The following is a 113,595-nucleotide window of genomic DNA, read 5'->3' as shown; positions in this document are numbered from 1 at the left end:
AGCAGCGGCTTGCCGACTACCGCCGCCACGGCACCGGTCTGCTGGCCGGCCACTGGGGTGGACGTTACATCTGGCAGTTGGCCGACTCGGACGCGCTGCTCGTCGCCTGGCGGCCGATGGTCGAGGGTGACCCGGGTGAGGCTGAACAGTGCCTGATCGACGAGTTCAAAGAAGTCCACGGAGGAGCTCTGCCGTTCGCCAACCTGAGGAACAATGTCCGGAAGGCTCCGGAGACAGACGCCAGCATCGACTAACCCTGAGCGGTATAGGAAGACGAGCAGACCCCGCCGAACTTTGCTCGCGGAGCAGAGCCCCCACGTGCTTTCCCCTGTGTCGTCCGGCGTCCCACGGTTCCCGGAGCCCCTCGGCAGCGGACTCCGAAGAGTCTGCCTCACCCCCGGCCCGGGACCCCCCTGGGCAAGGACACGTCCGCGACCACCGGGCGGTGGTCGGAGGCTGTGGGCTCGGTCGGGACCGTGGCGGTTCGTACGCGTACGGCCTTGTCCACGGCCACGTAGTCGATCCGCTTGACCGGGGCCTCCGCCGGGTACGTGCCGGGGGTGCCCGCCCCTGCGTCGCGCAACTCCTGCCACAGCGGTGCCAGTTCGGGTGCCGGGGGCTCGGCGTTGAAGTCGCCCAGCAGGAACTGGCGCGCGCCCGGCAACTCCGCGCGCTCCCGGGCCATGATCCGCCGGGTGTCGGCGACCTGGGCCCGGCGCACCGACGGGTCCGCCCGGTAGTCGAGGTGGGTCACGAAGACCTGCACCGGCACCCCGCGGACCTTGAGCGTCACCTCGCCGAAGCCGGGCGCGGGGGCCGGCACCGGGTTCTCCTCCTGCGTGGACAGGCGCGTGATCTCGTGGTTCGTCGCGGAACGGACCGGGAAGCGGGAGAGCACCGCCACGCCGTACTCGCGCCGGGGTCCGCCCGCCGTCACGGGGTCGAGGCTGTAGATCGGCGCGAAGGACACCCGCATGCCGAGCCGCCGGGCCAGCTCCCCGGCCACGTCGAGCCCCTGACTGCGGGCTCCCCAGTGCACGTCGACCTCCTGGAGGCCGATCACGTCCGCGTCCAGGGCGCGCAGCGCGGCGGCCTGCCGGTCGAGGTCGAAGACGCCGTCCGAGCCCGTCCCGGCGTGGATGTTGTAGGTGGCGATGCGCAGCGGGACCGAGGGGCCCCGGTCGGCGGCGGAGGCGGTCGGGGCCGTCACGGCCAGGGTCAACAAAGCACCCGCGAGGGTCAGTTGGGTGAAGGTGCGCGCTCTGAGAGACATGCCGGCACGGTACGCGGGAAACGGCGTCGGCGAGGCGCGCGGCTCGATCTCGTCCGTGAGCCGTTCCCTGCCCGCTGCCCCCGGTTCACGGTCGGCGGAGCAGGTGGTCGACGGTGCGGCCGAAGACGTGGCGTCCCGCGCGGGCGAGGAGTCCGTCGAGGAGGGGCGGCAGGAACCGGACGTCCAGCTCCTCGCGCCACCCGACGCGCGTCCGGCCGCCGGGCCCCGCCCCGACCTCGATCTCCGCCCAGCCCCGGACCACCCGGCCGCGCTTGACCAGCCGGCACCGGCCGGGGGCGTCCTCCCGCGGGGGCTGCCAGACCGTGACCTCCATCGGGTCGGCGAAGGCGAGCGGTCCCACCCCCGTGCGGGCCACGACCAGCGTGCCCCGGCGGGTGGGGCCGGGCGGTCCGGCGGTGACCCGGGTCAGCGGCACGGTGTCGCCGTGGCGCTCCCACCGGGTGAGCCGGTGCCAGGCCTCGGCCGGGGCGAGCGGAACGGTGCGTTCGAGCGAGAAGAGGGCCACCGGACGATCGTAGGCAACGCGTCCGCCGGTGAAGCCGTCCTAGCGGTAGACCTTGCCCGGCTCGGCCTTCCCCGGGGCCATCAGCTGGGGGACCGTCACGAAGACGTAGCCCCGCTTCTTGAGCGCGTCGATGATCCCGGGCACGGCGGGCACGGTGCCGTCGTAGATGTCGTGCAGCAGGATGATGCCGTCCCGGGACGCCTGGTCCAGGACCCGCTCGGTGATCAGGTCGGAGTCGTTGGTCTTGTAGTCCTTGGCGGTCACGGTCCACAGCACCTCCGCGAGACCCAGCTCGCGGCTGATGTCGTGCACGGTGTCGTCCGTGCGGCCCTGCGGCGGGCGCATCAGCGTGGGGCGCCGGCCGGTGAGGCGCTCTATCTCCTTGTTCGGGCGCTCCAGCTCGTCCCGTATCTCGTCCGGTTCGGCGTCCGTGAGGATCTTGTGGGTCCAGGTGTGGCTGGCCACCTCGTGGCCCTCGTCGGCCATGCGCCTGACAAGCTCGGGATAGGTGTCGATGTGCCGCTTGCCGAGCAGGAAGAAGGTCGCCGGGACCTGCTTCTCCTTGAGGATGTCGAGCAGCCGGGCGGAGTTCTCGCTCGGTCCGGCGTCGAAGGTCAGCGCGATGCACTTGGCGTGCGCGCAGTCCACGGTGCCGAGCCCGCCCGCGCGGGCCTGGGCGCCGGACGCGACGGCCTTGCCGTCGGCCTGGGCGTCGGCGGCGTTGCGGACGGAGCTGGGGGAGTGCGTCTCCAGCTTCGTGCAGCCGCTCAGCGCGAGGGTGAGCGAGGCCGCGGCCGCGAAGGTCGCGAGCACACGCAACCTGGTCCCCGGTTTGGTCGTCTTCCTGGTCAGCGAAGGCATGCGAGGACTATACGCTGCGAGTATATACGCGGTGCATAGTGCCCCCTCGAATGAGCGTTCGAGATAGAGGAGGGGTGGCCGGGCTACTCAAACCGACACATAAGTGACGGCGAGAGTGAGGAGAAGCCCGTGAGCGAGAGCCCCGGGGCCACCGGCCCCCGAAGCGGACGCACCTGGCGCCGGGCCCTGGTGACCGGCGGAGCCGGATTCGTGGGATCGCACCTGTGCGGCCGCCTGCTCGACGCCGGGACCGACGTCGTCTGCCTCGACAACCTGGCCACCGGCTCCCGCGCCAACGTGGCCGAGCTGGAACGGCGGCGCGGCTTCCGGTTCGTCCGGGGCGACGCCACCGACCCGGCGGCCCTGCGCGGCCTGCCCGGACGCTTCGACCTGGTCCTGCACTTCGCCTGCCCGGCCTCGCCCGTCGACTACCTCCGGCTGCCGCTGGAGACCCTCGACGTCGGCAGCACCGGCACCCGCAACGCCCTGGAGCGGGCCCACGCCGACGGCGCCCGCTTCCTGCTCGCCTCCACCTCCGAGGTCTACGGCGACCCGCTGGAGCACCCGCAGCGCGAGACGTACTGGGGCAACGTCAACCCGATCGGCCCGCGCAGCGTCTACGACGAGTCCAAGCGCTTCGCCGAGGCCCTGGTCACCGCCCACCGCCAGGTGCACGGCACCGACACCGCCATCGTCCGGATCTTCAACACGTACGGCCCCCGCATGCGCACCGGCGACGGCCGGGCCGTCCCGACCTTCATCGCGCAGGCGCTGGACGGCATGCCGCTCACCGTCGCCGGAGACGGCGGCCAGACCCGCTCCCTGTGCTACGTCGACGACACCGTGGCGGGCGTCCTGGCCCTCGCCGCGTCCGGGGAGACCGGGCCGATGAACATCGGCGGCGACGACGAGATCACCATGCTGGAACTGGCCCGCCGGATCGTGGATCTCACCGGCTCCGGCTCCCGCATCCGCTTCGTCGAGCGCCCCGTCGACGACCCCGGCCGGCGCAAGCCGGACACCACCCTGGCCCGGGAACGGCTGGGCTGGCGGCCGCGCGTGAGCTGGAACGAGGGCCTGGAGCGCACCATCGGCTGGTTCGCGCACGCCGTCGCCGCCTGACGCGGACCCGGAATGGTCACTTACGGTGACAATTCGGGTTATCTCCGGAAGTGACCAGTCTCCAAGTGTTTGAGGCAACTGGCCCGCGGCACCCGCCACGCCGAGAGAGGAGCCCGCCCCATGCGCATCCTTGGTATCAACGCCCTGTACCACGACCCGGCCGCCGCGCTCGTCGTCGACGGCCGGACCGTTGCGGCCGCCGAGGAAGAGCGGTTCAGCCGACGCAAGCACGGCAAGCGCCCGGTGCCGTTCTCCGCGTGGGAGGTCCCCGAGCTGTCCGCCCGGTGGTGCCTGGAGCACGCCGGGATACGGCCCGGCGACCTGGACGCCGTCGCCTACTCCTTCGACCCGAAGCTCGCCCGGCCCGCCCGCGACCTGGGCCTGGACGACCCCTGGGACCCGCTGCGGCTCGAGTACGCCCGCCGGGCCCCCGAGTTCCTCGCCGACGCGCTGCCCGGGCTCGACCCGGACCGGGTCGTCTTCGTCCCGCACCACGTGGCGCACGCCGCCTCCGCGGGACCGGCCTCGCCGCACCCCGACAACGACGTCCTCGTCCTCGACGGCCGCGGCGAGTCCGCCTCCCACCTGGCCGGCCGCTACCGCGACGGCAAGCTCGACGTCCTCGCCACCCAGGCGCTGCCGCACTCGCTCGGCCTCGTCTACGAGGAACTCACCGAGCACCTCGGCTTCCTGCGCAGCAGCGACGAGTACAAGGTGATGGCCCTCGCCTCCTACGGCACCCCCCGCCACCTCGACCGGCTCCGCGAGCGCGTCCACGCCACCGGCGACGGCGGCTTCCGCGCCCACGGCGTCGACTGGGCGGCCCTCGCCCCGCCGCGCGCCCGGGGCGAGGACTGGACGAAGGACCACGCGGACCTGGCCGCGAGCACCCAGGCCGTGCTGGAGGAACTGCTCCTCGAACTCGTCCACTGGCTGCACGGCGAGGCCGGGGGCGAGGCCCTCACCATGGCGGGCGGCGTCGCCCTGAACTGCGTCGCCAACTCCAAGATCGCCGCCCGTGGCCCCTACCGGCACGTGTGGGTGCAGCCCGCCGCCGGAGACGCGGGCACCGCCCTCGGCGGCGCCCTGCACGTGGCCGCCGCCCAGGAGGGTGCCGCCCCCGAGCCGATGCCCGGCGCCGACCTCGGCCGCGGCTGGCGCGACGACGAGATCCGCGCCTGGCTGGAGACCGCCGCCATCCCCTACGAGGAGCCGGACGACATCGCCGAGACCGTCGCCGAGGAACTCGCCCGGGACGGCGTCGTCGCCTGGTTCCAGGGCCGCAGCGAGTTCGGGCCGCGCGCCCTCGGGCACCGCTCCCTGCTGGCCCACCCCGGCCGCGCGGAGAACCTGGAACGCCTCAACCACGTCAAGGGCCGCGAGGAGTTCCGCCCCGTCGCGCCCATGGTGCTCGCCGACCGGGCCGCCGACCTCTTCACCGGCCCGGTCCCGAGCCCGTACATGCTCTTCGTGCACGACGTCGACCCGGCGTGGCGCGCGCGCATCCCGGCCGTCGTCCACGTCGACGGCACCGCCCGCATCCAGACCGTCGAGGAACGCCGCGAGCCGCTCGTCGCACGGATGCTGGCCGCCTTCGAACGGCGCACCGGGCTGCCGGTCGTCGTCAACACCAGCCTCAACACCGCCGGGCGGCCCATGGTCGACGACCCGCGCGACGCGCTGGAGTGCTTCGGCTCGGCGCCCGTCGACCTGCTCGCCATCGGCCCCTTCGCGGTGCGCCGGGGACGGGCGTTCGCATGAGCACCGCCCCCGGAACCGGCGCCCCGCGCACCGGCTACGCCGTCGTCGTCCCCACCCTGGTGCGCGACACGCTGGCCGACTGCCTGGCCGCTCTGGTCGCCGCGCACGGCCCCGACCCCGACGAGATCGTCCTGGTCGACGACCGGCCCGACCCCGACACCGACCCGGGCGCGCTGGAACACGCCCTGACCGTCCTCGGCGACCTGCGCGCCCGCACGGTGGTGCTGCGCAGCGGGGGCCGCGGACCCGCCGCCGCCCGCAACACCGGGGCCCGCGCGGTCACTTCGCCCTGGACCGCGTTCCTCGACGACGACGTCCAGGTCGGCCCGCACTGGTGCGACCAGCTGATCCAGGACCTCGCCGAGGCGGCCCCCGACACCGGCGCCGTACAGGGCGTGATCGCCGTGCCGCTGCCGGGGGAGCGCCGCCCCACCGACTGGGAGCGCGGCACCGCCGGTCTCGCCCAAGCCCGGTGGATCACCGCCGACATGGCCTACCGCACCGACGTGCTCAAGCAGGTCGGCGGCTTCGACGAACGCTTCACCCGCGCCTTCCGCGAGGACGCCGACCTCGCGCTGCGCGTCCTCGACGCGGGCTGGCGCATCCGGCGCGGCCGCCGCACCACCCGCCACCCCGTACGGCCCGCCGCGCGCTGGGTCTCCCTGAAGCAGCAGCGCGGCAACGCCGACGACGCCCTGATGCGGCGGCTGCACGGCCCCGACTGGTGGGCCAAGGCGGTCGCGCCCCGGGGCCGGATCCGGCGTCACGCGGCGATCACCGCCGCCGGTACCGCCGCCCTCGCCCTCGCGGCGGCCGGACGCCCCCGGGCCGCCGCCCTCGCCGGGGCCGGCTGGGCCGCGGGCACCGCCGAGTTCGCCTGGGCCCGCATCGCGCCCGGACCGCGCACCCGGGACGAGGTCACGACCATGCTGGTCACCAGCGCGCTGATCCCGCCCGCCGCGACCTGGCACCGGCTCAGCGGACTGTGGCGCCACCGCGCCGCCCCCGCCTGGCGGGAGGTGGCCGCATGAGCCCCGCCGGAAGCCGGGTGAAGGTCGTCCTCTTCGACCGCGACGGCACCCTCGTCCACGACGTCCCCTACAACGGCGACCCGGACCGGGTCCGCCCCGTCGACGGCGCCCGCGAGGCGGTGGCGCTGCTCCGCGCCCACGGCATCCGCGTCGGCGTCGTCACCAACCAGTCCGGCGTGGCCCGCGGCCTGATCAGCGACGGCGACGTCCGGCGGGTCAACCGCCGCGTCGACGACCTGATCGGCCCCTTCGACGTCTGGGCCGTCTGCCCGCACGGCCCCGACGACGGCTGCCACTGCCGCAAGCCGCAGCCCGGCATGGTCCTGTGGGCCGCCGGACGCGTGTGCGCCGGCCCCGCCGACTGCGTCGTCGTCGGCGACATCGGCGCGGACATGGAGGCCGCCGAACGTGCCGGCGCGCACGGCATCCTCGTCCCCAACGACCGCACCCGCCCGCAGGAGACGGCCGCCGCGGCCCACGTCGCCCCGGACCTCCTCACCGCCGTACGCGCGATCCTCGACGGCCCGCCCACGGGGCGGATCCTGGCGAACGAGCGGCCCATCGAGGCGGCGTACCGCCCGGCCCCGGAGACCGGTCCGGAGGCCGGTGCGGAGGCCGGTGCGGAGGCCGGTGCGGAGGCCGGTGCGCGGACGGTCACCGCCGTCACCTCCACCGCAGCCGACGGCCGGCACGGACCCGCCGAGGCCCCGTCCGCCACGGCTCCCGGGCCGGGCGTCTTCGCCCCCCGCGACACCGCCCCCCGCGACACCGCCCCCCGCGACGCCGCCCACCGGACGGTCCCCGCAGGCCGGTCGGCCGCCGCCGCCACCGGGCCGGGCGGAAGCGGACCCGGCGCGAAGCCGAGCGGCCGGAGCCGCGACGGCGCCCCCGCCGAAGGGGGCGCGAGCGGGCCCGCCGCGGACGCGAGCGGTGGGGGACCGGGCGTCGCACCCGGAGGGGCGGCGGCCCCGGACCGCAACCGTGGGAGGCAGAGATGAAGGCGCTCGTCACCCGGCTGGACAGTTTCGGCGACGTCCTGCTCGCCGGGCCCGCCGTGCGGGCCGTCGCCGCGCGCGCCGACCACGTCACCCTGCTGTGCGGCTCACGCGGCGCGCCCGCGGCCCGGCTGCTGCCCGGCGTCGACGAGGTGCTGGTGTGGGAGGCGCCGTGGGGCGGGTTCGAGCCGCCCCAGGTGCGGCGGGACGACATCGACGCGCTCGTGGAGCGGATCGACGCCGACACCGCGCTGGTCCTCACCTCTTTCCACCAGTCCCCGCTGCCCACCGCCCTGGTGCTGCGCCTCGCCGGGGTCGGGTACATCGCCGCCGACAGCGTGGACTACCCCGGCTCGCTGCTCGACCTGCGCCACCAGCGCGCCCCGCACGCCCACGAGGCCGAGGCGGCCCTGGACCTCGCCGAGGCGGCCGGGTTCCCGCGCCCCGACGACGGACGGCTCCGGGTCCACCCGCCGCCCCCCGCCGACGCCCTCACCGGACCCGGCCCCTACGTCGTCCTGCACCCCGGCGCCAGCGTCCCCGCCCGCGCCTGGAGCCCCGAGCGCGCCGCCGAGGCCGTACGCGAACTCGCCGCCGCCGGACACCGCGTGCTGGTCACCGGCGGACCCGGCGAGCGCGACCTCACCGCCCACGTCGCAGGCCGGCACGGCACCGACCTCGGCGGCCGCACCGACGCGCCCGAACTGGCCGGCGTCCTCGCGGGCGCCGCCGTCGTCGTCACCGGCAACACCGCGCCCGCCCACCTCGCCGCCGCCGTCGGCACCCCCGTCGTCTCGCTGTTCGCGCCCGTCGTCCCCGCCGAGCGCTGGCGCCCGTACGGCGTCCCCTACGTCCTGCTGGGCGACCAGGACGCGCCCTGTGCCGACAGCAGGGCCCGGGACTGCCCCGTCCCCGGCCACCCCTGCCTGAACACCGTCACGGCCACCGACGTGGCCGCCGCCGTCGAGAAACTGCTGGGGGAGACATGAGGATCCTCATCTGGCACGTGCACGGGTCGTGGACCACGGCCTTCGTGCAGGGCCCGCACACCTACCTCGTCCCCGTCACCCCCGACCGCGGACCCGACGGCCTCGGCCGCGCCCGGACCTGGGACTGGCCCGACTCCGTCGTGGAAGTACCGCCCGAGCGGCTGCGGGACGAGGACATCGACCTCGTGATCCTTCAACGCCCGCACGAACTCGCCCTGGTCGACCGGTGGCTGGGCCGCCGCCCGCCGCTGGTCTACCTGGAGCACAACGCCCCCGACGGCGACGTGCCCCGCACCCGCCACCCGGCCGCGGACATCCCGGGCGCCATCCTCGTCCACGTCACCCACTTCAACCGGCTGATGTGGGACGCCGGTCCGGCGGACACCGCGGTCGTCGAACACGGCATCGTCGACCCCGGCCACCGCTGGACCGGCGAGCTGGAACGCGCCGCCGTCGTCGTCAACGAGCCGATCCGGCGCGGGCGTACGACCGGAACCGACCTGCTCCCCGAGTTCTCCCGCGCGGCGCCGCTCGACGTGTTCGGCATGCGCACCGAGGCCCTCGCCGAGCACCTCGGCGTCGATCCCGGCCGCTGCCGCACCCAGGACGTCCCCCAGAGCGAGCTGCACACCGAGCTGGCCCGCCGCCGCGTCTACGTCCACCCCGTCCGCTGGACCTCCCTCGGCCTGTCCCTGCTGGAGGCCATGCACCTGGGCATGCCCGTGGTCGCCCTCGCCACCACCGAGGTCACCGAGGCCGTGCCGCCCGGCGCCGGAGTGGTCTCCAACCGCATCGACGTACTGACCGACGCCGTACGCGACTTCCTCGCCGACCCGCCGTACGCGCGGGCGGTCGGCGAGGCGGCCCGTGCGGCGGCCCTGGCCCACTACGGGCTGCCCCGCTTCCTGGACGACTGGGAGCGGCTGCTCAAGGAGGTGACCCGATGAGGATCGCCATGGTGTCCGAGCACGCGAGCCCCCTCGCCGCGCTCGGTGGCGTGGACGCCGGTGGACAGAACGTCTACGTGGCCCGTCTCGCCGAGGAGTTGGCGGGGCGCGGCCACGACGTCACGGTCTACACCCGCCGGGACGCCACCGACCTGCCCGACCGGGTGCCGCTGCCCGGCGGCGCGGTCGTCGAACACGTACCGGCCGGGCCACCCGTGTCCGTCCCCAAGGACGAACTGTTCCCGCACATGCCCGCCTTCGGCGCCCACCTGGCCCGCGCCTGGGCCCGGGAGCGGCCCGACGTGGTGCACGCCCACTTCTGGATGTCCGGCATGGCCTCCCAGCTCGGCGCGGGCCCGCACGGCATCCCCCTCGTGCAGACCTTCCACGCCCTCGGCACGGTCAAGCGGCGCCACCAGGGCATGCGGGACACCAGCCCCTACGAGCGCATCGGCATCGAACGGCAGCTGGGCCGGACCTGTGAACGGGTCCTGGCCACCTGCACCGACGAGGTCGTGGAACTCGGCAACATGGGGGTGCCGCCCCGGCAGGTCTCCGTCGTGCCCTGCGGTGTGGACGCCGAGCACTTCCACCCCGCCGCCGACACCGGCCGCACCCCCGAGCGGCGCCTGCGGCACCGGCTGCTCGCCTGCGGACGACTCGTCCCGCGCAAGGGCTACGACCTGGCCGTCCGCGCCCTGGCCGACCTCCCCGACACCGAACTCCTCATCGCCGGCGGCCCGCCCGCCGGCGCCGTGGAGGACGAACCCGAGGCGCAGCGCCTGACCGGCATCGCCCGCCGCGCCGGCGTCGCCGACCGGGTCCGGCTGCTCGGCGCGGTCGACCCGGACGACATGCCCGCCCTGCTGCGCAGCTCCGACCTGGTGCTGTGCACCCCGGTGTACGAGCCGTTCGGCATCGTGCCGCTGGAGGCCATGGCGTGCGGCGTACCCGTCCTCGCCACCGACGTCGGCGGCCACCGCGACTCGGTCGCCGACGGCGTCACCGGCCGCCTGGTCACCCCGCAGGACCCCGGGGCCGTCGCCGAGGCCGCCCGGGAACTGCTCGCCGACGAGCGGCTGCGCCGCCAGTACGGCCGCAACGGCCGCGAACGCGTCCTGCGGCACTACACCTGGGCGCGCGTCGCCGACGGCGCGGAACAGGTGTACCGGCTGACCCGTTCCGAGCACGCGGTGTCGACGGAGGTGGCGTCATGACCGTGCACCCGCCCGTCGTCGGGCACTGCGACGAACTCCAGGACGCGCTGGGGGCGTTCCGCGCCTCCGCGCACATCACCGAGCGCTGGGGCGAGCGGCTCGCCGCCGTGCTGGGCGGCGGCGGCCGGCTGCTCGCCGCGGGCAACGGCGGCAGCGCCGCCCAGGCCCAGCACCTCACCGCCGAACTCGTCGGCCGCTACCGGGACGACCGCCCGCCGTTCTCCGCGATCGCCCTGCACGCCGACACCTCCTCCACCACCGCCATCGCCAACGACTACGGCGTCGACGAGGTGTTCGCCCGCCAGGTCCGCGCCCACGGCCGCGAGGGCGACGTCCTGATGCTGCTGTCCACGTCCGGCGCCAGCGCCAACCTGCTCTCCGCGGCCGACGCGGCCCGCGCGGCCGGGGTACGGGTCTGGGCGCTCACCGGCTGCGCCCCCAACCCGCTCATGGCGGGCAGCGACGAGTCCCTGTGCGTCGAGGCGCCTTCGACGGCCACCGTCCAGGAGATCCATCTGGTCGCCGTCCACATGATCTGCGCGGCCTTCGACGCGGCCCTGGAGCGCGGCGCGCGGGGCGTACGGAGCACGGGGCGCGCGGGGCGCGCGGCGCAGCGGAAGCGGAGGTGACGGGAGACATGGCCGCCAAGGCTGACAGGAGGACCCCGCTGGTCGTGGTCGGCGACGCGCTGCTCGACCGCGACCTCACCGGCTCCGCCGACCGGCTCGCACCGGACGCGCCGGTCCCGGTCGTCTCGGAGTGCGCCGAGCGCGTCCGCCCGGGCGGCGCCGCCCTCGCCGCGTACCTCGCCGCCCGTGACGGCCGCGAGGTCACGCTGATCGCCGGCATGGGCGACGACCCGGCCGGGCTCGCCCTGCGCGAACTGCTCGCCCCCTGGCTGACCCTGATCCCGCTGCCCCTGACCGGCACGGTGCCGGAGAAGACCCGCGTCCTCGCCCAGGGCCGTCCCGTCGTCCGCCTCGACCGGGGCGGCGGCCGGGTCCGCGAGGCCACGGACGAGGCCCGGGACGCGCTGCGGTCCGCCCGCGCCGTCCTGGTCTCCGACTACGGCCGGGGCGCCGCGGACGCCCTGCGTGACGTGCTCGCCGCGCGCCCGCCGCTGGTGTGGGACCCGCACCCGCGCGGGGGGCCGCCGGTCCCCGGCACCCGCCTGGTGACGCCCGCCGAGAAGGAGGCCCACGGCTTCGCGCCGGACCGGGACCACCCGGGCGGCGGACTGCGCGCCGCCGCGCTCGACGCCGCCGCACTCGTACGGGACTGGCGGGCGGCCGCGGTGTCGGTGACCCTCGGCGCGCGCGGCGCCCTCCTGTCCTACGGCGAACACCCCCTGCTCGTGCCCGCGCCCGCCGCCCACCACGGCGACTCCTGCGGCGCGGGGGACCGGTTCGCGGCCACCGCGGCCGGGCTGCTCGCCGACGGGGCGCTGGTGGGGGAGGCCGTCGAGGGCGCGGTGAGCGCCGCCACCGCCTTCGTCGCCGCGGGCGGCGCGGCCGCCGTGCCCCCGGCCGACTCGGCACCGGCCCCCGCCTCGCCGCCCGACACCGACGACCCCGGCGCCCTGACCGCCCGGGTCCGCGCCGAGCACGGCACGGTAGTCGCCGCCGGCGGCTGCTTCGACCTGCTGCACGCCGGACACGTCGGCCTCCTCCAGGCCGCTCGGCGGCTCGGCGACTGCCTGGTCGTCTGCGTCAACTCCGACGCCTCCGTCCGACGCCGCAAGGGCGGTGGCCGCCCCGTCAACCCCCTCGCCGACCGGGTCCGGGTGCTGCGCGCCCTCGCCTGTGTCGACGCGGTCGCCGTCTTCGACGAGGACACCCCCGAACGCCTCCTCGGCGACCTGCGCCCCGACGTCTGGGTCAAGGGCGGCGACTACGCGGGCGCCGACCTCCCCGAGGCCGCGCTCCTCCAGGAGTGGGGCGGCCAGGCGGTCCTCCTGCCCTACCTCGACGGCCGCTCCTCCACCGCCCTGCTGACCCGCGCGGCCGAGGGAACCCGATGACACCCACACTCCCCGACCGCCCCGGCACCCGCCCTGGCGCAGGCGCCTCGCCGACGAACACGCCGGTCGCGCCTCCACCGACGCCCGGGCGCGATCGCCCGTCGCCGCTCAGCCGAGCGGCCCGCGCTACGGAGGTCCGATCGCCCGCGATCGGCGAACGGCCTCAGGGGGCCGGTGGTGGGCCCGTCACCGGGGACCCGGTGCATCCGCCGATCGCGGAGACGGTGCATCCGCCGGCCGGGGAGACGGTGCGCACGGCGCCGGACGAGGGCGGGGGCGGGCGGCGCCGCGTGCTTGTGCTGCGGGCTCTCGGGCTTGGGGACCTGTTGGCCGGGGTGCCTGCCCTGCGTGCGTTGCGGCGGGCGTATCCCGGGCACGAGGTGGTGCTGGCCACCCCCGCCGAACTGAGCCCCGTGGCCGCCGCGACCGGCGCCGTGGACCGGGTGCTGCCCGCCGCCGCACCCGGCCGTGCCGTCCCGCGCTCCCTCGACTGGACCGGACCGCCCCCCGACGTCGCCGTCGACCTGCACGGCAACGGGCCGCCCAGCCATCGCCTGCTGACCCGCCTGCGCCCGCGCAGGCTGCTGGCGTTCGCGCACCCGGAGACCCCCGAGGTGGAGGGCCCACCCTGGTACGCCGAGGAGCACGAGCGCGAGCGGTGGTGCCGGCTGCTGCGGGCCTACGGCATCGCCGCCGACCCCACCGACCTGCGGCTGCCGCGCCCCGACGCGCCGTCCCCCGCCCCCGGCGCGGTCGTCCTGCACCCCGGCGCCGGTGCCCCCTCCCGCTGCTGGCCCGTGGAACGGTACGCGGCCGTCGCCGAGGCACTGCGCGCACGGGGACGCCGGGTCGTGGTCACCGGGGGAGCGGACGAGGCGGACCTGGTGGCCCGGCTGGCCAAGCGCGCCGACCTGCCCGACACGGACGTGTTCGGCGGCGGCCTGCCCTACGACCGGCTCTCCGCCCTGGTGGCCGGCGCCCGCGCCGTCGTCAGCGGCGACACCGGCATCGCCCACCTCGCCGTCGCCCACGCCACGCCCTCCGTGACCCTCTTCGGCCCGGTCCCGCCCAGCCGTTGGGGCCCGCCGCCGCACCCCCGCCACCGCGTCCTGTGGCACCCGGGCCCGGACGGCGACCCGCACGGCCGCCGCACCGACCCCGCACTGCTGCGGATCACCCCAGACGCCGTACTGCGCGCAATCGACGCACTCGACGACCCGGACACCCCGGACGCCCCGGAAGAGGGACCATGAACCACCCCGCGCACCACGGCCCCACGGCCACCCGCGAACGGGCCCGCCCCGACCCCACGAAACCCGCCCCCGTCGGCATCGTCATCGCCACCCGGAACCGCCGCGCGAGCCTCGCCGTCACCCTGCGCCACCTGCTCGCCCTGCCCGAGCGGCCCGAGGTCCTCGTCGTCGACAACGCCTCCACCGACGGCACCCGCGCCCTGCTGGCCCGCGACTTCCCCCAGGTCCGCGTCCTCGCCCTGCCGGTCAACCGCGGCGCCCTCGCCCGCACCCACGGGGTCCGCGCCCTGGACACCCCGTACGTGGCGTTCAGCGACGACGACTCCTGGTGGGCGCCCGGCTCCCTGCGCGCCGCCGCCCGCTACTTCGACGAGCACCCCCGGCTTGGCCTGCTCTCCGCCCGCACCCTCGTCGGCCCCGCCGACGCCGCGGACCCCCTCAACGACCTGCTCGCCGACTCCCCGCTCGGCACGGCCACCGACCTGCCCGGCACCCAGGTGCTCGGCTTCCTCGGCTGCGCCGCCGTCGCCCGCCGCACCGCGTACCTCGACGCGGGCGGCTACCACCCGCTGCTCTTCTTCGGCGCCGAGGAGACCCTCCTCGCCTACGACCTCGCGGCCCGCGGCTGGGGCGTCACGCACTGCCCCGACGTGGTCGCCCACCACCACCCGGACCCCCGCCCCCGCACCGGCCGCCCGGCCGTCGTACGCCGCAACGAACTGCTCACCGCCTGGCTGCGCCGCCCCCTCCCGCACGCCCTGGCCCGCACCCGCGCCCTCGCCGCCGACGCCCGCCGCGACCCGCACGCCCGGCACGCCCTGCGCGAGACGCTCACCCGCCTGCCCGCCGCCCTGCGCGCCCGCCGGCCCCTGCCCCCGCACGTGGAACGGGCCGCCCGCCTCCTCGACGACGGCCACGGAGCGGCCTCATGACGGACACCAGGACCACCGTCGTCGTCATCACCCACAACCGGTGCCCCGAACTCCTGCGCACCCTGGACCGGCTCGCCGAACTCCCCGAACAACCCCGGGTGATCGTCACCGACAACGGCTCCACCGACGGCACGGCCACCGCCGTCGCCCGCCACCACCCCGGCGTACGGCTCCTGCGCCCCGGCCGCAACCTCGGCGCCGTCGGCCGCAACCTGGCCGTCCGCCAGGTCACCACCCCCTACGTCGCGTTCTGCGACGACGACTCCTGGTGGGCGCCCGGCTCGCTGGCCGAAGCCGCGGACCTGCTCGACCGGTACCCGGCGGTCGGCTCGGTCACCGCCCGCATCCTGGTCGAACCGGGCGGCACCGAGGACCCGATCGTCGAGGAGCTGCGCGACTCGCCCGTGCCCCGCCCCGACTGGCTCCCCGGACCGGCGCTCGGCTCCTTCCTGGCCGCCGCGACCGTCCTGCGCACCGACGCCTTCCGGGCCGCGGGCGGCTTCCACCCCCGGCTGTGGCTCGGCGGCGAGGAGGAGCTGCTCGCCGCCGACCTCGCCGCCAACGGCTGGTGGCTGACGTACGCCGACGAGCTGACGATCCATCACCACCCCTCCGGGGTAAGGGACTCCACCGTGCGCCGGGCACACGGCATCCGCAACACCCTGTGGTTCACCTGGCTGCGCCGCCCGGTCGGCCCCGCCCTGCGCCGCACCCTCCACCTGGCCCGCACCGTCCCCCGCGACACCGCGTCCCTGCGCGCCTTCGCGGAGGCGACCGCCGCCCTGCCGTGGGTGCTGCGCGAACGCCGGGTGCTGCCACCAGAGGTCGAGGCCCGCCTGCGGGCACTGGAACCCGCCCAGCGCGACTCGACGGCCCGCAGCTACACCGGCTGACCCGGCCCGCAGCTGCACCGGCTGACCCGGCCGGGGAACCGGGCCGCGGCGGGGCCCTAACCCTCCGTCCACCGGCACAGCAGCCGGAACACCCCGAACAGCGTCACCGGCCACACGGCGGCGAACGCCCAGATCACGCCGGGCGCGGAGGTGACGATGCCGACGACCATCAGCGTCACCGACACGGCGAGCAGCAGGAGGACGGCCGGGGTGCGCGGGCGGCAGGCCGCCAGACGGGTGGGGTCCGGGAGGCGGCGCAGCCGCAGCGTGCGCAGGCGCCGGTCGAGGCGGCGGTCGCGGCGCAGGGCCCGTTCGACCTCGTCGAGTATCCGTTGCTCGTGATCGGGGAGCCGGCCGAGGGACATGGGCTCTCCTCCCCTGAGGGCGGACCGACCCCCGCCGAGTGCCAGTGCCGCACGGCGCCTAATCGCGAGGCACCGCCGTGCCGCCACCCCCCGGCGCGGCCCGCAACGCGGCCACCAGGCCGTCCGCCGCGTCCCGGACCGGGTCGGCCGCCCGGAAGCCCGCGCCGATCCGCGCCGCCTCCGCCCGCCCGTCGGCCAGGCACCACTGCCACCAGAGCTCCAGCATCCCCTCCGCGGACGCCCCGGCCAGCCGTTCGGCGGCGACCAGCGCCGGCCAGCCGCAGGCGTGGGCCTGCGCCGTCACCTTCGCGCCGCCCTCGACCGGGTCGACCGCCAGCACCGGGACACCGGCCCGCAGCGCGAGCACCAGCCCGTGCAGCCGGTCGGTGACGACCAGGTCGAGGCGGGCCAGTACGGACTCCAGCTGGGCCGGGGTGCCGCACAGCCGCCAGTCGTGGGCGTCGAGCCGGGTCTCCAGCTCCAGCCGGGCGCAGTCCCGGCCGGCCAGCCAGCGGGTCAGCACGGCGGCGACCTCCTCGTGCCGCCGCCGGCCCCCGTACTCCCGCTGCCCGTGGGTGAGCACCACCCCGACGACGGGCACCGCAGGGAGCGCCGGAGCACGGGCCGCGAGGTCCAGGCCGGGACCGCTCCCGGCGGCGTCGCGGGCCAGGACCCGGTGGAAGCCGGTGACGGCCGGGGAGTCCGGATCGACCACGGAGACCCCGACCGCGATCCGCACGCAGTGCGCGAACCGCCGGTGCAACTCCTCGACCTGCGGCCCGTGCACCGGCCCGCACACGAACACCAGCCGCGAGTACGCCGCCGGGTCCACGTCGTCGAAGTGCGTGCCGTCGGCGCGGAAACCGGGGCTCCACACGACGTCGTACGCCAGCCCCGCCTCCCGCAGCACCCGTTCCACCCGGGCCAGCGCCAGCACGTCGCCGGCCGTCGCCTCCCCGTGCAGGAAGCTGAACCAGCCGGTCACCAGGATTCCGTCGCGTCCGCGCACAGTGCCCGCGGGTGCCCCGCCGGCCGCGAGGCAACCCCCGAGACGGCGAACGGGCGGTCCGGTCAGCGGCCGACCACCGGTCCGAAGGCGTCGCGCACGTCGCCGTTCGAGGGCGTGACGGCCATCCGCGACGGCAGCGCGTCGAAGTACCCGAGGACGCCGGGGCAGCTCTCGCCGCCCAGCTGCACGGTGCGGTCGACGACGAGTTTCCCGGTCCGCAGCGCGTAGCCCTTCACCCGGACCGCCAGCTTGTTGAACCTGACGCTGCCGATGTGGCCGTTGTGGTCCCGGTACTGGCACGTCTCGACCACGTCCCCGGCCTCCGCCTCACCGGTGCACACCACCAGGGCGGCATGGGCCGTGTCGGTCCGCCACGCCTCGGGCAGCTTGTCCGTGTACTCGGTGTCGCCGACGAACACGGCGCGGGTGCGGCCCTTGCGGTAGGCGGGGGCCAGGGAGTACTTCGCCGGTTCCCGGCAGTAGCCGGAGCCCGGGCCGTCCGCCGCCGCGACCAGCTCGGTGACCCGGTCCAGCTCGATCGCCAGCCCCGCCTTCCGGGCCCCCTTGCGGGCGGCGTCCGCGTGGGTGTCGTCCGGGTACTCGTCGAGCAGCCGCCGGTAGTGCTCGCGGGCATCCGGCCAGTCCTCCGTGCCCATGAAGCCGTCGGCGCAGTCCATCAGCGCCCGGGGGGTGATCCGGGCCGCGGTGGCGGAGGCGGGGCCGGTCAGGTCCCCGGGCCCGGGGGCGTGCTTCCGAAGCCAGTCCGCAAGGGTCACGGTCACACAGCCGTCGTCGGTGGGCAGCCGGCCGAGGAAGCGGTCCAGCGTCGCCCGGACGGTCCGCTCGTTGCCGGACTCGCCGAGCACCGCGCCGAGCCGCCGGAAGCCGGTCTCCAGCGCGTCCAGGTCACCGGTCAGCCCGCTGCTGAGGTAGGCCCCGGCCGCGTCCAGCCGCTCGCACGCCTCGACCACCGCGTCGCCCCGGGCCGCCAGAGGTGCGGCGACCAGCCGGTGCCGGAACGCCACCCCGTCCTGAGCGGCCACCGCTGCCCCGCAGTCCCCGTCCGCGCGGGCGTCCGCGACCTCGTCCTCGACCCCGTGCGCGTCGAACCGCACCCACCCGGCGGCCGCCAGCACCGGCACGGTCAGGGCCAGCGCGAGCAGCCGCTGCCCGCGCCGGGGCCCGGCCGTCGGGTGCCGCCGCGCGAGCCACCAGCCGTGCCCGACGACCGCCGCCCACCACAGCACCACGAGCAGCTCGCACCACGTCTCGGCGGTCGAGTACGTCAGCCACAGCAGGGACACGGTGACCACCGCGGCGACCCAGAACAGCGCCCGGCGCCCCGCGATCAGGTAACCCGCCCCGAGCAGCGAGGCGTTGCCGACGGCCACGGCGAGCGGATCGGGCACACGCGGCTCCCGCGGAGCCACCCGCCCGTAGCCGGGACCGGGGTCCCAGACCTCGCCGGGGCCGGGCTCCGGAGCCGGACCGGCGGGCCGGACCGGTTCCTCCCGCGGCGGCTCGGTCATCCCGCGTACTCCTCGTACTCCTCGCCGCGCTCCCCGCTGCGGACCCGCACGTACGCCTCGGCGGCCGGCCGGTACAGCAGGACCACGCCCGGGACGGCGAGCAGCGCGGCCAGCAGCAGCGTGGCACCGCCGTACAGCGGATCGTCGAGGGCGAACGGCGCGGCGACGACCAGGATCACCGCGGTCAGACAGCTCACCGCGGTCCGGGCGCCGCGCCGGCCGCGGCCCGCCCGGACCGCGAACCAGAAGCAGACCGCCAGCAGCAGGAGGACCAGGGCCGCCGCCTCCCCGGGGCCGGCCGCCGTTGTCGCCGCGACCAGTGTCCCCAGCATCACCAGCACCACCGCCAGCGTCACGCTCCACGGCCGACGGGTCGCCTCGGGGGTCATCGCATCACTTCCTTCATGTGCCTTCTCCGGACCCGGGTGTCTTCGCCGGGGGGGAACGGGAGCGGGGCGGCACGGCCGCGGCGGACCCGGCGGCCGCGCCGCCCCGCACTCCCCCGACCGCCGATTCCACCGCGGAACACCGTTGTTCAGCAGCCCGCACCCGGCACTGAACAATGCGGCGGGCCCCGCGCGGCGACCCGGAACCCTGCGGACCCGGTGTGAAGACGCCGTGAACTCCCCGTGCGCCACCCCCCGACGAGCAGCCCGGCGCTTGCCGCCCGCCGCCGCGCCTCCCTACCGTGGGCGCCCGGACGGGGACCGAGAGCGACGGCGGGGCGGGGCACACGTGGGCGGAAACGGAGTGGGACGCCGGGAACGACGGCTCGACCCCGGAGCCGGACCGGTCCAGCGGTTCGCCGCCGAACTCCGCGCCCTGCGCGACTCGGTGGGGCGACCGACGTACCGCACGATGGCCGACAAGGTCCCCTTCTCGGTGACCGCCCTGTCGCAGGCGGCCGCCGGACGGCAACTGCCCACCCTCGCGGTGACCCTCGCCTACGTCGACGTCTGCGGCGGCGACCCCGAGGAGTGGGAGCGGCGCTGGCGGGCGGCGAGCGCGGAGGCCGCCGCACTCGCCGGAGCCGACGAGGAGACCCGCCCGCCCTACCGCGGTCTGACCCGCTACGAACCGGACGACGCCGCCCTGTTCTTCGGCCGCGACCGGCTGCTGGACCGGCTGGACGGACTGACCCGCAGGCACCGCTTCACCGCCGTCTTCGGCCCCTCGGGCAGCGGCAAGTCCTCCCTGCTGCGGGCCGGTCTGATCCCCCGCCTGCGCACCCCCGGCACCGGCGCCGACACGCCCGCCGCCCCCGCGGCCGTCCGCATCCTCACCCCCGGCGCGACCCCGACGACCACCCACGCGGACCGGCTCGACCCCGTGCCGGACACGGACGCCGACACCTGGCTGATCGTCGACCAGTTCGAGGAGCTGTACACCCTCTGCGCCGACCCGGCCGAGCGGAACGCCTTCGTCGACCGGCTCCTGACCGCCACCGGCCCCGGCAGCCGACTGCGCGTGGTGGTCGCCGTACGCGCCGACTTCCTCGGCCGCTGCGCCGAACACCCCGGACTCACGGCCGCGTTGCAGGACGCCACCCTGCTGGCCGGTCCGATGAGCCGGGAGGAGCTGCGGGAGGCCGTCGTCCGGCCGGCCGCCGCGGCCTCACTGGTCGTCGAACGCGCCCTGACCACCCGGCTGCTCGACGAGGTCGAGGACGCGCCGGGCGGACTGCCGCTGATGTCGCACGCGCTGCTGGAGACCTGGCGGCACCGCACCGGCCGGACCCTGACCGTCGCCGGCTACGAGGCGGCCGGGGGACTGCGCGGCGCCGTCGTCCGCACCGCCGAGGAGGTGTACGGCGAACTCACCGCCCCCCAGGCCGACCTCGCGCGCCGCATCCTGCTGCGGCTCGTCGCCCCGGGCGACGGCACCCCCGACACCCGGCGCCCCGCCGAGCACGCGGAACTCGACCTCGGCGACCGGGACGACACCCGCGCCGTGCTGGACCGGCTGGTCGCCGCCCGGCTGCTCACCCTCGACGACGGCACGGTCGAACTCGCCCACGAGGCCCTCATCACCGCCTGGCCCCGGCTGCGCGGCTGGATCGACGCCGAACGCGACCGGCTCCGCGTCCACCGCGCGCTCTCCGAGGCCGCCCGCACCTGGCTGACCCTCGGCCGGGAGAACGCCGCGCTCTACGCGGGCTCACGGCTGGCCGCCGCCCGCGAGGCGTTCGCCCGGGACACGCGGGGCGGGGAACCGGCGCCGGGGGAACTGACGCCGGTGGAGCGCGAGTTCCTAGCCGCGTCGATCCACCGGCGGCGGCGCGCGGTGTGGCTCAGGCGCGGACTGTCGGCCGTCCTGGCGCTGCTGGTCCTGGTCGCCTCGGGCACCGCCGTCGTCGCGCTCCGGGCGCGGGCCACCGCCCAGACCGAGCGGGACGAGGCCGTCTTCGGCCGGATCACCGCGGAGGCCGACCGGCTGCGCGAGACCAACGCCGCCCTCTCCGCCCGGCTGGACGTCGCCGCGCTCGGCATGCGCACCACCCCCGAACTGCGCACCGCGCTCACCACGGACGCGGGCCGGGTGCTGTCCACCCGGCTGCCCGGACACGACGACATCGGCAGCGCCGTGGCCTTCGCCCCGGACGGCCGCACCCTCGCCAGCGGCGGCCACGACGGCACCGTACGGCTGTGGGACACGGCCGGGTCCGGCGAGCGGCTCGGGGAGCCGTTGCGGATCACCGGCGGACCGGTGGGCGCGGTGGCCTACGCGCCGGACGGCAGCGTGCTGGTGGCGGCCGGAGACGACGGCGGCATCCGGCTGTGGGACACCCGGGACCGCGCCCGGCCCCGTCCCCTGGGCGAGCCCCTGGTCAGCCACGGGGGCGAGTCCGTCACCTCCGTCGCCTTCGCCCCCGACGGCCGCACCCTCGCCACCGCCGGCGACGACGGCACCCTGCGCCTGTGGGACCTGGCCGACCCGGCCCGGCCCGCACCCGTCGGCGCACCGGCCCGCGCCGACGCGCGCGGCGTCCGGGACGTCGCCTTCGCCCCGGACGGGCGCACCCTGGCCACCGCCGGGCACACCGGGACCGTACGGCTGTGGCGCCCGGACGGCGCCGACGGACCGGTCCCGCTCGGCGAGCCCCGCCGCGCCCACGACGCGGCGGTCTGGTCGGTGGCGTTCTCCCCGGACGGCGACACCCTCGCCACCGCCGGCTACGACGACACGGTGCGCCTGTGGAAGGTGTCGGGCACGGGCGGGTCCGGCACCCCCGACGGCGGCCTGCGCCCGCTGGGCGAACCGCTGACCGGACACACCGCCGCCGTGTGGTCGGTGGAGTTCAGCCCGGACGGACACACGCTGGCCAGCGCCGCGCACGACGACACCGTCATCCTGTGGAACGTCGCCAACCCCGCCTACCCGCACCGGATCGGCGAACCCCTGACCGGGCACACCGAGGGCCTGTGGGACCTGGCCTACGGCCCGGACGGCCGCACCCTCGCCACCACCGGCGCCGACCACAGCGTCCGCGTGTGGCACCTGCCGGACGGCGTCCTGACCGACTTCACCAACCCGCTCACCGCCGTGGCCTACGACCCCACGGGCAGGCTGTTCGCCGCCGCCAGCACCGACGACGCCCTGGTCCGGCTCTGGGACGTCGGCCGGCCGGGACCCCCGCGCCCGCTGCCACGCCCCCTCACCGGTCACGAGGCCCCCGTCCTGACCGCGGCCTTCGCGCCGGACGGCCGCACCGTCGCGTCCGGCGCCGAGGACGGCACCCTGCGGCTGTGGGACGTCTCCGACCCGGCCCGCCCCGTCCCCGCGGCCACCGTCCCGGACGCCCACCCCGGCGGCGTCCTCACCGCGGCCTTCGCGCCGGACGGCCGCACCCTCGCCACCGGCGGCGTCGACGAGCGGGTCCGCCTGTGGGACGTGCGCGACCCCCACGACGTACGCCCCGTCGGCACGCCCCTGACCGGCCACACCGACTGGGTCGGCTCCGTGGCCTTCGCCCCGGACGGGCACACCCTCGCCACCGGCAGCCAGGACAAGACCGCCCGGCTGTGGGACGTACGCGACCGGGAGCGGCCCCGGCCCGTCGGCGAACCGCTGACCGCCCACGGCGACTGGGTCAACGCGGTCGCCTTCGCGCCGGAGGGACACGTCCTCGCCACCGGCGGCCGGGACCGCACGATCAGGCTCTGGGACGTCACCGACCCCGGCCGGGCCCGCCCCCTGGGCGGCGAACTGACCGGCCATCGCGGCGGCGTCACCTCGGTGTCCTTCGCCCCGGACGGCCGCACCCTCGCCAGCGGCGGCGAGGACCACACGGTCCGCCTGTGGAACGTGACCGACCCCGCCCGCGCCGACGCCTTCGGCAACGCGCTCACCGGCCACCTGGACACCGTCACGTCGGTCGCCTTCGCGCCCGGCGGCGACACCCTGGCCTCGGCGGGCAACGACCTGACGGCGAGGATCTGGACCCTGGACACGGACGAGGCACTCCGCCGGGTCTGCGACCGCACCGACGGCGACCTCACCCCCGCCCGCTGGTCCGAACTCCTGCCCCGCCTGCCCTATCGCCCCACCTGCTGACGTACGGCGGCCGGTCACACCGCGTTGGTCACGGTCACCGTCACCCGCGCGTCGGGCGCCGCCCCGGACAGCGCGTCGGTCACCGCGTCGCGTACCGCGCGGGCCACGGTCAGGGCGTGCCGGTCGCGGTGGACGACGATCTGGACGTCCACCTCCCAGGGCCCCGGCCCAGAGGTCCGGGCCACCCGGACACCCGCGGGTGTGCGCGGCGGTCCGGTCCGGCCGGAGGAGCGCAGCAGGTCCGCGAGGCCCGGCCGCAGGAAGGCGACGCCGGGCACGTCGGCGGCGACCCGCGCGACGGTGCCGGCGAGTGCGTCCCGCTCGGTGGCGGCAGCGGTCACGGCTGGTTCCCTTCGTCCGCACCGACCGCGTCCGTCACGTCGGTGATGTGCACGTCCACGTGGTCCACCGGCAGCCCCAGGGCGTCGTCCGCCGCCCCGCGCACCCGCCGCCTGACCTCCTCGGCGAGGTCGCGCAGCCGCGGCGTGAGCGGCACCACGACCTCCAGCCGCACCCGGACCGGGCCCCGCGAGGGGGAGCCGTCGGACTCGGCGGGCCGGATCCGGCACGAGCCGGCCAGCACCCCCGGCACGGTCTCGGCGGCGGCCCGCAGCGCCTTGGCGGCCATCGCCTCCCGCACCCACAGGTCCTCCTCGCGCTCCCCGAGCGGCAGCGGCCTGCCGGGCCGCAGCTCCAGCCGTACGACGTCCATGACCCGTTCGGTCAGCGCCCCCGCGTCCCACTCCGGCTCCCGGCCGCCGTCCGCCCCGCGCACCGCGGCGCCGAGCAGGTCCAGCTGCCGCACGGCCGCCGAGCAGTGCGGGCAGGCCCGCAGGTGCGGCTCCCGGTCCGCACCGCCCGCGCCGTCCGCCCCGGCCTCCCACACCTCGGACAGCAGCCGCCCGCAGGCCAGCCGCTCGTCCGCGGCGTGGTCGTCCGCGCCGCCGGACCCGGACCCGGTGCCGGGCAGCTCCGCGCCGCTGTTCATCGCCATGCGGTCATCGCCTCCGTCAGGCAGCGTCGTGCGCGGAACACCCGGCCGCGGGCAGCCTCGGGGCTGATCCCGACCGTCTCCGCGATCGTCTCGTAGGACTGGCCCCCCAGCTCTCTGAGCGCCCAGCAGACCCGCTGCTCCGGGGAGAGCCCGGCCAGCGCCCGGCCCAGTGCCGTCGCGGCGGCGTGGGACTCGGCGGCGCGGGCGGGGGAGACGGCGTGGTCCGGCGCCGCCGGTTCGGGCACGCTGTCGAGGTCGGTCACCGGATGCCGGGAACGCAGCATGTTCAAGCACCGGTTGACGACGATGCGGTGCATCCAGGTGGCGAAGGCCGACTGCCCGCGGAACCCGGGGAGCCTGCGCCACGCGCTGACGAACGCGTCCTGCACCGCGTCCTCCGCCTCCGCGGGGCTGCCCAGCATGCTCGCCGCGAGCCGCAGCAGTCCCGGCGCGTGCCGCCGCACGAGCACCTCGAAGGCGTCCTCGTCGCCCTCGGCGGCCCGCACCGCGAGCAGTCCGTCGTCGCCCGGCACACGCGCTCCTTCCCACTTCCACCGTTCCCGGCCCTGTCCCGACCTTGGACACACCGACTGCCCCGGGCGTTACGCGAGAACCCGGGAAAAGAAGTTCCCGCGAGCCGCGTAACGCCGGACGGCCCCGCGGGTCCAACGACCACAAGCACCGAACGACCACGGTCGACGGAGGACACCATGACCACGGCAGCACAGACGGGCACGATCGAGAGCAAGTCCGACAAGAACGCGCGGACCGCGCAGGGCGGCGCGACGACCGTGAGCGGCGGCTCCACCGGCGCCACCGAACCGGCCGCCACCCGGGGCCGCACCTCCATCGCCGACGTCGTGGTCGTCAAGATCGCGGGCATGGCGGCGCGCGAGATCCCCGGCGTGTACGACATGGGCGGCGGCCTGTCCCGCACCTTCGGCGCGGTCCGCGACCGGGTGCCCGGCGGTCGGCCGAACGTCGGCCGCGGCGTCAAGGTCGAGGTGGGCGAGCGGCAGACCGCGATCGACCTGGACCTCGTCGTCGAGTACGGCGTGCCCATCGCCGACCTCGCCCGGGACGTACGGGAGAACGTCATCGACGCGGTGGAGCGGATCTCCGGCCTGGAGGTCGTCGAGGTCAACATCACGGTCAACGACGTGCACCTGCCGGACGACGAGGACCCCGAGCGCCCGGTGGAGGCGCGCGTGGAGTGACGGACGGGATCCGGAGCAGGCTTCGAGGCGGAGGTGAGTGATGAGCAGAGCGGTGATCGGCATGCTGGTGGGCATGGCGCTGGCCTTCGCCGGGTGGTTCGGCGGCTTCGGCGCGTTCCTGCTGGTGGCCGCGCTGGGCGCGGTCGGCGCGGTGCTGGGACGCCTGGTGGACAACGGCACGGACTGGCGTGAGTTCCTGGCCCCCCGCGACCGGAGGACCCGGTGACGGGCACCGAGGACGCCGGGCGGGCCGCCCGCACGGCACCGGCCGAGCGCGGCCGGACCGTCGTCGCCGACCGTGCCGTGCGCCGGATCGCGGAACGGGCCGCCGCCGAGACCGACCTCGCCGGGCGACGCGTCCGGGTCACCCACGGCACGGCGGCGGTGCGCGGGGACCGCGCCGCGTTCTCGCTCGACGTGCGGCTCCCGTACCCGGCGGTGCTCGGGGAGAGCGGGGAGCGGGTCCGCGGCCGGACGGTGGACCGGGTGGCCGAGCTGAGCGGCCTCACGGTGCGCGGGGCGACCGTCCGCGTCCAGTCCCTGTCCGCGGACCGGACCACCCCGCTCCCCTCCCCGGCCCCCGAGGACGCCCCGCCCGGCGGCCGGGCCCGGCGCCCCTGGTCGGCCCGCCGGATTCCCGCCGCGCTGGTGGCCCTGGTGGCGGCGGGCGTGTGCGCGCTCCTCCTGTACGACGTCCTGTCGGTGCACCTCGCCGGCCGGCGTCCGGCGGGCCCGCGCACCGACGCGGTCGACTGGCTGGCGACGCACGGCCCCGGGGACACCGGCGTCGTCGCGGGCGGCGCGGTCGCCGCCGTCCTGGGCGCCTGGCTGCTGTGCCTCGCCCTCACCCCGGGCCTGCGCGGCGTGCTCCCCATGGCGCCGGTACCGGGGCGGCACGTGCGGCGGGCCGTACTGGACCGCACCGCCGCGGCGGAACTCGTCCGGGACGCCGCGTCGGCCGTCCCCGGCGTGACCCACGTCCGGGTGCGCTGCGGCCGGCGCCGCGTACGCCTCCGGGCCCGCCTGGCCTTCGGCGACCGCCCCACGGCCCGCGCCGCCCTGCGCACCACCACCGACACCACCCTCACCACCCTGGGCCTGGCCCGCCCCCTCAAACCCCGACTCACCCTGCGCCCGACCCCACACTGGCACCCACCCACCACGGACGGCCCGCCCGGCGCACCGGCGTCCGGCTCGGCCGGTGTGGAGGCGGTGCGGGGTGTGGCCGCCCCGGGCGGGTCGGCGTCCGGCGACCGCTCACCGTGGGCGAAGGCCCCCGGCCGGGAAGGGACGGCGCCGGACGCGTCCGTGTCCGGACCCGGGGCGCCGGTCCCGTCTGAGGCGACCGGGGACCGGGCCGGTTCCGGCTCGGCCGGTGTGGAGGCGGTCCCGGGCGGGTCGTCACCCGGCGACCGCGCACCGTCGGTGAAGACCGCCGGCCGGGAAGGGACGGCGCCGGACGCGTCCGCATCCGGACCCGGGGTGCCGGTCCCGTCTGAGGTGACCGGGGACCGGGCCGGTTCCGGCTCGGCCGGTGTGGAGGAGGTCCCGGGCGGGTCGTCACCCGGCGACCGCGCACCGTCGGTGAAGGACCAGGGCCGGGGAGCGGCGGCGCCGAAGCGGCCCGCGCCGCTCGGTGAGGACGAACCGGGCGCCGGGGAGCACCCGGCGCAGGGGCACGGAACGGAGGAGAACCACTCGTGAACCCGATGCGCAACGCGGTCAACCGCACGCTGCTCGCGCTGGCCGGGGCCGCCCTGCTGGCCGGCGGCGGCTGGTCGGTGCTCGCCTCGGACGCGGTCGCGGGGCGGCTGCCCGGACGGTGGCCCACCGCGGACGCGGGGACGGTGCTGCTGGACCGCGGCGGCCTCGCCGACCTGCGCGGGCACGGCTGGTGGACGCCGGCCGTCGTCGCGGGCCCGGCCTGCGCGCTGCTGCTGTGCCTCGCCTGGTTCCTCGCCCAGTTCCGCGGCGGCGGACACCGCCTGCCGCTGGCCGGACCGTCCCTCACCCTCAGGTCCCGTGCGCTGGCCGACGCCGTCGCCCGGCGCGCGGAGGCGACCGAGGGCGTCGACCGCGCCCACGTACACCTGCCCGCCGGCAGGACCCGCTCCCGGGCCCGGGTACGGGTGCTGCTGGAACCCGGCGCCGAGCCCGGACCGGTCCTGGCACGGCTCGCCCGCGGCCCGCTGGACGAAGCCCACGCCTCCCTCGCGCCGCACCCGCTGACCACCCACGTCCGCATCGGCGTACGGTCCACGCGCGAGCGGCGCGCGCGGTGACGGCGTACCTGGAGGCGCGCCTGACCCGGCTCCGGGACCGCTCCGTCCCGTGGACGGGCGCGCTGCGCCGGGTGCCGCGCGCCATGTGGGACGACAACGTCTCCGACTGGGCCGCCGCCCTCACCTACTACGCCGTCCTCGCCCTGGTGCCCGCCCTGGTCGTCACCGCGTCCCTGATGGGCCTGGTCGCCCCGGACCTGACCGACCGGCTCATCGCCGACGTGACGTCCTGGGCGCCCGCCCAGTCCGGCGCCGAGCTGCACCGCACCCTGCACGAGGCGGCCGGGGAGCGCTCCGCCGCCCTGACCGTGGCCGTCGCGGGCGGCGTGGCCGCGCTGTGGTCCGCCTCCAGCTATCTGGCGGTCTTCCGGCGCGCCCTGCACGACATGCACGGCGTGCCCGACCGGCGCCCCCTGTGGCACCGGCTGCACCGCATCGTCCTGACCGCGCTGAGCCTGCTCGGGCTGCTCGTCGCCAGCGCCCTGGTGCTGCTCCTGACGGGGCCGCTGGCCCAGGCCCTGGGGCGGTGGTTCGGCATCGCACCGACGGCGACCACCGCCTGGTCCCTGCTGCGCTGGCCGTTGCTGCTGTGCCTGGTCGCGCTGCTTGTCCTGGTCCTGTTCCGCACCGGCCCCGCCCCGGCCCGCCGCAGCCGGCAGGCGGTCCCCGGCGGCGCCCTGGCGGCACTGCTGTGGCTGGCCTCCTCGGCGGCCTTCTCCCTGTACGCCTCCGGCATCGGCACCTACGGGCGGCTGTACGGCTCCCTGGCCGGTGTCGTCGTCTTCCTGGTGTGGCTGTGGGTCTCGCACCTGTCCCTGCTGGCCGGCGCCCGCTTCGCCGTGGAGCTGGGCCGCGCCGACCGAGCCGAGCGGGCATCGAGGACGGAACCTGTCCTCGATCCCCGCTAGCCTGCGCGGCATGACGACCACGGCTGGAACGACCGCCCCCGTCCTCGGCATCCGGGCCCTCAACCGCGCCACCCTGGCCCGCCAGTTGCTGCTGCGCCGCGCGGCGATGTCCGCCGAGGCCGCCGTCGCGCACCTCGTCGGGCTCCAGGCCCAGAACGTGAAGCCCCCGTACTACGCGCTCGCCGCCCGCCTCGACGGCTTCACGCCCGAGGACCTGTCCACGGCGATGGCCGACCGCCGCGTCGCCCGGCTCGTCACCCTGCGCTCGACCCTCCACACCCACACCGCCGACGACTGCCTCACCCTGCGGCCGCTGGTGCAGGCCGCCAGGGAACGGGAGTTGCGGGCGTTCCGCGCGGGCCTGACCGGCGTCGACCTGGACCGGCTCGCCCGCCTCGCCCGGGACCTGGTCGAGGCCGAGCCGCGCACCCCGGGGCAGTTGCGCGAGGCCCTCGGCGCCGAGTGGCCCGACGCCGACCCGCAGGCCCTGTCCGTCGCCGCCCGCTGCCGGCTCCCGCTCGTCCAGGTGACGCCGCGCGGACTGTGGGACCGCGGCGGCCAGGTCACGCTCACCACCGCCGAGCACTGGCTCGGCCGCCCCGCGCGGCCGGCGCCCGCACCCGACGACACCGTGCTGCGCTACCTCGCCGCGTTCGGGCCCGCGTCGGTGAAGGACATGCAGACCTGGGCCGGCCTGACCCGGCTCCGGGACGCCTTCGAACGGCTCCGTCCCCGCCTCGTCACCTTCCGGGACCCGGGCGGCACCGAACTCTTCGACCTCCCCGACGCGCCGCGCCCCGACCCGGACACCCCGGCCCCGCCGCGCTTCCTGCCCGAGTTCGACAACCTGCTCCTCTCCCACGCCGACCGGGCCCGCCTCGTCCCGCCCGAGCACAAGGGCCGCACCTGGAAGAAGAACCAGGCCTACCGCGTCCTGCTCGTCGACGGCTTCGTGGCCGGACTGTGGAAGCTTGCGGACGACGCCCTGGTCGTCGAGGCTTTCGCGCGCCCCTCGAAGGCACGGCGGGAGGAGATCGTGGCCGAGGGCGAGCGGATGCTCGCGACGCTGCACCCCGGAACCGCGTACGACATCCGCTTCGGAACCGTACGCGACTGACCCGCGCGCCCCCTGGGGGCGGCAGACGTGGAGAGGGGGCGTTGCGGGCCGCTCGTGGAGGCCCGCAACGCCCCCTGGTCTTGCGCCCGAGGGGTCCTCAGGGGGTCACACGGCGGCCGGTCTGGAACGAGTGGGCCCGGACATGAGTCTCCTCGGGTGGTGGCCGGTGGGGGGTATCGCACGGGCGTGGGGGGTGCACGGGGGTCTCGGGAACAGACCCCCGTATGCCCGGGCGAGCGGCACGTCCTCACGCTAGAACCGGCGGTCCCGACCCCCCAATGAGGGAACCCCCTAAGGGCGTCGGGCAGGGAAAACCCTCGGTTTACCGCCGGTAAACCCGACGGTCGCCTGGAGGCCGTCTCAGTCGGGGCGCCGGCCCGCCGCCAGCCGGACGATGTCGACCCGGGACCGGATGCCCAGTTTGCGGTAGACCCGGGTCAGGGTCGCCTCGACGGTCTTGACGCTGACGAACAGCCGGGCGGCGATCTCCCGGTTGGTCGCGCCCTCCATCACGAGCGAGGCCACCTGGCGCTCCATCGCCGCGAGCCCCGCCAGAACGTCCGGCTCGGCGGCCGCGACCGGGGGAGCCCAGGCCGCCCGCGCCGCGACGGCCGCCTCCACCCGCCGCAGCCAGGGCAGCGCCCGGCACCGCCGGAACAGCCGCGCCGCCTCGTCGTACGACGCCGACTCCGGGGGCCGGCCCGGCCGTTCGGCGTGCAGCTCGGCCAGCGCGAAGACCGCCCGGGCCTCCTCCAGACCGAACCCCAGCCCGGCGAGACGCTCCCGCGCCGACGTCAACCGCGCCACGGCCGCCCGGTGTTCGCCCCGCGCCGCCCGCACCAGCGCCTCGGACCGGTCCAGGACGGCGAGCACGCTCTGGCGCCCGAGCCGCAGCGCGTGCGCCCGGGTGACCACCACGACGTCCATCGCCTCGGCCGGTTCCCCGGTGCGCACCAGGGCCTCCGCGAGATCGCCCTGCCACCGGCCGCGCGCCGGGTCGGTGATGCCCGCCCCGGCCTCCAGTTCCCGCACCCGGCGCAGCACCCGGACGGCCGCCGCCGCGTCGCCCGCCGCCAGGTGGGCGTGCCCGAGCGCGGCCAGCGCCCGCGACAGGTACACGGCGTCGCCGTCCCCCTCCGCCCGCCGCACCGCCTCCCGCGCCAGCTCCAGGGCCCGGCCGGGGTCGCCGCCCGCGGCCTCGGCGAGCGCGGCCTGCATCGCGCCCGCGCCCTCCCCGATGCCCGCGTCGCGCGCCAGCGTCAGGCTCTCCCGGGACAGCTCCAGGGCCCGGCCGCAGTGGCCGGAGTGCAGCTCGGTCTCCGCCAGGAAACGCAGGTAGTGGACCTCGCTCTCGGCCATGCCGCGCCGCCGCACCTCGCGCAGCAGCCCGGTGACGGTGGTCCGCGCCTCGGCCAGCCGGTCGCTCATCACCAGCCACCGGAACCGGGAGGAGCCCGCCCCGTTGTGGTGGCACGCCACCCGCGGGTCCTGCGGCTCCTGGAGCGCCCGCTGGATGGTCGCCGGGGCGTCCGGATGGCCCATCAGCGTCTCCGACTGCGCCTGGAAGGCGAGCGCGAGCAGCTCGGTGCGCCGGTCCCCGGCCCGCGCCGCCAGCCGGGCCGCGTGCGCGGCCTCCTGACGCCCCTGGGCGAAGTCGCCCTGCACCACCAGGGAGCGCCAGGCCAGCTGGTAGTGGACCAGGGCGAGCAGCCGCGGGTCGTCGCCCGCGTCGGCCAGGGCCTGCGGGAAGACGGCGTCGACCTCGCCGATGGCCTGCCCGGCCGCCTCGATCACCGCCATCCAGGCCCGTACCCGCTCGCCGGGCGCGGTGGCCCGGGTCAGCACCTCGCGGGCGACGTCCCGGGCGAGGTCCTGATCGCCCGCGGTGATCGCGTCCTCGGCCGCCGTCAGCCGGCGCTCGTCCGGGCCCGGTGTGCCGTCCGCCGGGGTGTGGTGGGCGGCGAGCAGCCCCAGCGAGGCGGCCACCGACGGCGCCCCGCGGTCCCGGGCCAGCGCCGCGGCCTGCGCCAGCCGCGCCGCCACCCGCGGGTCGGTGCCGGTGGTGGCCAGCGCCAGGTGCCGGGCGCGTTCGATCGGGTCGGAGGCGGCCGTGGACAGCGCGGCGTGCGCGGCCCGCCGCTCCGGCGCCGGTGCCTCGGCGTACAGCGCGGCCGAGATCAGCGGATGCGCGAACCGTACGGTCGGCCCCTCCGGGTCGGGCGCCAGCAGCCCCAGCGCCGCCGCCTGCTCGGTCTCCGCCTCGGCGTTCTCCCGGCCGGCCGCGTGCAGCAGCGCCGGGGTGGGGCGGGCGCCGGCGCTGGCCACCAGGAGGGTGCGGCGCGCCTCGTCCGACAGCATCTCCAGGCGGGACAGGACCAGGGCGCGCAGCGAGGTCGGCACCGGCAGCGGCTCGCCCGGGCGCGGTGCCGCGGGGCTCTCGGCCAGGGCCCGGCCCAGCTCCAGGGCGAACAGCGGGTTGCCGCCGCTGGTGCGGTGGATCTCGCGGACCGTGGAGCGGTGCAGGCCGGAGTAGCCGCGCCCGTCCAGGAGCGTCGACACCTGGGCGCGGGTCAGCGGCCCCAGCCGCACCGCGCGGGTGTCCGGCGGCGCGGCGCGCAGATGGCGGTCGTACGCCGCGTCCTGGGGCTCGGGCCCCTCGGTGCGCACCGCGCACAGCAGCCGCACCGGGGTGTCGCCCAGGCGGCGGGCGGCGAAGCCGAGGAGTTCCGAGCTGGCCGGATCGAGCCACTGGAGGTCGTCGGCGACGACGAGGACGGGCCCCGCGGCGGCGAGGGCGCGCAGCGCGGACAGCACGGCCAGGCGCAGCGCGAGGCCGTCGCGCTGGAGGGTGGACTCGCCGCGTCCGGTCAGCGCGGACTCCAGCGCGGTGCGCTGGGCGGCGGGCAGCGCGGGGGACACCTCGTCCAGGACCGGGCCCAGGAGGTCGGCGAGGGCGAGGAAGGGCAGATGCGATTCGGACTCGGTGGCCGAGCAGCGCAACACGGTGTGCGCCGTACCGGCGTATTCCGCGGCCAGGGTGCGCAGCACCGTCGACTTTCCGATTCCGGCGGGCCCGTGCAACAACACACTGCCGCCCCGGGTGAGCTGCTCACGGGCCGCGCCGAACGACTCCTCCCGCCCGATGACCAGGTCGGAGCGGCGGCCGGCGGCGTCCGCGAAGTCCCGTGGCACGGTGACCGCTCCCCTCCGTGTGGCGTGTCCGGGCCAATATTAGGCACCGGCGCATCGCGGGACGGAGAGTCGGCCGGGTGACCCCGGCAACACACACCGGGGTACCGAAAACGAACACCGCCGGGAAAGTCCGCACCTTATGGCAGCCATCCCGTCCGGCGGGCGGACGCGACGGCCTCCGTGCGGGTGCGGGCGCCCAGTTTGCGCATCGCCGAGCGCAGGTAGCTCTTGACGGTCTCCACGCCCACCCCGAGCCGCTCGGCCGCCTCCCCGTTGGTCGCGCCCGCGGCCACACAGGCCAGCACGTCCACCTCGCGCGGCGCCGGCCGGGGCCCCGGGAGGGGACCGTTCCCCGCGGCCAGCAGGCCGCACGCGCGCAGCAGCTCGTCCCGCAGCGCCGGGTCCGTGATCCTCGGCGCCAGCGCCCGCAGCGCCGCGTGCGCCTCCCGCACCTGCTCCCAGGCCGCGCCGCCCGCCGGACCGGGCGCGGACGCGGCCGTCGCCAGCAGCTCGTCCGCCTCCTCCCGCAGCACCAGCGCCTGCTCGGCGTCCCGTGCCGCCGCCACCGCCGCACCCAGGGTGCGGTCGCCCAGCGGCTGGGCCGTGCGCAGCGCGCCGTACAGCACCCCGCGCACCCGGCGCCGTACGACCACCGGCACCGCGAGGACCGAGCGCAGGCCCTCGGCGGCGACGGGCAGGTCGTACTCGTGGCTGATCTGCCGGGAGACGGAGTAGTCCGTCACCGCGCACGGCCGCGACAGCGCCACCGCCCGGCCGCCCAGCCCGTTGCCGGCCGTCACCGCCAGCGCGCTGAGCGCCGTCGTGGCCGTGCCGCTCAGTTCGCTGATGCGCACCTGGCGCCGCCCGGACTCCACCAGACCGCCGAAGGCGACGGGCAGCCCGGTCGTGCGCCGCAGCCGCCCCAGCGCGCTGCGGATCTGCGCCGCGTCCGCCGCGTCCACCGCCACTCGTCCCGTCCTCCCTCACGACCGCCGCGTCCCGGTCCCGGGACGCACACCCCCGTTCGGGGGTAGTGAGACCCGCATCACGGATTAGACGATGGCACCGAGCCGCCCGGCAAGGTCCGGCACCGAGGAGGACAGATGACGACGGCCACGGAGCTGTTCCGCAGCGCACGGGACTTCCTGCTGGAACACCGCGAGGACTACACCGCCGCCTACGAGGGGTTCCGGTGGCCCCGCCCCGAGCACTTCAACTGGGCGCTGGACTGGTTCGACGTCATCGCCGACGGCAACGACCGCACCGCCCTGCACATCGTCGAGGAGGACGGCCGCGAGGTCCGGGTCTCCTTCGCCGAGATGTCCGCCCGCTCCGACCGCGCCGCCAACCGCCTGCGCGAGTGGGGCGTCGGCCCCGAGGACCGCATCCTCGTGATGCTCGGCAACCAGGTGGAGCTGTGGGAGACCGCGCTGGCCGCGATGAAGCTGCGCGCGGTCGTCATCCCGGCCACCACCCTGCTCGGCCCCGCCGACCTGCGCGACCGCGTCGACCGGGGCCGGGTGAAGCACGTGATCGCGCGGGCCGAGGACACCGGCAAGTTCGACGACGTGCCCGGCGACTACACGCGCGTCGCGGTCGGCGGCGACGGGGCGACGGCGCCCGGCTGGCGGTCCTACGCGGACGTGTACACGGCCTCCGACGCCTTCACCCCGGACGGCCCGACCGCCGCCGACGACCCGCTGATGCTGTACTTCACCTCCGGCACCACCGCCCGCCCCAAGCTGGTCGAGCACACCCACGTGTCCTACCCCGTGGGGCACCTGGCGACCATGTACTGGATCGGGCTGACCCCCGGCGACGTGCACCTGAACATCTCCTCGCCCGGCTGGGCCAAGCACGCCTGGTCGAACCTGTTCGCGCCGTGGAACGCCGAGGCGACCGTCTTCCTGTACAACTACACGCGGTTCGACGCGACCCGGCTGATGGCCGAGATGGACCGGGCCGGGGTGACCACCTTCTGCGCCCCGCCCACCGTGTGGCGCATGCTCATCCAGGCCGACCTGGCGCAGCTCGCCACCCCGCCGCGCGAGGTCGTCGCCGCCGGTGAGCCGCTCAACCCCGAGGTGATCGAGCAGGTCCGCCGCGTGTGGGGCCGGACCATCCGGGACGGCTTCGGGCAGACCGAGACCGCCGTCCAGGTCTCCAACAGCCCCGGCCAGGTCCTGAAGACCGGCTCGATGGGCCGCCCCAGCCCCGGCTACCGCGTCGAGCTGCTCGACCCGGTGACCGGCGCGCCCGGCGCCGAGGAGGGCGAGATCGCCCTCGACCTGTCCGCGCGCCCCGTCGGCCTGATGACCGGCTACCACGGCGACCCGGACCGCACGGCCGAGGCGATGGCCGGCGGCTACTACCGCACCGGCGACATCGGCGCCCGCGACGCGGACGGCTACCTCACCTACGTGGGCCGGGCCGACGACGTGTTCAAGGCCAGCGACTACAAGATCAGCCCCTTCGAGCTGGAGAGCGCCCTGCTGGAGCACGAGGCGGTCGCCGAGGCCGCGGTCGTACCCGCCCCGGACGAACTGCGCCTCGCGGTCCCGAAGGCGTACATCGTGCTCGCGGCCGGGTGGGAGCCGGGACCCGACACCGCGAAGGTGCTCTTCGAGCACTCCCGCCGGGCCCTCGCCCCCTACAAGCGGGTGCGCCGCCTGGAGTTCGGGGACCTGCCCAAGACCGTCTCCGGCAAGATCCGCCGCATCGAGCTGCGCGAGGCCACGGCCGCCGGTTCCGCGAACGAGTACCGCGAGGAGGACTTCCGGTGACCGCCCTCTCGTACGCCCACGGCACCAGCACCACCCCGCTGCTCGGCGACACCATCGGCGCGGACCTCGCCCGCGTGATCGCCGCCCACCCGGACCGCGAGGCCCTCGTCGACGTGCCGTCCGGACGGCGCTGGACCTACGCCGAGTTCGGCGCCGCCGTCGACGAGGTGGCGCGGGGCCTGCTCGCGAAGGGCGTCACCAAGGGCGACCGGGTCGGCATCTGGGCGGTCAACTGCCCCGAGTGGGTCCTCGTCCAGTACGCCACCGCCCGCATCGGCGTCATCATGGTGAACGTCAACCCGGCCTACCGGGCGCACGAGCTGGAGTTCGTGCTCCGGCAGTCCGGCATCACCCTGCTGGTCGCCTCGCTCGCCCACAAGAGCAGCGACTACCGGGCGATCGTGGAGCAGGTCCGCGGCCGGTGCCCCGCGCTGCGCGAGACCGTCTACATCGGCGACCCGTCCTGGGACGCGCTCACCGCGGGTGCCGCCGCGGTGCCGCAGGAGCGGGTCGAGGCGCTCGCCGCCGAGCTGAGCTGCGACGACCCGGTCAACATCCAGTACACCTCCGGCACCACCGGCTTCCCCAAGGGCGCCACCCTCTCCCACCACAACATCCTCAACAACGGCTACTGGGTGGGCCGCACGGTCGGCTACACGGAGCAGGACCGGGTCTGTCTGCCGGTGCCCTTCTACCACTGCTTCGGCATGGTCATGGGCAACCTCGGCGCCACCTCCCACGGCGCCTGCATCGTCATCCCCGCCCCGTCCTTCGAGCCGGCGGCCACGCTGGAGGCGGTGCAGCGGGAGCGGTGCACGTCCCTGTACGGCGTCCCGACGATGTTCATCGCGGAGCTGAACCTGCCCGACTTCGCCTCCTGGGACCTCACCTCCCTGCGCACCGGCATCATGGCGGGCTCGCCCTGCCCGGTGGAGGTGATGAAACGCGTGGTCGCCGAGATGCACATGGAGCAGGTCTCCATCTGCTACGGCATGACCGAGACCTCCCCGGTCTCCCTCCAGACCCGCATGGACGACGACCTCGAACACCGCACCGGCACCGTCGGCCGCGTCCTGCCCCACATCGAGGTCAAGGTCGCGGACCCGGTCACCGGCGTGACCCTGCCGCGCGGCGAGGCGGGCGAACTGCGCACCCGCGGCTACAGCGTGATGCTCGGCTACTGGGAGGAGCCCGAGAAGACCGCCGAGGCCATCGACCCGGGCCGCTGGATGCACACCGGCGACCTCGCGGTGATGCGCGAGGACGGCTACGTGGAGATCGTCGGCCGCATCAAGGACATGATCATCCGGGGCGGCGAAAACATCTACCCCCGCGAGGTCGAGGAGTTCCTGTACGGCCACCCGAAGATCGCGGACGTGCAGGTCGTCGGCGTGCCGCACGAGCGCTACGGCGAGGAGGTGCTGGCCTGCGTCGTCCCGCGCGACGCCGCCGACCCGCTCACCCTGGAGGAGGTCCGCGCGTACTGCGAGGGGCGGCTCGCCCACTACAAGGTGCCCAGCCGCCTCCAGCTCCTCGACTCCTTCCCGATGACCGTGTCCGGCAAGGTGCGCAAGGTGGAACTGCGGGAGCGGTACGCCCGCCCGTAGCCCCCGGTAACCCGACGACTCAGCCGGCCGTGGCGTCCAGCGCCACGGCCGGCGCGTTCGCCGGGCGCGGCACGCCCGACGGGTCGAGCACGAACAGCGCGACGTCCAGCAGGTCGCCACGGACCCGGGCGTCCTCGGTGTACCCGGCGAGCGAGAAGTAGACGCCCCGCGCCGACTCCGCCATCGCCGTCAGCCACAGGCACTCCACGTCCCGCACCGAGGCCGGGCCCGCCGTCGGGTCCACCTGGACGGCGACGCCGGGTGCGGCGAGGCCGATGCCGGCCGGGGGACGCTGCTCGGCGCGGCGCACGTCCCGGTAGCCCAGCCCGCGCAGGTACAGGACGGCGGCGGTGACCGCGTCACGGGCGGTGCGGATCGGAACGGCCCGGTGCGCCGGGACCCGTGACCCCGGAGTGCGCCCGGACCGGCCGGTGGCGGCCGGGTCCACCGGCACGCACAGCACCGTCCCGCAGGGGCAGCCCAGCTCCGGGCGCGGCCACCGGCTCTCGGCTCCGCAGGCCGCACAGCGCACCCCGATCCACTCCTCGTCCCACGCCCGGTGGGTGACCGCGGTCGCGGCCCGGCGCGGGTCCAGTTCCGGGGCCACGGGCGCCCCGCACGCACAGGGGTACGACGGTGCCGTGTAGCGGTGCCGGCGCCCGCAGGCGGTGCAGCACACCGAGATGGTCTCGGACATGACCCCCATCGTCCTCTCTTGACGGCCCCCGGCCGCCCACTTACATTACTTCCAGATCGTAGAAAACAAATTTCGCTATACGGAAGTTGCTACGGAAGAAGCTCACCGCGGGGCGCGACGGGAGTGCGAATCCGACAGCCGGATCAGGAGTACTCGATGGCTCGTATGACCGCTGCCCGAGCGGCAGTTGAGATCCTCAAGCGCGAGGGCGTCACCGACGCGTTCGGTGTGCCCGGTGCGGCGATCAACCCCTTCTACGCCGCGCTCAAGGCGTCCGGCGGCGTCCAGCACACCCTGGCCCGCCATGTCGAGGGCGCCTCGCACATGGCCGAGGGCTACACCCGCACCAACCCCGGCAACATCGGCGTCTGCATCGGCACTTCGGGACCGGCCGGCACCGACATGATCACCGGTCTGTACTCGGCGATCGGCGACTCGATCCCGATCCTGTGCATCACCGGCCAGGCGCCGACCGCGGTGATCCACAAGGAGGACTTCCAGGCCGTCGACATCGCCTCGATCGCCAAGCCGGTCACCAAGATGGCGGTCACCGTCCTGGAGGCCGCGCAGGTCCCCGGCGTCTTCCAGCAGGCCTTCCACCTGATGCGCTCCGGCCGTCCCGGCCCGGTCCTGATCGACCTGCCGATCGACGTCCAGACGACCGAGATCGAGTTCGACCCGGACACCTACGAGCCGCTCCCGGTCTACCGCCCCCTCGCCACCCGCGCCCAGATCGAGAAGGCGATCGGCCTGCTCAACGCCGCCGAGCGCCCGCTGATCGTGGCCGGCGGCGGTGTCATCAACGCCGACGCCGCCGACCTGCTGGTGGAGTTCGCCGAGCTGACCGGCACCCCGGTCGTGCCGACCCTGATGGGCTGGGGCATCCTGCCCGACGACCACGAGCTGAACGCCGGCATGGTCGGCCTCCAGACCTCGCACCGCTACGGCAACGCGACCTTCCTGGAGTCCGACTTCGTCCTCGGCATCGGCAACCGCTGGGCCAACCGCCACACCGGCAAGCTGGACGTCTACACGGCCGGCCGGAAGTTCGTCCACGTCGACGTCGAGCCGACCCAGATCGGCAAGATCTTCGCCCCGGACTACGGCATCGCCTCCGACGCCAAGGCGGCCCTGAAGCTGTTCGTCGAGGTCGCGAAGGAGCTGAAGGCGGCCGGGAAGCTGCCCGACCGCTCCACGTGGGCCGCCTCCGCGCAGGAGCGCCGGGCCACCCTCCAGCGCCGTACGCACTTCGACGACATCCCGATCAAGCCGCAGCGCGTCTACGAGGAGATGAACAAGGCCTTCGGCCCGGAGACCCGGTACGTCTCCACCATCGGCCTCTCCCAGATCGCCGGCGCCCAGATGCTGCACGTCTACCGGCCCCGGCACTGGATCAACTGCGGCCAGGCGGGACCGCTCGGCTGGACCGTCCCGGCCGCCCTCGGCGTCGCCAAGGCCGACCCGGACGCCCAGGTCGTGGCGCTCTCCGGCGACTACGACTTCCAGTTCATGCTGGAGGAACTGGCCGTCGGCGCGCAGCACAAGATCCCGTACGTGCACGTCCTGGTCAACAACTCCTACCTGGGCCTGATCCGCCAGGCCCAGCGGGCGTTCGAGATCGACTTCCAGGTCAACCTGGAGTTCGAGAACATCAACTCGCCCGAGCTGGGCGTCTACGGCGTCGACCACGTCAAGGTCGCCGAGGGCCTGGGCTGCAAGGCGATCCGGGTGACCGACCCGAACGAGCTGGGCGCGGCCCTGGAGCAGGCCAAGAAGCTGGCCGCCGAGCACCGGGTGCCGGTCGTCGTCGAGGCGATCCTGGAGCGCGTCACCAACATCTCCATGTCGGGCACGAACGACATCTCCAACGTGGTGGAGTTCGAGGAGGTGGCCACGGAGCCGGGGCACGCCCCGACCGCGGTCAGGACGCTGAAGGTCTGACACACCACCCAGCGCCGAGCACCGGGAGCGGCCCGTCCCCCTGAGGGGCGGGCCGCTCCCGCGTGTGCGCGCTCAGTCCGGGCCGCCGCCCGCGTGGTCCCCGTGGCCCGTGCCGCCGCCGTCGCCCGAGGCCGGGTCCTCGTGCGCGGCGCGCCACCTCGGGAACCCGCCCCGGCCCCACGAGAAGCGCACGCCGTCGGCCGGGGCGCCCGGGTCCGTCAGGCCGGCCCGCAGGGCGAAGCGCGGCAGGAGCAGGCGCAGGGCGGCGTCGCCGTGCAGGGCGACCGCGAGCAGCGTGTCCTCGTCCGTCAGCCCGTGCCCGACCGCCGGCAGCGGGTGCCGCTGGCGCCAGAACTCCACGTGCCGCCGGGCGCCGCGGGTCGGCCTGAGCCGCGGGTGACCGAGGAGCCCGTGCTCCGCGAGCGGGATGCGCGCCAGGGCCAGGGCCAGGCGCACGTCCGGGTGCCGTACCAGTTCGCGCGCGGTGAGCGGCTCGTGCAGACAGTCCAGGACGGTGCCCTCGAACGGGCCCAGCCCCGCCGGCTCCGGTCCGGTCGCGCACAGCGTCCCGCGGGGGCCGGTCTCGACGGCGCCCCGCAGATGCAGGGCGACCACCGCCACCGTGACGGCCGCCCGTGGCCCGCCGCCCAGCAGCGCGACCTCGTGCGGCTCCCACCCGATCCCCGTGCCACCGTCCACGACACCACCCCCGTGCGCCCCGTGCTGCCGGGGTTGTGCCCGCCGCGGGGGACTCCTACGCCCGCTCTCGGCCACCGGGCTGCTCGTGCAGCCCCGGCCAGTCCTCCGGGCCGCCGCCCTGCCACTCGACCAGGTCGCTCGACTCGACGTCGGTCACGTACAGGTCGGCCAGCCGCAGCAGTTCGGCGACGTCGTCGATGTGCGAGGCCACGCCCAGCGTCTCCGCGCCGGAGGTGACCCGGCGGGAGCCGTCCAGGGCGGGGGAGTGGACCACGATGTGCGGGTGCTCGGGTGGGTGCGCCGTTGCCATGCCTCCAGGCTGCTGCGCGGGAGCGGAATCCGCACCCGGTGCACGCCGAGCAGCGCCGGATGCGGGACCGTCCGCATCCGGCGCTGCTCAGCCGGTGAAGGTTCTTCACATGGTGTCCGTCCGGCGGCGCGAGGCTGGGCGCGACAGGTCGTTCGCGCCGCCGGACGGGGCTTGTGGGCCTCTCGGCACGAGAGGCGGGGGTGGCTGGGACCGCGGCGGTGCGACGGGCCGGAACGGCTCCTCCCCTCAGGTCGTAGGAGAAGCGTCCGTGCCCTTCACCACCGCACTGGCTCGCTGGCCGCCGCGGTCCTCGCCCTGCCCGCGCCGGCACCTGGCGGTCACCCCTCATCCGGGCCGCTTCGATGCCTGCGCGGGCCGCGCACACGGCCCCGGCCTCCCCGCCGGGTTCCGTGCGCGAGCCGGTGGGTCAGTCCTCGCGCAGGGCGCGGACCGCCTCCTGAACGCGCTTGCCGTACTCGGGGTCGGCCGCGTGGAAGTGCGCGAGGTTCTTCTCGACGACATCGTTGCGCGAGACCTGGGACAGGCCGCCGGCCAGGTTGGCGACCAGCCGCTGCTTCTCGTCCTCGCTCATCAGCCGGTACAGCGCACCGGCCTGCACGAAGGGGTCGTCCTTGGTGTGCAGCGGCGCCTCGTGGGTGCCGGTGTGCCCGGAGACCGCGAGCGGGGCCGCCAGCGGACGGCCGGTCTCGGCCGGGCCGTCGTAGGAGTTCGGCTCGTAGTTCTTGGCGTACCGGCCCTGCGGGTTGGACGCCATCAGGCCGTCGCGGCCGTAGTTGGCGGCGCCGCCGGGCACGGCCTTGGGGGCGTTCACCGCGAGCTGGGTGTGGTTGACGCCCAGGCGGTAGCGGTGGGCGTCGGCGTAGGCGAACAGGCGGCCCTGGAGCATCTTGTCGGGGGAGGGGCCGATGCCCGGCACGAAGTTGTTCGGGGAGAACGCGGCCTGCTCGACCTCCGCGAAGACGTTGTCCGGGTTGCGGTCCAGCACCAGCTTGCCCACCCGCCGCAGCGGGTAGTCGGCGTGCGGCCACACCTTGGTCACGTCGAACGGGTTGAAGCGGTAGTTCGCCGCCTCGGCCACCGGCATCAGCTGCACGTGCAGCGTCCAGGACGGGTACACGCCCCGCTCGATCGCCTGCACCAGGTCCGTCTGGTGCGAGGTCGGGTCCTCGCCCGCGAGCTTGGCGGCCTCTTCGGCGGTCAGGCAGCGGATGCCCTGGTCGGTCTTGAAGTGGTACTTGACGAAGAAGGACTCGCCCTTGGCGTTCGTCCACAGGTAGGTGTGCGAGCCGAAGCCGTCCATGTGGCGGTACGACGCCGGGATGCCGCGGTCGCCCATCAGCCAGGTCACCTGGTGCGTGGCCTCGGGGGAGTGCGCCCAGAAGTCGAAGACGTTGTCCGGCTCCTGGCGGCCCGTGAACGGGTCGCGCTTCTGGGAGTGGATGAAGTCGGGGAACTTGATCGGGTCCTTGATGAAGAACACCGGGGTGTTGTTGCCGACGAGGTCGTAGTTGCCCTCCTCGGTGTAGAACTTCACCGCGAAGCCGCGCGGGTCGCGCACCGCGTCCGCGCCGCCGAGGGAGTCGGCCACGGTGGAGAAGCGCAGGAAGACCTCGGTGCGCTTGCCGACCGTGTTCAGGAAGTCGGCGTGCGTGAAGCCGGTGACGTCGTCGGTCACCTCGAAGTGGCCGTAGGCGCCGGAGCCGCGGGCGTGCACGACACGCTCCGGGATGCGCTCCCGGTTGAACCGGGCGAGCTTCTCGATGAGGTGCTGGTCCTGGATCAGGAGCGGGCCGCCGATGCCGGCGGAGGCGGAGTTCTGGTTGTCGGCGACCGGGGCACCGGACTCGGTGGTGAGCACGCGCTGCGACATCGTGGACCTTCCGTGACCTGCTGAGCGAGGGTTCAGCGGAAACTGGTTTCCGCTTCGTGGAGCTTAGGTGTGGAGCCTAGATTTGGGACCGTGGCACGTCAACAGTTTGTTGAAGTGGGTTCCGGGCGGCGCCGCCGCTCGGGCGCGACATGACAGGTGTCAGCGGCGGCGCCACCCGGAGGTCTCGGGGGTGCGTCAGACCTGGGCGCCGGAGAGACGCTCCACGGCCCGCAGCAGGGCCGAGTGGTCCAGGCCGCCGTCGCCCTGGGCGCGCAGGGAGGCGACCAGCTGGGCGACCACGGCGCCGACCGGCAGCGCGGCACCGACGTTGCGGGCGGCGTCGGTGACGATGCCCATGTCCTTGTGGTGCAGGTCGATGCGGAAGCCCGGCTTGAAGTCGCGGGCGAGGAAGTTGTCCTTCTTCCGCGTCAGCACGGTCGAGCCGGCCAGACCGCCGTTGAGGACGTCCAGGGCGGCCTTCAGGTCCACGCCGGACTTCTCCAGGAAGACCACGGCCTCGGCGCACGCCTGGATGTTCACGGCGACGATCAGCTGGTTGGCGGCCTTCACGGTCTGGCCCGAGCCGTGCGGACCGCACAGCACGATGGTCTTGCCGAGCGCCTCCAGGAGCGGCTTGGCCTCGTCGAAGTCGGCCTGCTCACCGCCGACCATGATGGACAGCACGGCCTCGATGGCCCCGGCCTCGCCGCCGGAGACCGGGGCGTCCAGGACGCGGACGCCCTTGTCCTTGGCGGCCTTGGCGAGGTCCACCGAGGTCTGCGGGGTGATCGAGGACATGTCGATCAGCAGCGCGCCGGACCGCGCGTTCTCCAGGATGCCGTCGGGGCCGTAGGCGATGGCCTCGACCTGCGGCGACGCGGGCACCATGGTGACGATCACATCGGCGTCGCGCACGGCCTCGGCGATCGAGCCGGCCGCGGTGCCGCCGGCGGCGGACAGGCGGTCCAGCTTCTCCTGCTCCAGCGTGTAGCCGGTGACCTGGTAACCCGCCTTGATCAGGTTCTCGGACATGGGGGAGCCCATGATGCCGAGACCGACCCAGGCGACCTTGGGGAGCGTGCTCATGATGGGTACCTCTCTGAAAAATCTGTGGAGAATTCCTGCGGGGTGGCGCTCAGCGGGCCGCGCGGGCCCCGGCCGGCAGCCAGGAGAAGGACTGCGCGCTGGGGTCGTCGCCGGGCTTGTACTCCAGGCCGACCCAGCCGTCGTACCCGGCCTTCCTCAGGCGGTCGAGCAGCTCCTCCAGCGGGAGGGAGCCCGTACCGGGGGCGCCGCGGCCCGGGTTGTCGGCGATCTGCACATGGCCGGTCTTCGCGGCGTAGGCGTCGATCACCTGCGGCAGGTCCTCGCCGTTCATGGACAGGTGGTAGAGGTCCATGAGGAACTTGGCGTTGCCGAGCCCGGTGGCCTCGTTGACCTTGTCCACGACCCCGATCGCGGCCGGTGCCGACACCAGCGGGTACAGCGGCGACTCGGGCGCGTTGAGCGCCTCGATCAGCAGGATCGCGCCGATCCGGTCGGCCGCGCGGGCGGCGAGGACCAGGTTCTCCAGCGCGAGCCGGTCCTGCTCGGCCGGGTCCACGCCCTCGACGCGGTTGCCGTACAGGGCGTTGAGCGCCGTGCAGCCCAGGGACTTCGCGAAGTCGGCGGCCACGTCGATGTTGGCGCGGAAGCGGTCCGACTCCTCGCCGGGGACCGACAGCGCGCCGCGGTCGGGTCCGGGCAGCCGCCCGGCGTAGAAGTTCAGGCCGGTGAGCTGGACGCCCGCGTCCTCGATGGCCGACTTCAGGGCGTCGAGTTCGGACTGCTCGGGGGTGGGCGAGTCGATCCAGGGCCACCACAGCTCGACCGCGGTGAAGCCGGCCGCGGCGGCGGCCGCGGGACGCTCCAGGAGCGGGAGTTCCGTGAAGAGGATCGACAGGTTGACGTTGAAGCGCTGATCTGCGAAGCCCATCGGGTGCCGCGCTCCCTTCCGTTTCGATCGTTATTCCGCATTACGGAAGTTCGTTTCTGCGTAATGGAAGATTGCCGGTGGAGTGCGGCCCTTGTCAAGAGGGGGCGGCGCAATGCGGTCACCCCGCGTTAGGTTGACCGCGTGCGATTGAGAGTGGAGTTCACGACCGAACCCTTCGACCTGGACCAGGCGCCCGCGCACGCGGTGGTGGCCCGGGAGGTCGTCGAGGCCGCCGAGCTGGACGCGGTCGACGTCGGCCCGTTCGGCAACACCGCCGAGGGCGGCGCCGACCGGGTGCTCACCGCCGTGGACGCGCTGCTGCGCCGCTCCCTGGAGGCCGGCGCCACCCGGATCTCGCTCCAGGTCAACGTGGTCGCAGAAGACACCGAGCCAGGGGGTGAGCGGTGACCGGCCCCGCCGAGGAGCCGTTCATCGCGGCCGTCAAGCCGCTGGTCGACGCCATGGGCGGCGAGATGCTGCCGCCGGACGAGGCCGGCCTGGAGGACGTCGTGCTCTCCTGGGAGGGCACCGACGTCGTCGCCGTACGCCTGCCCCAGCTCGCCGACTCCCTGGACCACATCCTGGCCGCCATGGAGCGCCGGCAGGGCAGGCCGCTGGCCGACCTGGACCGCAGGACCAAACAGGAGGTCGTACGGGCCCTGGAGGCGCGCGGCGCCTTCGCCGTACGGCACGGCGTGGAGACCGTCGCGAGCGCCCTCGGCGTCAGCCGCTTCACCGTGTACAACTACCTCAACCGCGAGAAGGGCACCTGACCTGCACGGTTCCCGACCCTCTCGCGCCGCCGTCCGGTCACCGGGCGGCGGCTTTTCTGACCCCGAATTTTCAACAAAGTGTTGACGGCTTGTTTCCGAGGGCGTTAGCTATCGGCACGCCCGCTCAGCACAAGGCCACGGAGGCTCCCGTGACGTCCACTTCCGCGTCGGGCCTGGCCCGTTTCAACACCCTCGAGGAGTCCGCGGCACGCGCCGAACTCCACGAGGCGTGCGCCTCCACGGCGTGGGCCCGGCACCTGCTCGCCGCCCGCCCCTTCGCCACCGCCGAGGACCTGTACGCCGCCAGCGACGCCGCCATGGCCGAGTTGAGCGCGGAGGACCTGGCGGAGGCGATGGCCGGACACCCGCCGATCGGCCGTCCCAAGCCGGGCGATGCGACCTCGTCCCGCGAACAGGCGGGCATGGCCGGCGCCGCCGAGGACCTCAAGGCGGAGATGCTCGAACTGAACCTGGCCTACCAGGAGAAGTTCGGCCACGTCTTCCTCATCTGCGCCACCGGCCGGACCGGCGAGCAGATGCGGGACGCGGCTCTGGAGCGGATCGGCAACTCGCCCGAGCAGGAGCGGGAGATCGTCCGCGCCGAACTGGGGAAGATCAACCGCATCCGCCTGACCCGACTCGTCGAACAGGACGCCCGACCATGAGCACCAGCACCACCGCCTCCGTGTCCACGCACATCCTGGACACCAGCGTCGGCCGCCCCGCCGAGGGCGTCGCCGTCCACCTCGCCGCCCGCGCGGGCAGCGATGCGGACTGGCAGCAGCACGGCGGCTCCGCGACCGACGCCGACGGCCGGTGCAAGGACCTCCCGGCCCTGCCGGAGGGCACCACCCACGTACGGCTCGACTTCGACACCGAGACGTACTTCGCCAAGAAACAAGCCGCGGCCCAGCAGGACGCCCCCGCGCTCCGGGACAGCGAGAACGGCCGGCCCGTGTTCTTCCCCGAGGTCACCATCACCTTCGCGGTGGTGCCCGGCGAGCACTACCACGTTCCGCTGCTGCTCAACCCGTTCGGCTACTCCGTTTACCGAGGGAGCTGACCGACACCATGACCCGTTTCGTCCTGGGACAGAACCAGTACGGCAAGGCAGAGAACCGCGTCGTCAAGATCACGCGTGACGGCGACACGCACCACATCAAGGACCTGAACGTCTCCGTCGCCCTGTCCGGCGACATGGAGGAGGTCCACCGCAGCGGTTCCAACGCCAACGTCCTGCCGACCGACACCACCAAGAACACGGTGTTCGCCTTCGCCAAGGAGCACGGCATCGAGAGCGCCGAGGACCTCGGCGTCAAGCTCGCCCGCCACTTCGTGGACAACAACGACCCGATCCACCGGGCCCGCATCCGCATCGAGGAGTACGGCTGGGAGCGGATCGAGACGTCGAAGGGCGGCGCCCGCTTCGTCGGCGCGGACGAGATCGCCCACTCCTTCGTCCGCACCGGCCAGGAGACCCGCGTCGCGCAGATCACCTACGACGGCCACGGCATCCAGGTGCTCTCCGGCTTCAAGGACCTGACCGTCCTGAACTCGACCAACTCCGAGTTCTTCGGCTTCCTCAAGGACAAGTACACGACCCTCCCGGAGGACCACGACCGCATCCTCGCCACCACCGTCTCCACCTGGTGGCGGCACAACTGGGACGGCATCGACTCGCACGCCCCCGACTGGGACCGCTCCTACGGCGGGGTGCGCAAGCACGCGCTCCAGGCGTTCGCCGAGACCTACTCGTACTCGCTCCAGCAGACCCTCTTCGAGATGGGTGTGCGGGTGCTCAACTCCCGCGACGAGGTCGACGAGATCCGCTTCTCGATGCCCAACAAGCACCACTTCCGCTCGGACCTGTCGCCCTTCGGGATCGACAACGAGGCCAAGGACGGCGCCGTGTACTACGCCGCCGACCGCCCCTACGGCCTGATCGAGGCCACCATCCTGCGCGACGGCGCCGAGCAACTCATCCCGGTCGACATGACCAACCTCTGACGCGGCAGGCGCGCCGCCGGCCCGGCCCCCCCCGGGGCCGGCGGCCCGCCACACCGGAGGAAACACCATGGCACTGCCTGCGAAAGGGCCCGCCACCGGCCCTGGCACCACCCCGCCGGTGCACATCGAGGACGCCGTCACGTCCGTGCACCCGGTCGACGAGAAGCTCCATCCCTCGCGGCTCGTTCCCGCCGCGCTCCAGCACATCGCCGCCATGTACGCGGGCGTCGTCACTCCTCCGCTCATCATCGGCCAGGCCTGCGGCCTGGACCTGGAGGGCCGCACCCGGCTGATCGCGGCCTCGCTGCTGATCGCGGGCGTCGCCACCCTGCTCCAGACCCTCGGCGTCAAGGGCTTCGTCGGCAACCGCCTGCCGTTCGTCAACGCCGCCTCCTCGGCCGGCATCGCGCCCATCCTCGCCATCGTCGAGACCAACGCGAAGGGCAGCCAACTCCCCGCCGTCTACGGTGCGGTGATGGTCGCCGGGGTCTTCTGCCTCGCCGTCGGCCCGTTCTTCGGCCGGCTCCTGCGCTTCTTCCCGCCACTGGTCACGGGTGTCGTCATCACCCTCATCGGCGTCACGCTGATGCCGGTCCCGGTCGGCTGGGCCCAGGGCGGCGACAAGACCGCCGCCGACTTCGGCTCGATGCGCAACCTCGCGCTCGCCGCCTTCACCCTCGCCGTCATCCTCGTCATCCAGCGCTTCGGCCAGGGCTTCGTCAAGCAAGTGGCCCTGCTCTTCGGCCTGTTGATCGGCACCCTGGCGGCCATCCCGTTCGGCATGGCCGACTTCGGCGCCCTGAGGTCCGCGCCGGTCGCCGCACTGCCCACGCCCTTCGCCTTCGGCGCCCCCGAGTTCCAGCCCGCGGCCATCCTGTCGCTGTGCATCGTCATGCTGGTCCTGATGACGGAGTCGTCCGCCGGCATGCTCGCCCTCGGCGAGATCTGCGACCGCCGCGCCGACGCCAAGGTCGTCACCCGCGGCCTGCGCACCGACGGCCTCGCCACCCTGATCGGCCCCGTCTTCGGCGGCTTCCCCACCTCCGCCTTCGCCCAGAACGTCGGCGTCGTCTCCCTCACCCGGGTGCGCAGCCGCTACGTCGTCGCCGTCGCCGGTGCCACCCTGCTGGTCCTCGGCGCCTTCCCGGTCCTCGGCGCGGTCGTCTCCCTGGTCCCGATGCCGGTCCTGGGCGGCGCGGGCATCGTGCTGTTCGGCTCGATCGCGGTCAGCGGCATCCGCACGCTCTCCGAGGCCGGGCTGGACGACAGCTCCAACATCATCCTGGTCGCGGTGGCGCTCGGCGCGGGCATCATCCCGCTGGCGGCGCCCACCTTCTACGCCGAGTTCCCCGCCTGGGCCCAGACCGTGCTGGGCTCCGGCATCAGCGCCGGAGCGATCGTCGCGGTCGCCCTCAACCTCTTCTTCCACCATCTCGGCACCCGGAGCCGCCACCCGGTCCCGGCACTCGAATCCTCCTAGGGTCCTGCCGTGCCCTCCCCGCGGGTACCCGACTCCCCGCCCACGGGCCCCACCGAAAGGCAAGGAAGCAGCATGGCAGCAGCATCGGCACCCGGACGCACCGTCATCGAGAACTGCGCGATCGCCACCGTGGACGCGGGCGACACCGAGTACGCCTCCGGTCACCTCGTGCTCGCCGGCCACCGGATCGAGTCCGTCGGCGCGGGCGGGGCACCCCAGGACCTGGAGAACGTGGTACGCCGGATCGACGCGACCGGACACCTGGTCACCCCCGGACTGGTCAACACCCACCACCACTTCTACCAGTGGCTCACCCGGGGCCTGGCCACCGACCACAACCTGTTCGACTGGCTGGTCGCCCTGTACCCGACCTGGGCGCGCCTCGACGAGCCGATGGCGTACGCGGCGGCCCAGGGCTCCCTCGCCGTGATGGCCCGCGGCGGCGTCACCACCGCCGCGGACCACCACTACATCCACCCGCGGGGCGCCGGCGACCTGTCCGGCGCGATCATCCGCGCCGCCCGCGAGATCGGCGTCCGCTTCACCCTCGCCCGCGGCTCCATGGACCGCGGCGAGTCCGACGGCGGGCTGCCGCCCGACTTCGCGGTGGAGAGCCTGGACGACGCGCTCGCCGCCACCGAGGCCACCGTCAGGGAACACCACGACCCCTCCTTCGACGCGATGACCCAGGTCGCCGTCGCGCCCTGCTCGCCCTTCTCCGTCTCCACCGAACTGATGCGCCAGGGCGCCGAGCTGGGCCGCCGGCTCGGCGTACGGCTGCACACCCACGGCTCGGAGACCGTGGAGGAGGAGAAGTTCTGCCACGAGCTGTTCGGCATGGGCCCCACCGACTACTTCGAGTCCACCGGCTGGCTCGGCGAGGACGTGTGGATGGCGCACTGCGTCCACATGAACGACTCCGACATCGCCGCCTTCGCCCGCACCGGCACCGGCGTCGCCCACTGCCCGTCCTCCAACGCCCGCCTGGCCGCGGGCATCGCCCGGGTCCCCGACCTGCTCGCCGCCGGCGTCCCGGTCGGTCTCGGTGTCGACGGCACCGCCTCCAACGAGTCCGGCGAACTCCACACCGAACTCCGCAACGCCCTGCTGATCAACCGCCTCGGCGCCCACCGCGAGGCCGCGCTGGACGCCCGCAAGGCGCTGCGGCTTGGCACCCACGGCGGCGCCCGGGTCCTCGGCCGGTCCGCCGAGACCGGCTCCCTGGAGGCGGGCAAGCTCGCCGACCTGGTGCTGTGGCGGATGGACACCCTCGCCCACTCCTCGATCGCCGACCCGGTGACCGCCCTGGTCTTCGGCGCCCCCGCCCCGGTCACGGCGTCGTTCGTGAACGGACGGCAGATCGTCGAGGACGGCAGGCTGCTCACGGCCGACGAGGACGCCCTCGCCCGCTCCACCCGCGACGAGGCACGACGCCTGGCGCGGATCGCCGCGCAGGGCTGAACCCCGTACAACAGAACACCACTTGATCTCCGGCCGGGAGGGACGGCTCCCGGCCGGTAACCGTGGACCCGAGCGGGGTCCACGGTGACCTGCTCCGGGGCGTGCGCCCCTGCGCGCATGCCCCGGAGCGGTCTCCCGTTTCCCCGAACGGTCCGTCCGGGTCCCGCACGACCACCAGTTCCACCTCCCTGACACCCACGTCAGAGCCGACGTGTAACCGACCGGAGGAACGCCGCCGTGGCCGACCACCCTGTTGACGAGAAACTCCCGCCACTCAAAATGGCGACGACCGGCCTGCAACACGTGGCCGCCATGTACGCCGGGGTCGTCGCCCCACCCCTGATCGTCGGCGCGGCCATCGGCCTGAGCGCCTCCGAGCTGACCTTCCTCACCGGCGCCTGCCTGTTCACCGCGGGCCTGGCGACCTTCCTCCAGACCCTGGGCATCTGGAAGATCGGCGCCCGGCTGCCCTTCGTCAACGGCGTCACCTTCGCCGGTGTCGCCCCGATGACCGCGGTGGTCGCCTCCACCGACGACAAGTCCGACGCGCTGCCGATCATCTTCGGCGCCGTCATCGTCGCCGGACTCCTCGGCTTCTTCGCCGCCCCCATCTTCTGCAAGGCGATCCGCTTCTTCCCGCCGGTCGTCACCGGCACCGTCATCACCCTCATCGGCATATCCCTGCTGCCGGTCGCCTTCGGGTGGGCGCAGGGACCCGCCCCGGCGGCCGACGACTACGGCTCGTCCACCAACCTGGGCCTGGCCGGTATCACGCTCGTCATCGTCCTGCTCCTGCGCCGCTTCACCCGCGGCTTCGTCAAGCAGATCGCCGTGCTGCTCGGCCTGGTCGCGGGCACGCTCGTCGCCATCCCGTTCGGCGCCACGGACTTCGGTCCGGTCGCGGACGCGGCCGTCGTCGGCTTCCCGACGCCGTTCCACTTCGGGGCCCCGCAGTTCCAGGTCGCCGCGATCATCTCCATGTGCGTGGTGATGGTGGTCTCGATGACCGAGTCCACCGCCGACATGCTCGCCCTCGGCGAGATCGTGGACCGTCCGGCCGACGAGAAGACCATCGCGGCCGGCCTGCGCGCCGACACCCTGGGCTCGGCCCTCAGCCCGGTCTTCAACGGCTTCATGTGCAGCGCCTTCGCCCAGAACATCGGCCTGGTCGCGATGACGAAGATCCGCAGCCGCTACGTCGTCGCGGTCGGCGGCGGCTTCCTGGTCCTGATGGGCCTGTGCCCGATGGCCGCCTCGCTCATCGCCGTCGTCCCGCGCCCGGTGCTGGGCGGCGCCGGCGTGGTCCTGTTCGGCTCGGTCGCGGCCAGCGGCATCCAGACCCTGGTCCGGGCGAGCCTGGACAAGGACAACAACGTCCTGATCGTGGCGGTCTCGCTGGCCGTCGGCATCATCCCGATCGCGGCGCCGGACTTCTACCACGCGTTCCCGGAGAACGCGAGGATCATCCTGGACTCGGGCATCTCCACCGGCTGCGTGGCCGCGGTCCTGCTCAACCTGGTCTTCAACCACATCGGCGGCCGGGACCGCGACGCGGAGGACGTCACCCACCCGATGGAGGCGGGAAACGAGATCACCGAGTCGTCCCGGGCCGCCGCAATGCCGTGACCCGCACGCCCGACCCACCGACGCGGGCGGGGGTCCGGCACCTCTGACCAGGACCCCCGGCCCCCTGCCCGCACCACCGGCCCTCCAGCCTTGCCGGGGCTGCCCCCCCGTCTCCGATTCAGTCGGGGCCGCCCCGCCGGTCACCGGTCCTGCCGCTGACCCGCCCGCGGGTTTCCGGCTCCGCCGAGGACCGTTCCGCCGGTCCTCGGTCCCACCCGGTCGTGGCTTCTGCCGGTCCGGTTCCGCCGGTCGTGGCTTCTGTCGGTCTGGTTCCGCCGGGTTGTGGCTCCCACCGGTCCGGTCCCGCCGGGTTGTGGCTCCTGTCGGTCCGGTCCCGCCGGGTTGTGGCTCCTGTCGGTCCGGTCGCGCCGGGTCGTGGTTTCTGCCGGTCCGGTCCCGTCCGGTTGTGGCTCCCGCCGGTCCGGTCCCGCCGGGTTGTAACTCCTGTCGGTCCGGTCGCGCCGGGTTGTGGTTTCTGCCGGTCCGGTCCCGTCCGGGCGTGGCTCCCGCCGGTCGCCGTCCCCGGTCGGGAGCCTTTCGGCCGGCCGTGGGTCCCGGGCGGGCGCCGGGCGGTCGCACCGTGGCCGCGTCCCTGCCCCTGCCCGGTCACCGACCGACCGCCCCCCCTGGGGACGGCCCGTCACCGACCGTCCGCCCCCCCGGGCCCGGCCGGTCACCGCCGACGCGCCGAGCGGTCCCGCAGTACCGCCGCCGCCAGGACCAGGGCGGCCACCGCGATCGAGGCCGCCACTCGGAAGGCGAGCTGATACCCCTCGGCCGTGGCCGGCACCGCCGCCGCACCCTCGCCGAGCATCCCCTCGGTCCGGGCCGCCGCCAGGGCCGACAGCGCCGCCAGACCCAGCGAACCGCCCACCACCTGCGTGGTGTTGAACAACCCGGACGCCAGCCCCGCGTCCTCCTCGCGCGCCCCCGACATCGCCAGCCCCGTCAGCGCGGGCATCGCCGCGGCGAAGCCCACGGCGAGGAGCAGCATCGGCGGCAGTACGTCCGCGAGGTAGGCGCCGCCCACCGGCGCGCGGCTCAGCAGTGCCATCCCGACGACGATCAACACCAGCCCGGCCAGCAGCACCCGGTACGCCCCGAACCGGCCGATCGTGCGGGCGGAGAGCCCCAGCATCAGCACGCCGATCAGGACCGGCGCCGGCACGAACGCCATCCCCGTCGCCAACTCCCCGTAGCCCAGCACCCGCTGGAGATACAGCGCGCCGATGAACTGGAAGCCGTACATCGTCGCCACCATCAGCACCTGCACGGCGTTCGCCCCCGTCAGCAGCCGCGAGCGGAACAGCCGCAGCCGCAGCAGCGGACGGGCGGCCCGCGCCTGCCGCACGGCGAACGCGACGAACAGGGCGAGCGCGGCCAGGGCGAGGAGCACGGTGGTGACGGCGCCCAGCCGGCCGGCGCCGGTGATCGTGTACACCGTCAGCATCAGCGCCCCCGTGACCAGGGCCGCCCCGGAGTAGTCCACACCGCGGCCGGGGCCCGTGCCCTCGTCGGGGGCGAGGACCCGGACCGCCGCCGCCCAGGCGGCCACCCCGATCGGCAGGTTGATCAGGAAGATCCAGTGCCAGCTCAGCGCCTCGGTCAGCGCCCCGCCGAGGAAGGTGCCGAGCGCCCCGCCCGCCGCGCCGACCGCGCTGAACACCGCGATGGCGCGGGCCCGCTCGCGCGGCTCGGGGAAGAGCGCGACCACCATCCCGAGCACCACGGCCATCGTCATCGCGCCGCCGACCCCCTGGACGGCGCGGGCCGCGACCAGCACCTCCCGCCCGGTGGCCACCCCGCACAGCACGGAGGCGGCCGTGAACAGCGCCAGACCGGCGGTGAACATCCGCTTGCGGCCCACCAGGTCGCCGACCCGGCCCGCCAGCAACAGCAGCCCGCCGAACGGGATCAGATACGCGTTCACGATCCATGCCAGGCCCGGCCCCGTGAAGCCGAGATCGCGCTGGACGGCGGGCATGGCGACCGTGACGATGTTGCCGTCCAGGATCGTCATCAGCGCCCCCGTGCACAGGACGACGAGCGACGTCCAGCGGGAGTACGTCCGCCCGCGTGCCGCCGCCGGGGACTCGGTCGTGATCGTCATGGTGACGTGGCCTCCGTTCTCCGCGCACCCCCTCGGTGCACGACTTGTAACGGGGGCCATCGTGGGTAACCCTGGAGCCCGGCATAAGGAGGCAGTTCGATGTCCCAGAGGAACACCGGTGTTACCTCCCAGGTGGTGAACGCGCACGCGTGCCCGGTCCGGGAAGTTCTTGACAGGGTCGCGGGGAAGTGGAGCGTCCAGATCCTGGTCGCCGCGGCGCACGGCCCGATCCGGTTCACCGAACTGGAGCGCGGCATCGAGGGCATCAGCCGCCGCATGCTGACCCTGACGCTGCGCAACCTGGAGCGCGACGGCCTGGTGACCCGCACCGTCCACCCCACGGTGCCGCCGAAGGTGGAGTACGCCCTGACACCCGTGGCCCGGGAACTGCACGAGTCGCTGCAACAGCTGACCGACTGGGCCGAGCGCAACCGGCACTACATCGCCGACTCCCGCGCGACCTACGACATCGAGCACGACCCGGAGCTGACGGACGCCTGACCCGGCCGGACCCGTCGAGACGGCCGCGCCGGGCCTACAGCCCGAACAGCTCCGGCCGCGCCGCCAGTTCCTTGAAACGCTGCCGCGGGTCCGGCACCAGCCTGCGCTCGCCCAGGTCCATCAGCCCGCCGACGGCCTCGACCTCGGCGGCGACGGTGCCGTCCGCCTTGGTGACGAGCTGCCGGATCCGGAAGGTCTTGCCCTCGCCCCACTCGAAGGCACAGCTCACCGTGACCTCGTCACCGGCGAGCAGCTCCCGCCGGAACCGGATGGTCGTCTCCAGGGCCACCGGCCCGACCTGGCGGGCGACCAGGTCGGCCTGCCGGATCCCGGCCGCCTGGAGCATCGACCAGCGGGCGTGCTCGGCGTAGTTCAGGTAGACCGACTGGTTCAGGTGGCCCTGGGTGTCGGTCTCGTACCCGCGCACGGTCACCGGTACGGAAAACGGCTCGCTCACCGCTGCTGCCTCTCGTCGCACACGTACGGACGGACCGATCCTGACATGCGGGCGTCACACCTTCCGCGGGGAGGCCAGCAGATAGCGGGCCCGGGTGCGCGGCTCGGTGTGCTCCCCGACCTGCCAGCCGGCCCGCTCCAACGTCGCCGCACAGGCCCGCAGCGCGCCGCCGTCCGGCGCGTACACGGCGACGGCCTCCGGCTGCGGGGTCGCCCGCACCCGGTATCCGTCGTCGCCGTCCGGTCCGGCCGGGCGGTGCCCCGCCGCCTCCAGGGCCAGCGCGGCGGCCCGCACCAGATGCGACCGCTCCCAGGCGCACGGCCGGTCCGTGCTCCCGTCGGGATGCGTCATCCGGCGCAGCTCCAGCAGCCCCTGCCAGGCGCCGCGCACCTCCCGCAGCCGCGCGGGTCCCGAGTCGCCCGGGACGGCCTCCTCCCCGCCGACCCGCGCGGCGAACACACCCCCGGCATCCGGCGCGGCGGGCGCCTCGGGCGGCTGCGCCACCGATTCCGGGTCGGCTGCCGCCTCCCGTATCCGGTGCCCGGCCGGGGTCAGAAAGTGGTCGTGCGGCGGGCGCGGGTGCCGGAAGGCGAGCCCCCGCTTCACCAGCGCCGCGAGCTGGGCCGGCGTACCCCGCAGCCGTCCGGTGCCGGGATCGGCGGCGTCGATGACACGCCGCTGCGCGGCGGTGGGCGACAGGGCCACGGCGTGCCCCCCTTCTCTCGTCGGCTCACCGGTGACGCCTTCGAAGACTACGACGGGGGTCTGACATTCCAGGCGGCGATCACCGGCCGCCCGTGTTCCGTGCCCAGCCGGCACAACGTGCCCGTGCCCAGCTGGAACAGCGCTCCGTGCGACGCCGGGAGGCCCAGGTGCCGGGCGGTCAGCACCCGCAGGAAGTGCCCGTGCGCCACCAGCACCACGCACCCCTCGGTGTTGGCGAACGCCGCCTCCACCGTGGCCAGCACCCGGTCGGCCCGCTCGCCCACCTGCTCGGGCGTCTCCCCGGGGTGGTCCGGCGGCCCGGGAGCCACTCCGTCCGTGAACAGGAACCAGTCAGGACGGCTCCGGTGGATCTCGACGGTCGTGATCCCCTCGTAACCGCCGTAGTCCCACTCGTGCAGGTCCGGCTCGACGCGCACGTCGTGCAGCCCGATCAGCTCGGCCGTCTCCCGGGCCCGCTGGAAGGGGCTGACGAAGACCGCCCCGATCCGGTGCGACCGGATCAACGGCACCAGGCTCCGTGCCTGCTCCCGCCCCTTCTCGGTCAGCGGGACGTCCGTCAGCCCGGTGTGCCGCCCGGAGCGCGACCACTCGGTCTCACCGTGCCGGACCAGAAAAAGATCACCCATGCCCCCAGGCTACGACCGCGACGCCGCTACTGTCGGTAACCGCTCAGGAAGCGCCCGATCCGCCCGATCGCCGCCTCCAGGTCCTCCGCGTGGGGCAGCGTCAGGATGCGGAAGTGGTCCGGGCTCGGCCAGTTGAAGCCGGTGCCCTGGACGACCTGGATCTTCTCCCGCAGCAGCAGGTCCAGGACGAACCGCTCGTCGTCGTGGATCTTGTGCACGGCCGGGTCGATGCGCGGGAACGCGTACAGCGCGCCCTTGGGCTTGACGCAGGACACCCCGGGGATCTCGTTGAGCTTCTCCCAGGCCACGTCCCGCTGTTCGTGCAGCCGTCCGCCGGGGGCGGTCAGCTCGCGGATGGACTGGCGGCCGCCGAGCGCGGCCTGGATGGCGTACTGGGCGGGCGCGTTGGCGCACAGGCGCATGGAGGCCAGCATGGTCAGGCCCTCCAGATAGTCCTTCGCGTGCTGCTTCGGGCCGGTCACCACCAGCCAGCCGGAGCGGAAGCCCGCCACCCGGTACGTCTTGGACAGGCCGCAGAAGGTCAGCACCACCAGGTCGGGGGCGAGGGAGGCGGCCGAGTGGTGCACGGCGTCGTCGTACAGGATCTGGTCGTAGATCTCGTCGGCGAAGACCATCAGGCCGTGCCGGCGGGCGAGGTCGAGGATGCCCTCGACGATCTCCTTGGGGTAGACGGCGCCGGTGGGGTTGTTGGGGTTGATGATGACGACCGCCTTGGTGCGGTCGGTGATCTTCGCCTCCATGTCGGCCAGGTCCGGGTACCACTCCGCCTGCTCGTCGCAGAGGTAGTGCACCGCCCTGCCGCCCGCGAGGGTGGTCACCGCCGTCCAGAGGGGGAAGTCGGGGGCGGGGATCAGCACCTCGTCGCCGTCCTCCAGGAGGGCCTGTACGGCCATGGAGATCAGCTCCGAGACGCCGTTGCCGAGGAAGACGTCGTCCACGTCCACCTCCAGGCCGAGCGCCTGGTAGCGCTGGGCGACGGCCCGGCGGGCGGAGAGGATGCCGCGCGAGTCCGTGTAGCCGTGCGCCTGGGGCAGCATGCGGATCATGTCCTGGACGATCTCCTCGGGCGCCTCGAAACCGAAGAGGGCCGGGTTGCCGGTGTTCAGGCGCAGCACGCTGTGCCCCGCCTCCTCCAGCGCGTTGGCGTGCTCGATCACCGGGCCGCGGATCTCGTAGCAGACCTCGCTGAGCTTGTTCGACTGCCGGAACTCCATGCGCGGCTTCCCCTCCGGAATCTGGTGTTGCTTGGTTTTACCAAGTAGCAGCTTGGAAAGTCCAACAACTTGTCTACACTGCGTCGTATGTCACCTCGCCGTAGCTACGACCAGTACTGTTCCGCCGCCCGCGCGCTCGACGCCGTCGGCGACCGCTGGACCCTGCTGATCGTCCGGGAGCTGCTCGCCGGTCCGCGGCGCTACACCGACCTGCACGCCGACCTGCCCGGCGTCAGCACGGACGTCCTCGCCTCGCGGCTCAAGGACATGGAGCGCGAGGGACTGACGACCAGGCGCCGGCTGCCCCCGCCCGGCGCGGCGTACGTCTACGAACTCACCGCGCGTGGACGCGCCCTGCTGCCCGTCCTGGAGGCGCTCGGCGCCTGGGGCGCCGGGGAACTGGGGGAGCGGCGGCCCACGGACGCCGTACGCGCGCACTGGTTCGCGCTGCCCCTGCTGCGCGCGCTGCGGGAGGCCGGGGCGGACGAGGGGCTGGTCGAAGTCCGGTTGGAGGAGGGGGAGTTCCACCTGTACGCCGACGCGGCGGCGCGGGACTCGGCGGAGGGGCCCGTGTACGGCGAGGGGTCCGCACCCGGGGAACCCGACGCCCGGCTCGTCCTGGACGCCGTGACGTGCGTCGCCCTCGGGCGCGGTGAGATCGGCCTGCGGGAGGCGGTGCGCGACGGCCGCGTCGAGGTGACCGGCGACGGCCCGGCGGCCAAGGCGCTGCGGGAGGGGTGAGAACGTCAGGAGACCCGCCGCGGCGGGTCTCCTGACGGTGTGTCAGGCGCCCGGTGGCACCCGGGACGGCCGTCCCGCACCCCGGGTCAACGCGTAGCCGCCGATGCCCGCGAGGGCGGCCAGTACGGCCCCGATCCCGCTCCACACCCAGCGGTCCGACCACCAGCCCGACGACCAGCCGTCCTCCGGCTCGATCGCGGACAGCACGGCGCTCCGGTCCTCCGCGTCGCCCTCGTCGGCGCCGGACGTCACCGCGATGCCCGGTACCAGCGGCTCGGCGAGCGAACCGTCCACCGCCGCGGCTCCGCCGATGTCCTTGGAGTCCACCCGGACCTCGGCGGAGACCGGCACGCCGAGGTCGGAGGTCGACACGTTCACCGCCGTCAGCCGGACGTAATAGGTGCCCGGCAGCGGGTCGTTGGCCCACGGTTCGGTCCAGGCGCGCACGGTGCGCAGGACGCAGGCCAGCTCGACCGAGGAGGTGCCCGCGTCCGCGGTGCGGGCCTGGGCGCCCCACTGGCAGGCCTGGCGGCGGCGCAGACCGTCGTACACGTCGACCCGCCAGGTCTGGGCGGCGTGCGTCCCGGGCAGCTTCACCGTGGCCCGCACGGTGGGCCGCTGCCCGGCGTCGGCCGGGAACGACCAGTACAGGTAGTCGCCCGCGGCACCGTTCGCCGTGGCGACCTGCCCCTGCTCGAACTCGGCCGCCGTACGGAAGGACGTGCCCGCCGTGGTCGGCGCGTCACCGTCCTGCGCGGGGCTCGCGGAGGGCGAGGAGTCGGCCGCCGCGGGAGCCGCGGCGAGACCGAGCAGCACCACGGCCGTCGTCAACGCTCGGGTGAATCGCATCAGTTGGTCCTCCAGATCGCGAACCGCCAGCGCGAGAGCCAGCCCCACAGCAGACCGGCGACGAAGCCGACCAGCACCAGCAGGCCGAGCAGCCACCAGCCGCGCCCGAGGCCGAAGGCGGCCACGTCGTCGGAGTCGCCCGGACCGTCCACGACGTCCACGGTCAGCTCCAGCGGCAACCCCGGCGTGGTCTTCACACCGGAGGCGACGGAAAAGGAGTTGGTGACCTGCAGACACACGCCCTCGGCCGGGGCGTCGTCCTCGTCGCTCTCCGCCTTCGGGTACCGCAGCCCCGTCGAGAGCACGTCGGTGCGGCCGTTGCCCGCCGCCTCACCGCGCACGATCTCCCGGCCGTGCACGGTCACCGCCCGCAGCAGCACCCCGTAGGACGGGTTCACGGCCCGGTCGGCGCCCACGCTCACCGAGGCGCGCAGCTCCTGACCCGGCTCCACGTCCACCCGGTACCAGCGCTGCTGCCCGAACTCCTCGCGGTCGGTGTACAGCCCCGACTTCAGCGTCGGCGCCTTCGCACACGCGTCCGCGCCCTCGGTGGCGACCGGCGTCACCACCGGGTCGGCCGCCCGGTCCACCAACTGGTTGACCTTGTCGGTCAGTTCCTCGGTGTGCTCGACCGAGGTGTACGTGCCGCCGGTCGCCTCGGCGATACAGCTGAGCTGCTGCCGCATCTTGGTGTTGGGGACCAGACCCAGCGTGTCGATGGTCAGCCCGATGCCCTTGGCCGCGATCTCGCGGGCCACCTCGCACGGGTCCAGCGGCGCGCAGGTGTCCTCGCCGTCGCTGATCAGCACGATCCGCTTGGAACCGTCGCCGCCGTCGAGGTCGTCGGCCGCCTTGAGCAGCGCCGGCCCGATCGGCGTCCACCCGGTCGGCGACAGGGTCGCCACCGCCGTCTTCGCCTCGGTGCGGTCCAGCGGGCCCACCGGGTAGAGCTGCGCGGTGTCCTTGCAGCCGGTCTTGCGGTCGTCGCCAGGGTAGTCCGCGCCGAGCGTCCGGATGCCCAACTGCACCTCTTCCGGCGTCGCGTCGAGCACCTCGTTGAACGCCTGCTTCGCCGCCGCCATGCGCGTACCGCCGTCGATGTCCCGCGTCCGCATCGAACCGCTGACGTCGAGCACGAGGTCGACCTTCGGCGCGTCCTCACCCGTGGGTTCCCCGGCACTCGCCCCGACCGGGAACGCCATCCCCGCCGCCAGCGCGGCAAGCAGGGCACAGGCCCCCGCCGCCAGCCGTGTTCTTGTGATCATCGGCGGATCTTATTGATCAGTGGTGTCGCGCTCCAAAACGAGACCGCGCCGATGCCCGGACTTCACCTCCACCGCAGCGGATTGGGCAGCTCCGTCCACAGATCGCCCGTGCTCCCCGGTGAAGTCCGCATCGCTGTCAGGGCCTTCACCGGCAGGGGCTCCTCGCTCAGGGCCGTCGTGTCCTGCGTGCGGGGCAGTTCGGGCAGCGCCGCCTCCAGGGCCGTGCGCAGGGCCGGGCCCGAACCGGCCGTCGCCGCGAGCGCGCCGCCCACCAGCGAGCCGAACAGCTTCCGGCGCAGGGCGACCGGTTCGTCGGTGAGGATGCGGGCGGGCAGGCCGGGGGCGGTGATCCCGTGCCGGGCCAGGCGGGCCGGGGAGGCGCGGATGTCGGCCAGGTCGCGGTAGACCAGGCGCAGCGGGTCGCCCGTCGCGGACAGGACGACCAGGAGGTTCTGGCCGTGGGCCTCCAGCGCCACGCCCAGCTCCAGCGCGCGCAGCCCGACGGCGAGCGCGAGACGGGTGAAGGCGGCGAGCCACGCGGGGGAGTGCGGCAGTCCGGTGGTCGCCAGTGCCGCCACCGGGACGACGTGCTCGCCGGGCGCGGCGTACACCCGGGGCGACTCGCGCAGTACGGCGGCCAGGTCGGGGGAGTGGGCGGTGGCCGCGCCCGGCGTGCGAGTCACGTGGAGCAGGCCGTCCAGGCGTGCCGCCAGCCGCTCCCCGAACGCCGACAGGTCCGCCGACGCGGCGACCGAGGCGACCGAGATGTCCCGCACCGAGGACGTCAGCCGGGTGCTCAGTGCGGTCTTGACGTGCAGCGATCCGGGGACGGCGAGGGTCCGCAGGGACATCAGCGGGTGCGCGGCGGGCCCGGCCTCGACCGACTGCTTGAGTACGTGTGCGGCCTGCCACGGATGCACCGGGACCAGCACCCGCCCCCCGTCCCGCAGCTCCCGCGGCCACACCCCCGTCACCAGGCACTGAGCCGCCGGGACCGGCACCAGCCCCAGCTCCACCACCGGCCCGTGCTCGGGCCCGTACGCCAGCTGCTCGGCCACCGAGAACCCCGGCCGGGCACGGCAGCCCGGGTGGTAGGGGTGCCCGTCGACCACCCGGCGCTCCCAGCCCCAGTCGCTGTCCGGCCACTCGTCCGGGTGAATCTCCGGCGCCCCCGCCCGCGCCGTCCGGGGCTGCGCCGCGCGCGACAGCGCCAACGACGCGGTGCTGTGCCCGAGTTCGGCGGCGAAGGCGGCCGCGTGCGGTACGGCGAGGTCGGTCATCAGCCGCTCCGGGTCGTCGTACGCGACCTCGTCCAGCCGGACGAGCGGCACGTACGCGTCCGTGCGGTACGGGTCGGCGGCCGGTCCGGCCAGCCGCCGGCCGTCCCGCAGGCGCAGGACGAGGCCGTCCCCGGACCGCTCCCGGCCCTCGATCCACGGCAGCGGTTCGAAGGCGAGGGCACGCCACAGCCGCGACAGCACGGCCGCGCGGGCCCCGGACTCCTCGGCCGTGAACCGGGCGACCAGGGCGGGGCGGACGGCCGCCACGTCGTCGGCGACCGCGGCCGCCGCGCTGGGAGGACGATGCACGGGCTGGCTCCTCGGATACGGATGCGGGGACGGAAACGGGTACGGGGACGGGGACGGGTCGTACGGCGGCACGGTGGACGGCCGACGAGGGTGATGACGAGAGACATACTGATCGTCTCCGTCCTCTCCGCCATGGACCGACCGTAGGGAACGAGTGGAACGCGTGGATCTCCTGCCCCCGCCCACCGGCGCCGACTCCCGGGACGACGTGGCGCGCCGCGCCGACGCCCACGCGGCCGTACCGCTGCTGAACTGCCTGCTGCGCGAGGTGGCCGAACCCCTGCCGGGCCCCGGCGACCGCCCCGTGTACCGGCTGCCCGGCGGCAGACTGCTGCGGGTGCGCCGGGGCCGCCGGCCCGCCGAACCGGAGGTCCGCGCGGCGGACGGGTGGCACCGCGTCGACCACGCCGAACTGGTGAAGCTCGTCGCCGAGGCCCTGCGCCGGCACACCGGTGTGAGCAATCACGAACTGCCCACCGAGATCACCGACAGCCGTGACGCGGTGGCCGCGCTGCTGACGGCACGCGCGCGTGCCACCCCGCCCGCGGACCCGTACCTCCGCTCCGAACAGGCCCTGCTCACCGGCCACACCCACCACCCCGCCCCCAAGGCACGCGGCGGCGGCCCGCACGCCGGATGGCTGCCGTACGCGCCCGAGGCGCACGCCCGCTTCCCGCTGACGCTGCTCGCCGTGCGCGAGGACACCGTCGTCGACGAGGGCGACACCGCCGCCCTGGACGCCCTCGGCACGGCCCCGCCCGGCTACCGCCTGCTGCCCGCCCACCCCTGGCAGCTGGAGCTGACCGCACCGGCCCTCGCCCCCGCCTTCGCCGACGGCCGGCTCGCCCGGGTGGGCACCACCGGCTTCTTCGCCTGGCCGACGGCCGCGATCCGCACGGTCTACGCGCCCGAGTACCTCCCCGGACAGGACCTGTTCCTGAAGTTCAGCCTCGACGTGCGCGTCACCAACGACATCCGCCGCCTGTGGCGCCACGACCTGATGAGACTGCGCCGCACCGACACCGCCGTCACCGAGGCCTTCGCCTCCGTGGGACCCCCCGCCGCCTGGCTCGGCGACCGCGGCCACCGCACCGCGGACTTCGCCTTCGAGGAACTGGCCGTCGTCGTCCGCGACGGCCTGCGGGACCACCTGCTGCCCGGCGCGACCCCGCTCCTGGCCGCCGCGCTCGTGGAGGGCTTCCCCGGCAACCCGCTCCCGGCCGCCGCGGACCCGGCGGCCTGGTGGGAGGCGTACCTCACCGCCGTCGTCCCGCCCGTCCTGACCGCCTTCGCCGACGACGGCGTCGTCCTGGAGGCACACCTTCAGAACACCCTGGTCGCCGTGGACCCGGCCGGCACCCCGGTGCAGGCGTTGTTCCGGGACGCGGAGGGCGTCAAGCTGCTGCCGGACACCCCCCGGGCGGCCGGCTGGGAGCGCCTGGTCTACTGCCTGGTCGTCAACCACCTGTACGAGATCGCCGCCGCCCTCGCCGAACACCACCCCGGCCTCGACCCCTGGCCCGCCGTCCGCCGCGAACTGGCCCGCCACGACCTGCCCGAGATCCCCGCCCTGCTCGCCGCCCCCGCGCTGCCCGCCAAGACCAACCTCCTGCTGCGCTGGGCCGGCGCGGACGGCGCCGACGCCCGCTACCGCCCCCTGCCCAACCCGCTGCGCGGGGCCTGAGCGGCGGCCCCGCGCGACGCCCCGGAAATCCCGTGCCGTAGCGCACCCCGGTGGTGCACACTCACCGCATGGCGGACATGGACGCGTTCCGGGACGAGCTGGCCCGCTGGGCGGCGGGCGGCGCCGGGGACACGGCGGCGGAGCTGGCGGCGGACCTCCGCCTGCGGACGGCGGTGCTGCTGGAGGGCCCCAGCGACCTCGCGGCCGTCGAGGCACTGGCGGCCCGCGAGGGACGCGACCTGACCGCCGAAGGCGTGGCCGTGGTCTCCATGGGCGGCGCGATGAGCGTCGGCCGCTACGCCGGTCTGCTCGGCCCGCCCGGCCTCGGCCTGCGCCTGACCGGCCTCTGCGACGCCCGCGAGGAGCCCTTCTACGACCGCGGCTGGCAACGGGCGGGCGCCCTGCCGGACTTCTACGTCTGCGTGGCCGACCTGGAGGACGAGATGATCCGGGCGCTGGGCCCGGAGCGGGTCGAGGAGGTCATACGGTCCGAGGACGAACTCCGGCCCTGGCAGACCTTCCTGGCCCAGCCCGCCCAGCACGGCCGCTCCCGGCAGCAGCAACTGCGCCGCTTCCTCAGCACCAGGAAGGGCCGCAAGATCCGCTACGGCAGCCTCCTGGTGGAAGCCCTCGGCACCGGCCGGCCACCGGCCCCGCTCGCCGATCTCCTCGCGGGGCTGTGACCGCCGGGCTACTTCGTGGCCCCCTGCGCGAAGCCGTTGTAGATGTAGCGCTGGAGGAAGAGGAAGACCACCAGGGTCGGCACGATGACGAGGACGGCCCCGGCGGAGATGTGCTCCCAGTGCGCCCCGAAGGGACCCTTGAACCGGAACAGGGCGGTCGACATGGTCCCGAGATCCTCTTGGGGCATGTAGAGGAACGGGATGTAGAAGTCGTTGTACGTGGTGATGCCCTTGATGATGACCACGGTCGCGATGGCCGGCTTCAGCAGCGGAAAGATGATCCTCCGGTAGATGGTGAAGGAGTTCGCGCCGTCGAGCCGCGCCGCCTCGTCGAGGGACCGGGGGATGCCGCGGATGAACTGAAGGAAGATGTAGATGGCCACGATGTCGGTGCCCATGTACAGCAGGATCGGGGCCCAGCGGGTGTTGAACAGCCCGAAGCTGTTGACGACCTGGAAGGTGGCGACCTGCGTCGTCACCGCCGGCACCAGCGTGGCGACCAGGAACAGCGCCATCACGAGCTTCTTGAAGCGGAAGTCGAAGCGGTCGATGGCGTACGCCGTCATCGAGCCGATGATCACGGTGCCGGTGATGGAGAACAGCAGGATGAAGGCCGTGTTGCCGAAGGCCCGCAGCAGGTGGCCGTCGTTGAACGCCGTGGCGTAGTTGGAGAAGTTGAGCCAGTCGTCCGGCAGGGCCAGCGCGCCCTGGCCCTCGGAGATCTCCCCGTAGGACTTCAGCGAGGTCAGGAAGACCACGACGAGCGGCAGCAGCACCACGAGTGAGGCGACGACCAGCGACAGGTACGTCAGGGCCGTGCTCACGCGCGGACGGCGGCGCGGCCGTTCCTGCGGACGGGCGGGGGCCGTGAGGGTCATACGAGATCCACCTTCTCGTCGGGTACGAGGCGGCGCTGGACCCAGGTGATCACCAGGATGATCGCCAGCAGCACCACCGCACAGGCCGAGGCCAGGCCGGTCTTGTTGAACTGGAAGGCGTACTTCACCGTCTGGATGACGAACGTCGAGGTCTCCGTCGCGCCGCCGGTCATGATGTACGGGATCTCGAAGACGGAGAGGGAGCCGGAGACCGCCAGGATGACGCTCAGACTCAGCACCGGGCGGATGCTCGGCGCGATGATGTGCCGGAACTGCTTCCACCGGCCGGCGCCGTCCAGCTGGGCGGCCTCGTACAGCTCGCCGGGGATCGACTGGATCGCGCCGAGGAACAGCACGAAGTTCAGGCCGGTGAAGCGCCACACGGACACCCCGGCCATGGAGGTGTTGGCCGACTCCGGACTGCCCAGCCAGGCGTGGTCGGTGCCGACGCCGAACCAGGACAGGACCGAGTCGAGCGTGCCGCCGTCCTGGAAGAAGTACAGGAAGACGAAACCGATGGCGACGCCGTTGATCAGGTACGGGAAGAACAGGATGCCCTTGAACAGGTTCCTGAACCGAAGGTCGAAGCTGAGGACGGCGGCGAAGTACAGGGCGATGACGATCTGTACGACGGACGCCGCCAGGTAGTAGAAGCTCACCGCGAACACCCGGAGCAGCTCGGGGCGGGTGAAGATCTCGGTGTAGTTCTCCGTACCCACGTAGTCGCGGTCGGGGCTGACGCCGTCCCAGTCGGTGAAGCTGTAGTAGATCATGTTGCCCACCGGCACGTACGTGAACGTGATCAGCAGGGCGAGGGGCGCCAGCAGGAACAGCCACGGAGTGAGCCTGCGCATCGGCCGGTCGCGCCACGAGACGCCGGCCCGTGCGCGGTGCCGGGAGGACTGCTTGCCGGTCGGGCCCGGCTCGGTGGCCGGGGCGGGTGGTGAGGCGGTGGAAGCGGTTCGGATCATCGCGGAGCCAGGGCCTTTCGTCGTCCGCTGAGGGCAGCGGGGTCAGGAGCCGACGGTCTGCCTGGCCTCGGACCAGCGCTTGTTCAGCTCGTCGAAGTAGCCGTCGAGCGATCCGTCGGTGGCGCCGCGGGCGATGTCGATGAGCTTCTTGCGGTAGTCGGGCTTGTTGAGCCCGATCTCGGAGGCGTTGTCGATGGCGTTGACGTCGGCCGTCTTCGCCTCGGACCGCTCGATCATCTTGACATCGTTGTCAACGTAGTCCTTGAGTGTCGCCGGCATCCCCTCCGCCTCCAGGGCGGAGACGGCACCCTCCTCGGCCGCGTAGCCGGACTTCTCCGTGAACCAGTCGATCCACGCCCGGGCGGCCTCCTTGTGATCGGAGTGCGTGTTGACGGCCTGCTGGTAGTCGGAGACCAGGGTGGCGCAGTACGTGCCGTCCTTCTGGGACGGGACCGGCATGAAACCGATGTCGTCGGGGTTCTCGCCGGCCGTCTCGGCCGCGTCCCGCATCTGGTTGATCGCCCAGGAGCCGAGCATCATGCTGCCCACCTTGCCCTTGGCCAGGAGGGTCTTGGAGCTCTCCCAGTTGGTGGTGGCCGGGTCCTTCTCGGACAGCTTCTCGTGGACGATGTCGTGGAGCAGCGTGTCGAGGGTGTTGAGGTCGTTGCCCTCGGCCCAGGGCTCGTCCATGGCGGCCAGCTTGTCGGAGGCCCGGCTGTCGCAGCTGATCGAGCCGACGCCGTTGGTCCAGGGACTCTCCAGCGGCCAGCCGTCCTTGAAGTTGGTGTAGTACGGCGTCGCCCCGGTCCTGTCCTTGACGGCCTTGAGGTCGTCGAGGAACTCCTCGGTCGTCCTCGGCCACTCGGTGATGCCGGCCTTCTTGAACAGCGCCTTGTTGTAGACGAGGCCGTTGGCCGTACCGAAGGTGGCGATGCCGTAGGTCTTGCCGTCGACGTCCGTCTTGTCGGTGAAGCGGTACTTCGGCTCCATCGACGAGGTCTCGCCCAGGGGCGCGAAGAACGTGGGGTAGTCGCCCTTGGCGACCGCCGACGGGATCAGCAGGACGTCGCCGTAGTCCTCCGTGTTCATGCGGATCTTGACCTCCCCCTCGTAGTCGGTGAGGCCCTCGAACTCGACCTTCACGTCGGGGTAGGTCTTGTTGAACTCGGCGGCGTACTTCTTCATCGTCCCGTCCTCGACCAGGTCGGTGCGATTGGTCAGCACGGTGATGTCCCCCGAGACGCCGTCCGGGTTGACCGGCGCGGCGGCGGTCTCGCCGGCGTCCGCGCCGCCCCCTCCGCTGCACCCCGCGACGGTCAGCATCGTGGTGGCGAGCAGTGCGACGCTCAGCGACGTCCTCTTCCCCATGTGCCCAGCTCCTTTCCAAGGATTACGGCTCGGGCTCCGGTGGTTGGCTGACGGCGACTATGTCAGCCGCTCGTTAACCGGTAAAGCTCGTGTATCTCTCGCGATATCCAATCGTTACCTCTGGTGCGACAGGGGCCTTGGTAGGACACGGTCCTGGACGGGTGCGGCCTGTGCTCCTGTCAGGCAAGGAGGGCTAGACCGGTTCACTTGCCTGGGGTTAGGTTGGGCCGCGTTGCCCACGACAAGGGGCCCGTTCCGCCGAAGGAGCCGTACATGAAGGAAGTCGTCCCGCTCGCTGAGGGCTGGAAACTCCGCCACCGCGAGACCCTGCTGCCCGCCCGGGTCCCCGGCTGCGTCCACACCGATCTGCTCACGGCCGGTCTGATCCCCGACCCCTTCCTCGGCGTCAACGAACCCGACGTGGCCTGGGTCGGACAGCGGGCCTGGACCTACGTCCGCGACCTGCGCGCCACCGACACCGCCGCGGCCGAGCACGAGCGGACGGACCTGGTCTTCGACGGCCTCGACACCGCCGCGACCCTCACCCTGGACGGGCGCGAACTGGGCCGCACCCGCAACATGCACCGGCGCCACCGCTTCGACGTCACCGGCCACCACGGGCTCCTGGCCGTGGACTTCGCCTCCGCCTACGACGAGGCCGCCGCGGTCCGCGCGGTGACGGGGGAGCGCCCCAACGTCTACCCGGAGCCGTTCCAGTACATCCGCAAGATGGCGTGCGGCTTCGGCTGGGACTGGGGCCCGACCCTGGTGACCGCCGGCATCTGGCGCCCGGTCCGGCTGGAGCGCTGGTCGACGGCGCGGCTGGCCGGCGTGCGCCCGCTGGTCACGGTCCACGGCGGCACCGGCCGCGTCGAGGTGCGCGTGGAGGTCGAGCGGACCGCGCAGGGGGCGGCCCGCCCGCTCGCCGTGCGCGCCACCGTCGGGAACGGCCTCGCGGAGGCGCGCGGCGTGGTGGAGGGGACGCACGCCGTCCTGACGCTGGAGGTGCCCGGCGCCTCCCTGTGGTGGCCGCGCGGCTACGGCGACCAGCCCCTGTACGACCTGGAACTCGCGCTCGTCGAGGAAGCCGCCGGTCCCGGTGCCGGGGAGCGTCAACTCGACACCTGGCACCGGCGGATCGGCTTCCGGACGGTGGAACTGGACCGCTCGGCGGACGCACACGGCACCGGATTCACCCTCGTCGTCAACGGCGAACGCCTCTTCGCGCGCGGGGTCAACTGGATCCCCGACGACGTCTTCCCGTCCCGCGTCACCCCGGAGCGCTACCGCACCCGGTTGCGTCAGACGGCCGACGCGGGCGTGGACCTGGTGCGGATCTGGGGCGGCGGCATCTACGAGGACGACGCCTTCTACGACGCCTGCGACGAACTGGGCCTCATGGTCTGGCAGGACTTCCTCTTCGCCTGCGCCGCCTACCCTGAGGAGCAGCCGCTGCGCGGCGAGGTCGAGGCCGAGGCCCGCGACAACGTTGTCCGGCTCATGCCGCACCCCTCCCTCGTGCTGTGGAACGGCAACAACGAGAACCTCTGGGGCTTCCGCGACTGGGGCTGGGAGCCCGAGCTGCGCGGTGACTCCTGGGGAGGCGGCTACTACCTGGACCTGCTCCCGCGGATCGTGGCCGAACTCGACCCCACCCGCCCCTACAGCGCCGGCAGCCCGTGGTCCGGCTCCTGGGACCACCACCCCAACGACCCGGCCCACGGCACCCACCACTCCTGGGAGGTCTGGAACCGCCGGGACTACGCCGAGTACCGCGACTCGGTGCCCCGCTTCGTGTCGGAGTTCGGCTGGCAGGCGCCGCCCGCGCTGGCGACCCTGCGGCGCGCGCTGCCCGGCGAGCGGCTCGCGCCGGACTCGCCCGGCATGCTGCACCACCAGAAGGCCGAGGACGGCAACGGCAAGCTGAACCGGGGCGTGGCACGCCACTTCGCGCTGCCCGAGGACGACTTCGACCGCTGGCACTACCTCACCCAGCTCGTGCAGGCCCGCGCCGTCGCCACCGGCATCGAGCACTGGCGCTCGCACTGGCCCGTTTGCGCCGGCACCGTCGTCTGGCAGATCAACGACTGCTGGCCGGTCAGCTCCTGGGCGGCCATCGACGGCGACGGCCGCCTCAAGCCGCTGTACCACGAGCTGCGCCGCGTCTACGCGGACCGGCTCCTCACCCTTCAGCCGGGCGACGGCGACAACGCCCTCCCCGTCCTCGCCCTCGTCAACCAGTGCGCCGAACCCTGGCAGGCGCGCGTGACCCTGCGCAGGCTCCGCGCGGACGGCACGGAGGTGGCCGAGCACCTGCTCGACGTGACCGTCGCCGCCCGCTCGGTGCACCGGCGGACCGTACCGCGGGACCTGGCCCCCGCCCCGCGGTCGGCCAAGGAGTTCCTCGTCGCCGACGGCGGGGAGCTGCGCAGCGTGCACTTCTCCGTCACGGACCGGGAGTTCGCCTACCCGGTACCGCACTACGACGTCGCCGTGGAGTCCCGGGTGGGACCCGGGACCGGTAATGTCGAGGTTGTGGTAACCGCACACACCCTCGTACGCGACCTCCTCCTCCAGGCCGACCGACTCGGGCCGGACGCGGTCTGCGACACCGGACTGCGCACGCTGCTCCCCGGCGAGCAGCTCCGTCTGCGGGTCACGGGCGCGGCCGAGACCGGGGCCAACGCCGTACGAGCGGCTCTGTTCTGTGTGGAACCGGCGTGAGCACACCGTCCGTACGCGTCACCATTAAGGACGTCGCCGCGGCCGCCGGTGTGTCCAAGGGCGCCGTGTCCCTGGCCTTCAACGACAAGCCGGGCGTCTCCGACGCCACCCGGGAGCGGATCTTCGCGGCGGCCCGGCAGCTGGGCTGGGCCCCGAACTCTTCGGCCCGCAGCCTGTCCCGCCAGTCCGTCGACACCGTGGGGCTGGCGATCTGCCGCCCCGCCCGGCTGCTGGGCCTGGAGCCGTTCTACATGGAGTTCGTCTCCGGCATCGAGAGCGTGCTGGCCGAGCGCGACTGCTCGCTGCTGCTGCGCCTGGTCGGCTCGCTGGAGGAGGAGATCGGGCTCCAGGAGCGCTGGTGGCGGGAACGGCAGGTGGGGGGCTCCATCCTGGTCGACTTCCACCAGGAGGACCCGCGGATCGGCCCGCTCGGGCGGATCGGCCTCCCGGCCGTGGCGGTCGGCCACCCGTCCCTCACCGGCGGGTTCCCGTCGGTGTGGACCGACGACGCCGCGGCCGTCGCCGAGGCGGTGCGCTACCTGGCGGTGCTGGGGCACCGGCGCATCGCGCACGTGGGCGGTCCCCGGGGGCTGGGGCACAGTGCCATCCGGACGACCGCGTTCGAGCGGACCCTGAGCGAACTCGGCCTCGACCGCGGTCCGCACGTCGCGACGGGCTTCTCGGGCGAGGACGGCGCGCGCGCCACCCGCACCCTGCTGCTGTCCGCCGAGCGGCCCACGGCGATCCTCTACGACAACGACATCATGGCCGTCGCCGGACTCGGCGTCGCCGCCGAGATGGGCGTCTCCGTGCCGGACGACCTGTCGTTGCTCGCGTGGGACGACTCCCAACTGTGCCGGCTGACCCATCCGACCCTGTCGGCGATGAGCCACGACGTGCACGGCTTCGGCGCGCAGGTCGCGCGGGTGCTGTTCGACGTGCTGGCGGGCAAGGACGTGACGTCCCAGCCGGTGGCGACACCGTCACTGGTGCCGCGGGCGTCGACGGCGTCGCCTCGTCCGTAGCGGCAAGAGGGGGCGCGACGCCAGGTCGCGCCCTCCCTTTCAACTAAACCGCTAAACGCGCTGTTCGACGCCGAACAGCCCATCGTTCACGGAATCTACCTGTGGTTGTGTCCTCGCGGAAACGATTGACAGGCATGTCGGCCGCCTCTACGGTCCTCCTCGATTAACCGGTAAAGCGGGTCTCGCACCGAGACAACGTTGTCAGGTACATGCTGCCCTTCAGGGAGGCGCTATGCCCAAGCCAAGAAGCACGCTGATCGCGACCGCGGGGATGGCGATCGCCGCCGTTCTCGGCCTGCTGATCCCGCTCGCCGGGCCCTTCGCCGGCAAGGCGGAGGCCGCGGCCGGTGGCCTGCACGTCAGCAACGGACGTGTCGTCGAGGGCAACGGCAAGGCGTTCGTCATGCGCGGGGTCAACCACGCCCACACCTGGTACCCCGACCGCACCGGCTCCCTCGCCGACATCGCGGCCAAGGGCGCCAACACCGTCCGCGTCGTGCTCAGCAGCGGCGGCCGCTGGACGAGGACGAGCGCGTCCGAGGTCTCCGCGCTCATCGGCCGGTGCAAGGCCAGCAAGGTGATCTGCGTCCTGGAGGTGCACGACACCACCGGTTACGGCGAGGACGGCGCCGCGACCAGCCTGGACCAGGCCGCCGACTACTGGATCAGCGTGAAGAGCGCGCTGGCGGGCCAGGAGGACTACGTCGTCGTCAACATCGGCAACGAGCCCTTCGGCAACACGAACTACGCCGCGTGGACCGACGCGACCAAGTCGGCCATCGGCAAGCTCCGCGGCGCCGGCCTCGACCACGCCCTGATGGTCGACGCGCCCAACTGGGGCCAGGACTGGTCCGGCACGATGCGCGCCAACGCGGCCTCGGTCTTCGCCGCCGACCCCGACCGCAACACCGTCTTCTCCATCCACATGTACGGCGTCTACGACACCGCCGCCGAGGTGCGGGACTACCTCAACGCCTTCGTCGGCAAGGGAGTGCCCATCGTCGTCGGCGAGTTCGGGAACCAGCACAGCGACGGCAACCCCGACGAGGACGCCATCATGGCGACGGCCCAGTCCCTCGGCGTCGGCTACATCGGCTGGTCCTGGAGCGGCAACGGCGGCGGCGTCGAGTACCTCGACATGGTCAACGGTTTCGACCCCAACGCGCTGACCGGCTGGGGCAACCGCATCTTCAACGGCAGCGACGGCATCGTGGCCACGTCCAGGAGGGCGACGGTCTACGGCGCCGCCTCCTGACCGGGATGCCCCGCCCCGGGACTGCTCCGGGGCGGGGCGTCAGGCGTCGGTCGTGTACGTGAGGAAGCGGGTCCACGCCGTGGGGGAGACGGCGAGCTGGTCCCCGTCCGGGACCTTGGAGTCACGGACGTGGATGGTGTCGGGGCAGGAGGCCACCTCGACACAGTCGCCGTCGCCGCCGCTGCTGTACGAGCTTTTGAACCAGTCCAGTTCCGTAGTACTCATGAGGCTCCTCGCATCCGCTGCAACAGGCCCAGGGAGTCATCGAGGGAGAGGGCCTGTGACCGCATCCTGGCATACCTCATCTGGAGGACGCTGACCTCCTTCCGCTCGGAGACGAACTGGCCGCCGCGCTGCCCTTCGTTGTAGGCGAACCAGCGTGCGTCGGGCGTCTCCAGGAGCTGCATCGGGCCGTCGAGCCCCGCGTGGGCATTCCGTACCAAGGGCATCACCTGTACCTCCACGTTCCGCAGCTCCGCCAGCCCCAGTACGTGGTCGATCAGCTCCAGGGTCACCTGCGCTCCGCCCATGCGCCGCAGGAACAGGTGCTCCTCCAGAATGAAGCTGAACGCCGTGTTCGGCCGCTCCCTCAACAGCCGTTGTCGTTCAGCCCGTGCCACCCACTGGGCCTCGATCTGATCGTCACCCAGTGGCGGAAGCTGGTTCGTGAACAGCGTGCGCGCGTACGCCTCCGTCTGCAACAGCCCCGGAATCAACCGGCATTCATACGTGTACAGACTCACCGCCTCCGCCTCGAACCGCGCCCACTGCCGGAACCAGCTCGCCAGCCCCGGTTGCCGCGACAGATGCCGTGCCGCACCCCGCAGCGCGCCGAACGCGTCGAGGGTCTGCTCCGCGCGCTCCACGAAGTCCACCGGAGGGAACCGCCTCCCCTGCTCGATGGACGCCACCGTCGGCACCGAGTACCGCACCCGTGGCGCGAACTCCTCCTGGGTCAGCCCCGCCCGTTTGCGGAACGCCTTGACGACCTCGCCGAACGCCTTGAGGCTGTCCGACGCCTCCGGCTCACCCGCGCCGCCCGTACCGTCCGTCATCCGGGACACCTCCCACCCGTCACGCCCACTCAACGGGCCCATGGTCACGGACGGTTACTCCTACTGTCCACCGTCCGCACCCGTACGCTCACCGTGCGTACCGGTCGCTGATCTGGTGGGACGGCGTCACCGCAGGTGGGATGGGCGGCATGAGACCAGCCTCCACCCCCCGACTCCCGGTCACCGCGCGTGTGTTCGTCCAGCGGTTCAGCTCCACCCCGCGCGGTGCCCGCCTGGCCCGCCACCTCGCCCTGCACCGTCTGGACGCGTGGGGCGTCCCGTACGGCTCGGCTGTGTCCGACACGGCCGCGCTGCTCGTCGCGGAGCTGGCGGCGAACGCCGTGACGCACGGGCGGGTGCCGGGGCGGGACATCGAGGTGCTGCTGCGGCTCGACGCGTACACGCTGCGGATCGACGTCTCCGACAGTCGGGGTGAGCGCCGCCCGGCGGTCACGGTGGCCCCGGAGGCGGAGCACGGGCGCGGGCTGCTGCTGGTGGACGCGCTGGCGGACCGGTGGGGCGTGTTCGACCGCGTCCCCGTCGGCAAGACGGTCCGCGCGGAACTGGATCTGCCGCCGCGTGGCCAGAGATCCGCCACGGGCGATGACTTCCCGCGGGAGTGAGAGTCTCCTTCCCCGACACCCCGCCGTACGCCGATGACAGGAGACCTTCCCATGACTGATCCGGAACTGACCGTGGCACGCCGCCGCGGAGCCGGCGTATGGCCCACGATCCGTACGGAGCGAGCGGCGCTGGCGGCCGATCTCGGGGAGCTGACCGACGAGCAGTGGGCGACGCCGTCGCTGTGCACCGGTCTGACGGTGCGCGAGGTGCTGGCGCATCTCACGGCGAGCGCGAGCCTCAACGCCGTGCGCTGGATGGCGGGGGTGATCCGCTGCCGGTTCGACTTCGACCAGCAGGTCGCCATGCGGCTGGCCGAGCAGCTGGGCGCGGACCCGGCCGAGACCCTCGCGCGGTTCAAACACATCGTCCCGAGCACGACCAAGCCGCCCCTGCCCGCCATCGCCGTCCTGGGCGAGACGCTGGTGCACGGCGAGGACATCCGGCGTCCGCTGGGCATCCGGCGCGACTACCCGATCGACGTCGTCACGCGGGTGGCCGAGTACTACCAGGGCTCGGACCTCGTGGTCGTCGCCAAGAAGCGCATCGCGGGGCTGCGGCTCGTGGCGGACGACGGCCCCTTCACGACCGGCTCCGGACCTGTGGTGTCCGGCCCCACCGTGGCCCTGGTGATGGCCATGACCGGACGCGCGGCGTACTGCGACGACCTCGAAGGGGACGGTGTGGAACTCCTCCGCAGCCGCCGCGGGGCGGCCTGAGCCGTCCGCGGGTCGGCGCGTTCCGCGTTCGGGCGCGCCCGTCCATATGCTCGTCCCATGCTCACCGAAGTCACCGCCACCCACTACGTCGAGCCCCTGCGCTCCGGCGGGTCCGTGCCCGCCGTGGTCGAGGCCGACGATCTCGGCACCTACGTGCTGAAGTTCACCGGCTCCGCGCAGGGGCGCAAGGCGCTGGTCGCCGAGGTGGTCGTGGGGGAGCTGGCCCGGGAGCTGGGCCTGCGGGTGCCGGAGCTGGTGCTCGCGCACTTCGACCCGGCGATCGCCGAGGCCGAACCGCACCAGGAGGTGCGGGACCTGCTGCACGCCAGCGCGGGGCTCAACCTCGGCATGGACTACCTGTCGGGCGGCGCCGACCTCACGCCCGAGCTGGCCGAGGTGTTCCCGGTGGACGCGCGGGAGGCCGGGCGGGTCGTCTGGCTGGACGCCCTCACCGTGAACGTCGACCGGACGGTGCACAGCTCCAACCTCATGGTCTGGCCCACCCTCGGCACCGCGCCCCCGCGCCTGTGGCTGATCGACCACGGCGCGGCCCTCGTCTTCCACCACCGCTGGGGCGCCTCCCCGCCGGAGAAGGCGTACGACTTCCGCCACCACGCCCTCGGCCACTACGCGCCCGACCTCCCGGCCGCCGACGCCGAACTGGCGCCGAAGGTGACGCGGGAGCTGCTGCGCGAGGTGGTGGGCCGGGTGCCGGAGGCGTGGCTGACCCGCGAGGGCGACCTCGACACGCCGGAGAAGGTGCGCGCCGCCTACGTGGACTACCTGCACGCGCGGGTGCGGGCCTCCCGCCAGTGGCTGCCCACCGGCTTCCCGAGCCGCGAGGAGCTGGCCGCCGAGAACGCCGCCCGCGCGGCGCGCACGCAGCGGGGGCGGCCCGACTGGCTCAAGCGCGTCCCCGACCTGCACGGCAAGCCGCCCGCCGAGCAGGACTGGTCGGCCCACCTCGGCTGACACACGCCTGCGCCCCCGGTGCCGAGCCTCGGCACCGGGGGCGCAGACGTGTGCGTGCGGCGTCAGCCCTTCAGCTGCTCGTACGCCGGCAGCGTCAGGAAGTCGGCGTAGTCCTCGTCGAGCGACACCGTGAGCAGCAGGTCGTGGGCCTGCTGCCAGTTGCCCGCCGCGAAGGCCTCGTCGCCGATCTCGGCGCGGATGTTCGCCAGTTCCTCGGCGGCGACCTTGCGGGCCAGGTCGGCGGTGACCTGCTCGCCGTTGTCGAGGACGACCTCCGCGTTGATCCACTGCCAGATCTGCGAGCGGGAGATCTCGGCGGTGGCCGCGTCCTCCATCAGGTTGAAGATGGCGACGGCGCCGAGGCCCCGCAGCCACGCCTCGATGTAGCGGATGCCCACCTGGACGGCGTTGACCAGACCCGCGTACGTCGGCTTGGCGTCCAGGGAGTCGATGGCGATCAGGTCGGCCGCCTTGACGTCGACGTCCTCGCGCAGGCGGTCCTTCTGGTTCGGCTTGTCGCCGAGGACCTTGTCGAAGGACTCCATGGCGATCGGGACCAGGTCGGGGTGGGCGACCCAGGAGCCGTCGAAGCCGTCGCCGGCCTCGCGGTCCTTGTCGGCGCGGACCTTCTCGAAGGCCACCTTGTTGACCTCGGCGTCCCGGCGCGAGGGGATGAAGGCCGCCATGCCGCCGATCGCGTGCGCGCCCCGCTTGTGGCAGGTGCGGACGAGGAGTTCGGTGTACGCCCGCATGAACGGGGCGGTCATCGTCACCGCGTTGCGGTCCGGCAGCACGAACTTGGCACCGCCGTCACGGAAGTTCTTGACGATGGAGAACAGGTAGTCCCAGCGCCCGGCGTTCAGCCCGGCGGCGTGGTCGCGCAGTTCGTAGAGGATCTCCTCCATCTCGTACGCGGCCGTGATCGTCTCGATCAGGACGGTGGCGCGCACCGTGCCCTGCGGGATGCCGACGTAGTCCTGCGCGAAGACGAACACCTCGTTCCACAGGCGGGCCTCCAGGTGGGACTCCGTCTTCGGGAGGTAGAAGTACGGGCCCTTGCCGAGGTCCAGCAGACGCTGGGCGTTGTGGAAGAAGTACAGGCCGAAGTCGACCAGGGCGCCGGGCACCGGGCGGCCGTCCACCCGGAGGTGGCGCTCGTCGAGGTGCCAGCCGCGCGGGCGCATGACGACCGTCGCCAGCTCGGCGTCCGGGCGCAGGGCGTACGACTTGCCGGTGCGCTCGTCGGTGAAGTCGATGGTGCGGGTGTAGGCCGCGGTCAGGTTGAGCTGGCCGAGGACCACGTTCTCCCAGGTCGGCGCGGAGGCGTCCTCGAAGTCCGCGAGCCAGACCTTCGCGCCCGAGTTGAGCGCGTTGATGGTCATCTTGCGGTCGGTCGGGCCGGTGATCTCGACCCGGCGGTCGTTCAGCGCGGCCGGAGCGGGGGCCACCTTCCAGGAGTCGTCCGCGCGGATCGCGGCGGTCTCCGGGAGGAAGTCGAGCGTGGAGGTGCGGGCGATCTCGGCGCGGCGCTCCGCACGGCGGGCGAGGAGCTCGTCACGCCGGGGCGTGAACCGCCGGTGCAGCTCGGCCACGAAGGCGAGCGCCGCATCGGTGAGGACCTCCTCCTGCCGGGGCAGGGGCTCGGCGTCGACGATGGCCAGCGTGGACGGCGCTGGTGCGGACATGAGCTGTCACTTCCTTCAGCGGTGGCACCGGGTGCCAGAGGGTGCGTATGGGGCATTACGCACTCGCCGTGCAGCGGAGTGCTTCTGGTCAGTGGATAGTAGTTTCCTCATCGTGGAACTTCAATGGTTTGTTGACGTCGAGATTCTCCGGGTCGAGGGAAGGTGGCTCTCGGTGCCACCTCGCTCACTCAAGGTGGACCAGGTCCGCCTCGGTGTCGATGTCGTACGGCCGCGCCACGTCCCCGCACTCGACGAGCGCGATCTCCGCCTCGTGTTCCCTCAGATAGGCGCGAGCACCCCGGTCCCCGGTGGCGGTCGCCGCGATCCCCGCCCAGTGCGCGGCGCCGAGCAGGACGGGATGCCCGCGCACGCCCGCGTACGCCGCCGAGACCAGCGACGTCTCGTCCCGGTATCCGGCGCGCACCCGGGCCGTCGCCTCCGCGCCGATGCCGGGCTGGTCCACCAGGCAGACCAGCGCGGCCCGCGCCCCGGTCCCCGCCAGTGAGCCGAGCCCGGCGCGCAGCGACGACCCCATGCCCTGCTCCCAGCCGGGGTTGTCCACGAGAACGCAGCCGTCGAGCGCCGCCCGCGCGCGTACGTCCTCGGCGCGTGCCCCCAGGACGACGTGTACACGGGTGCAGCCGGCCGCACGCAGGATGTCGATCGCGCGTTCGACGAGTGGATGTCCGCGATGTTCGAGCAGCGCTTTGGGGCGGCCGCCGAGTCGTCGGCCGCCCCCGGCGGCCAGCAGCAGCCCCGCCACCTCGCCGCCCACCTGGTCTTCTGTCCGGGCCTCGTTGTCGGTCATGCCCCCTGCATACCTGACCGGCCGCCAAACGCCCCGGCGTGCGCGGGGTTTCCGGAGGCTTTCCGGAGGCTGAATTTCGGTCCGCGCGGTGGCGCGCGCGGCGCGGGGTGGCGTTTACTGGCCCGCGCACAACGGGGTGCGAGGGGGAGGGTTGTGTTGCGGAGCTTGGGGCAGAGGCACGTGACCGTCGGCGACGAGGACGTGAGGGTGGTGGCACTGCGGACCGCCGTGTCCCGGCTGCGCCGCCAACTCGCCGTGCTGCCCGCCGACTTCCCGGACCGCGGGATCGCGGAGGACGAGCTGGCCGACCTCGCCGCCATGGCGGGCCACGGCATCCCCGAGGCGGCACGGCTGCGCCGCGCCCTGCTGCTGATAGCCGGTGCGATCGGCTCCGTCAGCGCGCTCGGGGCGGGGCTGACGGAGGTCCGTCACGCCGTGGAACTGTTCGGGGACCCGCCGCGCCGCTGAGCCCCGTGGGGGGCCTCAGGCGGCCGGGTTGCCGTTCGTGCCGTTCGAGGTCAGCAGGGCCTGGGACAGCTCCGCCGCCACCTGCTGGAGCAGGGGCACCATCCGTTCGGTCGCGGCCTCGGTGACCCGGCCCGCGGGGCCGGAGATGGAGATGGCCGCGGCGGTGGGGGAGTCCGGCACCGAGACGGCCAGGCAGCGGACGCCGATCTCCTGCTCGTTGTCGTCGATCGCGTAGCCCTGGCGCCGCACCTCCTCCAGCGCCGCGATGAAGCCGTCCGGCGTGGTGATCGTCTTGTCGGTCGCGGCCGGCATGCCGGTACGGCTCAGCAGGGCCCGCACCTCGTCCGCCGGGAAATCCGCGAGCAGCGCCTTGCCCACGCCCGTGGAGTGCGGCAGGACGCGCCGGCCGACCTCGGTGAACATCCGCATCGAGTGCTTGGACGGCACCTGCGCGACGTACACGATCTCGTCCCCGTCGAGCAGCGCCATGTTCGCCGTCTCGCCGGTCTCCTCCACCAGCCGGGCCAGGTGCGGGCGCGCCCAGGTGCCCAGCAGCCGGGAGGCGGACTCGCCCAGACGGATCAGGCGTGGGCCCAGCGCGTACCGGCGATTGGACTGCTGGCGTACGTATCCGCAGGCCACCAGCGTCCGCATCAGACGGTGGATGGTCGGCAGCGGCAGCCCGCTGCTCGCCGACAGCTCGCTCAGGCCGACCTCGCCCCCCGCGTCCGCCATCCGTTCGAGCAGGTCGAAGGCGCGCTCCAGGGACTGGACGCCGCCGGTGGCGGACCTGGCGGAGTCGGTGGTGCTGGCGCTGGACGTCGGCACGGCACGTTCCTTTCGGGGCTGGCGGGAGGAAAGAAGCGTACCCGGCGGCCGGTTGACTACCGGCTTGTACGTAGCTACGTTCTGCTTGCTGGAATTCTAATTCCGCTTTGTGGAAACGTCCAGGGCTGGGCCGTGGGCATGCCCGCACAAAGGGTGCCTCTTGACGGCACGGGAGCGGGAATGAAGACTCCTTCGACAGGAGACTTCAACAGAACGTTGAAAAAACTCGGCGGCAGAAAGAGGGGTTTCGGGTGTCCGGAGCTGAACTGGTGCTGCGCTCGACGCGCGTCATCACCCCCGAGGGGACCCGCGCCGCGTCGATCGCGGTGACCGGGGAGAAGATCACGGCGGTCCTGCCGTACGACGCCCCCGTCCCGGACGGCGCCCGGCTCGAGGACGTCGGCGACCACGTCGTCCTGCCCGGCCTGGTCGACACCCACGTGCACGTGAACGATCCCGGCCGCACCGAGTGGGAGGGCTTCTGGACCGCCACCCGCGCCGCGGCCGCCAGCGGCATCACCACCCTCGTCGACATGCCGCTCAACTCCATCCCGCCCACCACCACGGTCGACAACCTGCGCACCAAGCGCGAGGTCGCCGCCGACAAGGCGCACATCGACGTCGGCTTCTGGGGCGGCGCCCTGCCGGACAACGTCAAGGACCTGCGTCCGCTGCACGAGGCCGGGGTCTTCGGTTTTAAGGCGTTCCTGTCGCCGTCGGGCGTGGACGAGTTCCCGCACCTCGACCAGGAGCAGCTCGCCCGGTCCCTGGCGGAGATCGCCGCCTTCGACGGCCTGCTGATCGTGCACGCCGAGGACCCGCACCACCTGGCCGCCGCCCCGCAGCAGGGCGGCCCCAAGTACTCCCACTTCCTCGCCAGCCGCCCGCGCGACGCCGAGGACACCGCGATCGCCACGCTGCTCGCGCAGGCCAAGCGGTTCAACGCCCGCGTGCACGTGCTCCACCTCTCCTCCAGCGACGCCCTGCCGCTGATCGCCGAGGCCCGCGCGGACGGCGTGCGGGTGACGGTCGAGACCTGCCCGCACTACCTCACCCTCACCGCCGAGGAAGTGCCGGACGGCGCCAGCGAGTTCAAGTGCTGCCCGCCCATCCGCGAGGCCGCCAACCAGGACCTGCTGTGGCAGGCGCTGGTGGACGGCACCATCGACTGCGTGGTCACCGACCACTCGCCGTCCACCGCCGACCTGAAGACCGACGACTTCGCCACCGCCTGGGGCGGCATCGCCGGCCTCCAGCTCAGCCTCCCGGCGATGTGGACCAAGGCCCGCGAGCGGGGCCTCGGCCTGGAGGACATCGTGCGCTGGATGTCCGCGAACACGGCCCGCCAGGTGGGACTCGACGGCCGCAAGGGCGCCATCGCGGCCGGCCGCGACGCCGACTTCGCGGTCCTCGCCCCCGACGAGACCTTCACCGTCGACCCGGCCGCCCTCCAGCACCGCAACCGCGTCACCGCGTACGCGGGCAAGACCCTGTACGGCGTCGTGAAGTCCACCTGGCTGCGCGGCACGCGCGTCGTGGCGGACGGCGCGTTCACCGACCCGAAGGGACAGCTCCTCGACCGGGCCTGACGCCCCGGACCCCCTGAACCCAGTCCCTCCCGAACGGCCCCGAAAGGAACACCTGATCACCGTGACGGCCCAGCAGAACACGTCGTTGGCCAGCTTCACCGGAGACGCGAACCCCTACGGAGGCGGCGACCCGTACGCGGACTACCGCACCGCCGACCTTCCCTTCACCCAGTACGCCAACCTTGCCGACCGGCAGCTCGGCGCGGGTGTCGTCGCCGCCAACGACGAGTTCTTCGCCCAGCGCGAGAACCTGCTGGTGCCCGAGCCCGCCGAGTTCGACCCCGAGCACTTCGGGCACAAGGGCAAGGTCATGGACGGCTGGGAGACCCGCCGGCGCCGCGGCGCCTCGGCCGAGCACCCCTGGCCCACCGAGGACGACCACGACTGGGCGCTGATCCGCCTCGGCGCCCCCGGCGTGATCCGCGGCATCGTCGTCGACACCGCCCACTTCCGCGGCAACTACCCGCAGGCCGTCTCCGTCGAGGGCGCCTCGGTCGCGGGCTCCCCGTCCCCGGAGGAACTGCTCGCGGACGACGTGAAGTGGACGACCCTCGTCCCGCGCACCGCCGTCGGCGGCCACGCGGCCAACGGCTTCGCCGTCTCGGCCGAGCAGCGCTTCACCCACCTGCGCCTCAAGCAGCACCCCGACGGCGGCATCGCCCGCCTGCGCGTGTACGGCGAGGTCGTCCCGGACCCCGCCTGGCTCACCGCCCTCGGCACCTTCGACGTGGTCGCCCTGGAGAACGGCGGCCGGGTCGAGGACGCCTCCAACCTCTTCTACTCGCCGGCCACCAACACCATCCAGCCGGGCCGCTCCCGCAAGATGGACGACGGCTGGGAGACCCGCCGCCGCCGCGACCGGGGCAACGACTGGATCCAGTACCGCCTGGTGGACCGCGCACAGATCCGCGCGATCGAGATCGACACGGCGTACCTGAAGGGCAACAGCGCCGGCTGGGCCTCCGTCTCCGTCAAGGACGGCGAGGCGGGCGAGTGGCGCGAGGTGCTCCCGCGCACCCGGATGCAGCCCGACACCAACCACCGCTTCGTGCTGCCCGAGACGGCCGTCGGCACCCACGCGCGCGTGGACATCTTCCCCGACGGCGGCATCTCCCGGCTGCGCCTGTTCGGCTCCCTGACCGAGGACGGCGCGGCCCACCTCGCCGCCCGCCACCAGGAACTGGGCGGCTGACCCGCCGCTCGGTACAGACCCGCGGGGCGCACCGGCAGGACAGCACCGGTGCGCCCCGCGCGCACGCCCGTTCGTGACCGCCTCCCGGGGGCGGCTACGCCGCGTGGCCGCCGTCCACCGCGAACTCCGCGCCGGTGACGTACGAGGCGGTCGCCAGGTACGCCACCGTCGACGCCACCTCGTCCGCCGTGCCGAACCGGCCCAGCGCCGTCATGGCCGCCTGCCCGTCCGCGTGGGGGCCGTCCGCCGGGTTCATGTCGGTGTCGATCGGCCCCGGATGCACGATGTTCGCGGTGATCCCGCGCGGGCCCAGCTCCCGGGCCAGCGCCTTGGTCAGCCCGATCAGCGCCGACTTGCTCGTCGCGTACAGCGTCCCGCCGGGCCCCGGCACCCGCTGGGTCATGCAGGTGCCGACGGTGATGATCCGCCCGCCCTCGGTCATGCGGGCCGCGGCCGCCTGCGAGGCGAGGAAGACGCCGCGGACGTTCACCGCCAGCAGCCGGTCGACGTCGGTGCGGGAGAGGCTCTCCAGCGGGCCGAGCAGTCCGAGGCCCACGTTGTTGACCAGCACGTCGAGGTCGCCGCCGAGCGCCGTGGCGGCCCGCTCGACCGCCCCCGCCGCCTCGTCCGCGTCGGCGGAGTCGGCCCGCAGCGCCACCGCCCGGCGCCCCAGCGCCCGGGCGGCCCGTACGACGTCCTCGGCCGCGTCCTTGCCGTTCACGTAGGTGAGGGCCACGTCCGCGCCCTCCCGCGCCAGCCGGAGGACGGTCGCGGCGCCGATGCCCCGGCTGCCACCGGTGACGAGCGCCGTGCGGCCGGTCAGGGGAGCGGTGGCGGTGGCGGGTGGGTTCGTGTGCGTGTTCGTGTTCGTGTTCATGGGTCCATCCCAGCCGGATCGCCGTGCCCGTGCTGGCGGCGAACGGACGTCGACCTGAGCGGTGCCACGCCCGTGTCGAACAGTGGTGTGAACACGCGGAAAACACATGGGACGTCCCGGGAAACTCCACCGTCTTGTCATTGACATGCCACTGTCTACGCGCGTCATCATGAGCGCATGCGATTCCCCCCACGCGCCGCTCGGCTCGGCGCAGCAGCCGCAGTCCTGTCCGCCCTCCTCGTGGGCGGCACCGTCTCCGCGACCACGGCCGGCGCCGCCCCCGCGGCGGTCGGCGACATCTGCTACAGCGACCTGCCCTCCCAGGCGCACGACACGCTCGACCTGATCGAGCAGGGCGGTCCCTACCCCTTCGAGCAGGACGGGACCGTCTTCCAGAACCGGGAGGGCGTCCTGCCCAGCCAGTCCTCCGGGTACTACCACGAGTACACCGTGATCACGCCGGGCTCCGACACGCGCGGCGCCCGCCGGATCGTCACCGGTGAGGAGAACCAGGAGGACTACTACACGGCCGACCACTACGCGTCGTTCGACCTCGTCGACTACGGCTGCTGAGGCCGGGCCGCCCGACTCACTTGGTCCTGCGGCTCTCGGCGGCGGCGAACAGCGCGCCGCCGAGGGCGAGCAGCGCGCCGCTCGCGTAGACCTCGTAGCCGTCCAGGACGCCGATCCGCTGCACCAGACCGACGTTCCAGTCGGTGAACTCGTGCACCAGGCCCATCAGGCCCTGCACCACGGCGAGGAAGCCCAAGAACTCCAACAGTTGCTTCATGATCACGACTCTCGCCCCGCGGTACCCCCACACACATCGGCCGCGGGGCGAGTCCTGCCCGACGGAAGGCGGCGGCGCGCGCATACCGCGCGCCGAAAGTCGCCGCTCGCGCGACTTCGGTCGACGCTCCCCGCCGACCGGCGGTTCCGGACGCCGTTCCTGCGTAGATTTGTCGACTGTGAACAGTGACGAACGGGCCACGGTGCCCCCGGCCTTCGCGAAACAGCGCTGGGTGCTGCCGGCGGCCCTGGTCGAGGACCTGTACCCGCAGCCCCGGCGGCCCGGCGGCCGCCCCCGGCGCACCGCGCGCGACTGGGTCGTCGACTTCGCCTGCTTCCTGCTCGCCGTCACCATCGGCCTGCTGGCCGCCGACGCGCTGGACCAGGAGCCGGACCTCTCACCGGCCATGGCCGTCGCGGACCAGCTGATCGGCGCCCTGGCCTGTGCCGCCGTCTGGCTCCGGCGGCGCTGGCCGGTCGGGCTGGCCGTGGCCATGGTGCCCGTCTCCCTGGTCTCGGCCACCGCGGGCGGTGCCGTCCTCGCCGCCCTGTTCACCCTCGCCGTGCACCGGCCCTTCCGGTACGTGGCCTGGATCGGCGGTGCGAGTCTCGCGGTGACGCCCCTGTACTACTGGATGCGCCCGGAACCCGGACTGCCCTTCCTCGCCTCCCTCCTCATCGCCTTCCTGCTCGCCGTCACGGTGCTCGGCTGGGGCCTGCTGGTCCGCTCCAAGCGCCAGCTGCTGCTCAGCCTGCGCGACCGCGCCCGGCACGCCGAGGCCGAGGCCCGGCTGCGGGCCGAACAGGCGCAGCGGCTGGCCCGGGAGGCCATCGCCCGCGAGATGCACGACGTCCTCGCCCACCGGCTGACGCTGCTCAGCGTGCACGCGGGCGCCCTGGAGTTCCGGCCCGACGCGCCCCGGGCAGAGGTCGTGCGGGCGGCGGGCGTCATCCGGGAGAGCGCGCACGAGGCCCTCCAGGACCTGCGGCAGATCATCGGTGTCCTGCGGGCCGGGGAGTCCGACGACGCGGGCCGCCCCCAGCCGACGCTCGCGGCGCTCGACGCGCTGGTCGCCGAGTCCCGCGAGGCCGGCATGAAGGTCACCCTCGTGGACCGCGTGCCCGATCCCGGTGCCGTCCCCGCCGCCGTCGGCCGCACCGCGTACCGCATCGCCCAGGAGGCGCTGACCAACGCGCGCAAGCACGCGCCCGGCACCGAGGTCATCGTCTCGGTCACCGGAGCACCGGGCGACGGACTCGCCCTGTCGGTGCGCAACGCCCCGCCCCGCGGCGAGGTGCCCCACGTGCCCGGGTCCGGGCAGGGCCTGATCGGGCTGACCGAGCGGGCCACGCTCGCGGGCGGCGCCCTGGAGCACGGCCCGACACCCGGCGGCGGCTTCGAGGTCCGGGCGACGCTGCCGTGGGACCGACACGCGACAAGGGGCCGGGGGCGACCGTGATTACGTGGGACGCATGACTGCGATCAGACTGCTCCTCGTCGACGACGACCCGCTGGTGCGGGCCGGTCTGGCCCTCATGCTGGGCGGCGCCGACGACGTGGAGATCGTCGGCGAGGCCGCCGACGGCGACGAGGCCGGGGCGCTCGTCGACCGCACCCGCCCGGACGTCGTCCTCATGGACATCCGGATGCCGGGGGTGGACGGCCTCACGGCGACCGAGCGGCTGCGGGGCCGGGCGGACGCGCCCCAGGTCGTCGTGCTCACCACCTTCCACGCGGACGAGCAGGTACTGCGCGCCCTGCGGGCCGGTGCCGCCGGGTTCGTCCTCAAGGACACCCCGCCCGCCGAGATCCTCGACGCGGTGCGCAGGGTCGCGGCCGGCGAACCCGTCCTGTCGCCCGCCGTCACCCGGCGCCTGATGCAGCGGGCGGTGGCCGGTACCGGCCCCGACGCGCGGCGCACGCGCGCGCGTGCCCGCGTGGAGACCCTCAACGACCGCGAGCGCGAGGTCGCCGTCGCGGTCGGCCGTGGCATGGCCAACGCCGACATCGCGGCCCACCTCTTCATGAGCGTCGCCACGGTCAAGGCCCACGTCTCCCGCATCCTGGCCAAGCTCGGCCTCGGCAACCGGGTCCAGATCGCCCTGCTGGCGTACGACGCGGGACTCCTGGACGAGTACCAGGACGACACCCCCTAAGAGGTGGGCGCCTCGGGGACCTCCGCCAGCCGTACGGGTCTGCGCTCGCGGCGGGAGATGTCGCAGGCCTCCGCGATCCGCAGGGCGTGCAGCGCCTCGCGCCCGTCGCAGGGGTTGGCCCGCTCGCCGCGCACCACCCGCACGAACGTGTTCAGCTCGGCCTCGTAGGCGGGCCCGAAGCGCTCCACGAAGCCCGTCCACGGCTTGTCCGCGGCCGGGGGACCGGTCGGCTCGGTGGACGCGATCGGCGTACGGTCGTCCAGGCCCACGACGATCTGGTCCAGCTCCCCGGCCAGCTCCATGCGGACGTCGTACCCCGCCCCGTTCAGCCGCGTCGCCGTCGCCGTCGCCAGCGTGCCGTCGTCCAGCGTGAGCAGCGCCGCGCCCGTGTCCACGTCGTCCGCCGCGCGGAACACCGGCGGACCGGCGTCGGACCCGGCGGCGTACACGTCGACGACCTCCCGCCCGGTCACCCAGCGCAGGACGTCGAAGTCGTGGATGAGCGTGTCCCGGTAGAGCCCGCCGGACTGCGGCAGGTACTCGGCCGGCGGCGGGGCCTGGTCGCTCGTCACCGCCCGGACGGTGTGCAGCCGGCCCAGCCGCCCGGACCGCACCGCCTCCCGGGCCCCGGTGTAGCCGGTGTCGAAGCGGCGCTGGAAACCCATCTGGAGGATCGTCCCGGCGGCCTCCACCTCGGCGATCGCCTGCAACGTGCCGGGCAGGTCGAGGGCGATGGGCTTCTCGCAGAACACCGGCAGCCCCGAACGGGCCGCCCGTCCGATCAGCTCCGCGTGGGCCGGCGTCGCCGTGGTGATCACCACCGCGTCCACGCCCCACTGGAAGATCTCGTCCACTCCCGGCGCCGCCGTCTCGCCCAGCCGGTGCGCCAGCTCCTGGGCCCGCGTGAGGTCGGCGTCCGTGAGGATCAGGGACCCGACGTCGCGGTGGCGGCTGAGCGTGTTGGCGTGAACGGTGCCGATGCGGCCCGTTCCGATGACCCCGATGCGCATGGAATCAAAGTGGGCTCACCGCCGCCCCCTGTCAATGCGTATGTCCGGACAATCGAACTACACAACTTCCCGTCATCTGCGCACGGAGCTACGCTCGGCCCGTGCCGAAACCAGAAGTGGACCCGACCGTGTCGCTGGACCTCAGCGTGGATCGCAGCAGCCCCGTGCCGCTGTACTTCCAGCTGTCGCAGCAGCTGGAGGCCGCGATCGAGCACGGCGCGCTGACCCCCGGCAGCCTGCTGGGCAACGAGATCGAGCTGGCCGCGCGGCTCGGTCTGTCCCGGCCCACCGTCCGCCAGGCCATCCAGTCGCTCGTCGACAAGGGCCTGCTCGTGCGCCGCCGCGGCGTCGGCACCCAGGTCGTGCACAGCAAGGTCCGGCGCCCCCTGGAACTCAGCAGCCTCTTCGACGACCTGGAGGCGGCGGGCCAGCGCCCGGCGACGAAGGTCCTGGTCAACACCGTCGTCCCGGCCCCCGCGGAGATCGCCGCCGCGCTCGGCGTCGCCGAGGACAGCGAGGTGCACCGCATCGAGCGGCTGCGGCTGACGCACGGGGAACCGATGGCGTACCTGTGCAACTACCTGCCGCCCGGCCTCGTCGACCTGGACACCGGGCAGCTGGAGGCCACCGGCCTCTACCGGCTGATGCGCGCCGCCGGGATCACCCTGCACAGCGCCCGGCAGTCCATCGGCGCCCGCGCCGCCACCCCCGGCGAGGCCGAGCGGCTCGGCGAGGACGCGGGCGCCCCGCTGCTCACGATGGAGCGCACCACCTTCGACGACACGGGGCGCGCGGTCGAGTTCGGCACCCACACCTACCGGCCGTCCCGCTACTCCTTCGAGTTCCAGCTGCTCGTGCGGTCCTGAGCGACCGCGCGTCCGGCGCCGGCACCCACCGGCACCACCCACGGGCGGCACCCATCGTGCGGGTTCGTCGCCATGTCCGGACAATGTGACCCTCGGCCGCGCCCCGGAGGCAAAGGCTCCGCTTGTGTGTCGGACAATGGGGCGTTTGGGGTTTCCAGAACCCGGCCGGGGTGGTGACAGACCCCGCGCGCACAGCACGGCACAGCAAGAAGGGCACGGCCTCGTGGCACGGTTTCGGACATGGGTGGGCATCGCGCTGGCAGGGGCACTCTCGGTGTCCCTGGCGGGGTGCAGCAGCACCGGCGGCAAGCGCGCCGAGGACGCCCGCAAGGCCGCGTCGGCCGAGGGCAGGGCGGCGGTGAACACCCCCCGCTGGACCTTCGCGATGATCACCCACTCGGGTGACGGCGACACCTTCTGGGACATCGTCCAGAGCGGCGCCGAGCAGGCCGCGGTCAAGGACAACATCAACTTCCTGTACTCCCACGACGACGAGGCACAGCAGCAGGCCCAGCTCGTGAACGCGGCCATCGACAAGAAGGTCGACGGCATCGTCGTCACCCTCGCCAAGCCCGACGCGATGAAGTCCGCCCTCGCCCGCGCGCACAAGGCGGGCATCCCGGTGATCACGGTGAACTCCGGCTCCGAGGAGTCCAAGGAGTTCGGCGCCCTCACCCACGTCGGCCAGGACGAGACCATCGCGGGCGAGGCCGTGGGCGAGGAACTGAACCATCGTGGCCGCGAGCAGGCGATCTGCGTGCTCCACGAACAGGGCAACGTCGGCCACGAGCAGCGCTGCGACGGAGTGGAGAAGACCTTCGACGGCAAGGTCCAGCGGCTCTACGTCAACGGCACCAGCATGCCGGATGTGCAGTCCGCCATCGAGGCCAAGCTCCAGACCGACAAGTCCGTCGACGCCGTGGTCACCCTCGGCGCCCCCTACGCCGACACCGCCGTCAAGGCCAAGCAGGGCGCCGGCAGCAAGGCCGAGATCGACACCTTCGACCTCAACGCCAAGGTGGCCGCCGGACTCGAGGACGGCACCCTCGGCTTCGCCGTCGACCAGCAGCCCTACCTCCAGGGCTACGAGGCCGTGGACCTGCTGTGGCTGTACAAGTACAACGCCGACATGCTCGGCGGCGGCCGCCCCGTACTCACCGGGCCGCAGATCATCACCAAGGACGACGCCGCAGCGCTGGCCGACTACACGAAGCGGGGCACCCGGTGAACGCCACGCAGGTGAAGGCGGCCGACGAACGGCTTCTGCGGACCTCTCCGCTGCGCACACTCCTGGGCCGTCCCGAGCTGGGCTCCGTCGTCGGCGCGATCGCCGTCTTCGTCTTCTTCGCGGTCTTCGCCGACAGCTTCCTGCACGCCGCCAGCCTCAGCACGGTGCTCTACGCCGCGTCCACGATCGGCATCATGGCCGTCCCGGTGGCGCTGCTGATGATCGGCGGCGAGTTCGACCTGTCCGCGGGCGTCATGGTCACCTCCTCGGCCCTGGTGTCGTCGATGTTCAGCTACCAGATGACCGCCAACGTCTGGGTCGGCGTCGGTGTGTCGCTGCTGGTCACCCTGGCGATCGGCGCCTTCAACGGCTTCATGCTCACCCGCACCAAACTGCCCAGCTTCATCATCACGCTGGGCACCTTCCTCATGCTGACCGGCCTGAACCTGGGCTTCACCAAGCTCATCGACGGCACCGTCTCCACCAAGTCGATCGCCGACATGGAGGGCTTCTCCTCCGCCCACGACGTCTTCGCCGCCACGATCACCATCGGCGGCGTCGGCTTCAAGGTGACCATCCTGTGGTGGCTCGCCCTGGTCGCCGTCGCCAGCTGGATCCTGCTGCGCACCCGGGCCGGCAACTGGATCTTCGCGGTCGGCGGCAACAAGGACGCCGCCCGCGCGGTCGGCGTCCCGGTCACCAGGACCAAGATCGGCCTCTACATGGGCGTGGGCTTCGGCGCCTGGATCTCGGGCCAGCACCTGCTCTTCTCCTACGACGTCGTCCAGTCCGGCGAGGGCGTCGGCAACGAGCTGATCTACATCATCGCGGCCGTCATCGGCGGCTGCCTGATCACCGGCGGCTACGGCAGCGCCGTCGGCTCGGCGGTCGGCGCGTTCATCTTCGGCATGACCAGCAAGGGCATCGTCTTCGCCGAGTGGAACCCCGACTGGTTCAAGTTCTTCCTCGGAGCGATGCTGCTCCTCGCGACCCTGCTCAACGCCTGGGTCCGCAAGCGCGCGGAGGCCACCACATGACGCAGACCGAAGGCCGTACGGCGCTCGTCGAGCTGTCCGGCGTCAGCAAGAACTACGGCAACGTACGCGCCCTGGAAGGCGTGTCCTTGGAGGTCCACGCCGGGGAGATCACCTGCGTCCTGGGCGACAACGGCGCGGGCAAGTCCACCCTCATCAAGATCATCTCCGGGTTGCACCAGCACGACGGCGGCACGCTGAGCCTGGACGGCGACGAGACCCGCCTGTCCTCCCCGCGCGAGGCGCTGGACCGCGGTATCGCCACCGTCTACCAGGACCTGGCCGTCGTCCCGCTCATGCCGGTCTGGCGCAACTTCTTCCTCGGCTCCGAGCCGCGCAAGGGCGTCGCCCCGTTCAAGCGCATGGACGTCGACCACATGCGCCGCACCACCCACGCGGAACTGCTGCGCATGGGCATCGACCTCCGCGACGTCGACCAGCCCATCGGCACCCTCTCCGGCGGCGAGCGCCAGTGTGTGGCGATCGCCCGCGCGGTGTACTTCGGCGCGAAGGTCCTGGTGCTCGACGAACCGACGGCGGCACTGGGGGTGAAGCAGTCCGGTGTGGTCCTCAAATATGTGGCGGCGGCACGTGACCAGGGCCTGGGTGTCGTACTCATCACCCACAACCCCCACCACGCGTACCTGGTGGGCGACCGCTTCGTCCTGCTGAAGCGCGGCACGATGGTCGGCAACCACGAGCGGGACGCCATCACGCTGGACGAGCTGACGCGCCAGATGGCAGGCGGAAACGAGCTGGACGATCTGCGCCATGAGCTGCAACGCACCCAGGGGCGCGGGGAACGGCGCGAGTAACCACGACGCACCCGCACCCGGCAACGAACCGGTCACACCACCCCCTGTCCCATTCGGCACCCGGCGTGAGCGTGCGGCACAATCGCACCCGATGAGCACCTACCGCGACTTCACCGCCCCCATCGGCTCCCGCCGCGCCACGGTCCTGCGCACCGTGGGCACCAGGGAACGCCGCTCGCACCTCACGGCACCCCGCGTGCCCACGGTCGGCATCGACATCGGCGGTACGAAGGTCATGGCGGGTGTCGTCGACGCCGACGGCACCATCCTGGAGACGCTCCGCACGGAGACCCCGGACAAGTCCAAGAGCCCGAAGGTCGTCGAGGACACGATCGTCGAGCTGGTCCTGGACCTGTCCGACCGGCACGACGTGCACGCCGTCGGCATCGGCGCGGCCGGCTGGGTCGACGCCGACCGCAACCGCGTGCTGTTCGCCCCCCACCTGTCCTGGCGCAACGAGCCGCTGCGCGACCGCATCGCCGGCCGCCTCGCGGTCCCCGTCCTGGTGGACAACGACGCCAACACCGCCGCCTGGGCCGAGTGGCGCTTCGGCGCCGGCCGCGGCGAGGACCACCTCGTCATGATCACGCTCGGCACCGGCATCGGCGGCGCGATCCTGGAGGACGGCCAGGTCAAGCGCGGCAAGTACGGCGTCGCCGGCGAGTTCGGGCACATGCAGGTCGTCCCCGGCGGCCATCGCTGCCCGTGCGGCAACCGCGGCTGCTGGGAGCAGTACAGCTCGGGGAACGCCCTGGTCAGGGAGGCCCGCGAGATGGCCGCCGCCGACTCGCCGGTGGCGTACGGGATCATCGAGCACGTCAAGGGCAGCATCGGCGACATCAGCGGCCCGATGATCACCGAGCTGGCCCGCGAGGGCGACGCCATGTGCGTCGAGCTGCTCCAGGACATCGGGCAGTGGCTCGGCGTCGGCATCGCGAACCTCGCCGCGGCCCTCGACCCGTCCTGCTTCGTCATCGGCGGTGGCGTCAGCGCCGCCGACGACCTGCTGATCGGCCCCGCGCGCGACGCCTTCAAGCGCCAGCTCACCGGCCGCGGGTACCGCCCCGAGGCCCGCATCGTCCGGGCCCAGCTCGGCCCGGAGGCCGGCATGGTGGGCGCCGCCGACCTGGCCCGGCTGGTCGCCCGCCGGTTCCGCCGGGCCAAGCGGCGCCGGGTGGAGCGGTACGAGCGCTACGAGCGGTACGCCGAGGCCCGCCGCACGTCCGGGGAGTCGCTGTGACGGAATCCCTGCCCCACCAGCCCGGCCCCCCGGAGACGCCCCCTCCCGCGGCGGAGGACCGTCGGCACATGATCCGCCGGCGTGCGCTCACCCTGATCATCATCGTGCTGCTCATCGGCGTCCCGGCCGGCTACCTCGCGATCTCCGCCAGCCAGAGCCGCGACAGCGGCCGGGACAAGGAGGCGAAGTACGCGGCGACCGGCATGACCGAGGGCTGGCCCTCCAAGCTCCAGCGCCGCATCTACGAGGTGCCCGTCCCGGTGCCGTCCGAAGAGGTCGCGTACTACGAGACGAACAACTGGAAGACCAGCCGGCTCTACGTCCAGTTCGAGACCACCGCCGCCGGTCTCGACGTCTTCCTGGCCGGGCTGGGCGTCGACCGGGACGCGCTGAAGAAGGACAGGATCGCGATCAGCGACCGCGCCCAGCGGGTCACCGGCTGGGAGTTCGGCGGGTCCGGCTTCTGGTGGGGCGTCGTCAACGAGCAGAAGGACCCGGCGCCCACCCAGGACGTCGTCGTGAACATGAAGAACCCGGACTACCCGATGGTGTACGTCGTCTCGCACACCGTTCCGTAAGGTCCCCGCGGCCCGGCGCCCCGGCGGCGGACCGCCGGAGCCGATTGTCAGACCCCGCCCGTAGAGTCGAAGACATCTGATCGGGCAGACGGGCGGGAGGTGACAGGACGTATGGGTGACGTGGCCGTGCCGGAGACGAGGCGGGCCGAGGCGCCGACGGCGTCCGTCCCCGCCCGGCTCGCGGCCGTCTTCCTGCCCGCGCCGCTCCCGCGCGAGGGACGGATCGCCTTCTGGGACCCTGCCGGCGGCCCGGTCGCCGGGGAGGCGGGACCGGACCGCGACGACCGGCCCGGCGACCCGACGGAGCTGACCGTCGTACGGCGGCACGGCGCCGGGGTGCGGCGCGGGAGCGCACCCGCGCTGTCGCTGTCGCTCGCCGAGGCGCTGCCGCTGCTGGTGCGCGCCCGGCACGACCCGTCCGCCCACCCGGCCACCGCCTGCTGGGGCGCGGCGGCCCTGCACGCCCTGCGGCTCACCGCGCGCGGCCGGCTGCTGCCCGGCCTGACCGCGGCCGGACACGACGCCTGGCGGGCCGGTCCGCTCGACCCCGACGACATCGCGCACCTGCGGGCCGTGGCCGCCGCCCTGCCCCCGGAGGGGCACGCGGTCCCGCTCGAAGGGCCGGGACCGATCCGCCTGCCGGAGCCGGAAGCGCTGGTCCGCGCGTTCCTCGACGCGGTCGCCGACACCCTGCCCCGCACCCCCGCCGCACCGCACGCCACGGGCCGCCCGTTCGCCGCACGCGAGGCCCAGCGCCTGCCCGACGCCCACGACTGGGCCGCGGAGGTCGCCGCCGGCATGGACGCGGGCGTGCGGATCTCGCTCCGCCTGGACCTGTCGGCGTACGACCTGTTCGACCGGGACGGGGAGGGCGCCCCCGGGGCCGGGGGAGGCGGTGACGGCGGCCCGCGCAACGCCGGAGCGGCCGTCGTCCAGGTGCACAGCCTCGCCGACCCCACCCTCGTCGCCGACGCGGCCGACCTGTGGTCGGGGACGGCCGACGCGGCGTTCGGTGCCCGCGCGCGCGTGGACACCGCCCTGGCGGTACGGCGCGCGGCCCGGGTCTGGCCGCCGCTCGACCGGCTCACCGAACAGGACGTGCCCGACGTGCTCGCCCTGTCCGAGGAGGAGGTCACCGACCTGCTCGGGGTGGCGGCCGCCCGGCTCGCCGCCGCCGGGGTGGCCGTGCACTGGCCCCGCGACCTGGCCCAGGACCTCACCGCGACCGCGGTGATCAGGACCGCGCCCGGTTCCGCGACCGACGGCACGGGCTTCTTCGAGAGCGAGGACCTGCTCCAGTTCCGCTGGCAGCTCGCGATCGGCGGCGATGCGCTCACCGAGGCCGAGATGGACACCCTCGCGGAGGCCCACCGCCCCGTCGTCCGGCTCCGCGACCGGTGGGTGCTGGTCGACCCGGCGCTCGTCCGCCGGGCCCGCAAGCGCGATCTCGGGCTGCTCGACCCGGTCGACGCCCTCTCCGTCGCCCTCACCGGCAGCACGGAGGCCGACGGCGAGACGGTCGACGTGGTGCCCGTCGGCGCGCTGGCCGCCCTGCGCGACCGGCTCACCGCGGGCGTGCGGCCCGCCGAGGCACCACCCGGACTGCACGCCACCCTGCGCGACTACCAGCTGCGCGGCCTCGCCTGGCTCGACCTCATGACCTCGCTCGGCCTCGGCGGCTGCCTCGCCGACGACATGGGCCTCGGCAAGACCGTCACCGTCATCGCCCTGCACCTGAGGCGGGCCCGGACCGAACCGACCCTGGTGGTCTGCCCGGCCTCCCTGCTGGGGAACTGGCAGCGGGAGATCGAGCGGTTCGCGCCCGGCGTCCCGGTCCGCCGCTTCCACGGCCCCGACCGCACCCTCGACGACCTGACCGGCGGCTTCGTCCTCACCACCTACGGCACCATGCGGTCCGCCGCCACCACCCTGGCCGAGCAGCCCTGGGGCATGGTCGTCGCGGACGAGGCCCAGCACGTGAAGAACCCGTACTCGGCGACGGCGAAGGCCCTGCGGACCATCCCGTCCCCGGCGCGGGTCGCCCTGACCGGCACCCCCGTGGAGAACAACCTCTCCGAGCTGTGGGCGCTGCTCGACTGGACCACCCCCGGGCTGCTCGGCCCCCTGAAGTCCTTCCGCGCCCGGCACGCGCGCGCGGTGGAGAACGGCGAGGACGACCAGGCGGTGGAGCGCCTCGCCCGCCTCATCCGCCCCTTCCTGCTGCGCCGCAAGAAGTCCGACCCGGGCATCGTCCCCGAGCTGCCGCCGAAGACCGAGACGGACCACCCCGTCCCGCTCACCCGCGAACAGGCCGCGCTGTACGAGGCGGTGGTGCGCGAGTCGATGCTCGCCATCGAGGAGGCCGAGGGCATGGGTCGCCGCGGTCTCGTCCTCAAGCTGCTGACGTCGCTGAAACAGATCTGCGACCACCCCGCGCTGTTCCTGAAGGAGGAGCACCCGCCGGGCGGCGCCGACCGGATGACCGCGCGCTCGGGCAAGCTCGCCCTGCTGGACGAGCTGCTGGACACCATGCTCGCCGAGGACGGCTCGGTGCTGGTCTTCACGCAGTACGTCGGCATGGCCCGCCTCATCACCTCCCACCTGGCCGCCCGCGCGGTCCCGGTCGACCTGCTGCACGGGGGCACGCCGGTGCCGGAGCGGGAGCGGATGGTGGACCGCTTCCAGAGCGGGGCGACCCCCGTCCTCGTGCTGTCCCTGAAGGCCGCCGGTACCGGCCTCAACCTCACCCGCGCCGGGCACGTCGTGCACTTCGACCGCTGGTGGAACCCGGCCGTGGAGGAACAGGCCACCGACCGCGCCTACCGCATCGGACAGACCCAGCCGGTCCAGGTCCACCGGCTCATCACCGAGGGCACGGTCGAGGACCGCATCGCCGAGATGCTCCAGTCCAAGCGGGCCCTGGCCGACGCGATCCTCGGCTCCGGGGAGGCGGCCCTCACCGAACTGACGGCCCGTGAACTGTCCGACCTCGTGTCCCTGCGGAGGCCGTCATGACCCCCCGGCCCGCCGACGAGGCCCGCCGCGCCCTGCGCGAGGCACGCGAGCGCGGGGAGGCAGCGGGCGCGGACGGAGAACGCGGGGCGACGTCACCGCCCCCGGCCCCGGCACGGGGTGAGGAGGGCGGCGACCCGGGTCGGACGCCGGGGGAACCCACCTCGACGCGCCCCGGGGACATCGCCCGCGCCGCGCTGCGCAGCGCCCGCACCGCACGGCAGGCCGGTGTGCACGACCCCGCGGACAGCCCTGACACGCGGCCCGACGTCCCCGACGAGCCCGCTGCCGCCAACGCCTCCGACGTGCCGCCGCCGGGACCGCGGGGCGCTGCGCGTCCGGCCGGTTCGGCGGCCCCGGCGGACCGCGGAGCGCTCGGGGAACCGGCAGCCCCGGCCCTGCCAGACCCAGCCGACGCGACCGGCCCGGGAGATCCGGGGCCCGTGGGGAAGCCCTCAGCTCCGGACGAGCAGACCGTCCGGTCCGACGACGTGCCCGCACCGGACGGGGCGTCACTTCCCGGCTCCATGGGCGTGGGGGCCGCCCGGCCGGCGGACGTGGCGCGCGAGGCGTTGCGGGCGGCGCGTCGGCAGGCGAAGGCGGACGCGTCGGCCAAGGGCGTACCGGCCGAGGGCGCGGCGCACGCGCGCCGGTCGCCCCGTCCGGCCGGTCGTCAGCGGCGGGCGACCGGCGGTCCCGGCACCGCCGACGCCCGCGCCCGTGCCGTACGGGACTTCGCCGCGGGCGCGTTCCGACTGCCCCCGGAGGCGGACCCCGTCGAGGAGGCCCTGCCCGCCGGGGTGCCGACCGGTGAATCCGCCGGGGTCCGGGTGGCCGCCCACCCGGAGCAGGGGTCGGACCCGGTCGAGGAGGCCCCGCCCGCCGGGGAGCCGGCCGCCGCAACCGCCGCCGAGGGGCGGGCGGCCACCCACCCGCATGCGTCTCCCGGTGCGGATCGGGTTGCCGGTGCCGCGCCCGCCAGTTCTGGTGCTGGGCCTGGGCCGCATGCGTCTCCTGGTGCGGATCGTGTCGTCGGTGCCGTGCCCGCCGGTCCTGGCGCTGGGCCTGGGCCGCACGCGTCTCCCGATGCGGATCGCGTCGCCGGAGCCACGCCCGCCCGCGCTGACGCTGAGCCTGGGCCACACGCGTCTCCCGGCGCGGACCCCGCCGTCGGTGCCGCGCCCGCCGGTCCTGACGCCGAGTCTGCGCCGCACTCGTATCCCGGCGCGGACCCCGCTGCCGGAGGCATGCCCGCCTCCCTTGACGCTGCGCCTGCGCCGCACTCGTCCCCCGGCGCGGACCCCGCTGCCGGAGTCACGCCCGCCGCCCCTGAAGCCGTCCCCGCGCCGCACCTGGAAGGTTCGGCGCCCGCCGCCGAAGCCACGCCCACCTCACCTGAAGCTGCCGCCGAAGCCACGCCCCCCTCCCCGGAAGCCGACCCCGCGCCCCACCCGGAAGGTCCGGAGCCCGGCGCCGGGTGGTCGCGGCGCCCGCAGCAGTCCTCGGCGGCGCGCGGTCGGGCCGTCGCCGGTGCCACCGCACCGCCCGCGCGACCCCGCGCACCCCGCTCGATGGCGGCCCCGGGCCGGGACGGCGATCTTCGGCGTACCTTTCCCGCGCTGCCGCCCCGGGCCGGGGACGAGGGCTTCGCCGGGACGTGGTGGGGAAACGCGTGGGTGACCGCGTTGGAGGAGGGCGCCCTGGACGCCGCCCGGCTGGAGCGCGGACGCGGTTACGCGGAGCGGGGGCATGTGGACGCCATCACCGTGACGCCCGGGCTGGTCCTCGCCTATGTGCAGGGCAGCCGCGCCCGGCCGTACCGCGTCCAGGTGCGGCTGCGGACGCTCGGCGACGCCGACTGGGACCGGTTCCTGGACGCCGCCGTCGAACGGCCCGGACACATCGCCGCCCTCCTCGACAAGGAACTTCCGCACTCCCTGGCCGACTTGGCCGACCGCGGCGTCCCGCTGCTCCCCGGGCCCGGCGACCTCACCCCGCAGTGCAGCTGCCCCGACTCCGGCCACCCCTGCAAGCACGCCGCCGCGCTCTGCTACCAGACGGCACGGCTGCTCGACGCCGACCCCTTCGTCCTGCTCCTGCTGCGCGGCCGGGGCGAACGCGCGCTGCTCGACGCCCTGTCCCGGCGGAACGCGGCCCGCGCCGCGCGTGCTGCCCAGGACCGCGGACCGGCGCCCCTGCCCGGCGTCCGGGCCGGTGAGGCGCTGACCCCGCGCGCCCTGCCGCCCCTCCCGGCGCCGCTGCCCGCACCCCCGCATCCCGAACAGCCACCGGCCTACCCGGCAGCGCCCGGCGGCCCCGACCCGTTCGCGCTGGACCAGTTGGCCACCGACGCGGCCGCCCGCGCCCACGCCCTGCTCACCACGGGGCGCGATCCCGTCGGCGGACTGACGCTGTGGCAGGACGCCGTCCGGCTCGCCGCCGCGCGCCCCGGTTCCGGCCTCACCGCGGGCACCCGCACGCTCTACGCGTCCCTCGCCTCGGCCGCCGGACGTGACACGGCGGAGCTGGCGCGGGCCGTCGCCGCCTGGCGGCAGGGCGGACCGGAGGGCCTCGACGTCCTGGAGGAGCCCTGGGACCCGCCGGCCGGCCGGTTCGACCGCGCCCGCCCGCTGCTGCGCGCCGCCGACCTCCCCGCCTTCCGCCCCTGGCGCAACCGCCTCACCCACCCACGGGGCCATGTCCAGCTCAGACTCGGCCGGGTGGGGCTCTGGTACGCGTACGAGTCGGAACCCGGCCGTGAGGACTGGTGGCCGCGCGGCACTCCCGACCTCGACCCGGTCGGCGCCCTGACCGGCCTGGGCACCCGAGTCGATCTCTGACCCCTCCCGTCATCTGGGACCAGCCTGGGACCAGCCGGGGAAGAGCCGGGGCGGAGGAGGCGTTGTCTTCCGCCTGCCGGATGGATAGCCTCACCCATGGCATGTGACATTGCACAGTGCACGCGGGCGCCGAGGAGGAGCCGTTGGCCCTGAAAGTCGTCGTCGTGGGTGCGGGAGTCGTCGGAGCCGCCTGTGCCTTCCACGCCGCATCGGCGGGCATGGACGTCACGGTCACCGACCGCGGCCCCGTCGGCGCCGGGACGACGAGCCGCGGAGAGGGCAACGTCCTCCTCTCCGACAAGGAACCCGGCCCCGAACTAGACCTGGCCCGGCTGAGCCGCACGCTGTGGGACGAAGCGGGCCGGGAGTTGGGCCCCGACACCTTCGAACTGGAGCCGAAAGGCGGCCTGGTCGTCGCGAGCGGCCCCGAAAGCCTCGCCGCGCTCCACGAGTTCGCCGGTCGGCAGGAGGCGGCGGGGGTCCGCGTCGAGCGGGTCGACCGGGTGCGGGACCTCGAACCCCACCTCGCGCCCGACCTCCCCGGCGGCGTCCACTACCCGCAGGACGCGCAGGTGCAGCCGGTGCTGGCGGCGGCCGCGCTGCTGCGAGCCGCCGTACGGCGCGGCGCACGCTTTCACCCGGGCGAGGTGGCCGGAGCGGTGACCGGCCGGGACGGCCGCCTCACCGGCGTCCGGACGGCCGCCGACGAGGTGCTGCCCGCCGACGCCGTCGTCAACGCCGCCGGGACCTGGGGCGGCGAGGTCGGCCGACGGCTCGGCGCCCCCATCGAGGTGCTGCCGCGCCGCGGCTTCGTCCTGGTGACCGAACCGCTGCCGCCGATGGTCCGCCACAAGGTCTACTCCGCCGACTACGTCGCCAACGTGGCCTCCTCCGACGCCGGGCTGGAGACCTCGTGCGTCGTCGAGGGCACGCGCGGCGGCACGGTCCTCATCGGCGCCAGCCGGGAACGCGTCGGCTTCGACACCACGATGAACACCGCCGTGGTCACCAGGCTCGCGGCCCAGGCGTGCCGGCTCTTCCCGTTCCTGCGCGGAGTCCATCTGATGCGCGCCTACCGCGGGTTCCGGCCGTACTGCCCGGACCACCTGCCGGTGGTGGGCCCCGACCCGCGCGTGCCGGGCGTCGTCCACGCGTGCGGCCACGAGGGGGCGGGCATCGGCCTCGCCTCCGGGACCGGCGCGCTCGTCACCGCCCACCTGCTGGGCCGCCCCTGGCGCGGCGCCGATCCGGCCGCCCACAGCGGCCTGCTGCCCGACCGCTTCCTGACCGCCGGAGGTGCTCCCCAGTGAGCGAGATCGTCGTCGACGGCGAGCCGCTGCCGTTCGTCGAGGGACAGACCGTCGCCGCGGCCCTCGTGGCCACCGGCCGACTCGCCTGGCGCACCACCCGGGTCGGACACCGCCCGCGTGGCGTCTTCTGCGGCATCGGCGTCTGCTTCGACTGCCTCGTCACCGTCGACGGAACCCGCGGACAGCGCGCCTGCCTGGTGCCGGCCCGGCCGGGCATGACCGTCACGACCCAGGAGGGCGGCGATGACTGAGCCGGCGGACCTCGTCGTCGTGGGCGCGGGCCCGGCGGGCATGGCCGCCGCGGCCACGGCGCTGGCCGGGGGACTGCGCGTCGTACTGCTGGACTCCGGAACCGCCGTCGGCGGTCAGTACTGGCGGCACCCGCCGGAGCACGCGCGCGCGGCCGTCCCGACCGACGACCTGCACCACGGACTGCGCCGGTACCGCGCCCTGTGCGAGGCGCTGGCCGCACACCGGACGGCGGGCCGGCTCGACCTGCGCCTGGAACACAGCGTGTGGTCCGCCGTCCGCGAGGGCGACGGGTTCGCGGTCCACGCCGTGGACCGTCGACAGGCGCCGCGGGAGACCGCCCTCGTTCTGCGGGCGCCCAGACTGCTGGTCGCCACCGGCGCCTACGACCGTCAACTGCCCTTCCCGGGCTGGGACCTGCCCGGCGTACTGACCGTCGGCGGGATGCAGGCGCTGCTCAAGGGCGGCGGAGTGGCGGCCGGAAGCCGCGTGGCGCTGGGCGGCACCGGCCCGTTCCTGCTGCCGGTGGCCGCCGGACTCGCGGCGCGCGGCGTCGAGGTCGTCGCAGTGTGCGAGGCGGCCCACCCGAACGCGTGGCTGCGGCACCCGGGCCCGCTGCTGCGCAACCCCGGCAAGTGGGCCGAGGGAGCCGGGTACGCCGCAGCGCTCCTGCGCCACCGCGTCCCGCTCCGCCCGCGCACGGCGATCGTCGCCGCGGACGGCGGTGAACGCGTGGCCGCGGTGCGGATCGCCTCGCTGGCGCCGGACGGCAGCCCGCGCCCGGGTACGGAACGACGCGTCGAGGTCGACGCCGTGGGCGTCGGCTGGGGCTTCGCACCCCAGCTCGACCTGCTCGTCCCCCTCGGCTGTGCCCTCACCGACGCGGCGGACGGCAACGCGGTCGTCGCGGTCGACGGCGGCCAGCGCACCACCGTCCCCGGTCTCTACACCGCGGGGGAGACCTGTGGTGTGGGCGGGGCGGCCCTCGCCGTGAACGAGGGGCGGCTCGCCGCCCGGTCGGTCCTCGCCGACTCCCGCGCCACCCCCGCACCGACCTCCGTACCGGCGAACAGACGCCTGGCCGCCCTGCGTTCGGCGGTGGCCCGGCAGCGGGCCTTCGCCCGGGCGATGGCCCTGGCCCACCCGCTCCCGTCCGCCTGGCCCTCGTGGCTGACCGACGAGACCGTGGTGTGCCGCTGCGAGGAGGTGACCGCCGGGGCGATCCGCACCGCCCGCGCCGCCGGCGCCCACGACCACCGGCAGGTCAAACAACTGACCCGGGCCGGCATGGGCTGGTGCCAGGGCCGGATGTGCGGACCCGCCGTGCACTGCCTCACGGAGCGGCGGCGGGCCTACGAGCCCGCGGAACGGCTCGTCGCGACACCCGTCACCCTCGGGGCGCTCGCCGACCTCGACGACGCACCGGCGGCACCTTCGGTATCGACGGTATCGACGGCATCGACGGACAACGGTGCAACCGACAAGGAGTGTTCATGAGCGAGACCCGCAAGCCCTGGCACGGCGTCATCGTCGCGACCAGCCTGCCGTTCCACGACGACCTCTCGGTCGACTTCGCGGCCTACGGCGAGAGCGTCGCCCACCTCGCCGAACAGGGGATGCACGGCGTCGCGCCGAACGGCTCCCTGGGCGAGTACCAGACCCTCACGTACGAGGAGCGCGATCGTGTCGTCGAGACCGCCGTCGCGCACGCCCCCGAAGGGTTCACCGTCATGCCCGGCGTCGGCGCCTACGGCGCGCGCGAGGCCGAGCGGCACGCCAGGTTCGCCCGGGACGCGGGTTGCCAGGCGGTCATGTGCCTGCCGCCCAACGCCTACCGCGCCGACGACCGCGCGGTGCTCGAACACTTCGAACGGGTGGCCTCGGTGGGCCTGCCCGTCACCGCGTACAACAACCCCATCGACACCAAGGTGGACCTGCGCCCCGACCTGCTGGCGAAGCTGCACGCCGAAGGTTTCATCGTCGGGGTCAAGGAGTTCTCCGGGGACGTGCGGCGCTGCTACGAGATCTCCGAGCTGGCCCCCGGCCTCGACCTCGTGATCGGCACCGACGACACCGTGCTGGAAGTCGCCCTCGCCGGCGCCAAGGGCTGGGTCGCCGGATACCCGCAGGTCTTCCCCCGGGCCTGTCTCGCGCTGTACGAGGCGTCCGTGCGGGGCGACCTGGAGACCGCACTGCCGCTCTACCGCCAACTGCACCCCGTACTGCGGTGGGACAGCAAGACGGAGTTCGTCCAGGCCATCAAGCTCGGCCAGGAGCTGACCGGCCGCCGCGGCGGCGCCTGCCGTCCGCCCCGGCAGCCGCTGGCTCCGGAGACGGAAGCCGTCGTACGGGCCGCCACCCAGGCCCTCGTCGACGCCGGGGTGAACTGACCATGCGCTCGACGGTCTGCTACCACGCCGTCGACTCGCACACCGAGGGCATGCCCACCCGCGTGATCACGGGCGGGGTGGGCGTCCTCCCCGGCGCGACGATGTTCGAGAAACGGCAGCGGTTCGTCGCCGAACGCGACCACCTGCGCACCCTGCTCATGTGCGAACCGCGCGGACACGCCTCGATGTCCGGGGCGATCCTGCAACCCCCCACTCGACCGGACGCCGACTACGGCGTCCTGTTCATCGAGGTCTCCGGCTGCCTGCCCATGTGCGGGCACGGCACCATCGGCGTCGCGACGGTCCTCGTCGAGACCGGCATGGTCGAGGTGACCGAACCGGAGACCCTGGTGCGGCTCGACACCCCGGCGGGACTGGTCACGGCCCGGGTGCGGGTGCGCGAGGGCCACGCCGAGTCGGTGACCCTGGAGAACGTCGCCTCGTACTGCCACGCACTCGACCAGGTCGTCGACGTGCCCGGATACGGGGCGGTGCGCTACGACATCGCCTACGGCGGCAACTTCTACGCCTTCGTCCGCACCGACGACCTCGGCATCCCCTTCGAGCGGGCACACAAGCAGCGGCTGCTCGACGCCGGGCTGGCCGTCATGGACGCGGTCAACAAGCAGAACCCGGTGTCCCACCCGGAGAACCCGGAGATCGACGTGTGCCACCACGTCTACCTGGAGGCCCCCGGATCGACCGCCGAGCACTCGCGGCACGCCATGGCGATCCATCCGGGATGGTTCGACCGGTCGCCCTGCGGCACGGGCACCAGCGCCCGGATGGCGCAGCTGCACGCCCGCGGTCTGCTGCCGGCCGGTCAGGACTTCGTCAACGAGTCCTTCATCGGCTCCCGGTTCGTCGGGCGGGTGCTGGGGGAGACGACGGTCGGGGACCGCCCGGCCGTCCTGCCGTCCGTCACCGGCCGCGCCTGGATCACCGGCACCGCGCAGTACCTGCTCGACCCCACCGACCCCTACCCGGCGGGTTTCACTCTCTGACGGACTCGGCGGTGCCGTCCGCCCACAGCGTGCGGACGTGCGCGAGATGGCGGCGCATGCACTCCTCGGCCTCCCGGCCGCGGCCGGCCACCAGCAGATCCAGCAGGTCGATGTGTTCCTGCGCGGAGGCGACCAGCCGCCCTGCCTCGTCGAGGCTGGCCAGCCCGAACAGGCGGGAACGCTTGCGCAGGTCGGCCACCACCTGCACCAGATGGTGGTTGCCGGCCAGGCCCAGCAGTTCGAGGTGGAAGTGGTGATCGGCTTCGAGGTACTTGAGGACGTCGTGCTCACGGGCCGCGGTGACGATCCGCCGCGCCAGCGGGCGCAGCGCCTCCAACTGCTCGACGGTCGCGGTGGCGGCGACGCGTCCCACGGTGGGAACCTCGATCAGCGTCCGTATCTCGGTGAACTCGTCGAGGTCCCGCTCGGTCATCTCGGTGACGCGGAACCCCTTGTTGCGCACCGCTTCGACCAGCCCCTCCCGGGCCAGGTCCAGCATGGCCTCGCGCACCGGCGTGGCGGAGACGCCGAGTTCCGCGGCCAGGGTGGGGGCGGAGTAGACGACACCGGGACGCAGATCACCGGCGATGAGGGCGGCCCGCAGCGCGTCGGCGACCTGGTCGCGCAGATGGGTCTGGACGGAGATCGCCCGCGACGTGAGATGCGGCATCCGTGCTCCTGCGTCCGGCCGGCCAATTGGCCCTCACCATACAATGTCACGTTGCGCCGAAGGCGGGCCGCACGGTGTCCGGTTCTCGACCGGTCCGCGGTAAATGCCTGGACTGTGTACCGCGTCCGACGGGAAACTTCCGGCTTCCGAACCTCCGGGAGTGTGATGGGGACATCAGAGACGCGAGGACCGGCGCCGGGCAGGAGCGCGGTTCTCCTGGCGCTGCGCCACTACGGCCGGGAACTGCGGCGCCTACGACGACTGGCCCTGCCCGCGCTGCTGCTGCCGGCCGTGGGCAACATCGGCATCCGCTACGTCGCCCCGCTGCTGATCGCCAAGCTGGCCGGGCAGGCCGCCGACGAGGGCGGTCTCACCCTCGGCCCGGCGCTGCCGTACGTGCTGGGCTTCGGTGTGACGCTGCTGCTCGCCGAGGCCGTCTGGCGGGTCGGGCAGCACTGCCTGAACCGCGTGGACGCCCTCGGCATGGAGCACCTGTACGTGAGCGGCATGGACGAACTCCTCGCCAAGGACGCCGCCTTCTTCCACGACAACTTCGCCGGCTCCCTGACCAAGCGGGTGCTCAGCTACGGCAAGCGCTTCGAGGACTTCGTCGACACCGTGACGTACCGGATCGTGGGCAGCCTCGTCCCCCTGGTGTTCGGCGCCGTAGTGCTGTGGAGCTACGAACCGATGCTCGTCGTCGGCCTGTTCGTCATGATCGCGCTGACGGTGGTGACCGCGACGCCGCTGATCCGCCGTCGGCAGAGGCTCGTCAACGACCGGGAGGCGGCGATCGCCCGGGTCTCCGGCCATGTCGCCGACAGCCTCATGAACATGGAGACCATCCGGGCCTTCGCGGCCGAGCGGCGGGAGGCCGCCGAACACCGCAGCCGGGTCGCGGACTCCCGACGCCTGACCTTGCGGTCGTGGGACTACGGCAACCTGCGCGTGGACGTCCTGATCGCGCCCATGTCCGTACTGACCAACGTGCTGGGCCTGTTGGTCGCCATCGCCTTCGGCGGTCCCGGCCAGGGAGTGGAGGAGGTCGTCGTCGCCTTCACCTACTACTCCAACGCCACCCAGATCATGTTCGAGTTCAACCAGATCTACCGGCGGCTGGAAAGCTCGATGACCGAGGCCGCCCAGTTCACGGAGCTGCTGCTCGACCCGCCCACGGTGCTGGACGCCGACGCGCCCGAACCACTCGCGCCGCGGGACACCGGCATCCGCTTCGAGGCGGTGACCTTCGCCCACACGGGGGCGAAGCCGATCTTCCAGGGGCTCGGCCTGGACGTGCCCGCGGGCGCCCGGATCGGCCTGGTCGGCAGGTCCGGCGGCGGCAAGACCACCCTCACCCGGCTCCTGCTGCGGATGTCGGACATCGACCACGGACGCATCCTGATCGGCGGTCAGGACATCAGCCGGCTGCGCCAGAGCGACCTGCGTTCACTGATCGCCTACGTCCCGCAGGAACCCGCCATGTTCCACCGCAGCCTGCGGGACAACATCGCCTTCGCCCGGCCGGGCGCCACCGACGAGGAGATCCACGCGGCCGCCGAGGCCGCGCACGTCACGGAGTTCGCGGAGCAGCTCCCCGACGGCTTCGACACCCTGGTGGGGGAGCGCGGGGTGAAGCTGTCCGGCGGCCAGCGCCAGCGCGTCGCCCTCGCCCGGGCCGTCCTGCGTGACGCCCCGATCCTGCTGCTCGACGAGGCGACCAGCGCCCTGGACTCGGAGAGCGAAGTCCTCGTCCAGGACGCCCTGTGGCGGCTGATGGACGGACGCACGGCTCTCGTGGTCGCCCACCGTCTGAGCACCGTCGCCGGCATGGACCGCCTGGTCGTCCTCGACCGCGGACGCGTCGTGGAGCAGGGCACCCACCAGGAACTGCTCGCGACGGACGGCGCCTACGCCAGACTGTGGCAGCACCAGTCGGGCGGCTTCCTCGGCGAGAGCGACGAGTCCGAGAACGACGAGTCCGGAAGCGACGAGTCGGAGCGCGACGGGTCCGGGAGCGGCGAGACGGAGGCGGCCCTGGAACGCCCGGTCGCCTGACCCCGGCGCCCGCGGGTGTCAGTCGTCGTACGACAGGCCGTGCCCGATGCGGAAGAGGACCTGGGTCGGGTCGTCGGCCCGCTGGACGGGCACGGGCAGCCTGCCGCGCGGTGCGACCCGGCCGGCGATCACCCGGGCGGCGGCGCGCAGTTCGACCTCGGTCCAGCAGTAGGAGGCCAGCGAGGCCGGGACGTCGCCGAGGTGGGCGATGTCGTAGGGGTTGCGCACCGCGAGGTGGACGACCGGGACGCCCGTGGCGCGCAGCCGGGTCACCAGGGTGCGCTGGGGGCTGGCGGCGCCGACGTTGTCGGTGGTGACGATCACCGCGTCCCGTCCCCGTGCGGCGGCCACGGCCTCGTCGATCTTCGCCGCGTCGGGCTCCCGGCCGGTGGCGAGGTGGGTGGTGCGGTAGCCCAGCTCCTCGAACGCCTTGGCCAGCTCGGGCACCGAGGTACGGGTGCCGTCGGTCGGGAAGGCCGGGCTGGCGCCGGTCACGAGCAGCCTCCGCTGCCCGCGGCGCAGCGGGAGCGCCCCGTCCTCGTTGACCAGCAGGGTGGTGGTGCGCTCGGCGATCCGGGCGGCGGCGAGCCGGTGCCCGCGGGCGCCGACGACCCGGTCGACTTCCCGTGGGGAGGTGTAGGGGCTGCCGCTGAGCAGGCCGGCCTTGTCCTTGAGGCGCAGGACGCGCAGCACCGACTCGTCGAGCCGGTCCTCGGTGATCTCCCCGCCGCGCACGGCGGCCAGCACGCCGTGGTAGGCGACGTCGATGTCCGGCGGGAACAGCAGCTGGTCGACACCGGCCTTGAGGGCGAGGACGGGCACGCGGTCGTCGCCGTACTTGGTGCGCACACCCGCCATGTTGAGGGCGTCGGTGACGATGACGCCGTCGAAGCCCAGCTCGTCGCGCAGCACGCCCTGGAGGATCGCGGGGGACAGGGTGGCCGGTTCGTTGCTGGGGTCGAGCGCGGGGACCTGGAGGTGCGCGGTCATGATCGAGTCGACGCCGGCGGCGATCGCGGCCCGGAAGGGCGGGGCGTCGACGCGGTCCCACTCCTCCCGGGTGTGGGTGATCACCGGCAGTCCGGAGTGGCTGTCCTGTCCGGTGTCCCCGTGGCCCGGGAAGTGCTTGGCGCAGGCCACCACGCCGGTCTGCTGATACCCCGTCACCTGCGCGGCCACCATACGGCCCACCTGGCGCGCGTCGGCCCCGAAGGAACGGACGTTGATGACGGGGTTGGCCGGGTTCACGTTGACGTCGGCGACCGGGGCGAAGTTCTGGTGGATGCCCAGAGCGGCGAGTTCGGTGCCCGAGATCCGCCCGGCATCGCGCGCGTCGGAGAGCGAGCGGCCCGCGCCGAGCGCCATCGCACCCGGCAACTGGGTGGCGCCGCTGCCGATGCGGACGTTCGCCCCGTGTTCCTGGTCGATGGAGATCAGGGACGGGACGGGGGTGGGCAGGGCTAGCGAGGCGCGCTGCACGCCGTTCGACAAGTCCGCCACCTGCCGGGGGTCCTGGATGTTGTTCGCCCAGCCGGAGAAGAGGATGACCCCGCCGATGTGGTACTTGGCGATCAGCTCGGCCACGGTGCGGACGCCGAGTTCCCTGAGGTTGCGGTCCTGGTCGAACTGGCTGGGAGAAGTCGCCGACGTGCCGTAGAAGTACGGGACGAACAACTGGCCGATCTTCGCCTCGACGCTCATCCTGGAGATGATCTTCCTGAGGCGGTGCTCGCGCCCGTGCGCGGCCGCGGGAGTGGCCGCCACCCCCACGGCACCCGCCGTGCTCGCGGCGACCACGGTCGCGGAAGCGAGAACGGTCCGTCTGGACAGACTCCGGTCCTGCATGCGGACATGCTCCTTCCAGCCTTGCTCGTCAAGGGAGTTGAAGGAAAGGTGAAGGACTCCGAACTGCGGGAAACGTAGCCTGCGCGTCACGGGCGGGCAAGAGGTCTAGACACAAAAGGTCTAGGCCACGGCGGGGATCGAGCGGCCCGCCCAGTCCGGCGCCGGTTCCGTCAGCTCCGTGAAGCGGCGCCGGACCTCGTCCGGGAACTCGGCGGCCCGGCCCGCCCGCTGGTCGACATGGACCGCGAGCAGCTCCGTCGTCGCCACCGGGACCGCGTCCGACGCCGGCTCCGACTCCGGTCCCGGCACCACGTACATCTCGTGCGCGAAACGCGCCTTGCGCGCCGCCGCGCCCAGCACCCGGGTGCGGACGGCGAGATGCGAGGCGGCGGGTACTTCCCGCAGGAAGCGGACGTGGGACTCGACCGTGTAGAGGGAGCAGCCCGTCGTCTCGCGGTAGCCGGAGTCCAGGCCCGTCCCGGTCATCAGCGCGTCCGTGGCGTGGCCGAAGACCAGGACGTAGAAGGCCTCGCTCATATGGCCGTTGTAGTCGATCCACTCCGGGCGGACCGTGCTGCGGAACAGGGGGAGCCGCGTCACCGGGCGCCCTCCTCGCGGTCCAGGCGGCCGGTGGCGCGCAGCACCTCGACGACGCCCCGGTCGCGTTCGGCCACCAGGTCCGCGAGGGAACGGCCGTCCGCCGCCTCGTCGCAGCCCGCCACCACGGCGTCGTACAACTCCTTGTCCAGTTCCGGCGCTTCGAGCCGCGTCCACGGCGACTTCAGGGACGGGCCGAAGTGGTCCAGCATGTGCGCCATGCCCCCCTCGCCGCCCGCGAGCGCGAAGGTCAGCATCGGCCCCATCACCGCCCAGCGCAGCCCCGGGCCCTCGGTGATCGACCGGTCGATGTCCTGGACCGTCGCCTCACCGTTCGCGACCATGTGCAGCGCCTCGCGCCACAGCGCCTCCTGGAGGCGGTTCGCGATGAACCCCGGTACCTCGTGGTCCATCGTGATGACGGACTTGCCCGCGACCTCGTAGAAGCGGGCGGCCCAGGCGACCGCCGCCGCGTCGGTGCGCTCGCCGCCGACCACCTCGACCAGCGGGATGAGATAGGGCGGGTTGAACGGGTGCCCGACGACCAGGCGGGTCGGATCGGCGGCCGTCGTCTGCATGTCGGTCATCGGATAGCCGGAGGTGGAGGAGGCGATGACGACGCCGGGCGGTGTCGCCGCGTCCAGGCGGGCCAGCAGATCACGCTTGAGATCGAGCTGCTCGGGAGCGCTCTCCTGGACGAAGTCGGCGTGGGCGACGGCCTGTTCGAGGGTGCCGGTCACGGTGAGCCGGTCGGTCGACGCGCCCTCGGCGAGGCCGAGCCGGGTGAGCGTCGGCCAGGCCGCGTCGACCAGGCGGCGCAGCTTCCGTGCGGCGTCGGGTGCCGGGTCCCAGGCGGTCACGTCGTAGCCGCGCGCCAGGAAGTGGGCGACCCAGCCGCCGCCGATGACTCCGGCACCGACGCAGGCGACGCGGCGGACGTTCTCGGGTGAGGTCATGAGGAATCCTTTGTCGTCCGGGCGGTCCGGTGGGCTACCTGCGGGGCTTGAGGCCGAGGGTGGCGCGGGCCTCGTCCGGCGTCGCGACGCGGGCGCCGACCGACTCGGTGATGGTCACCGCCCGCTCGACGAGCTGGGCGTTGGTCGCCTTGTTGCCCTTGCCGAGGTACAGGTTGTCCTCCAGGCCCACGCGAACGTGCCCGCCGAGCAGGATCGACTGCGCGACCCACGGCATCTGCATCCGGCCGAGCGCGAAGCTCGCCCAACGGGCGCCCTGCGGGAGCATGGCGACCATCGACTGGAGCACCCCGGGGTCCGCGGGCGCGCCCCACGGGATGCCCATGCAGAGCTGGAAGACCGTCGGCTCGTCGAGCAGGCCCTCCGCGAGCAACTGCTTGGCGAACCACAGCTGCCCCGTGTCGAAGATCTCCAGCTCGGGCCGCACGCCCAGCTCCTGGATGCGCCGCGCGCCCGCGCGCAGCATGTCGGGCGTCGAGACGTAGAGATTCGAGCCGTCGCCGAAGTTGAGCGAACCGCAGTCCAGCGTGCAGATGTCGGGAAGCAGGTCCTCGACGTGCGGCAGCCGTTCCAGCCCGCCGACGAGGTCGGTGCCGGGGAGGTGGGTGAGCGGGTCGTCCGGGTCGATGACCAGGTCGCCGCCCATGCCGGCGGTGAGGTTGATGACGACGTCGGTGCCGGTCTCCTTCACGCGCTCGACGACCTCCCGGTACAGCTTCGGGTCGCGGGACGGATCGCCGGTCTCCGGATCGCGTACGTGGATGTGTACGACGGCCGCTCCGGCGGCGGCCGCCTCCACGGCGTTCCTGGCTATCTGCTCCGGGGTGACGGGCACGTGGGGGCTTTTGCGGACGGTGTCGCCGGCGCCGGTGAGCGCACAGGTGATGATGACGTTCTCGGTCATGGGCATACGGGAACTCCCGGGATCGGGTCTTGTGTTGCCGCTGGGCCGGCCTCCGTCCGGACTACGGGGCCAGGATCGTGTCGGTGACATGAGCGGTCAGCGCCGCGTGCATCGCGTCCGCCGCCGCGGCGGACGACGGCCCGCCCACCGAGAGGACGTGCGTCGCCAGGCCGTCGATCAACGCGGTGAGCGTCAGTGCCGCCGCCTGCGGATCGAGCCCGGCGCGGAACACGCCCTGTCCGGCCCCTCGGCGTACGACGTCGGCGACGGTCTCCCGCCACTGCCGGTAGTACTCGGAGTGCAGTCGGCCCACCGCGGTCGAGCGCGCGGCCTCGGCCCACAGGTCGAGCCACACCGCCCACTGACGCCGCTGCTGCGCGGTGCGCGGCGTCTGCAACGCGATGAGCTGGCGCAGTTCCGCAGCCGCGTCGTCCGCCTCGGCGAGCCGGGCGGCACGGCGCGCGGTGTCCTCGTCCATGCACCAGCGCACGGCCGCCTCCAGGAGTTCGGCGCGGCCGGGGAAGTGGTAGTGGATCGCGGCGCTGCTGGTGGCGCAGGCGCGGGCGATGTCGGCGACCCGCACCGCGTGGAAGCCGTGCTCGGCGATCAGCCGGACCGTCTCGCGGACGATCTGCAACGGCCGCCCGCCCTCGACCCCGGTGGACGGCTCCGTGGCCTTCTCGCGGGGCCGGGTGCCGAGCAGCCAGCCCGCGTCCACCCGCCCCTCGTCGGCGATCCGCGCCAGCTCGGCGGCCGTGAAGCGGCGGGTGCCGCTCAGCGAACGCGACAGCTTGGACGGGTCCATGACGACACGGCGCGCGAACTCACGCTGGCTGACGCCCGCGGCCGAGATGACCCCGCGGACGCGGGCGGCGGTGTCGGCGGTCGGGGCGCCGTCGAGAGCGTCGTCGGTTTCCACGGGCACGACCCTAGACACGTGTTGCGAAAAACTCAACGGCAAGGGAGAGGGAAATGGCTGATATAGAGCCCTATTGAGAGACTGACTGATGTGCCAGTCAGAAGCGCAGCGGGGTGATGGTGACGGTGGGAAGGAGCCGTCCCCACGAGCCCCGTTCCATCACGGTTGAGTAGCGAGCCGGAACTATGGCTTCCGTCACAGCACGCGCGATCTTGGCCTGGTGAGATCGCCGGATGCTCGGTTTCCTCGTCCGTCTCCTGCCCTTCTGGGTACGCGAGCCGCTGCTCATCGTCGTCGGGTCCGTTTTCGGCGTGCGCATCATGTACCTCGCCTACCGCGACGCCGAGTGGGTGGCGGCCGGGATCGGCCTGGCGTTCCTGGTGTTCACCGCGGTGCGGATCCACACGGTGGCCCAGGCCCTGCGCGCACGCCGCGCCACGGCCCCGCAATCGCAGCCGCAGCCGGAACCCCAGCCGGAACCCCAGCCGGAACCGCAGCCCCAGCCCCAGCCGCAGCGCCCGGCTGTGCAGCGCCCCGTCGCCCCGACCGCTCCGGAGAAGGAACCCAACGCCTGGGGCCAGGCGTTCGCGGCCGTGGCCGTCTTCGGGGCGCTCGGGGCGGCAGCGTGGCTGGGCCCGAACCTGCTGCCCGCCGAGGATGCCGGCACACCGCAGGCCGCCTCCTGTACGAGCGGGGAGGACGAGAAACTGCCGGGCGCCTACAAGAAGACCCCCCGCGCCGTGACCGGCGACAAACTGTGCGAGGCGCTCAACAGGCCCGACCTGGCCCAGCTCCTCGGAACGCCCGCGGAGACCGCGACCGTGGCATCCGGCACCAGCAACACCGCCCCGCTGACCGACGGGAAGGTCGCCCAGCCGGAGGCCGAGGTTCAGTTCGACACGTACACCGTGAACGTCTCGGTCACGTACAACCACCTGTCGATCGCCCAGTACGTCAAGCTGATGAAGTACGGCGAGGAGACGGACGTCAAGACGCTCTCCGTCCTCGGCCGGCCCGCGGTCCTCGCCTCGGACCACACGATGAAGATCGAGATCAACCTGGGGAGCGGCAGCTCCGGCGGACCGGTCGAACAGGGCCCCCTGGCCCGCACCTTGTCCGTCGCCCTCGACGCGAAGGACCAGGGCGGCTACTACGACCTCACCGTGTGGAGCGCCTCCGGAGCCCTCCCGGACGACAGCGCCCTCCTGGACGTGGCCGAGAAGGTTCTCCCGACGCTCCCCGAACGGCCCGCGTGACGGACTGAGCGCGGTCGGCGGCCGCCGTCCAGGCGTTGACCGGGGGACGGCTACTTCTTGTGCGCCACGTACACGGTGTTGGTCGCGGTGCCGCCCTGGAGGGGATTGTCGAACG

Annotated in this window: 105 protein-coding genes and 1 pseudogene (2 of these 106 cut by a window edge); 62 read left to right on the top strand and 44 right to left on the bottom strand. The window is 73.8% G+C overall.

Annotated elements, in window-relative coordinates; genetic code table 11:
• Positions 1-254 carry the 3' end of a hypothetical protein gene (locus ACIRGB_RS08425; protein ID WP_403860169.1) on the top strand. It extends 280 nt beyond the left edge of the window, so 254 of the gene's 534 nt are visible here — the last part of the coding sequence; the start codon falls outside the window, past its left edge; the stop codon is at positions 252-254.
• Positions 255-391: 137 nt separating this feature from the next.
• Here ACIRGB_RS08425 and ACIRGB_RS08420 read toward each other — a convergent pair whose 3' ends face one another.
• The 3 genes from ACIRGB_RS08420 to ACIRGB_RS08410 form a co-directional block, all read right to left on the bottom strand.
• Positions 392-1,273 carry an endonuclease/exonuclease/phosphatase family protein gene (locus ACIRGB_RS08420; protein WP_403860166.1) on the bottom strand — a complete coding sequence of 294 codons (882 nt, stop codon included), beginning with the start codon at positions 1,271-1,273 and terminating at the stop codon, positions 392-394.
• Positions 1,274-1,358: 85 nt separating this feature from the next.
• On the bottom strand, positions 1,359-1,799 hold the full coding sequence (locus ACIRGB_RS08415) for an SRPBCC family protein (protein WP_403860163.1): 441 nt from the start codon (positions 1,797-1,799) through the stop codon (positions 1,359-1,361).
• A 39-nt stretch (positions 1,800-1,838) separates the two neighbouring features.
• Positions 1,839-2,660 carry a polysaccharide deacetylase family protein gene (locus ACIRGB_RS08410; protein WP_403860160.1) on the bottom strand — a complete coding sequence of 274 codons (822 nt, stop codon included), beginning with the start codon at positions 2,658-2,660 and terminating at the stop codon, positions 1,839-1,841.
• A gap of 129 nt (positions 2,661-2,789) precedes the next feature.
• Here ACIRGB_RS08410 and ACIRGB_RS08405 point away from each other — a divergent pair, with 129 nt between their 5' ends.
• The 12 genes from ACIRGB_RS08405 (at position 2,790) to ACIRGB_RS08350 (ending at position 15,820) form a co-directional block, all read left to right on the top strand.
• Positions 2,790-3,782 carry an NAD-dependent epimerase/dehydratase family protein gene (locus tag ACIRGB_RS08405; protein ID WP_403860157.1) on the top strand — a complete coding sequence of 331 codons (993 nt, stop codon included), beginning with the start codon at positions 2,790-2,792 and terminating at the stop codon, positions 3,780-3,782.
• 120 nt (positions 3,783-3,902) lie between these two features.
• Entirely contained in the window at positions 3,903-5,543 is a 1,641-nt protein-coding gene (locus ACIRGB_RS08400) for a carbamoyltransferase (protein ID WP_403860155.1), read from the top strand.
• Complete coding sequence (locus tag ACIRGB_RS08395) at positions 5,540-6,574, top strand: glycosyltransferase family 2 protein (RefSeq protein WP_403860152.1); 1,035 nt, start codon at positions 5,540-5,542, stop codon at positions 6,572-6,574. The genes ACIRGB_RS08400 and ACIRGB_RS08395 overlap by 4 nt, the downstream gene beginning before the upstream one ends.
• Positions 6,571-7,572, top strand: a complete 1,002-nt coding sequence (locus ACIRGB_RS08390) for an HAD-IIIA family hydrolase (RefSeq protein WP_403860149.1) — start codon at positions 6,571-6,573, stop codon at positions 7,570-7,572. The genes ACIRGB_RS08395 and ACIRGB_RS08390 overlap by 4 nt, the downstream gene beginning before the upstream one ends.
• Positions 7,569-8,558 (top strand): glycosyltransferase family 9 protein, encoded by a 990-nt coding sequence (locus ACIRGB_RS08385; protein WP_403860146.1) that lies wholly within the window; start codon positions 7,569-7,571, stop codon positions 8,556-8,558. The genes ACIRGB_RS08390 and ACIRGB_RS08385 overlap by 4 nt, the downstream gene beginning before the upstream one ends.
• The gene (locus ACIRGB_RS08380; protein ID WP_403860143.1) at positions 8,555-9,505 is read left to right on the top strand and encodes a glycosyltransferase; all 951 of its coding nucleotides are present in this window, start codon (positions 8,555-8,557) and stop codon (positions 9,503-9,505) included. Before ACIRGB_RS08385 ends, ACIRGB_RS08380 begins: the two co-directional genes overlap by 4 nt.
• Positions 9,502-10,722, top strand: a complete 1,221-nt coding sequence (locus tag ACIRGB_RS08375) for a glycosyltransferase family 4 protein (RefSeq protein ID WP_403860140.1) — start codon at positions 9,502-9,504, stop codon at positions 10,720-10,722. The genes ACIRGB_RS08380 and ACIRGB_RS08375 overlap by 4 nt, the downstream gene beginning before the upstream one ends.
• Positions 10,719-11,351 carry an SIS domain-containing protein gene (locus ACIRGB_RS08370; RefSeq protein ID WP_356371619.1) on the top strand — a complete coding sequence of 211 codons (633 nt, stop codon included), beginning with the start codon at positions 10,719-10,721 and terminating at the stop codon, positions 11,349-11,351. The genes ACIRGB_RS08375 and ACIRGB_RS08370 overlap by 4 nt, the downstream gene beginning before the upstream one ends.
• An 8-nt stretch (positions 11,352-11,359) precedes the next feature.
• Positions 11,360-12,742, top strand: coding sequence for a D-glycero-beta-D-manno-heptose 1-phosphate adenylyltransferase (rfaE2, locus tag ACIRGB_RS08365; protein WP_403860137.1), 1,383 nt, complete (start codon positions 11,360-11,362; stop codon positions 12,740-12,742).
• A 248-nt stretch (positions 12,743-12,990) separates the two neighbouring features.
• A complete protein-coding gene (locus tag ACIRGB_RS08360; RefSeq protein WP_403860640.1) occupies positions 12,991-13,995 on the top strand; it encodes a glycosyltransferase family 9 protein in 1,005 nt (334 codons plus the stop codon).
• The gene (locus tag ACIRGB_RS08355; protein WP_403860134.1) at positions 13,992-14,927 is read left to right on the top strand and encodes a glycosyltransferase family 2 protein; all 936 of its coding nucleotides are present in this window, start codon (positions 13,992-13,994) and stop codon (positions 14,925-14,927) included. The genes ACIRGB_RS08360 and ACIRGB_RS08355 overlap by 4 nt, the downstream gene beginning before the upstream one ends.
• Positions 14,924-15,820: a glycosyltransferase family 2 protein gene (locus ACIRGB_RS08350; protein ID WP_403860131.1), complete on the top strand. Its 897-nt coding sequence runs from the start codon at positions 14,924-14,926 to the stop codon at positions 15,818-15,820. The genes ACIRGB_RS08355 and ACIRGB_RS08350 overlap by 4 nt, the downstream gene beginning before the upstream one ends.
• Positions 15,821-15,876: 56 nt before the next feature.
• Here ACIRGB_RS08350 and ACIRGB_RS08345 read toward each other — a convergent pair whose 3' ends face one another.
• The 4 genes from ACIRGB_RS08345 to ACIRGB_RS08330 form a co-directional block, all read right to left on the bottom strand.
• Positions 15,877-16,185, bottom strand: a complete 309-nt coding sequence (locus ACIRGB_RS08345; protein WP_403860128.1) for a DUF3040 domain-containing protein — start codon at positions 16,183-16,185, stop codon at positions 15,877-15,879.
• Between the two features lie 58 nt (positions 16,186-16,243).
• Positions 16,244-17,170, bottom strand: coding sequence for a polysaccharide pyruvyl transferase family protein (locus ACIRGB_RS08340; protein WP_403860126.1), 927 nt, complete (start codon positions 17,168-17,170; stop codon positions 16,244-16,246).
• Between the two features lie 86 nt (positions 17,171-17,256).
• Positions 17,257-18,723, bottom strand: a complete 1,467-nt coding sequence (locus tag ACIRGB_RS08335) for a tol-pal system YbgF family protein (RefSeq protein WP_403860123.1) — start codon at positions 18,721-18,723, stop codon at positions 17,257-17,259.
• Complete coding sequence (locus ACIRGB_RS08330; RefSeq protein ID WP_403860120.1) at positions 18,720-19,112, bottom strand: hypothetical protein; 393 nt, start codon at positions 19,110-19,112, stop codon at positions 18,720-18,722. The genes ACIRGB_RS08335 and ACIRGB_RS08330 overlap by 4 nt, the downstream gene beginning before the upstream one ends.
• A 361-nt stretch (positions 19,113-19,473) precedes the next feature.
• Between ACIRGB_RS08330 and ACIRGB_RS08325 the strand changes: the two genes are divergently transcribed.
• Entirely contained in the window at positions 19,474-23,277 is a 3,804-nt protein-coding gene (locus ACIRGB_RS08325; protein ID WP_403860117.1) for a WD40 repeat domain-containing protein, read from the top strand.
• A gap of 14 nt (positions 23,278-23,291) precedes the next feature.
• Here the strand turns inward: ACIRGB_RS08325 and ACIRGB_RS08320 are convergent, their stop codons facing one another.
• From ACIRGB_RS08320 to ACIRGB_RS08310, 3 genes are read right to left on the bottom strand one after another with little or no spacing between them, the layout of a single operon-like run.
• The gene (locus tag ACIRGB_RS08320) at positions 23,292-23,618 is read right to left on the bottom strand and encodes an Asp23/Gls24 family envelope stress response protein (RefSeq protein ID WP_403860114.1); all 327 of its coding nucleotides are present in this window, start codon (positions 23,616-23,618) and stop codon (positions 23,292-23,294) included.
• Positions 23,615-24,271: an Asp23/Gls24 family envelope stress response protein gene (locus ACIRGB_RS08315; RefSeq protein ID WP_403860111.1), complete on the bottom strand. Its 657-nt coding sequence runs from the start codon at positions 24,269-24,271 to the stop codon at positions 23,615-23,617. Before ACIRGB_RS08315 ends, ACIRGB_RS08320 begins: the two co-directional genes overlap by 4 nt.
• The gene (locus tag ACIRGB_RS08310) at positions 24,262-24,804 is read right to left on the bottom strand and encodes an RNA polymerase sigma factor (protein WP_403860108.1); all 543 of its coding nucleotides are present in this window, start codon (positions 24,802-24,804) and stop codon (positions 24,262-24,264) included. The genes ACIRGB_RS08315 and ACIRGB_RS08310 overlap by 10 nt, the downstream gene beginning before the upstream one ends.
• 177 nt (positions 24,805-24,981) lie before the next feature.
• Here ACIRGB_RS08310 and ACIRGB_RS08305 point away from each other — a divergent pair, with 177 nt between their 5' ends.
• Genes ACIRGB_RS08305 through ACIRGB_RS08280 form a run of 6 tightly spaced genes read left to right on the top strand, consistent with a single transcriptional unit; the run spans position 24,982 to position 29,795 of the window.
• Entirely contained in the window at positions 24,982-25,488 is a 507-nt protein-coding gene (locus ACIRGB_RS08305; RefSeq protein WP_403860105.1) for an Asp23/Gls24 family envelope stress response protein, read from the top strand.
• A 40-nt stretch (positions 25,489-25,528) separates the two neighbouring features.
• On the top strand, positions 25,529-25,714 hold the full coding sequence (locus ACIRGB_RS08300) for a hypothetical protein (protein WP_403860102.1): 186 nt from the start codon (positions 25,529-25,531) through the stop codon (positions 25,712-25,714).
• Positions 25,711-27,192: a DUF6286 domain-containing protein gene (locus ACIRGB_RS08295; protein WP_403860100.1), complete on the top strand. Its 1,482-nt coding sequence runs from the start codon at positions 25,711-25,713 to the stop codon at positions 27,190-27,192. Before ACIRGB_RS08300 ends, ACIRGB_RS08295 begins: the two co-directional genes overlap by 4 nt.
• On the top strand, positions 27,189-27,770 hold the full coding sequence (locus ACIRGB_RS08290; protein WP_403860097.1) for a hypothetical protein: 582 nt from the start codon (positions 27,189-27,191) through the stop codon (positions 27,768-27,770). Before ACIRGB_RS08295 ends, ACIRGB_RS08290 begins: the two co-directional genes overlap by 4 nt.
• Positions 27,767-28,678 (top strand): YihY/virulence factor BrkB family protein, encoded by a 912-nt coding sequence (locus ACIRGB_RS08285; RefSeq protein WP_403860094.1) that lies wholly within the window; start codon positions 27,767-27,769, stop codon positions 28,676-28,678. The genes ACIRGB_RS08290 and ACIRGB_RS08285 overlap by 4 nt, the downstream gene beginning before the upstream one ends.
• 10 nt (positions 28,679-28,688) lie before the next feature.
• A complete protein-coding gene (locus ACIRGB_RS08280; RefSeq protein ID WP_403860091.1) occupies positions 28,689-29,795 on the top strand; it encodes a winged helix DNA-binding domain-containing protein in 1,107 nt (368 codons plus the stop codon).
• A gap of 360 nt (positions 29,796-30,155) precedes the next feature.
• Here the strand turns inward: ACIRGB_RS08280 and ACIRGB_RS08275 are convergent, their stop codons facing one another.
• A complete protein-coding gene (locus ACIRGB_RS08275; RefSeq protein ID WP_403860088.1) occupies positions 30,156-32,987 on the bottom strand; it encodes an AAA family ATPase in 2,832 nt (943 codons plus the stop codon).
• A gap of 137 nt (positions 32,988-33,124) precedes the next feature.
• Positions 33,125-33,955, bottom strand: coding sequence for a response regulator transcription factor (locus tag ACIRGB_RS08270; RefSeq protein WP_403860085.1), 831 nt, complete (start codon positions 33,953-33,955; stop codon positions 33,125-33,127).
• Between the two features lie 135 nt (positions 33,956-34,090).
• On the opposite strand from ACIRGB_RS08270, the gene ibuL reads away from it, so the two are divergent.
• Both ibuL and lbuL read left to right on the top strand, forming a co-directional pair.
• Positions 34,091-35,770: an isobutyrate:CoA ligase IbuL gene (gene ibuL / locus ACIRGB_RS08265; protein ID WP_403860082.1), complete on the top strand. Its 1,680-nt coding sequence runs from the start codon at positions 34,091-34,093 to the stop codon at positions 35,768-35,770.
• Positions 35,767-37,377, top strand: a complete 1,611-nt coding sequence (gene lbuL, locus ACIRGB_RS08260; RefSeq protein ID WP_403860079.1) for a linear/branched/unsaturated fatty acid:CoA ligase LbuL — start codon at positions 35,767-35,769, stop codon at positions 37,375-37,377. The genes ibuL and lbuL overlap by 4 nt, the downstream gene beginning before the upstream one ends.
• 19 nt (positions 37,378-37,396) lie before the next feature.
• On the opposite strand, the gene ACIRGB_RS08255 is transcribed toward lbuL, so the two are convergent.
• A complete protein-coding gene (locus tag ACIRGB_RS08255; protein WP_403860077.1) occupies positions 37,397-38,083 on the bottom strand; it encodes a hypothetical protein in 687 nt (228 codons plus the stop codon).
• Positions 38,084-38,230: 147 nt separating this feature from the next.
• On the opposite strand from ACIRGB_RS08255, the gene gcl reads away from it, so the two are divergent.
• The gene (gcl, locus tag ACIRGB_RS08250) at positions 38,231-40,015 is read left to right on the top strand and encodes a glyoxylate carboligase (RefSeq protein WP_403860074.1); all 1,785 of its coding nucleotides are present in this window, start codon (positions 38,231-38,233) and stop codon (positions 40,013-40,015) included.
• A gap of 72 nt (positions 40,016-40,087) precedes the next feature.
• On the opposite strand, the gene ACIRGB_RS08245 is transcribed toward gcl, so the two are convergent.
• The 5 genes from ACIRGB_RS08245 to ACIRGB_RS08225 all read right to left on the bottom strand — a co-directional run bounded on the left by ACIRGB_RS08245 (position 40,088) and on the right by ACIRGB_RS08225 (position 44,890).
• Positions 40,088-40,714 (bottom strand): TIGR04222 domain-containing membrane protein, encoded by a 627-nt coding sequence (locus ACIRGB_RS08245; RefSeq protein ID WP_403860071.1) that lies wholly within the window; start codon positions 40,712-40,714, stop codon positions 40,088-40,090.
• A 55-nt stretch (positions 40,715-40,769) separates the two neighbouring features.
• Positions 40,770-41,024: a hypothetical protein gene (locus ACIRGB_RS08240; protein ID WP_403860068.1), complete on the bottom strand. Its 255-nt coding sequence runs from the start codon at positions 41,022-41,024 to the stop codon at positions 40,770-40,772.
• A 427-nt stretch (positions 41,025-41,451) separates the two neighbouring features.
• Positions 41,452-42,915, bottom strand: a complete 1,464-nt coding sequence (locus tag ACIRGB_RS08235) for a catalase (RefSeq protein WP_403860065.1) — start codon at positions 42,913-42,915, stop codon at positions 41,452-41,454.
• Positions 42,916-43,110: 195 nt separating this feature from the next.
• The gene (locus ACIRGB_RS08230) at positions 43,111-44,001 is read right to left on the bottom strand and encodes a 2-hydroxy-3-oxopropionate reductase (protein ID WP_403860062.1); all 891 of its coding nucleotides are present in this window, start codon (positions 43,999-44,001) and stop codon (positions 43,111-43,113) included.
• A 49-nt stretch (positions 44,002-44,050) separates the two neighbouring features.
• The gene (locus tag ACIRGB_RS08225) at positions 44,051-44,890 is read right to left on the bottom strand and encodes a TIM barrel protein (protein ID WP_403860059.1); all 840 of its coding nucleotides are present in this window, start codon (positions 44,888-44,890) and stop codon (positions 44,051-44,053) included.
• 141 nt (positions 44,891-45,031) lie between these two features.
• Here ACIRGB_RS08225 and ACIRGB_RS08220 point away from each other — a divergent pair, with 141 nt between their 5' ends.
• The 8 genes from ACIRGB_RS08220 to ACIRGB_RS08185 all read left to right on the top strand — a co-directional run bounded on the left by ACIRGB_RS08220 (position 45,032) and on the right by ACIRGB_RS08185 (position 52,237).
• A complete protein-coding gene (locus tag ACIRGB_RS08220; RefSeq protein WP_403860056.1) occupies positions 45,032-45,298 on the top strand; it encodes a hypothetical protein in 267 nt (88 codons plus the stop codon).
• Positions 45,295-45,663, top strand: a complete 369-nt coding sequence (locus ACIRGB_RS08215) for a helix-turn-helix domain-containing protein (protein WP_403860053.1) — start codon at positions 45,295-45,297, stop codon at positions 45,661-45,663. Before ACIRGB_RS08220 ends, ACIRGB_RS08215 begins: the two co-directional genes overlap by 4 nt.
• A 149-nt stretch (positions 45,664-45,812) precedes the next feature.
• Positions 45,813-46,328: a 2-oxo-4-hydroxy-4-carboxy-5-ureidoimidazoline decarboxylase gene (gene uraD / locus ACIRGB_RS08210; protein ID WP_403860050.1), complete on the top strand. Its 516-nt coding sequence runs from the start codon at positions 45,813-45,815 to the stop codon at positions 46,326-46,328.
• Positions 46,325-46,726, top strand: a complete 402-nt coding sequence (uraH, locus tag ACIRGB_RS08205; protein WP_403860046.1) for a hydroxyisourate hydrolase — start codon at positions 46,325-46,327, stop codon at positions 46,724-46,726. Before uraD ends, uraH begins: the two co-directional genes overlap by 4 nt.
• A gap of 8 nt (positions 46,727-46,734) precedes the next feature.
• Positions 46,735-47,670 (top strand): factor-independent urate hydroxylase, encoded by a 936-nt coding sequence (gene pucL / locus ACIRGB_RS08200; protein WP_356362357.1) that lies wholly within the window; start codon positions 46,735-46,737, stop codon positions 47,668-47,670.
• A 67-nt stretch (positions 47,671-47,737) separates the two neighbouring features.
• Complete coding sequence (locus ACIRGB_RS08195) at positions 47,738-49,150, top strand: nucleobase:cation symporter-2 family protein (RefSeq protein ID WP_403860043.1); 1,413 nt, start codon at positions 47,738-47,740, stop codon at positions 49,148-49,150.
• A gap of 72 nt (positions 49,151-49,222) precedes the next feature.
• Positions 49,223-50,611: an 8-oxoguanine deaminase gene (locus tag ACIRGB_RS08190; protein WP_403860040.1), complete on the top strand. Its 1,389-nt coding sequence runs from the start codon at positions 49,223-49,225 to the stop codon at positions 50,609-50,611.
• Between the two features lie 237 nt (positions 50,612-50,848).
• Complete coding sequence (locus tag ACIRGB_RS08185; protein WP_403860037.1) at positions 50,849-52,237, top strand: nucleobase:cation symporter-2 family protein; 1,389 nt, start codon at positions 50,849-50,851, stop codon at positions 52,235-52,237.
• A 673-nt stretch (positions 52,238-52,910) separates the two neighbouring features.
• Here ACIRGB_RS08185 and ACIRGB_RS08180 read toward each other — a convergent pair.
• On the bottom strand, positions 52,911-54,347 hold the full coding sequence (locus ACIRGB_RS08180; RefSeq protein ID WP_403860034.1) for an MFS transporter: 1,437 nt from the start codon (positions 54,345-54,347) through the stop codon (positions 52,911-52,913).
• 99 nt (positions 54,348-54,446) lie between these two features.
• On the opposite strand from ACIRGB_RS08180, the gene ACIRGB_RS08175 reads away from it, so the two are divergent.
• Positions 54,447-54,848, top strand: coding sequence for a winged helix-turn-helix transcriptional regulator (locus ACIRGB_RS08175; RefSeq protein WP_403860031.1), 402 nt, complete (start codon positions 54,447-54,449; stop codon positions 54,846-54,848).
• Positions 54,849-54,882: 34 nt separating this feature from the next.
• On the opposite strand, the gene ACIRGB_RS08170 is transcribed toward ACIRGB_RS08175, so the two are convergent.
• From ACIRGB_RS08170 to ACIRGB_RS08155, 4 genes are read right to left on the bottom strand one after another with little or no spacing between them, the layout of a single operon-like run.
• Positions 54,883-55,305: an acyl-CoA thioesterase gene (locus tag ACIRGB_RS08170; protein WP_403860028.1), complete on the bottom strand. Its 423-nt coding sequence runs from the start codon at positions 55,303-55,305 to the stop codon at positions 54,883-54,885.
• A gap of 54 nt (positions 55,306-55,359) precedes the next feature.
• Positions 55,360-56,010 (bottom strand): hypothetical protein, encoded by a 651-nt coding sequence (locus tag ACIRGB_RS08165; protein ID WP_403860025.1) that lies wholly within the window; start codon positions 56,008-56,010, stop codon positions 55,360-55,362.
• 47 nt (positions 56,011-56,057) lie between these two features.
• Positions 56,058-56,657, bottom strand: coding sequence for a histidine phosphatase family protein (locus ACIRGB_RS08160; RefSeq protein WP_403860022.1), 600 nt, complete (start codon positions 56,655-56,657; stop codon positions 56,058-56,060).
• 26 nt (positions 56,658-56,683) lie between these two features.
• Positions 56,684-57,892, bottom strand: a complete 1,209-nt coding sequence (locus ACIRGB_RS08155; RefSeq protein ID WP_403860019.1) for a pyridoxal phosphate-dependent aminotransferase — start codon at positions 57,890-57,892, stop codon at positions 56,684-56,686.
• A gap of 87 nt (positions 57,893-57,979) precedes the next feature.
• Here ACIRGB_RS08155 and ACIRGB_RS08150 point away from each other — a divergent pair, with 87 nt between their 5' ends.
• Positions 57,980-58,633: a winged helix-turn-helix transcriptional regulator gene (locus ACIRGB_RS08150; RefSeq protein WP_403860016.1), complete on the top strand. Its 654-nt coding sequence runs from the start codon at positions 57,980-57,982 to the stop codon at positions 58,631-58,633.
• A 42-nt stretch (positions 58,634-58,675) separates the two neighbouring features.
• Here the strand turns inward: ACIRGB_RS08150 and ACIRGB_RS08145 are convergent, their stop codons facing one another.
• The 3 genes from ACIRGB_RS08145 to ACIRGB_RS08135 all read right to left on the bottom strand — a co-directional run bounded on the left by ACIRGB_RS08145 (position 58,676) and on the right by ACIRGB_RS08135 (position 62,336).
• Complete coding sequence (locus ACIRGB_RS08145) at positions 58,676-59,482, bottom strand: hypothetical protein (RefSeq protein ID WP_403860013.1); 807 nt, start codon at positions 59,480-59,482, stop codon at positions 58,676-58,678.
• Positions 59,482-60,747 carry a VWA domain-containing protein gene (locus ACIRGB_RS08140; RefSeq protein WP_403860010.1) on the bottom strand — a complete coding sequence of 422 codons (1,266 nt, stop codon included), beginning with the start codon at positions 60,745-60,747 and terminating at the stop codon, positions 59,482-59,484. The genes ACIRGB_RS08145 and ACIRGB_RS08140 overlap by 1 nt, the downstream gene beginning before the upstream one ends.
• A 62-nt stretch (positions 60,748-60,809) precedes the next feature.
• On the bottom strand, positions 60,810-62,336 hold the full coding sequence (locus tag ACIRGB_RS08135) for an IucA/IucC family protein (RefSeq protein WP_403860007.1): 1,527 nt from the start codon (positions 62,334-62,336) through the stop codon (positions 60,810-60,812).
• A gap of 154 nt (positions 62,337-62,490) precedes the next feature.
• Between ACIRGB_RS08135 and ACIRGB_RS08130 the strand changes: the two genes are divergently transcribed.
• Positions 62,491-64,020, top strand: a complete 1,530-nt coding sequence (locus ACIRGB_RS08130) for an IucA/IucC family protein (RefSeq protein WP_403860004.1) — start codon at positions 62,491-62,493, stop codon at positions 64,018-64,020.
• A gap of 68 nt (positions 64,021-64,088) precedes the next feature.
• Positions 64,089-64,703 (top strand): TOPRIM nucleotidyl transferase/hydrolase domain-containing protein, encoded by a 615-nt coding sequence (locus ACIRGB_RS08125; RefSeq protein ID WP_403860001.1) that lies wholly within the window; start codon positions 64,089-64,091, stop codon positions 64,701-64,703.
• Positions 64,704-64,711: 8 nt separating this feature from the next.
• Here the strand turns inward: ACIRGB_RS08125 and ACIRGB_RS08120 are convergent, their stop codons facing one another.
• From ACIRGB_RS08120 to ACIRGB_RS08110, 3 genes are read right to left on the bottom strand one after another with little or no spacing between them, the layout of a single operon-like run.
• A complete protein-coding gene (locus ACIRGB_RS08120; protein WP_403859998.1) occupies positions 64,712-65,581 on the bottom strand; it encodes a carbohydrate ABC transporter permease in 870 nt (289 codons plus the stop codon).
• Positions 65,578-66,552, bottom strand: a complete 975-nt coding sequence (locus tag ACIRGB_RS08115) for a carbohydrate ABC transporter permease (protein WP_403859996.1) — start codon at positions 66,550-66,552, stop codon at positions 65,578-65,580. Before ACIRGB_RS08115 ends, ACIRGB_RS08120 begins: the two co-directional genes overlap by 4 nt.
• 42 nt (positions 66,553-66,594) lie before the next feature.
• The gene (locus ACIRGB_RS08110; protein ID WP_403859993.1) at positions 66,595-67,920 is read right to left on the bottom strand and encodes an ABC transporter substrate-binding protein; all 1,326 of its coding nucleotides are present in this window, start codon (positions 67,918-67,920) and stop codon (positions 66,595-66,597) included.
• A 273-nt stretch (positions 67,921-68,193) separates the two neighbouring features.
• Here ACIRGB_RS08110 and ACIRGB_RS08105 point away from each other — a divergent pair, with 273 nt between their 5' ends.
• From ACIRGB_RS08105 to ACIRGB_RS08095, 3 genes are all read left to right on the top strand, one after another.
• Positions 68,194-70,644, top strand: coding sequence for a glycoside hydrolase family 2 protein (locus ACIRGB_RS08105; RefSeq protein WP_403859990.1), 2,451 nt, complete (start codon positions 68,194-68,196; stop codon positions 70,642-70,644).
• Positions 70,641-71,669 carry a LacI family DNA-binding transcriptional regulator gene (locus ACIRGB_RS08100; protein WP_403859988.1) on the top strand — a complete coding sequence of 343 codons (1,029 nt, stop codon included), beginning with the start codon at positions 70,641-70,643 and terminating at the stop codon, positions 71,667-71,669. Before ACIRGB_RS08105 ends, ACIRGB_RS08100 begins: the two co-directional genes overlap by 4 nt.
• A 232-nt stretch (positions 71,670-71,901) precedes the next feature.
• Positions 71,902-72,924 (top strand): glycoside hydrolase family 5 protein, encoded by a 1,023-nt coding sequence (locus ACIRGB_RS08095; protein ID WP_403859985.1) that lies wholly within the window; start codon positions 71,902-71,904, stop codon positions 72,922-72,924.
• Between the two features lie 39 nt (positions 72,925-72,963).
• Here the strand turns inward: ACIRGB_RS08095 and ACIRGB_RS08090 are convergent, their stop codons facing one another.
• The gene (locus ACIRGB_RS08090) at positions 72,964-73,149 is read right to left on the bottom strand and encodes a DUF397 domain-containing protein (RefSeq protein WP_403859982.1); all 186 of its coding nucleotides are present in this window, start codon (positions 73,147-73,149) and stop codon (positions 72,964-72,966) included.
• The gene (locus tag ACIRGB_RS08085) at positions 73,146-73,979 is read right to left on the bottom strand and encodes a Scr1 family TA system antitoxin-like transcriptional regulator (protein ID WP_403859979.1); all 834 of its coding nucleotides are present in this window, start codon (positions 73,977-73,979) and stop codon (positions 73,146-73,148) included. The genes ACIRGB_RS08090 and ACIRGB_RS08085 overlap by 4 nt, the downstream gene beginning before the upstream one ends.
• Positions 73,980-74,128: 149 nt before the next feature.
• Between ACIRGB_RS08085 and ACIRGB_RS08080 the strand changes: the two genes are divergently transcribed.
• From ACIRGB_RS08080 to ACIRGB_RS08070, 3 genes are read left to right on the top strand one after another with little or no spacing between them, the layout of a single operon-like run.
• Positions 74,129-74,602, top strand: a complete 474-nt coding sequence (locus tag ACIRGB_RS08080; protein WP_403859976.1) for an ATP-binding protein — start codon at positions 74,129-74,131, stop codon at positions 74,600-74,602.
• Positions 74,603-74,653: 51 nt separating this feature from the next.
• Positions 74,654-75,319 (top strand): maleylpyruvate isomerase family mycothiol-dependent enzyme, encoded by a 666-nt coding sequence (locus tag ACIRGB_RS08075; RefSeq protein ID WP_403859974.1) that lies wholly within the window; start codon positions 74,654-74,656, stop codon positions 75,317-75,319.
• A 57-nt stretch (positions 75,320-75,376) separates the two neighbouring features.
• Positions 75,377-76,291, top strand: coding sequence for a HipA family kinase (locus tag ACIRGB_RS08070; protein WP_403859971.1), 915 nt, complete (start codon positions 75,377-75,379; stop codon positions 76,289-76,291).
• A gap of 62 nt (positions 76,292-76,353) precedes the next feature.
• On the opposite strand, the gene aceB is transcribed toward ACIRGB_RS08070, so the two are convergent.
• Positions 76,354-77,976, bottom strand: coding sequence for a malate synthase A (aceB, locus tag ACIRGB_RS08065; RefSeq protein ID WP_403859968.1), 1,623 nt, complete (start codon positions 77,974-77,976; stop codon positions 76,354-76,356).
• A 184-nt stretch (positions 77,977-78,160) separates the two neighbouring features.
• Complete coding sequence (locus ACIRGB_RS08060) at positions 78,161-78,784, bottom strand: NTP transferase domain-containing protein (RefSeq protein WP_403859965.1); 624 nt, start codon at positions 78,782-78,784, stop codon at positions 78,161-78,163.
• Between the two features lie 153 nt (positions 78,785-78,937).
• Between ACIRGB_RS08060 and ACIRGB_RS08055 the strand changes: the two genes are divergently transcribed.
• Complete coding sequence (locus tag ACIRGB_RS08055) at positions 78,938-79,252, top strand: DUF5955 family protein (protein ID WP_403859962.1); 315 nt, start codon at positions 78,938-78,940, stop codon at positions 79,250-79,252.
• 15 nt (positions 79,253-79,267) lie between these two features.
• On the opposite strand, the gene allR is transcribed toward ACIRGB_RS08055, so the two are convergent.
• Positions 79,268-80,080 (bottom strand): allantoin degradation transcriptional regulator AllR, encoded by an 813-nt coding sequence (allR, locus tag ACIRGB_RS08050; RefSeq protein WP_403859959.1) that lies wholly within the window; start codon positions 80,078-80,080, stop codon positions 79,268-79,270.
• A gap of 251 nt (positions 80,081-80,331) precedes the next feature.
• On the opposite strand from allR, the gene allB reads away from it, so the two are divergent.
• Together allB and alc are read left to right on the top strand one after the other, a co-directional pair.
• Positions 80,332-81,669, top strand: a complete 1,338-nt coding sequence (gene allB / locus ACIRGB_RS08045) for an allantoinase AllB (RefSeq protein ID WP_403859956.1) — start codon at positions 80,332-80,334, stop codon at positions 81,667-81,669.
• Between the two features lie 61 nt (positions 81,670-81,730).
• The gene (gene alc / locus ACIRGB_RS08040) at positions 81,731-82,861 is read left to right on the top strand and encodes an allantoicase (RefSeq protein WP_403859953.1); all 1,131 of its coding nucleotides are present in this window, start codon (positions 81,731-81,733) and stop codon (positions 82,859-82,861) included.
• A 94-nt stretch (positions 82,862-82,955) separates the two neighbouring features.
• Here alc and ACIRGB_RS08035 read toward each other — a convergent pair whose 3' ends face one another.
• Complete coding sequence (locus tag ACIRGB_RS08035; protein ID WP_403859950.1) at positions 82,956-83,738, bottom strand: SDR family oxidoreductase; 783 nt, start codon at positions 83,736-83,738, stop codon at positions 82,956-82,958.
• Positions 83,739-83,915: 177 nt separating this feature from the next.
• Here ACIRGB_RS08035 and ACIRGB_RS08030 point away from each other — a divergent pair, with 177 nt between their 5' ends.
• A complete protein-coding gene (locus ACIRGB_RS08030; protein WP_356362413.1) occupies positions 83,916-84,311 on the top strand; it encodes a ribonuclease domain-containing protein in 396 nt (131 codons plus the stop codon).
• Between the two features lie 16 nt (positions 84,312-84,327).
• On the opposite strand, the gene ACIRGB_RS08025 is transcribed toward ACIRGB_RS08030, so the two are convergent.
• Positions 84,328-84,528 carry a hypothetical protein gene (locus ACIRGB_RS08025; protein ID WP_403859947.1) on the bottom strand — a complete coding sequence of 67 codons (201 nt, stop codon included), beginning with the start codon at positions 84,526-84,528 and terminating at the stop codon, positions 84,328-84,330.
• A 169-nt stretch (positions 84,529-84,697) separates the two neighbouring features.
• Between ACIRGB_RS08025 and ACIRGB_RS08020 the strand changes: the two genes are divergently transcribed.
• On the top strand, positions 84,698-85,987 hold the full coding sequence (locus ACIRGB_RS08020; protein WP_403859944.1) for a histidine kinase: 1,290 nt from the start codon (positions 84,698-84,700) through the stop codon (positions 85,985-85,987).
• A gap of 13 nt (positions 85,988-86,000) precedes the next feature.
• Positions 86,001-86,684 carry a response regulator gene (locus ACIRGB_RS08015; RefSeq protein ID WP_403859941.1) on the top strand — a complete coding sequence of 228 codons (684 nt, stop codon included), beginning with the start codon at positions 86,001-86,003 and terminating at the stop codon, positions 86,682-86,684.
• Here ACIRGB_RS08015 and ACIRGB_RS08010 read toward each other — a convergent pair.
• Positions 86,681-87,694, bottom strand: coding sequence for a Gfo/Idh/MocA family oxidoreductase (locus ACIRGB_RS08010; RefSeq protein WP_403859938.1), 1,014 nt, complete (start codon positions 87,692-87,694; stop codon positions 86,681-86,683). The genes ACIRGB_RS08015 and ACIRGB_RS08010 overlap by 4 nt on opposite strands.
• A gap of 128 nt (positions 87,695-87,822) precedes the next feature.
• Here ACIRGB_RS08010 and ACIRGB_RS08005 point away from each other — a divergent pair, with 128 nt between their 5' ends.
• The 13 genes and pseudogenes from ACIRGB_RS08005 (at position 87,823) to ACIRGB_RS07945 (ending at position 104,260) form a co-directional block, all read left to right on the top strand.
• On the top strand, positions 87,823-88,560 hold the full coding sequence (locus ACIRGB_RS08005) for a myo-inositol degradation transcriptional regulator (protein ID WP_403860637.1): 738 nt from the start codon (positions 87,823-87,825) through the stop codon (positions 88,558-88,560).
• A 223-nt stretch (positions 88,561-88,783) separates the two neighbouring features.
• Positions 88,784-89,788 (top strand): sugar ABC transporter substrate-binding protein, encoded by a 1,005-nt coding sequence (locus ACIRGB_RS08000; RefSeq protein WP_403859935.1) that lies wholly within the window; start codon positions 88,784-88,786, stop codon positions 89,786-89,788.
• Positions 89,785-90,825 (top strand): ABC transporter permease, encoded by a 1,041-nt coding sequence (locus ACIRGB_RS07995; protein WP_403859932.1) that lies wholly within the window; start codon positions 89,785-89,787, stop codon positions 90,823-90,825. The genes ACIRGB_RS08000 and ACIRGB_RS07995 overlap by 4 nt, the downstream gene beginning before the upstream one ends.
• On the top strand, positions 90,822-91,637 hold the full coding sequence (locus ACIRGB_RS07990) for an ATP-binding cassette domain-containing protein (RefSeq protein WP_403859930.1): 816 nt from the start codon (positions 90,822-90,824) through the stop codon (positions 91,635-91,637). Before ACIRGB_RS07995 ends, ACIRGB_RS07990 begins: the two co-directional genes overlap by 4 nt.
• Positions 91,638-91,728: 91 nt before the next feature.
• Positions 91,729-92,877, top strand: coding sequence for an ROK family glucokinase (locus ACIRGB_RS07985; protein WP_403859927.1), 1,149 nt, complete (start codon positions 91,729-91,731; stop codon positions 92,875-92,877).
• Positions 92,874-93,455 carry a sugar kinase gene (locus tag ACIRGB_RS07980; RefSeq protein WP_403859924.1) on the top strand — a complete coding sequence of 194 codons (582 nt, stop codon included), beginning with the start codon at positions 92,874-92,876 and terminating at the stop codon, positions 93,453-93,455. The genes ACIRGB_RS07985 and ACIRGB_RS07980 overlap by 4 nt, the downstream gene beginning before the upstream one ends.
• A gap of 111 nt (positions 93,456-93,566) precedes the next feature.
• Positions 93,567-96,470, top strand: coding sequence for an SNF2-related protein (locus ACIRGB_RS07975; protein ID WP_403859921.1), 2,904 nt, complete (start codon positions 93,567-93,569; stop codon positions 96,468-96,470).
• A 1,541-nt stretch (positions 96,471-98,011) separates the two neighbouring features.
• Positions 98,012-99,307 (top strand): annotated as a pseudogene (locus ACIRGB_RS07970) (SWIM zinc finger family protein); the annotation flags it as partial.
• A 149-nt stretch (positions 99,308-99,456) separates the two neighbouring features.
• A complete protein-coding gene (locus tag ACIRGB_RS07965; protein ID WP_403860634.1) occupies positions 99,457-100,617 on the top strand; it encodes an NAD(P)/FAD-dependent oxidoreductase in 1,161 nt (386 codons plus the stop codon).
• The gene (locus ACIRGB_RS07960; protein ID WP_403859918.1) at positions 100,614-100,868 is read left to right on the top strand and encodes a (2Fe-2S)-binding protein; all 255 of its coding nucleotides are present in this window, start codon (positions 100,614-100,616) and stop codon (positions 100,866-100,868) included. The genes ACIRGB_RS07965 and ACIRGB_RS07960 overlap by 4 nt, the downstream gene beginning before the upstream one ends.
• Positions 100,861-102,363, top strand: coding sequence for an NAD(P)/FAD-dependent oxidoreductase (locus ACIRGB_RS07955; RefSeq protein WP_403859915.1), 1,503 nt, complete (start codon positions 100,861-100,863; stop codon positions 102,361-102,363). The genes ACIRGB_RS07960 and ACIRGB_RS07955 overlap by 8 nt, the downstream gene beginning before the upstream one ends.
• Complete coding sequence (locus tag ACIRGB_RS07950; protein ID WP_403859912.1) at positions 102,360-103,256, top strand: dihydrodipicolinate synthase family protein; 897 nt, start codon at positions 102,360-102,362, stop codon at positions 103,254-103,256. Before ACIRGB_RS07955 ends, ACIRGB_RS07950 begins: the two co-directional genes overlap by 4 nt.
• A gap of 2 nt (positions 103,257-103,258) precedes the next feature.
• Positions 103,259-104,260, top strand: a complete 1,002-nt coding sequence (locus ACIRGB_RS07945; RefSeq protein WP_403859909.1) for a proline racemase family protein — start codon at positions 103,259-103,261, stop codon at positions 104,258-104,260.
• Here ACIRGB_RS07945 and ACIRGB_RS07940 read toward each other — a convergent pair.
• Positions 104,250-104,930 carry a GntR family transcriptional regulator gene (locus ACIRGB_RS07940; RefSeq protein ID WP_403859906.1) on the bottom strand — a complete coding sequence of 227 codons (681 nt, stop codon included), beginning with the start codon at positions 104,928-104,930 and terminating at the stop codon, positions 104,250-104,252. The two genes, ACIRGB_RS07945 and ACIRGB_RS07940, sit on opposite strands and share 11 nt — an antisense overlap.
• Positions 104,931-105,095: 165 nt before the next feature.
• Here ACIRGB_RS07940 and ACIRGB_RS07935 point away from each other — a divergent pair, with 165 nt between their 5' ends.
• The gene (locus ACIRGB_RS07935; protein WP_403859903.1) at positions 105,096-106,985 is read left to right on the top strand and encodes an ABC transporter ATP-binding protein; all 1,890 of its coding nucleotides are present in this window, start codon (positions 105,096-105,098) and stop codon (positions 106,983-106,985) included.
• An 18-nt stretch (positions 106,986-107,003) separates the two neighbouring features.
• On the opposite strand, the gene ACIRGB_RS07930 is transcribed toward ACIRGB_RS07935, so the two are convergent.
• From ACIRGB_RS07930 to ACIRGB_RS07910, 5 genes are all read right to left on the bottom strand, one after another.
• Entirely contained in the window at positions 107,004-108,830 is a 1,827-nt protein-coding gene (locus ACIRGB_RS07930; protein ID WP_403859900.1) for a glycoside hydrolase family 3 protein, read from the bottom strand.
• 120 nt (positions 108,831-108,950) lie between these two features.
• A complete protein-coding gene (locus ACIRGB_RS07925; RefSeq protein WP_403859897.1) occupies positions 108,951-109,430 on the bottom strand; it encodes a thioesterase family protein in 480 nt (159 codons plus the stop codon).
• The gene (locus ACIRGB_RS07920; protein ID WP_403859894.1) at positions 109,427-110,383 is read right to left on the bottom strand and encodes a 3-hydroxyacyl-CoA dehydrogenase NAD-binding domain-containing protein; all 957 of its coding nucleotides are present in this window, start codon (positions 110,381-110,383) and stop codon (positions 109,427-109,429) included. Before ACIRGB_RS07920 ends, ACIRGB_RS07925 begins: the two co-directional genes overlap by 4 nt.
• 34 nt (positions 110,384-110,417) lie before the next feature.
• Positions 110,418-111,311: a 3-keto-5-aminohexanoate cleavage protein gene (locus ACIRGB_RS07915; RefSeq protein WP_403859891.1), complete on the bottom strand. Its 894-nt coding sequence runs from the start codon at positions 111,309-111,311 to the stop codon at positions 110,418-110,420.
• Positions 111,312-111,366: 55 nt separating this feature from the next.
• On the bottom strand, positions 111,367-112,224 hold the full coding sequence (locus ACIRGB_RS07910; RefSeq protein WP_403859888.1) for a TetR family transcriptional regulator C-terminal domain-containing protein: 858 nt from the start codon (positions 112,222-112,224) through the stop codon (positions 111,367-111,369).
• Positions 112,225-112,457: 233 nt separating this feature from the next.
• Between ACIRGB_RS07910 and ACIRGB_RS07905 the strand changes: the two genes are divergently transcribed.
• Complete coding sequence (locus tag ACIRGB_RS07905) at positions 112,458-113,480, top strand: DUF6215 domain-containing protein (RefSeq protein ID WP_403859885.1); 1,023 nt, start codon at positions 112,458-112,460, stop codon at positions 113,478-113,480.
• A 50-nt stretch (positions 113,481-113,530) separates the two neighbouring features.
• Here the strand turns inward: ACIRGB_RS07905 and ACIRGB_RS07900 are convergent, their stop codons facing one another.
• Positions 113,531-113,595, bottom strand: the end of a protein-coding gene (locus ACIRGB_RS07900; protein ID WP_403859882.1) for a spermidine synthase. 655 nt of this gene lie beyond the right edge of the window; the window shows 65 of its 720 coding nt (coding positions 656-720); its start codon lies beyond the right edge, outside the window — the gene reads right to left on this strand; it ends in the stop codon at positions 113,531-113,533.

Origin of the sequence: Streptomyces sp. NPDC102490 (assembly GCF_044765285.1) — a bacterium.
Taxonomy (GTDB): Bacteria; Actinomycetota; Actinomycetes; order Streptomycetales; family Streptomycetaceae; genus Streptomyces.
This window is presented reverse-complemented; position numbering and strand designations above follow the sequence as displayed.

Coding starts and splice junctions, on each gene's coding strand:
- ACIRGB_RS08420 (WP_403860166.1), bottom strand. CDS start 1,273: ATGTCTCTCAGAGCGCGCACCTTCACCCAACTGACCCTCGCGGGTGCT.
- ACIRGB_RS08410 (WP_403860160.1), bottom strand. CDS start 2,660: ATGCCTTCGCTGACCAGGAAGACGACCAAACCGGGGACCAGGTTGCGT.
- ACIRGB_RS08400 (WP_403860155.1), top strand. CDS start 3,903: ATGCGCATCCTTGGTATCAACGCCCTGTACCACGACCCGGCCGCCGCG.
- ACIRGB_RS08395 (WP_403860152.1), top strand. CDS start 5,540: ATGAGCACCGCCCCCGGAACCGGCGCCCCGCGCACCGGCTACGCCGTC.
- ACIRGB_RS08390 (WP_403860149.1), top strand. CDS start 6,571: ATGAGCCCCGCCGGAAGCCGGGTGAAGGTCGTCCTCTTCGACCGCGAC.
- ACIRGB_RS08385 (WP_403860146.1), top strand. CDS start 7,569: ATGAAGGCGCTCGTCACCCGGCTGGACAGTTTCGGCGACGTCCTGCTC.
- ACIRGB_RS08380 (WP_403860143.1), top strand. CDS start 8,555: ATGAGGATCCTCATCTGGCACGTGCACGGGTCGTGGACCACGGCCTTC.
- ACIRGB_RS08375 (WP_403860140.1), top strand. CDS start 9,502: ATGAGGATCGCCATGGTGTCCGAGCACGCGAGCCCCCTCGCCGCGCTC.
- ACIRGB_RS08370 (WP_356371619.1), top strand. CDS start 10,719: ATGACCGTGCACCCGCCCGTCGTCGGGCACTGCGACGAACTCCAGGAC.
- rfaE2 (WP_403860137.1), top strand. CDS start 11,360: ATGGCCGCCAAGGCTGACAGGAGGACCCCGCTGGTCGTGGTCGGCGAC.
- ACIRGB_RS08355 (WP_403860134.1), top strand. CDS start 13,992: ATGAACCACCCCGCGCACCACGGCCCCACGGCCACCCGCGAACGGGCC.
- ACIRGB_RS08350 (WP_403860131.1), top strand. CDS start 14,924: ATGACGGACACCAGGACCACCGTCGTCGTCATCACCCACAACCGGTGC.
- ACIRGB_RS08345 (WP_403860128.1), bottom strand. CDS start 16,185: ATGTCCCTCGGCCGGCTCCCCGATCACGAGCAACGGATACTCGACGAG.
- ACIRGB_RS08335 (WP_403860123.1), bottom strand. CDS start 18,723: ATGACCGAGCCGCCGCGGGAGGAACCGGTCCGGCCCGCCGGTCCGGCT.
- ACIRGB_RS08330 (WP_403860120.1), bottom strand. CDS start 19,112: ATGACCCCCGAGGCGACCCGTCGGCCGTGGAGCGTGACGCTGGCGGTG.
- ACIRGB_RS08315 (WP_403860111.1), bottom strand. CDS start 24,271: ATGGCGATGAACAGCGGCGCGGAGCTGCCCGGCACCGGGTCCGGGTCC.
- ACIRGB_RS08305 (WP_403860105.1), top strand. CDS start 24,982: ATGACCACGGCAGCACAGACGGGCACGATCGAGAGCAAGTCCGACAAG.
- ACIRGB_RS08300 (WP_403860102.1), top strand. CDS start 25,529: ATGAGCAGAGCGGTGATCGGCATGCTGGTGGGCATGGCGCTGGCCTTC.
- ACIRGB_RS08280 (WP_403860091.1), top strand. CDS start 28,689: ATGACGACCACGGCTGGAACGACCGCCCCCGTCCTCGGCATCCGGGCC.
- ibuL (WP_403860082.1), top strand. CDS start 34,091: ATGACGACGGCCACGGAGCTGTTCCGCAGCGCACGGGACTTCCTGCTG.
- ACIRGB_RS08255 (WP_403860077.1), bottom strand. CDS start 38,083: ATGGGGGTCATGTCCGAGACCATCTCGGTGTGCTGCACCGCCTGCGGG.
- gcl (WP_403860074.1), top strand. CDS start 38,231: ATGGCTCGTATGACCGCTGCCCGAGCGGCAGTTGAGATCCTCAAGCGC.
- ACIRGB_RS08240 (WP_403860068.1), bottom strand. CDS start 41,024: ATGGCAACGGCGCACCCACCCGAGCACCCGCACATCGTGGTCCACTCC.
- ACIRGB_RS08235 (WP_403860065.1), bottom strand. CDS start 42,915: ATGTCGCAGCGCGTGCTCACCACCGAGTCCGGTGCCCCGGTCGCCGAC.
- ACIRGB_RS08230 (WP_403860062.1), bottom strand. CDS start 44,001: ATGAGCACGCTCCCCAAGGTCGCCTGGGTCGGTCTCGGCATCATGGGC.
- ACIRGB_RS08225 (WP_403860059.1), bottom strand. CDS start 44,890: ATGGGCTTCGCAGATCAGCGCTTCAACGTCAACCTGTCGATCCTCTTC.
- uraH (WP_403860046.1), top strand. CDS start 46,325: ATGAGCACCAGCACCACCGCCTCCGTGTCCACGCACATCCTGGACACC.
- pucL (WP_356362357.1), top strand. CDS start 46,735: ATGACCCGTTTCGTCCTGGGACAGAACCAGTACGGCAAGGCAGAGAAC.
- ACIRGB_RS08195 (WP_403860043.1), top strand. CDS start 47,738: ATGGCACTGCCTGCGAAAGGGCCCGCCACCGGCCCTGGCACCACCCCG.
- ACIRGB_RS08190 (WP_403860040.1), top strand. CDS start 49,223: ATGGCAGCAGCATCGGCACCCGGACGCACCGTCATCGAGAACTGCGCG.
- ACIRGB_RS08180 (WP_403860034.1), bottom strand. CDS start 54,347: ATGACGATCACGACCGAGTCCCCGGCGGCGGCACGCGGGCGGACGTAC.
- ACIRGB_RS08175 (WP_403860031.1), top strand. CDS start 54,447: ATGTCCCAGAGGAACACCGGTGTTACCTCCCAGGTGGTGAACGCGCAC.
- ACIRGB_RS08160 (WP_403860022.1), bottom strand. CDS start 56,657: ATGGGTGATCTTTTTCTGGTCCGGCACGGTGAGACCGAGTGGTCGCGC.
- ACIRGB_RS08155 (WP_403860019.1), bottom strand. CDS start 57,892: ATGGAGTTCCGGCAGTCGAACAAGCTCAGCGAGGTCTGCTACGAGATC.
- ACIRGB_RS08150 (WP_403860016.1), top strand. CDS start 57,980: ATGTCACCTCGCCGTAGCTACGACCAGTACTGTTCCGCCGCCCGCGCG.
- ACIRGB_RS08145 (WP_403860013.1), bottom strand. CDS start 59,482: ATGCGATTCACCCGAGCGTTGACGACGGCCGTGGTGCTGCTCGGTCTC.
- ACIRGB_RS08140 (WP_403860010.1), bottom strand. CDS start 60,747: ATGATCACAAGAACACGGCTGGCGGCGGGGGCCTGTGCCCTGCTTGCC.
- ACIRGB_RS08125 (WP_403860001.1), top strand. CDS start 64,089: ATGGCGGACATGGACGCGTTCCGGGACGAGCTGGCCCGCTGGGCGGCG.
- ACIRGB_RS08120 (WP_403859998.1), bottom strand. CDS start 65,581: ATGACCCTCACGGCCCCCGCCCGTCCGCAGGAACGGCCGCGCCGCCGT.
- ACIRGB_RS08115 (WP_403859996.1), bottom strand. CDS start 66,552: ATGATCCGAACCGCTTCCACCGCCTCACCACCCGCCCCGGCCACCGAG.
- ACIRGB_RS08110 (WP_403859993.1), bottom strand. CDS start 67,920: ATGGGGAAGAGGACGTCGCTGAGCGTCGCACTGCTCGCCACCACGATG.
- ACIRGB_RS08105 (WP_403859990.1), top strand. CDS start 68,194: ATGAAGGAAGTCGTCCCGCTCGCTGAGGGCTGGAAACTCCGCCACCGC.
- ACIRGB_RS08095 (WP_403859985.1), top strand. CDS start 71,902: ATGCCCAAGCCAAGAAGCACGCTGATCGCGACCGCGGGGATGGCGATC.
- ACIRGB_RS08090 (WP_403859982.1), bottom strand. CDS start 73,149: ATGAGTACTACGGAACTGGACTGGTTCAAAAGCTCGTACAGCAGCGGC.
- ACIRGB_RS08085 (WP_403859979.1), bottom strand. CDS start 73,979: ATGACGGACGGTACGGGCGGCGCGGGTGAGCCGGAGGCGTCGGACAGC.
- ACIRGB_RS08080 (WP_403859976.1), top strand. CDS start 74,129: ATGAGACCAGCCTCCACCCCCCGACTCCCGGTCACCGCGCGTGTGTTC.
- ACIRGB_RS08075 (WP_403859974.1), top strand. CDS start 74,654: ATGACTGATCCGGAACTGACCGTGGCACGCCGCCGCGGAGCCGGCGTA.
- ACIRGB_RS08070 (WP_403859971.1), top strand. CDS start 75,377: ATGCTCACCGAAGTCACCGCCACCCACTACGTCGAGCCCCTGCGCTCC.
- aceB (WP_403859968.1), bottom strand. CDS start 77,976: ATGTCCGCACCAGCGCCGTCCACGCTGGCCATCGTCGACGCCGAGCCC.
- ACIRGB_RS08060 (WP_403859965.1), bottom strand. CDS start 78,784: ATGACCGACAACGAGGCCCGGACAGAAGACCAGGTGGGCGGCGAGGTG.
- ACIRGB_RS08035 (WP_403859950.1), bottom strand. CDS start 83,738: ATGAACACGAACACGAACACGCACACGAACCCACCCGCCACCGCCACC.
- ACIRGB_RS08030 (WP_356362413.1), top strand. CDS start 83,916: ATGCGATTCCCCCCACGCGCCGCTCGGCTCGGCGCAGCAGCCGCAGTC.
- ACIRGB_RS08025 (WP_403859947.1), bottom strand. CDS start 84,528: ATGAAGCAACTGTTGGAGTTCTTGGGCTTCCTCGCCGTGGTGCAGGGC.
- ACIRGB_RS08015 (WP_403859941.1), top strand. CDS start 86,001: ATGACTGCGATCAGACTGCTCCTCGTCGACGACGACCCGCTGGTGCGG.
- ACIRGB_RS08010 (WP_403859938.1), bottom strand. CDS start 87,694: ATGCGCATCGGGGTCATCGGAACGGGCCGCATCGGCACCGTTCACGCC.
- ACIRGB_RS07990 (WP_403859930.1), top strand. CDS start 90,822: ATGACGCAGACCGAAGGCCGTACGGCGCTCGTCGAGCTGTCCGGCGTC.
- ACIRGB_RS07985 (WP_403859927.1), top strand. CDS start 91,729: ATGAGCACCTACCGCGACTTCACCGCCCCCATCGGCTCCCGCCGCGCC.
- ACIRGB_RS07975 (WP_403859921.1), top strand. CDS start 93,567: ATGGGTGACGTGGCCGTGCCGGAGACGAGGCGGGCCGAGGCGCCGACG.
- ACIRGB_RS07955 (WP_403859915.1), top strand. CDS start 100,861: ATGACTGAGCCGGCGGACCTCGTCGTCGTGGGCGCGGGCCCGGCGGGC.
- ACIRGB_RS07950 (WP_403859912.1), top strand. CDS start 102,360: ATGAGCGAGACCCGCAAGCCCTGGCACGGCGTCATCGTCGCGACCAGC.
- ACIRGB_RS07945 (WP_403859909.1), top strand. CDS start 103,259: ATGCGCTCGACGGTCTGCTACCACGCCGTCGACTCGCACACCGAGGGC.
- ACIRGB_RS07940 (WP_403859906.1), bottom strand. CDS start 104,930: ATGCCGCATCTCACGTCGCGGGCGATCTCCGTCCAGACCCATCTGCGC.
- ACIRGB_RS07935 (WP_403859903.1), top strand. CDS start 105,096: ATGGGGACATCAGAGACGCGAGGACCGGCGCCGGGCAGGAGCGCGGTT.
- ACIRGB_RS07930 (WP_403859900.1), bottom strand. CDS start 108,830: ATGCAGGACCGGAGTCTGTCCAGACGGACCGTTCTCGCTTCCGCGACC.
- ACIRGB_RS07920 (WP_403859894.1), bottom strand. CDS start 110,383: ATGACCTCACCCGAGAACGTCCGCCGCGTCGCCTGCGTCGGTGCCGGA.
- ACIRGB_RS07915 (WP_403859891.1), bottom strand. CDS start 111,311: ATGCCCATGACCGAGAACGTCATCATCACCTGTGCGCTCACCGGCGCC.
- ACIRGB_RS07905 (WP_403859885.1), top strand. CDS start 112,458: ATGCTCGGTTTCCTCGTCCGTCTCCTGCCCTTCTGGGTACGCGAGCCG.